A 112,396-nucleotide genomic window follows, 5' to 3' on the forward strand; every position below is an offset into this window, starting at 1 on the left:
GCATTCTTCTAGACGACCGGTCTAATTCAGGAATATCATCCGTCGTCGTTGAATGCGGCGACGTTTCCGCCAGGCTCAAGTAGCGGGACGCCGTCGTTTTATTTCGGCTGCTTCTAGACGACTGGTCTAATAGACGTTTATCGCATGCGGATGAATGAATCGCACGTTGCCGCGCGCCGACGGACTAACCGACAGGCGTGCCGCACCGACGTGCGGCCCCGTTCCCCGTCCATTTTCGAAGGAGTGTCCCATCATGAAGATCCTGGTTGTCCTGACCTCGCACGACACGCTTGGCGACACCGGCAAGAAAACCGGCTTCTGGCTCGAGGAACTGGCCGCGCCGTACTACACGTTCAAGGATGCGGGCATCGAGCTGACGCTCGCGTCGCCGAAGGGCGGCCAGCCGCCGCTCGATCCGAAGAGCAGCGACCCGACCGCCCAGACCGACGCGACGCGCCGCTTCGACGCCGATGCGGCGGCCAAGGCCGAACTCGCGTCGACGCGCAAGCTGGCCGATGTGTCGGCGGACGACTACGACGCCGTGTTCTACCCGGGCGGCCACGGCCCGCTGTGGGATCTCGCCGAGGATCTGCATTCGATCGGCCTGATCGAGCGCACGCTCGCGGCAGGCAAGCCGGTCGCGGCGGTCTGCCATGCGCCGGGCGTACTGCGCCACGTGAAGAACCCGCAAACCGGCGAGTCGGTCGTGCGCGGCAAGCGCGCGACGGGTTTCACCAACAGCGAGGAAGCGGCCGTCGAGCTGACCGAGGTCGTGCCGTTCCTCGTCGAGGACATGCTGAAGACCAACGGCGCGGAATTCGAGCGCAGCGCCGATTGGGCACCGCATGTCGTCACCGACGGGCTGCTGATCACGGGGCAGAACCCCGCGTCGTCGGCGCCCGCGGCCGAGGCGCTGCTCGCGAAGCTCGGCCACCGCTGAAAGCACGGCGCCGGACGGACCGGCGCCGCTTCCTTGCCGTCGTCGGGCGCAGCCGGTCCGCCGGCGGCCCGCATCGTTGCGCCGTGCACACCTCACCGCACCGCGCATTCCCAGCCGTTTTGCAGAACCCAGCAAAGGAGTCGTGGATGTCTGCCCTGTTCGAACCGTTCAAACTCAAGGATGTCACGCTGCGCAACCGCATCGCGGTGCCGCCGATGTGCCAGTACGTCGCCGAGGACGGCGTCGTCAACGACTGGCATCACGTGCATCTGGCCGGCATCGCGCGCGGCGGCGCGGGCCTCGTGATCGCGGAGGCGACGGCCGTGTCGCCGGAAGGGCGCATCACGCCGGGCTGCGCAGGGCTGTGGAACGACGCGCAGGCCGACGCGTTCGCACCGTCGGTCGCGGCGATCAAGGCGGCCGGCTCGGTGCCCGGCATCCAGATCGCGCACGCGGGCCGCAAGGCGAGCGCGAACCGCCCGTGGGAAGGCGACGACCATATCGCCGACGGCGATTCGCGCGGCTGGCAGACCATCGCGCCGTCGGCGGTGCCGTTCGGTGCGCACCTGCCGAAGGTGCCGCGTGAAATGACGCACGACGACATCGCCCGCGTGCAGGCCGACTTCGTCGCGGCGGCGCAGCGTGCGCGGGACCTCGGTTTCGAATGGCTGGAACTGCACTTCGCGCACGGCTATCTCGGCCAGAGCTTCTTCTCGGTGCATTCGAACCAGCGCACCGACGAATACGGCGGTTCGGCCGACAACCGCGGCCGCTTTCTCGTCGACACGCTCGCGGCCGTTCGCAAGGTCTGGCCCGAACATCTGCCGCTGACCGCGCGCCTCGGCGTGATCGAATACGACGGCCGCGACGAAGAGACGCTCGCCGAGTCGATCGCGCTCACGCAGCGGATGAAGCGGGAAGGGCTCGACATGCTGAGCGTGTCGGTCGGCTTCTCGACGCCCACCGCGCAGATTCCGTGGGGCCCGGCGTTCCTCGCGCCGATCGCCGAGCGCGTGCGCCGCGAGGCCGGGCTGCCGGTGTCGTCCGCGTGGGGGATCGACACGCCGCAACTGGCGAACCGCGTGGTCGAGCAAGCGCAGCTCGATCTCGTGATGGTCGGCCGCGCGCACCTGGCCGATCCGCACTGGCCGTATCACGCGGCCAGGCAGCTCGGCGTCGAGCGTCCGTCGTGGACGCTGCCCGCGCCGTACGCGCACTGGCTGGAGCGCTACCGGATCGCCGACGAGGCAGCCTGAGCCGGGTGCGCCGACGTAGCGCCGGCTGGCCGCGCGCATCGCGCGTGCCGCCGATCCGGCGCCGATGGATAGAATGGCGCTTCGTCCAGGCCGGTTGCCTCGACGAACCGCCATTTTTTCATTTCGACAGAGGTGCCATGGCCGCACATGTCCCGTCGTCTCCCGATTCCGCCGCGCGGCCGCGCGCCCAGCAGATCGCCCGCGTCGCGCTGTATGCGGCGCTGCTGGTGCTCGCGCTGTGGGTGATCCGCGACTTCATTCCCGCCATCGCATGGGCCTGCGTGATCGCCATCGCGATGTGGCCGCTGCTGAAACGCTTCGAATCGCACCGGCTGTTCCGCGATCGGCCGACGTTGATCGCGACCGTCATCACGGCGGGGATTTCGCTGCTCGTCGTACTGCCGGTGGCCATCGCGACGACCCAGGCGATCGCGCAGGCGCACGACCTGCGCGAGTGGCTGCACACGATTCAGGACAACGGCATTCCGCTGCCGGAGGTGGTCGGCCGCCTGCCGTACGGCGCCGCGCAGATCACCGAATGGTGGCAGGCCAATCTCGGCCATCCGCTGCATGCGGCTACCGCGATGCACGGCGTCAACGGCGAGAGATTCATCGCGTTCGGCCGGCAATTCGGCACGAAGCTCGCGCATGTGCTGCTCGAATTCGGTTTCATGCTCGTCACGCTGTTCGTGATCCTGCGCGCCGGCCACAAGCTGTCGGGCGCATTGCTGCAGGGCGCGCGGCGCGCGTTCGGGCGCAACGGCGCGGAACTGATCGAGCGCATGGTCGCGGCCGTGTACGGCACGGTGACCGGGCTCGTCGTCGTCGGGCTCGGCGAGGGCGCGTTGCTCGGCGTCGCCTATGCGCTCGCCGGCGTTCCGCACGCGGCGCTGCTCGGGCTCGTCACGGCGGTCGCCGCGATGCTGCCGTTCTGCGCGCCGATCGTGTTCTGCGGCGCGGCGCTCTGGCTGTTCGTGCAAGGGGCCACCATGTGGGCCGTCGGGGTGGCGGCGCTCGGGTTCATCGTCGTGTTCATCGCCGAGCATTTCGTGCGGCCGGTACTGATCGGCGGTTCGACACGGCTGCCGTTCCTGCTCGTGCTGTTCGGTATCCTCGGCGGCGCCGAGACGTTCGGCCTGATCGGGCTGTTCGTGGGGCCTGCGCTGATGACGGTGCTGACGATGCTGTGGGCCGAATGGATCGCTTGATCATCGCGCATGCCGTTGCACTGAGCTGATGCACCGGTGCAGCGGTGCGGATGCGCGTGCACGCTTGCACCGGTTTGTCACGATTGATGACGATTCGGCGGTCGCGGAAGCCAGCAACCGCAGGGATTCGGATAAAGATCTCTACATTTCTTTTCGATCCGGACCCAAAGGTCGAGTAGCATGGGGCTTTCGATCACGCCGGTATGGCGCAGCAGATTTCCCGAGCATGCGATTGATTCCGATGTTCCGTCCCGCAGCGACGCTGTCCCTGGCGGCCAGCTGCCTGATGTTGCATGGCTGTGCGTGGTTCGACTCGTGGCTGCCGTTCTCGTATTCGCGCACGCCGCTTGCACGGGCCGCGTCGCGGCACGGCGCGACGCGCGCCGACGTCGTCCGCGCCGCCGGCAACCCGCGCAGCGTCTGGATGGTCCGTAACGGCAGCGGCGTCTGCTACAACTACTTCATCGAGCACGGCAACGATCACCGGTCGTACTTCGTCGTGTTCGACAAAGCCGGCGTCGTCACGCAGTCCGGCTTCGATACCTGCATGGACGCCGATCGCAAGGGCGCGCTTCAGTCGGGCAAGAGCGCGTCGCGATAGCGCGGCGGCCACGCGCCGCGCGAGCCCGTCATACTGCCGTCACGCTATCGTGTCGACCACGCCGCCGTCGACGCGCAACGCCGCGCCGGTCGTCGCCGAGGCCTGCGGCGAGCAGACGTACACGACCAGGTTCGCGACTTCCTCCGTCGTCGCGGGCCGCTGGATGATCGAACTCGCGCGCTCGCTGCGCACGAACTCCACGGCAACGTCGTCGATGCTGCGGCCCGTTTCGTCGGCCTGCGTCTTCAGCAGCGCGCGCACGCCTTCGGACATCGTCGGCCCCGGCAGCACCGAATTGACCGTCACGCGGGTGCCGGCCGCGAGCTTCGCGAGGCCGCGAGCGATCGACAGCTGCGCGGTTTTCGTGAACCCGTAATGAATCATGTCGACGGGAATGTTCAGGCCCGATTCCGACGAAATGAACACGACGCGCCCGGCGTTGCGTTCGATCATCCCTTTCAGGTAATGCCGCGCGAGCCGCACGCCGGACATCACGTTGATCTGGAAATAATGTTCCCATTCGGCGTCGTCGATGTCGAAGAACGCCTTCAGGCCGTAGATGCCCGCATTGTTGACGAGAATGTCGGCATCCGGCGTGTGCTGCGTGAGGCGCGCGACGCCGGCCGCGTCGGACAGGTCGGCGGCGACGCCGTCGAAGCTTGCGCCGGGCACGGCGTCGCGCAGTTTCTCGAGCGCGGATTGCACCGACGAGTCGCTGCGGCCATTGACGACGACGTGTGCGCCGGCGCGCGCGAGCCCTTCGGCAATCGCGAGCCCGATGCCGGCGGTGGAAGCGGTGACGACCGCGGTCTTGCCTTTCAGATCGATCTGCATGAGCGTGGCGGGGGAAGAGTGAACGGGAACCGCCGCGCGTGCCGCGGCGGACGGAATTCAAAGCTTAGGCAAATTCCGGTCAATAGGCCATCTTGCGCGCGTGTCGGCGGCGTCGAGGCGAAGACCGATTCCCTCGACTCGAACGCCGAGCACGCGGAATGCCTGCAAGCGGGTGCAGGGCGGGAGCTGTTCCAGCCTAAGCGCGACATGCTCAGCACCTTGTGTCGAAGAATCGACGGGGCAGGATTGCGCCCACGCTCATTTTCGTGGGCGCAATCGCGCTGAACGTCGAAGCCGGGCGGTATGGTTGCGCTACGCTGCACGGTCTTGTACGGTGAGCGTTCGTCGTCCGACCCGGGAGCCCGCTGCGTGAGCCGTATCGCCAACCGATCCGCCGTACCGTCGCCGTTCTGGCGCGATACCGCGCTGCCGTTCATCGAGGCGCGCACCGTCGACGACGGGCGCGCGATCTGCTACGCGAAGCACACGCACGACACGTTTTCGGTGGGCGCGATCGTCGGCGGCACGAGCACGTACGTGAACGGCGCGACGAACGCACACGTCGGGCGCGGCGTGCTCGTGATCATCGATCCGGAGCAGGTACACGCATGCAACCCGTACGGCCCCGACGCGTGGGCGTACCGGATGGTCTATGTCGACGTGCCGTGGCTCGCGCGGCTGCAACACGCGCTGGGCCGCGATCCGAATCGCGATTTTCACGGATTTTCGCCGAAGTTGACCGAGCGCGGCGACCTGTTCTCGCAATTTGGCGGCTTCTACCGCACGCTCGTGTCGCCCGGCATCGATGCGCTCGGCAAGGAGAGCGCGGCGGTCGAATTCTTCACGGCGCTGCACGGCGCGCTCGATCGCGAACTGCCCGCTGCGCGGCCACGCGACGACAACGCGAAGCTCGCGCGCGCGGCCGACTACATCGCCGGCCATTGCCGCGAGGCCGTCACGCTCGATGCGATCTGCGCGGCGGCCGACCTGTCGCCGTCGTACCTGATCCGCGCGTTCAATGCGCGTTACGGGATGACGCCGCATGCGTTCCTGATCGATCGGCGTGTGCAGTACGGCCGCGCCGAATTGCGCCGCGGCCGGCCGATCGCCGAAGTCGCGCTTGACGCCGGCTTCGCGGACCAGGCGCATTTCCAGCGCGCATTCCGGCGGATCGCGGCCGCGACGCCCGGGCAGTACCGCAGCGCGATGCGCTGAATGCCGCCGCGGCTACACGTCGAGCAGAAACAACGCACTGCCCGCGAGCAGCAGCGCCATCAACCGGTTGAACACGCGCATGCGTCGCGCGTTCGCGAGCCGGTGCCGCAGCGACGCGCCCGCATAGCCCCAGCATGCGATCGATGCGAAGCAGATCACCAGATACAGCGCGGCGAACTGCCAGATCTGCGCGCGGTCGCCGTCGGCCGCATACGCACCCATCGCGGCCACGCACGCGAGCCATGCCTTCGGATTGAGCCACTGCATCGCCGCGCCTGCCGCCGCCGACGGGCCAGCCACGTCCGGATCGGCCGACAGTTGGCCGTCGTCGAGCGCGAGCCGCAGCGCCATGAACAGCAGGAACGCGATCCCCGACCACTGCGTGGCCGTCGTCAGCATGGGCCAGCGCGCGAGCGCCGCGTGCAGGCCGAGGCCGATCAGCAGGAACAGCGCGACGAAGCCGAGCGTCGCGCCGGCCGCGTAGCGCAGGCTCGCGCCGAGACCGTGGCGCGCGCCCGCACTGAGCGCGACGATGTTGACGGGGCCGGGGGTGATCGACGAGGCGAGCGCGAACGCGGCCATCGAAACCAGGATGCTCATCAGGTGTCTCCATGCGAAATGTCGAAAGTCGCATCGAGACTACGGGCGCCGCGTCGGCCCGTATTGAAGAAAACTGCCCTCGGCGGCGCGGGGCCGCGGTCAGTGCAACGCGCGCGGCACGTGCGCCGGCCGCGCGTGCGGATCGGCGGGATCGGTGGAACCGGTGGAACCGGTGGAACCGGTGGAACCGGCCGGGCCGACGGCATCGGTCGGACGCAGCGGCCCGCCCGAGTACGGCTGCGTCGACACCGAGAAGCCGAACGTGTTGACGCCGCCCGAGCATGCGACAAACACCCCGCCGCCGTGCATCTCGGCCACGGCCTTGACGATCGACAGCCCGAGCCCGTGGTTTTCTTTGCTGTTCGCGCGCGCTTCCTCGAGCCGGTAGAAGCGCTCGAACACGTGCGAGCGCTGCACCGGGTCGATCGGCTCGCCGGGGTTCGACACGGCCATGTCGACGAGCGTGTCGCGGCGCGTGATCGTCACGTTCAGCGTCGCGCCGGGCGCCGAATGCTGGATCGCGTTGATCAGCAGGTTCGTCATCGCGCGGCGGAACAGCGACGGATCGACGGCCGCGCGCGCATCGCCGTGCAGTTCGGCGCGCAATTGCGCCTCGTCGAGCGGGATTTCGAGGAAGTCGAGCATGCGCCGCACCTCGTCGGCGAGCGACACGTCCTTCAGGTCGGTCGCGCGTTCGCCGCGGTCGCTGCGCGACAGGAACAGCATGTCGTTGATGATCACGCGCAGCCGTTCGAATTCCTCGAGGTTCGACTGCAGCGTCTGGCGCATCCGGTCGACCGAGCGGTCGCGGCTCGTCAGCGCGACCTGGGTCTGGCCGATCAGGATGCTGATCGGCGTGCGCAGCTCGTGCGCGACGTCCGCGTTGAACGCTTCGAGCCGCGCGTAGGTTTGCTGGATGCGTTCGAGCGCGCCGTTGAACGACGTCGCGAGATCGCGCAGCTCGGTCGGCAGCGCGTCGGTGTGCAGCCGCTGGCGGCGGTTCGTCGCGCTCACGCTTGCGGCGTCCTGCGACAGCCGGTCGAGCGGCGCGAGCCCGAAGCGCGCGACCGCGCGGCTCAACAGCAGCGTGATGACGGTAGCCGTCGCGATCAGCGCGGCCAGCGTCCAGCCGAAGCGGCGCAGCATCCGCTGGGTACGCTCGCACGACGTCGCGACGACCAGTTGCAGCGTCGGCCGCTCGTCGGCGCCGGCCAGCGTGATGGTTTTCGTCATCACCGCGTAGCTGCTGTCGTTGAGCTGGTAGCGCTGGTACGCGCCGACCGGCGGATCGAGCGGCACGCCGTTGACGGGTCTGCCGAAGCGGAATGCGGGGTCGTCGCTGATCACCTGATAGTGCGTCGAGCCGTCGGGCGGTTCGAGATCCGCGAGTTTTTCCTGCATCATGCGGCCGCGCGCGGCCGTGGTCGCGTGCGACACGATCATCTGGGCGACCTTGGCGCGCGTGTCGATCGTCGCGCGCAATTCGGCGAACAGCTGGCGCTCCATCATCACGAACAGCCCGCAGCCGACCAGCGTGAACACGAGCAGCGACACGATGCCGAACATCGCCGAGAGCCGCAGGATGATCGAGCGTTTCATGCGCGCCGCTCCGTGTCGCCGTCCTCGCGCGCCTCGAGCACGTAGCCCATGCCGCGGATCGTATGCAGCAGCTTGTCCGCGAACGGGCCGTCGAGTTTCGCGCGCAGGCGCTTGATCGCCGTCTCGACGACGTTCGCGTTGCTGTCGAAGTTCACGTCCCACACGAGCTCGGCGATGGTCGTTTTCGACAGCACCTCGCCGCTGCGCCGCGCGAGCACGCCGAGCAGCTGGAATTCCTGTGCGGTCAGGTCGAGCCGCGCGCCGTCGCGGGTCGCGCGGCGGCCGATCAGGTCGACGCGCAGGTCGCCGATCGAGATCAGCGTCGATTCCTGCACGCGCGCGCGGCGCGTCAGCGCACGCAGCCGTTCGATCAGTTCGAGGAACGAGAAGGGTTTGGTCAGGTAGTCGTCGGCGCCGCCGCGCAAGCCGCGCACGCGGTCGTCGACGCGATCGCGCGCGGTCAGCATGATCACGGGCGTCTGCTTCTGCGCGCGCAACGCACGCAGCACGCCGAAGCCGTCGAGCTTCGGCAGCATCACGTCGAGCACGACCACGTCGTAGTCGAATTCGACGGCTTTCCACGCGCCGTCCTCGCCGTCGAGCGCGGTGTCGACGACCCAGCCTTCCTCGGTCAGGCCGCTCTTCAGGTATTCGACGACTTTCGGTTCGTCCTCGACGATCAGTACTTTCATGTTCGATCCGTTGTCCGGGTAATCCGGTTAAGGGCTCGTATTCGCCGGGCCGGCCGCCGCGACGTCCGACGGCGCGGGGCCGTTCGCCGCACCGCCGTCCCAGCCGCCGCCGAGCGCCTTCGCGAGAAACACGACGAGCGCCGCGCGCTGGCCCTGGATCTGCACGGCCTGGCGCTCGCTCGTCAGCAATTGCTGCTGGGCCGTCAGCACGTCGATGAACGGCGTCAGGCCGCCCGCGTAACGGTCCTGCGCGAGCGAGACGAGCTTGCGCGCGTCGTCGACCGCCGCGGATGCCTGCTGCGCCGCTTGCGCCAGCACTGACAGGCCGGTCACCGCATTTTGCACCTCCTGGAACGCGGTGAGCACGGTCTGGCGGTAGCCGGCCTGCGCGGCCACGTAGCCGGCCTGCGCGAAATCGACGCCGGCCTTCAGCTTGCCGCCCTCGAACAGCGGCTGGCTGAGCGACCCGCCGACCGACCACAGCAGCGCAGGCACGGTGAACAGGCCCGCGAAGCGCGTCGCGTCCCAGCCGAGGTCCGGCGACAGCGTGATGCGCGGGAAATACGCGGCGCGCGCGACGCCGATCTGCGCGTTCGCGGCGGCCATCGCGCGCTCGGCCGACGCGACGTCGGGGCGCCGCTGCAGCAGGTCGCTCGGCATGCCGGTCGGCAGCGCGGGCGCGTTGATCGGCACCACGCGCGGCGGCAGCGAGAATGCGGGGGCCGGCGTGCCGACCAGCGTCGCGATCGCGGTTTCGACCTGCGCGCGCTGCTGGATCAGCAACTGGGCCTGCGTACGCGTGGCGTCGAGCTGCGCGCGTTGCTGCAACAGGTCGAGGCCCGACACCGCGCCGAGGTCGTGGCGCGCGCTCACGTAATCGAGCGCCTTCTGCTGCAACTCGATCGAGCGCTTGACGACGTCGATCTCGGTGTCGAGTTCGCGCAGCGCGAAATAGCTCGACGCGAGATCGGCGCTCAGCACGAGGCGCGCGTTCGCGAAATCGTCGCGCGCCTGCTCGGAGCTGGCCTGCGCGGATTCGACGCTGCGCCGCACGCGACCGAACAGGTCGAGTTCGTAGCTGACCGCCGCGCCGACCTGGATCTCGTTCTGCACGGTCGACATGCTCTTCGTCGCGTAGTTGGTCTGCGGCCGGTCGGCGGAGATCTTGAAGCGCTGGCCGCTCGCGTTCAGGCCGACGGCCGGATATTGCGCCGACGCAACCGACGCGAGCGTCGCCTTCGCCTGGTCGTAGCGCGCGGCTACCGCCTTCAGGTTCTGGTTGTTGCGCAGCGCGTCGGTTTCCAGCGCGGCGAGCTGCGCGTCGCCGAACGCGGTCCACCAGGCCGGATCGAGCGGCGCGCGGGCCGGTGCGGCCGGGTGCCAGTACCCGTCGGCCGGGTCGAGCCGCCACGCGGCCGGCGTGTCGACGGCCGGACGCCGGTAATCCGGGCCGACCGTGCAGCCGGCGAGGGCGAGGGCGGCGGCCGCGACGACGGCGGCGAGCGCCGCCGGCCGCACGCGGGTGCGCATCGCGATCACGACTTCGCTCCGGCGACCGCCGAGGCCGGCTGCGCCGCCGCCGGCGCCTGCACGACGACGTGGTCGCCGTTCGCGAGCGCGTCGCTCGGGTTCGCGACGAGGCGGTCGTTCGGCGTGACCGGCCCGTCGATTTCGAGCGTCTGGCCGATCGTGCGCACGACCGTCACCTGCTTCAGACGCACCTCGCCGTTCGCATCGACGGTCGCGACCGTCGGGCCTTCGGCGCGGAACAGCAGCGTACTGGCCGGCACCTGCAGGCGGCCGACCGGCGTCATCGGCAGCGTCGCCTGCACGTAGGCGCCGGGCAGTAGCTGCCCGTCCGGGTTCGGCAGCGTGATCTCGATCTGCAGCGAACGCGTCGCGACATCGATCGACCCGGACGTGCGCGTGATCGTGCCGTCGAACGTCCGCCCAGGCAGCTCGGCCTGCGCGACGCTCACGTGCTGGTCGACCTTCACCTGCTGCGCATACGCCTGCGGCACCTGCACGTACAGACGCAGCCGGTCGGCCTGCACGACCGAGAACAGCGCGCGGCCCGCGTTGCCGGAACTGACGAGATCGCCGACGTCGACGTTGCGCTGCGTGACGATCCCGTCGATCGGCGCGACGATCCGCTGGAAGCCCTTCAGCTCGGTGAGGCGGCGCATGTTCGCATCGGCCGCGGCGAGGTTCGCGGTGCCCTGGCTGAATGCGCCTTGCCGGTCGTCGAGTTCCTGCTGCGATACGGCATCGCGCTGGCGCAACTGCTGCGCGCGGTCGAACGACGTCTTCGCGAGGGCGAGCGCGGCTTGCGCCTGCTGGCGTTGCGCGGTGGCCTGCGCCAGTTCCTGGTTCAGTTCCGGCGTATCGAGTTCGGCGAGCGTTTGCCCCTGCTTCACGTGCGCGCCGATGTCGGCCTGCCAGCGCAGCACGTAGCCGCTGGCGCGCGCATAGATCGGCGCCTCGACGAAGCCGCGCAGCGTGCCGGGCAGCGTCAGCTTGCCACCGGTGGCCGCGTCGACGGGATGCACGACGCTCACGTACTGGCGCGTGTTCTGCTCGGCGACCGCGTCGAGCCGGTTGCGGTTGAGCCCGTTGACGATGAGCGTGCGCGCGGCGCCGGCGGCCAGCAGCACGCCGATCACGATCACGACGATGCGCGCGCGTCGCGACACCGACGCGCGCGCCGGCAGGTTCATGCCGCGTTCGTCCACGTGGATGCCGACGGTGCTGTGATGTTTCTCTTCCATGAATTCAACCAGTTCAACCGGGTAGTGGGGCGAAAGTCAGTGTCCGGCCTGGCGCGCGCGCCGCCGGGCCAGCCGCGCATGCACGCCGCCGAACACGAGCGGCACGAACAGCAAGGTCGAAACGGTCGCGAACAGCAGCCCGCCGATCACCGCGCGGCCGAGCGGCGCGTTCTGCTCGGCGCCTTCGCCGAGACCGAGCGCCATCGGCACCATCCCGATGATCATCGCGAGCGCCGTCATCAGCACCGGCCGGATCCGGGTCGCGCCGGCCTCCAGCGCGGCCGTGAGCGGCGGCGCGCCGGCCGCGAGGCGTTGCCGCGCGAACGACACGACGAGAATGCTGTTCGCGGTCGCGACCCCGACCGTCATGATTGCGCCCGTCAACGCGGGCACGCTCAGGTGCGTGCCGGTGACGAACAGCATCCACGCGATGCCGGCGAGCGCGGCCGGCATCGCGCTGACGATGATCAACGGGTCGAGCCACGACTGGAAATTGACGACGATCAGCAGGTAGACGAGCACGATCGCCATCGCGACGCCCGCGCCGAGGCCGAGATACGACGTACGCATCGTCTCGATCTGGCCACGCATCGCGAGGCCGGTGCCGCGCGGCAGCGTCGCGCGCGCGTCGGTCACGATGCGATCAATCTCGCCCGCGACCGCGCCGAGATCGCGGCCCTCGACGCTCACGTACACGTCGATCGCCGGGCGGATGTTGAAGTGCGTGATCACCGCGGGATCCGCGGTACTGCGCACCCGCACCAGATTGCCGAGCAGTTGCAGCGGCATGCCCGTGCGGCCGCTGGCCGAGATCGGCGTGCCGAGCAGGTCGTCGACCGACGAGATGTTGTATTGCGGGGTCTGGATCTGCAGCGGGTACTGGACGCCGGTGCGCGGGTTGATCCAGAACGACGGCGTCGTCTGCGAACTCCCCGACAGCGAGATCAGCATGTTCTGCGCGACGTTCTGCGCGGAGAGATTGAGCTGCTGCATGCGCGTACGGTCCATGTCGGCCAGCAGGGTCGGCTCGTCGTTGCGTTGCAGCACGTGCACGTCGACGGCGCCGGGGATTTGCCTGATCTTTTTCATCAGGCTGCTCGCAATGGTCATGTTACTCGCGAGATCGTTGCCGAGCACCTGCACGTCGATCGCGGCCGGCTGCCCGAAGTTGAGGATCTGCGTGATGATGTCCGACGGCTGGAAGAAGAACTCGACGCCCGGGAAGCGTTGCGGCAGCAGCGTGCGCAGCGTCTGCACGTAATGCCCGGTCGCGCGGTGGCCGGGCTTCAGCGCGATCAGCAGCTCGCCGTCGAGCGTGCCGATCGTGCCGGCGTTGCTGTACGACAGGTTGATGCCGCTCACCGGCAACCCGAGGTTGTCGACGATCGCGCCGAGCTCGTCGGGCGGCACGGTTTCGCGGATCACGCGCTCGACCTGGTCGGCGAGGCGTGCGGTTTCCTCGATCCGGTAGCCGGTCGGCGCGCGCATGTGCAGACGGATGTTGCCGGAATCGGCGTTCGGGAAGAAGTCGCGGCCGAGCACGAACACGAGGCCCGTCGACAGCACGCAGAAGCCGAGGAAGCACAGCGCGTAGAAGCGGCGGCGCACGAGCAGGATGCTGAGCAGCACGATGTACCACGCGCGCAGCCGTTCGAACGCATCGTTGAACGCGTGATGAACGCGTGCGAAGCGCGACGTCGAATGGTCGGGGCCGGTGCCCGCCTGCTGCGGGCGGAACAGCAGCATCGCGAGCGTCGGCACCAGCGTGCGCGACAGCACGTACGACGCGAGCATCGCGAACACCACGGCTTCGGCGAGCGGCACGAACAGGAAACGCGCGACGCCGGTCAGGAAGAACATCGGCACGAACACGATGCAGATGCACAGCGTCGACACGAGCGCGGGCACCGCGATCTCGCCGGCGCCTTCGAGAATCGCTTCGTGCAGGTCCGTACTGAACGACGACCCCCACGCTCCCTCCGATCGCTGCCCCCCGAGGGGGCTGCTCGGCACGCTTGGGGCGGCCCGGCGCGTACCGAGATGAAGATGCCGCTCGATGTTCTCGATCGTGACGGTCGCATCGTCGACGAGAATGCCGACCGCGAGCGCGAGCCCGCCGAGCGTCATGATGTTGATGGTTTCGCCGAGCGCGGACAGCGCGATCAGCGACGTGAAGATCGACAGCGGGATCGAGATCGCGATGATTAGCGTGCTGCGCCAGTTGCCGAGGAACAGCAGGATCATCATCGCGGTCAGCACGGCGGCGATCAGTGCCTCGTGGATCACGCCCTGGACGGCCGCGTTGACGAACACCGACTGGTCGAACAGCGGCGTGATCGTGAGTCCCTCGGGCAGCGTCGGAATCACCTTCGGCAGCAGCGCCTTCAGGTCCGACACGACCTTGAGCGTCGACGCGTCGCCGCTTTTCAGGATCGAGATGAGCACGCCGCGCTGGCCGTTCTGGCGCACGACGTTGGTCTGCGGCGCGAAGCCGTCGCGTACCGACGCCACCTCGCGCAGGTAGGTCGTCGCGCCGTTGACGGTCTGGACCGGAAGGTCGTTGATGTCGGCGATCGTATCGGCCGACGCGTTCGTGTCGATCCGGTACTCGGTCTGACCCATCTTCGCGGTGCCGGTCGGCAGCACGAGGTTCTGCGCGTTGACCGCGTTGACGATGTCGGCCGGCGTGAGGCCCTTCGCGAGCAGCGCCTGCGGATCGAGGTCGATCGCGACCACGCGCGTGCGCCCGCCGTACGGGAACGGAATCTGCACGCCCGGCACCGTGATCAGCTGCGGGCGCAGGAAGTTGAGCGCGATGTCGGCGAGCGACTGTTCGCTGAGCGTCTTGCTCGACAGCCCGAGCTGGATCACCGGAATGCTCGACGCGGAATAGGTGATCACGAGCGGCGGTGTCGCGCCTTGCGGCATCTGCCGCACGATCGCCTGCGCGGACGAGACCGTCTGTGCGATGGCCGTCTGCACGTTCGCACCCGGTTGCAGGAACACCTTCACCACGGCAATGCCGGGCAGCGACGTCGATTCGACGTGCTGGATGTTGTTGACGGTCGTCGTCAGGATCCGTTCATGCACGGCCGTGATGCGATTCGTCATCTCCGTCGCGGAGAAGCCGCTGTAATTCCAGATCACGCTGATCACCGGGATGTTGATCGCGGGCAGCACGTCGACCGGTGTGCGCATCAGCGCGAGCGGGGTGGCCAGCACGATCATGATCGCCATGACGATGAACGTGTAGGGGCGCCTGAGCGCGAGATTGACGATCCACATGGAGGCGGCGGGACAGGCGGTGATCGGGCGTCGGTGAAGGGAACCCGAATGATAGGCGTCGGCCCGGCACGGGTTACTGTCGCGAAACTGGCTGAATTGTCAGGTTGGGGCGCGCTGGCCGCCGACCGATTCCGCACACGGAATGCGCCGTCGCGACGGCGGCGGTTTCGCGCATCGGGCGGCGCTCACAGCTGCTCCATGCCGAAGCGGGCGAGCGCATCGAGATCGACGACCTCGATCTGGTTGTACGCGAGCCGCAATGCGCCGAGCTTCTCGAGCTGCTGCAGCGCCTGGTTGATCCGCTGGCGCGACACGCCGACCAGCATCCCCAGTTCCTCCTGCGAGATCGACAGCGACGGGCCGGTATCCGGGTACAGCGCGGGGTTGAAGAGCTGCGCGAGCGCCTGCGCGACCCGCGCGTCGACGTCGAGCAGCCGGCTGTTCTGGATCGACGCGATGAATTCACCCATCCGGTTGTTCAACTGATGAATCACGAAGCGCGTGAACGGCAGGCTCGCATCGAGCAGCGCATGGAACGTGTCGACCGGCACGAACAGCACGGTCGAGCGCTGGATCGCGACGACCTCGTACTTGCGCAGCTCGCGCTTGATCGCGCTGCCTTCGCCGAACCAGCCGCCCGACGGCACGCCGGAAAACGTGCAGCCGCGTCCCGACACGTTGAAGATCGCGAGCTTCAGCAGCCCCTGATGGACGCCGATCCAGTATTCGGACGGCGCGAGCCGCTGCGCGATCACGTCGCCGGCTTCGCACTGCTCGACGTGCGACTGGGCCAGCACGAGCGCCTGGTGTTCGGGCGCCAGCGTGCGGAACCACGCGCACTGGACGAACAGCGTCGCCAGCGGCGGCAGCGGGCCCGGTTCGGGAAGCGTGTCGGCCGGGGCGGCGGCCGCGTCGGGGTGGTCGTGCATGGGTGCGGGTTTGCGAGGATAGGGATAACGCGCAGCGCTCGAGCGGCACTCTGTCGTTTCGATGACAGACGGCTCACAATAGCGCCCGTTAGGCTGTCGGCAATTGAACCACATCAAAACGATCCGGGGTGCATGCGCCCCGGTCGACAGAACACGGGAGACAGGATCATGACGCAGATGTTCGAGGCCGGGCTCGGCCGCCACGATGCCAATTACGTGCCGCTCACGCCGATCGATTTTCTGGTCCGCGCGGCCGAAGTCTACGGCGAGCGCACGGCGATCGTGCACGGCGACGTGCGGCGCACGTGGGGCGAAACCCATACGCGGGCCAGGCAACTGGCGAGCGCGCTCGCGCAGGCCGGCGTCGCCCGCGGCGACACCGTCGCGGCGCTGCTGCCGAACATCCCGGCGATGGTCGAGGCGCACTTCGGCGTGCCGATGGCCGGCGCCGTGCTGAACACGATCAACACGCGGCTCGACGCGTCGTCGGTGTTGTTCATGCTGCGTCACGGCGAGGCGAAGGTGCTGATCGTCGACACCGAATACGCGGAGGTCGCACATCGCGCGGCGCTCGAGGTGCCGGGCCTGAAGATCGTCAGCGTGGCCGACGCGATGCCGGCGGATCCCGCCCGTTTCGCCGGCGCGACCGACTACGAGACGTTCGTGGCCGGCGGCGACCCCGGCTACGCATGGACACCGCCCGCCGACGAATGGGAGGCGATCGCGCTGAACTACACGTCGGGCACGACGGGCGACCCGAAAGGCGTCGTCTACCACCATCGCGGCGCGTATCTCGCGGCGATCAGCAACATCCTCGAATGGGACATGCCGAAGCACGCGGTGTATCTGTGGACGCTGCCGATGTTCCACTGCAACGGCTGGTGTTTCCCGTGGGCCGTCGCGGCGCGCGCGGGCGTGAACGTGTGCCTGCGCAAGTTCGACGCAAAGACCGTGTTCGACCTGATCCGTCGCGAGCGCATCACGCATTACTGCGGGGCGCCGATCGTGCAGAGCGCGATCGCGAACGCACCGGCCGAGCTCCGCGAAGGGATCGAGCATACGGTGCATGCGATGGTCGCGGGCGCGGCGCCCGCGCCGGCCGTGATCGCGAAGATGAAGGAGATCGGCTTCGACCTGCTGCACGTGTACGGGCTGACCGAGGTCTACGGCCCGGCGACCGTCTGCGCCAAGCAGGCGCACTGGGAAGCGGCGTCCGACGAGGAACGCGCGCGGCTCAATGCGCGCCAGGGCGTGCGCTATCACCTCGAAGCGGGCGCGACGGTGCTGGATCCCGACACGATGACGCCGGTGCCGGCCGACGGCGAAACGCTCGGCGAGATCATGTTCCGCGGCAACATCTGCATGAAGGGCTATCTGAAGAACCCGAAGGCGACCGATGACGCATTTCGCGGCGGCTGGTTCCATACCGGCGATCTCGCGGTGCTGATGCCGGATGGCTATATCCGGATCAAGGATCGCAAGAAGGACATCATCATCTCGGGCGGCGAGAACATCTCGAGCATCGAGGTCGAGGACGCGCTGTACCGCCATCCGGCCGTCGCCGTGGCGGCCGTCGTCGCGATGCCCGACCCGAAATGGGGCGAGGTGCCGTGCGCGTTCGTCGAGCTGCGCGAAGGCGCGAGCGCGACCGAGGAGGAGATCGTCGCGCACTGCCGGCAACTGCTCGCTGGCTTCAAGGTGCCGAAGGCCGTGCGTTTCGGCGAGCTGCCGAAGACGTCGACCGGCAAGATCCAGAAGTTCCAGTTGCGCCATGCGGTCGGCTCGGACAAGGCGATCGACCTGGCCGGCGACAAGAAGTAGGCGGCCGGCTTTCAGCCGCCGCGCGCGGACGATCACGAGATCACGCGCCGCGCTCCAGCCGGAACACGCTCACCGCGTCCGACAGTTGCGCGGCCTGGTCGCGCAACGCGACGGCCGCGCGCTCGGCATCCGAGATCAGCGTCGCATTCTGCTGCGTCGCGGCGCCGATCTGCGTGACGGCCAGATTCACCTGCTCGATGCCGGTCGATTGTTCGCGCGACGCGGCGCTGATCTCGCCGATCAGCGTGCGGACCTGGTCGACCCGCGCGACGATGTCGCGCATCGTGCCGCGCGCGGCGTCCGCGATCCGGTAACCCTGTTCGACGGTCGTCGACGATTCGGCGCTCAGCGTATCGATCTCCTTGACCGCGGCTGCGCTGCGCTGCGCGAGCGCGCGCACCTCGGCCGCGACCACCGCGAAGCCCTTGCCGTGCTCGCCCGCGCGGGCGGCCTCGACGGCCGCGTTCAGCGCGAGGATGTTGGTCTGGAACGCGATGCCTTCGATCGCGCCGGTGATCTCGGCGATCCGGCGCGTCGCGCGGCCGATGTCGTCCATCGTCGCGACCACGCGCTGCACCGCGGCGTCGCCGTTCGTCGCGGCGGCCGATGCGTCCGCGACCAGCGCGTTGGCTTGCGCCGCATGCTCGGCGCTCTGCTGCACGGCGGCGGTGATCTGCTCCATGCTCGCGGCAGTCTGTTCGACGCTGCTCGCCTGCGTCGCGATTCGCGCGGCGATGTCGCCGCTGCCGGCTGCGATGCCGACCGTGCCGTGCGCGATGTCGGCCGCGCTGTTGCGCACCTGCGCGACGATTCGTGCGAGGCCGTCGCCGATTCCGTCGACGGCCTGCACGAGCCGGCCGATCTCGTCGTTGCCCGCGCTGCCGTGCGCGTTCGCGCCGTCGCGGATACGCACGCTGAGGTCGCCCGCCGCATAGCGCTCGGACGCGCGGGCGGCGTCTTCCAGCGGCCGGCTCACGACGCGCCGCACGACGATGACGAACAGCATCGCGAACGCCGCGACGAGCACGGCGCCGATCATCAGGAAGCGGTTGCGGGTGGCGCGCATGGTGGCGAGCAGTTCGTCGTCGAGCGCGATGCCGCCGACGAGCCATTGCCACTGCGGAATCGTCGTGAAGGACACGACTTTCGCGGTCGGCCCGCGGTCGTGCGCGGCCGGGTCGGTCGACGTGTACGCGAGCCGGCCCTGGCCGGCCGCGAGCATCTGCGCGTAGGGTGCGCGGGTGCCGTCGGCCGGTTGGCCCGCCGCATCGGGATGCACGACGAAGGCGCCGCGCGACGGGCCCTGCGATGCATCGAGCACGAAGTAGTAGCCGTTGTCGCCGATTTTCAGCGAGCGGATGCCGTCTTCGACGAGCTTGAGCTCGGCGCCGATGTCGATGCCGACGAACAGCGCGCCGATCACGCGGCCGGTCGCGTCGGTCACCGGCTTGTACTGCGTGATGTACGGCCGGCCGAACAGCTTCGCGAGGCCGGTGTAGCTGCGCCCGGCGACCAGCGGCGCGTACGCGGGGCCGGCGCGGTCGAGCTTCGTGCCGACCGCGCGCGCACCGTCCTGCTTCTTCAGCGACGTCGTGATGCGCACGAAGTCGTCGCCGTCGCGCGCGAAGATCGTCGCGATCGCGCCGCTTTTCTTCAGAAACTGGTCGGGAATCGAGTAGTCGAGGTCGAGCGGCTGGCCGCCGGCGGACAGCGTCGGCGCGGCGACGCCGCCGATGTCGACGGTGCGTGCCGGATCGAGCGCGAAGTCGGCCGGCAGGAAGCTCGCGAACAGGGTCATCGCGCGTGTCGCTTCGGCCGACAGCGCCTTGTCGAACAGCTCGACCATCGCGCCGATCGACTGCTCCTTGTCGGCGATCCGCGCGTGCGCCTCGTCGGCGAGTTGCTGGCCGGCAAAATGGGCGAGCGCCCATGCGAAAACGGTGAACAGCAGTGCAACGAGCACGCACGCCAGCGCGGCAAGACGCGTACCGACGCTCACCCGGCCCAATTGGGTCAATCTCATACGGGATCCTGAGTGGGGAGAGAGGGGCGGAACGCACGCGTCACCGCTTGTCGTAAGGTAATCGGCAGTTTCGGCGAATTCTTTAGCGGCGTGCGCACGGCGGCGGTATGCGCCGGCTCGACACGCGGAACCGGATGACGGACGGCTTCAGTACGTCACGAGCCACGCGACGGCCAGATAGCGGCCGACTTTTGCGATCGTCACGATCGCGAGAAACGTGGGCAGCGGCTCGCGCAGCACGCCGGCGATCATCGTCAGCGGATCGCCGATCACCGGCGCCCAGCTCAGCAGCAGCGACCAGCGGCCGTAGCGTGCATACCAGCGCTCGGCGCGCGCGAGCGCGGACGGCTTGACCGGAAACCAGCGGCGCTCGCGGAAATGCTCGATCCCGCGGCCGAGCGCCCAGTTGATCGCCGAGCCGGCGACATTGCCGACGCTCGCGACGAGCACCAGCGCCCACACAGGCTCGCGCCCGGCCAGCAGCAGGCCGGCGAGCACGGCTTCGGATTGCAGCGGGAACAGGGTCGCGGCGACCATCGACACGGCGAACAGGCCGCCGTAGGTGAGCAATTCGGACATCGCGGGATTGTACCGGCCGGGCGGGGGCGGGCCCGGGTCACGCGGTCATGGGATCACCGGCCTACGACATCACGCGGCATCGGTCGCGCCGAACGGCAAAGGCGAGATCATCGACGCGTCGACCGGTTCGTCGTCGAGCGTGCCGGCGAACCGTTGCGGCGAAAACACCATGTCGGATTTCAACAGCCGCAGCCGTTCGGGCGCGCTGCCACGCTCACGCTCACGCGCTCGACCGTACGCGCGGCCGTTCAGTTCCAGCCGACCATGATCGCGCCCATCCCGACGAGCAGCCCGCCCGTCAGGCGGTTCATCGCACGCATCCGCGCCGGCCGTTGCAACGCGCGGCTCAGCCGGTGCGAGAACAGCGCCATCGACGCAACGCCGCCCGCGAACAACAGCGTGAACGTCGCGGCGAGCAGCAGGTATTGAAGGTTCAGGCTCCAGTCGGCATTCGGGCTGATGAACTGCGGAAAGAACGACGGAAAGAACAGCAGCGTCTTCGGATTCAGCCCGGAAGTCGCGACGCCGCGCCAGAACAGCGCGCGCCCGGTGTCGGTGTCCGGCGCGGCGCTTGCCGTTCCCGCGCCGGCATCGGCCGGTGCCGCGGCTGCGCCGGCCGGCGCGCGGCTCAGCCATTGCTTGCCGCCGAGCCATACGAGATACGCGGCGCCGGCCCAGCGCAGCACGGTCAGCGCGTGTTCATCGAGGTGGACCAGCGAATTCAGGCACAGCGCGGTCAGCGCGAGTTGCAGCAGCACGGCGAGCGTGCCGCCCCAGACGCATGGCAGCGCGCGGCGCCAGCCGGTGCGCAACGCCTGGTTCATCGTGAGCAGGTTGACGGGGCCGGGCGCGTAGATGAGGACGACGGAAGCGGCGAGGAACGACAGATAAAGCTTGAACAACATGTGACGGGCGGGCAGGAACGGGAAGGCAGGGCACCAGCCCCGCACGCGGTCGGATAGGCGTGCGGGCGGCGGGGAATCGCATGCCTGCCGGCCGGCACCGCAACTCGTGATTGCGGCCGTGCGTCCCGTTGCGAGGGGTATCGCGGGGAGCGTGCCGGGCAGCAGGCATGGAGAAAATGTATCAAGCGGCCCGGTTAAAAGGCTTCCTGTTTTCCAGCAAAATGACTCTAAAACCGGAATCCTGTTCAGATAGAATGCCGATTTTCAGTAGAAGATTCTGCTCATCATGGCTACCCGCGAACGCACGCCGAAAACGCTCGACAATCAGGACCGCAAGATCCTGGGGGCATTGCAGAAAAATGCGCGTCTGTCGAACGCCGAACTGGCCGAACAGATCGGCATGTCGACCACCGCATGCTGGAACCGCACGCGGCAACTCGAACTCGACGGCTACATCGACGGCTATGTCGCGCTGGTCAACCAGCGCAAGCTCGGCTACGCGGACATCGTGATCCTCGAGGTCACGCTCGATCGCCACGAGGACGACGCGCTGGCGCGCTTCGGCGCCGAACTGGCGGCGCTGCCGGAGGTGCTCGAGGCGTATCTGGTGTCGGGCGAGTACGACTACTGGATCAAGGTGGCGGTGGACGGCACGGCCGGCTACGAACGCTTCCTGCGCGAAAAGCTGTACCGGATTTCGAGCATCCGCCACAGCCGTTCCATGTTCGCGCTGCGGTGCATGAAGGATGTGCCTTCGATTCAGGTGTGACGGAGCGGAGACGGGAGCGCGGCCGTCGTTGCAACGGCGGGCGCATGCAGCGAGACGCGGGTGCGGACGAAACCGGCGAACGGCCGATAGGGAAGGCTCGCCGGGGAGACGGCCGGCGGACGCACGAAAACGGATGAATCTTCCGTCCGCGATGGCGGGGCACGACCGCGCGCCGGCGGGCAATGGCTTCTGGCCCGGGTACGGGACTGACGGCAATCCGCGTCGATCCGTATTAATCGACGCCGATATCGGGCTGAGACGCGGCCTGAAGCACGGCGTCGAGACGATCTTGAAACACTCGCCGCGCGGTGAGCGCATTGGGCCGGGACGAGCCCAGCCTCTTGCTTATCCGACCCACGCACCCGGCGCGACCGTCGCGCGCCCCGCGCAACAGCCGCTATCGGCGTGCGTCAGCCCAAGCGAATCAAGCGGCCGGCGCTGTGCTCAGCGCGGCAGGCGCGCGTGTGCTTCAGCGATGACTTCACAGTTCTCGAGGTGCAGTGCCCAGGCTTCTGCCAGCAGCTCGCCAACGCGTGCGAGCCAGCCAGCGGATTGGGTGGAACGATCGGAGACATTAGACGTTTGCATGACGAAGCCCCATGTAGGTGGCGAGTTAGGGATAACCCTAATCATAGCGAAACGCCTCCGTCTTGTGAAATGCGATTTCGTTATATGAGAATTACTGACAATTTATGTTGCTGCTGCGCAACATGGATATCGGTTGCGCGGGCGTGCCCGGACAGGCGTGCCGAGGCCGTGCCGGCACGGCTGCGCGTGGAGATGAAAGGGATTCGAGCGTAGTGGAACGGGTGCGCTTACCGGCCGATCCATCCGAAGCGCCACGACAACCGCCGCGTCGCGGCCCGCAGCGTCTGCGCCAGCTCGCTGTCCGGCCCGCGCGGGAAGCCGCGCGACGAGCCGATGATCGCGATCACGAGCCGGATGCTGCCGGTGTGATCGAACACGGGCGCGGCAATCGTCCCGATGCCGGGCACCGGCGCGTCGAACGCGAAATCGAGTTCGTCCGCGCGGATCGCCGCGAGCCGGGCGCGGAAGGCCGCGTCGTCCGGTGCGGCCGGCGCGCCGGCGAGGCGCACGGGCTCGTTGGCGAGCAGGTCGGCCAGCACGTCGTCTGACATGCCGGACGCGAAAATCCGGCCGATCGCCGTATTGACGAGCGACATCACGGTACCGACCTGCAGGCTCACGTGCTGCGGCCGCGCCGATTCCTCGAGCCGGATCACGGTCGGCCCGAGCGGCCCGAGCGTCGCGGCGGCCACGCTCATGTCGGTCGCGCCGGCGAGCGCGACGATCTCGGCTTCCGCGTCGCGCGTCGGCGACACGCGCTGCATCGCGATCAGGCCGAGCGCCTGGGCGAGCGAGCCGCCGTCGAAGCAGCCGGCGTCGTCGCGGCTCAGCAGCCCGATCTTCTGCAGGCTGACGAGATGCGGAAACGCCTTCGCGGCCGGCATGCCGGCCGCCGTCGCGAGATCGCGCAGCGGCAGCGCGCGACCCGCCGACACCAGCGCGAGCAGCAGCTCCCCGGTGCTGTCGAGCGCATTGATCCCGCGCTGCGCTTTTGCGTCGTCGGCCAGCGCGGGCGGTACCCGCGCGGCGCCCGGCGCCGGCGCGGGCGCCGGTTCCGCACGCGCCGCGCCGAGCGACGCGGTGGCCTGCCGCGCCGCATCGCGCAAGGCCGCCGCGATCGGGCCGTCCCAGTCGACATCGATCGATCCCGTCGAACCGATCACCGTCAACGCGAGCTGCAGGCGCCCGCGCGCATCGAAAACGGGCACGCACATTCCGCTGACGCCCGGGCTCGGCCGGTCGATGCTGCGTTCGATGCCGCGCGTACGAATCGCGTCGAGTTCGACCGGTTGCGCATCGCCGTCCGGCGCGCCTGACGCGCCTTCGGCGCCGGCGAGCGTATCGCCCGCGCCGCCCTGGCTGGCCGCCATCGCGTCGAGTTGCGCGGCGTCGCCGAACGCGCGGAACACCCGGCCGGTCGCCGTCGTGTCGAGCGACATCACCGAACCGACGTGCAGGTTCATGTGCAACGGATAGCCGCCGTGCTCGATGCGCACGATCGTCGGGCCGAGCACGCCCGGCACCGACAGCGCGACGCTCAGGCCGACCGTTTCCGCCAGCCGCGCCGCGTGCGGCAGCGTCGCGCGGTAGGCCGGCTGGCGCTCGATCGACATCAGCCCGAGCCGCAGCGACAGCGGGCCCGGCTCGTAGTTACCGGTGATCGCATCGCGCTTGACGAGCGCGAGCCGCGTAAGGCTCACGAGATAGGTGTGCGCCTGCGCGGTGGAAAGATCGGCCGCCGCGGCCAGTTCCGACAGCCCGAGCGGCTTGCGCCGACGCGCGAGCGCGTCGAGCAGCCGGCCGCCGACCTCGACACTCTGGATGCCGCGCTGCGCCTTGGGCGGCGCATCGTCCGCGCTGACTTCGTGGTTCTGCACGCGATGATTCTTCCGTTGACGAAACCCCGCATGGTATCCGACGCCATTTCGCGCGCCAGACTTCAGGTTTACCAGAGTTATACAATAACAAGCGTGTTTGCCATTGACAAATATTCGACGCGGGCAGATGATCCGTTCACTCCCCTCAACACATGGCTCGCAGCCACGGAACGCACTATGGCCAAAGCATTCGCCTCCCAAGCCGATCTGGAAGAGAAGAAAGTCACCTGGACGCAGTTGTCCGAGAACGCGTACGCGTACACGGCCGAAGGCGACCCGAATTCCGGTGTGATCGTCGGCGACGACAGCGTGCTGATCGTCGACACGACCGCGACGCCTGCGATGGCGCAGGACCTGATCGCGAAGATCCGCAGCGTGACCGACAAGCCGATCAAGCACGTGGTGCTGTCGCACTACCATGCGGTGCGCGTGCTCGGCGCGTCCGCGTACTTCGACGAAGGCGCGCAGCACGTGATCGCGAGCCGCGGCACGTACGAGATGATCGTCGAGCGCGGCGAGGCCGACATGAAGTCGGAGATCGAGCGTTTCCCGCGCCTGTTCGCCGGCGTCGAGACGGTGCCGGGCCTGACCTGGCCGACGCTCGTGTTCGAGCGCGAGATCACGCTGTTCCTCGGCAAGCTCGAAGTGAAGATCATGCACGTCGGCTCGGGCCATACGAAGGGCGACACGATCGTGTGGCTGCCGTCGCAGAAGGTGCTGTTCTCGGGCGACCTCGTCGAATACGACGCCGCGTGCTATTGCGGCGACGCGCAGCTCGAACAGTGGCCGGCCACGCTCGAGGCGCTGCGTGCGCTCGGCGCCGAGAAGCTCGTGCCGGGCCGCGGCCCCGCGTTGCTGAATCCGGCCGAGGTCGACAAGGGCCTCGACTACACGAAGGATTTCGTCACGACGCTGCTCGCGCAGGGCCGCAAGGCCGTCGAGCGCAATCTCGACCTGAAGGCGGCGATGGCGCTCACGCGCGAAGCGATGGACCCGAAGTTCGGCCACGTGTTCATCTACGAGCACTGCTTGCCGTTCGACGTGTCGCGCGCGTTCGACGAAGCGAGCGGCATCACGCATCCGCGCATCTGGACCGCGCAGCGCGACAAGGACATGTGGGCCGCGCTGCAGGACTGAGCGGTGCACGGCGGCGGGGCGGCATTCACATGATCGCCTCGCCGTTTCCCTGAAGGCGCCGGCATCGGCGGCGTTGCGCCGCGGTTCCGGCAGCCGTATCCGGTCTCACGAGAAAGCAGGGCGCATGCACGCCCTCGGAGACTGCTGCGCGCTCGACATCGCGCGGCCCGTTTGGAGAGAGACATGCCTCAATCGCTTCCCGCCGAAGCGACGCTCGCGCACGCGAGCGCTTCGGTATCCTCATCGACGTCCGAATCCACCGACGCGCTGTTGTTCCGCAAGATCGCGTGGCGGATCGTCCCGTTCCTGTTCCTCTGCTACGTCGTGTCGTTTCTCGACCGCATCAACATCGGCTTCGCGCAGTTGCAGATGAAGCACGATCTCGGCTTCAGCGACGCGATGTACGGCCTCGGCGCCGCGGTGTTCTACGTCGGCTACGTGTTCTGCGAAGTGCCGAGCAACATCCTGCTCGCGCGGTTCGGCGCGCGTCGCACGTTCACGCGGATCATGCTGCTGTGGGGCATCGCGTCGACCGGAATGATGTTCGTGTCGCAGCCGTCGCATTTCTACGGGCTGCGCTTCCTGCTCGGCGTGTTCGAGGCCGGCTTCTTCCCCGGCATCGTGCTGTACCTGACCTACTGGTTTCCCGCGAACCGGCGTGCGGCGGCGATCTCGGTGTTCTTCGCGGGCGTCGCGGTGGCCGGCGTGCTCGGCGGCCTCATGTCCGGCTGGATCATGCGCGACATGAGCGGCGTGCTCGGGCTGCACGGCTGGCAGTGGATGTTCGCGATCGAGGGCGCGCCGGCGATCCTGCTCGCGTTCGCCGCGTTCACGTTCCTCGTCGACCGGCCGCAGGACGCCACGTGGCTCACGTCCGACGAAAAGGCGCGCGTCGCCGCGCTGTGCGCCGAAGGCCGCGCACACGGCAGCGCGCACGACGGGCGCAGCGTGATGGCCGCGCTCGCGAACCCGCGCGTGTACCTGTTCGCGTTCATCTATTTCTCGCTGACCTGCGCGTCGCTGACGCTCAATTTCTGGATGCCGCTGATGATCCGCGACTTCGGCGTGACCGACGTCGTCGCCGTGAGCCTCTACACGGTCGTGCCGAACGCGATGGGCGCGGTGGGGCTAGTCCTGATCGCGCGCCGCTCGGATCGCACCGGCGAGCGCCGCAAGCACTTCGCGTGCTGCACGGTCGGCGGCGGGCTCGCGCTCGCGGCGCTGACGCTGCACCTGCACAGCTTCGCGGCGATGCTCGCGTGCCTGTCGATCGCGGCGACGCTGATCTTCGCCGCGCTGCCGATCTTCTGGGCCGTGCCGACCCGCTACCTGTCCGGCAACGCGGCCGCGGCCGGGATCGCGTTGATCAGCAGCATCGGGATCACGAGCGGCATCGTCAGCCCGTGGGTGATCGGGATGATCCGCACGCGCACGGGCAGCATGGATCTGGCCGTGTATCTGCTTGCCGCGCTGCTGGTTGCGAGCGGCGTGGCGCTGATGGTCGGCGTGAAAGGCGAAGGCCCACGGCGCGGCTGAACGGGCAATGGCCGACCGTCGGCCGCGGGCGGCGGCGACCGGCGCTCACCCCGTCCGCACCGGAATCCGACCGAATCCAGAACGCGCTCAACTACGCGCGGCAGAATCTCGGCCGCGCGCTGAGCGTCGAGGATCTGGCCGAGGCCGTCCATCTGAGCCCGCGCCAGTTCAGCCGCGTGTTTACGCTCGAAACCGGGCAGTCGCCCGCGAAGGCGATCGAGCGGCTGCGGCTCGAATCGGCGCGGCCGATGATCGAACAGAGCCGTCATCCGCTCGACGTGATCGCGAAGGAAAACGGTTTTCGCGACCGCCGGCATATGCGCGACGCGTTCGTGCGCGGGTTCGGCGTGCCGCCGCAGGCGTTGCGGCGCGATGCGCGGCGGACGACGAGCCGGGAGCAGGCTGACGCGCTGTCGGGCCGGCGGGCCCCGTTCAGCACGTGCCGGCAAAATCGCGCAGAATCCTGTGAACATTCGTCGCGAGGAGACACCATGCACGCTGAACCGTTCGACATTGCGATCCCCGAGCACGCGCTTGACGATTTGCGTCGGCGCGTGCGCGACTACCGCCCGCCGACCCTGACGCCCGCCGAGCCGTGGCGGCAGGGCACCGACGGCGCGTGGCTGCACGAATTGGCGGCGTACTGGGCCGACGGCTTCGATTGGCGCGCGGTGGAACGCGAGCTGAACCGGCTGCCGCAGTTCGTCGCGGACGTCGGCGGGCAGCGTGTGCATTTCGTGCATCGGCGCGGTACGGGGCCGAAACCCTATCCGCTCGTCGTCACGCACGGCTGGCCGGGTTCCGCATTCGAATTCCATGCATTGATCGATCGCTTGTGCGATCCGGCCGCGTTCGGCGGCGATCCGGACGATGCGTTCGACATCGTCGCGCCGTCGCTGCCCGGCTTCCTGTTCTCTCCCGCACCGGCGGCACCCGGCACGTCGGCGTTTCAGGTTGCCGACTGCTGGGTGGAATTGATGGCAGGCCTTGGATACCAACGGTTCGGCGCGCAGGGCGGCGATCTGGGCGCGGCCGTGTCGGTCGCGCTCGGCGCGCGGCATGAGCGCGTGGTCGACGGTATCCATCTGAACTACCTGCCCGGCAGCTACGAACCGGCGATCGACGCGGCGCTGCCGCTGACCGACGACGAGCAGACGTTCCTGAAGCAGCGCGCGGATTGGGTGGCGCTGGAAGGCGGATACGCGCATGTCCACATGACGAAGCCGCAGACGCTGGCCGTCGGGCTCAACGATTCGCCGCTCGGGCTGGCCGCGTGGATCGCCGAGAAATTCCGTACGTGGAGCGATTGCGACGGCGACGTCGCGCGCCGTTTTTCGCACGACACGCTGCTGACCGGCATCTCGCTCTACTGGTTCACCGGCTGCATCGGCTCGTCGATGCAGATGTATTGGGAGAACCGGCTGCAATCGATGCGCTTCGCGGCCGGGCAGCGCGTGGCGGTGCCCGTGGCGTTCGCGCGCTTTCCGAAGGAGATCAGCCGCCCACCGCGCAGTTGGCTCGAACGCGTATTCGACGTGGTGCAGTGGACCGACATGCCGAGCGGCGGCCATTTCGCGGCGATGGAGGAGCCCGACCTGCTGGCCGACGATATTCGGCGGTTTTTCAGGCGCTTCCGGTAACGGGCCGGCAAGCCGGCGGGCGCAAACCCATACCGGAAGTCGCTCGCGCGGGACGGAAGCGGCACGACGCGGATCGCGTCGCCCTTCTTACCGCGTCACGAACGCCGTGGCGGCATCCGGCGCCGTACGCGCATGCTTGCGCTGGCGCAGCAGCGCGACGCGGCAGTTCTCGCGCGCCGTTTCGCGGCCGTCGTCGTCGAGCAGCACGAGGTCGCCGCGCATCACGTTCAACGTGATCACATCCTCGCCCGGCGCGCCGAGCGTTTCCGGCGTATGTACCGAGTCGGCCGGTTCGAGCACCGTCGAACCGGCGTGGGCGACCCAGTCGTATTCGCGGTAGCGCCACGCACCCTGCAGCGTATGGACGAACACCTCGCCGTCGTGACGGTGGCGCGGCAGCGTGCCGCCGGCCGGCATCTTCAGCAGCGCGGTCAGCGTGTCCTCGGCCGCATTGATGTGCAGGTACTTGATCGCGAGCCCCGGGAGGTCGGCGCTCATCGGCAGCCACGGCAGCGCATCGCCGGGCAGACACGAGATCGGCGGCAGGTCGGTGGAGAGCGGGGCGGACGGCTGCGTCATGGCGGGAGGCGGAGCGAAAACGGGAAGCCCGCATTATCGCAGAGCCGGATCGCGCGGCCGACCGGGTGCGGCGCCGCGCCGAAAACGTGCGCGACGGGCCGATCCTTACGGATTGAAATATACAGTCAAACTGTACAGTTTGACTGTCGACGTGCTATCTTGAATTCATGAACCTGCCATCGTCTCCCCCCGATACGCTCCCGCTGGCCGGTCTCGCCGGCGAACTCCGCATCTCGGTCGGCAAGCTGATGCGGCGGATGCGGGAGCAGACCCATCCGAACGACCTCACGTCGTCGCAGAAATCGGTGTTGCTGCGGCTCGATCGCGACGGCCCGGCGACCGTATCGGCGCTCGCGCGTGCCGAAAGCGTGCGCCCGCAGTCGATGCGCGTGACGGTCGCGACGCTCGAGGCGCTCGGCGCGGTCGCCGGTGCGCCCGATCCCACCGACGGCCGGCAGACGCTGATCGCGCTCACGCCCGGTTTCCGCAAGGTGCTGCAAGCCAACCGCGCGGCCAAGGACGACTGGCTGTTTCGCGCGCTGCACGCGCAACTGTCTGCGGCGGAACAGGCCGAGCTGGCGGCGGCCGTGAAGCTGCTGCAGCGGCTCGCCGAATTCCAGGACCCCGCGCGTCCGTGAACCGCACCGGCCCGCTCGCCGAAAGGACAACCCGCACATGAATCTCCTGCATCTCGTGTCGTACTTCTTCGGCGGCGCCTTCCTCGCGAATGTCGTGCCGCATCTCGTCAGCGGGCTGCGCGGCGAGCCGTTCCAGACGCCGTTCGCGAATCCGCCCGGCCGCGGGCTGTCGTCGTCCACCGTGAACGTGGCGTGGGGCGTCGCGAATCTCGCGATCGCTTATGTGCTGGTGTGCCGGGTCGGCGATTTCGACCTGAAGCGCACGTCCGACGCGGCGGCGCTCGGTCTCGGCATCCTGGTGCTCGGCCTGTTCCTCGCGCGGCACTTCGGCGAACTGCACGGCGGCAACGAGCCGGACCGGGAGCGGCGATGAGCGTGCCGGCCGCGGGCGTATTCCGCTCGCTTCGCAGCTTCAACTATCGCGTGTGGGCGATCGGCTCGCTGGTGTCGAACATCGGCACGTGGATCCAGCGTACCGCGCAGGACTGGCTCGTCCTCACGCAGCTCACGCATCACGACGCATCGGCGGTCGGCACGGTGATGGCGCTGCAGTTCGGGCCGCAACTGCTGCTGCTGCCGTGGACCGGTTACGCGGCCGACCGCTACGACCAGCGCAAGCTGCTGATGGCGACGCAGGCGCTGATGGGCGCGCTGGCGCTCGTGCTCGGCGTGCTGACGGTCACCGGCGCGGTGCGGCTCGAGCACGTGTACGTGTTCGCGTTCCTGTTCGGCTGCGCGTCGGCGTTCGACGCGCCGGTGCGGCAGACCTTCGTCGCCGAACTGGTCGGCGACCGCGAGCTCGCGAACGCGGTCGCGCTCAATTCGACGTCGTTCAACGCCGCGCGGATGGTCGGCCCGGCGGCGGCGGGCTTCCTGATCGCATCGGTCGGCACCGGCTGGGCGTTTCTCGCGAACGGGCTCAGTTTCTTCGCGGTGCTGGCGTCGCTGTCGCGGCTTCGGGAGGACGAACTGCGCGCGAACGTGCGGGCGGGGCGCTCGCGCGGCAGCCTGCTCGACGGGTTCCGCTATGTATGGCGTCGGCCGGACCTGACGGCGATCCTCGCGATGCTGTTCCTGATCGGCACGTTCGGGCTCAATTTCCAGCTGTTCATTTCGACGATGGCCGCCAGCGTGTTTCACGTCGATGCGCGCGGGTTCGGCTTCCTGTCGTCGATGATGGCGGTCGGCACGATCTCGGGCGCGCTGCTCGCCGCGCGCCGCGAGCAGCCGCGGTTCCGCCATCTGTGGATCGGCGCGACGCTGTTCGGGCTCGGCTGCACGTTCGCCGCGCTGGCGCCCGGCTACTGGTCGTTCGCCGCCGCGCTGGTGCTGACCGGGATCGCCGCGATCACCTTCATGAATTCGACCAACAGCCTGATGCAGTTGTCCACCGAGCCGGCGATGCGCGGCCGCGTGATGGCGCTGCGCCTCGCGGTCGCGCTCGGCGGCACGCCGATCGGCGCGCCGGTGGCCGGCTGGGTCGCGAACCATCTCGGCCCGCGCTGGGCGCTGGGCGTCGGCGCGGCGTCCGGTTTCGCGGCGGCGCTCGTCGCGACCCATTTCGTCGCGCGCAAGCGGGTGCCGCCGCGCACGGGCGACGACGGAGCCTGACCGAACCGGAGGACGCCGCCGCTATGCCGCCGGCCGCGCCGCCGCATGCGCGGCGTCGAGGCACGCCTGGAACAGCAGCGCGGCCCGCGACGGCTGCGGCGAGCGCCGCAGCAGGCTCACGAACCGGCACCGGTAATTGAACCGGTGCGGCGCGATCGGCTGCATCAGCCCCTTGTTTTCGAAACTCTCCGCGTAGTGATCGGGCAGGAAGCCGAGATAGCGCCCCGAGAGGATCAGCGTCGCGATCGATTCCTGGTCCGACGCGGTCGCGCTGCGCGTGAGCTTCGCGCGATGGCTCAGCTCCATGTTCGGCGAATGGAAACCGAGCCCGGCGAATGCGTGGTTGCGGATCGTCGTCCACGTGAGCTTGCCGTGCGGCGCATCGAAGAGCGGATGCTGGCGGCCGCAGTAGAGCAGCATCCGTTCGTCGAACAGCGCCGAATACACGAGGCTGCCCGAGTTGCGGTGCACGGGGATGATCCCGACCTGGTAGCTGCCGTCGATGACCCCGCGCTCGACCTCGTTGATCGACGCGACGTGCAGGTTCAGCGCGACGTCGGGCGCTTCGTCGGCGAACTGGCGGATCGCGTCGCCGAGCCGGGCATTCGGGTTGGTGGCCGTCTTGTCGAATACGGCGATGTGGATTTCTCCGCCCATCTTGTCGTGAATGCCGTCGATTCTGCTGCGAAACGCTTCCATCGACGCAAGAAGCCGCAGCGTCTCCTCGTACACCGTCTGTCCCTCGGGCGTCAGCGTGAAGCCCGCCCGCCCGCGCCGGCACAGCACGAGGCCGAGCCGCGTTTCCAGATCCTTCACGTGCCGGCTGATCGTCGAGATGCCGATATTCAGTTCCAGTTCGGCGGCCGCCATCCCGCCGCACTGCACGACGCCCTTGAAGACCCGCAGCAGGCGGAGATCCATGTCGCTGAGCTGCCCGAGCAGCGCGCGGCTCTTCGGTTTCTTTGCTTGCATAGTCGAGCAAGTGAACATTGATATTGCGATATTCAAAAGACTAATTGGCGTCCCGACAATGTGCAACATCATCACCAGGAGGAGGGGCGCGCCGCGCCGACCGACATGACCGACATCACCACCGCCCAGCACGACGACACGAACCTGCGCACCGACGCCGCGTGGCTCGATGCGCACTGGATGCCGTTCACGGCCAACCGCCAGTTCAAGGCCGATCCGCGCATGATCGTGTCGGGCAAGGGCGCGTATTACACCGACGGCGAAGGCCGCAAGATCTTCGACGGCCTGTCGGGCCTCTGGTGCACGGGCCTCGGTCACGGCCGCACGGAAATCGTCGAAGCCGTGACCCGCCAGGTCGCGCAGCTCGACTACGCGCCGGCCTTCCAGTTCGGCCATCCGAAATCGTTCGAGCTCGCCAACAAGATCAAGGAACTGACGCCGGCCGGCCTCGACTACGTGTTCTTCACGGGCTCGGGCTCGGAAGCGGCCGACACGTCGCTGAAGCTGGCCCGCGCATACTGGCGCGCGAAGGGCAAGGGCACGAAAACGCGCCTGATCGGCCGCGAGAAGGGTTACCACGGCGTGAATTTCGGCGGTATCTCCGTCGGCGGGATCGGGCCGAACCGCAAGCTGTTCGGTCAGGGCCTCGACGCCGATTTCCTGCCGCATACGCAACTGGCCGAGAACAAGTTCTCGCGCGGCATGCCGGAGCACGGCGCCGAGCTGGCCGACCGCCTGCTCGAGCTGATCGCGCTGCACGACGCATCGAACATCGCGGCCGTGATCGTCGAGCCGTTCTCCGGTTCGGCGGGCGTGGTCGTGCCGCCGAAGGGCTATCTGAAGCGCCTGCGCGACATTTGTACCGCGCACGACATCCTGCTGATCTTCGACGAGGTCATCACGGGCTTCGGCCGCGCCGGCGCGATGACGGGCGCGGACGCATTCGGCGTGGTGCCGGACGTCATGAACTTCGCGAAGCAGGTGACGAACGGCGTGCAGCCGCTCGGCGGCGTGATCGCGACGAAGGAGATCTACGACACGTTCATGGCCGCGGGCGGCCCCGAGTACATGCTCGAGTTCCCGCACGGCTACACGTATTCGGCGCATCCGGTCGCATGCGCGGCCGGCGTCGCGGCGCTCGACCTGCTGGTGAAGGAAGACGCGGTGGCGCGCGTGCGCGATCTCGCGCCGCATTTCGAGGCGGCCGTGCACGGGCTGAAGGGCCAGCGCCACGTCGCGGACATCCGCAACTACGGGCTGGCGGCCGGCCTGACGATCGCCGCGTTGCCGGGCGAGCCGGCACGGCGCCCGTACGAGATCGCGATGCGCTGCTGGGCGAAGGGCTTCTACGTGCGCTACGGCGGCGACACGGTCCAGCTCGCGCCGCCGTTCATCGCCGAGAAGCGCGAGATCGACAACCTGGTCAACGCGCTGTCCGACGCACTGAACGAAGTGGACTGAGCCGCGGTTTGCCCGCAGCGACAACCGAATTCACGAAAGAGCCTGAACGATGAAACACGACAGCAATGTGACCTCCACCGTCGGCCACCTGATCGACGGCAAGCGCGTCGACGGCGGCAGCCGCGTCCAGCCGGTGTTCGACCCGGCGACCGGCGAATCGCACAAGAGCGTCGCGCTCGCCGACAAGCTGACCGTCGAAGCCGCGATCGCGTCCGCGCAGGCCGCGTTCCCGGCATGGCGCAACACGCCGCCGCTGAAGCGCGCCCGCGTGATGAGCCGCTTCAAGACGCTGCTCGAGGAGCACGCGGAAGAACTCTGCGCGCTGATCACGGCCGAGCACGGCAAGGTGCTCGCCGATGCGATGGGCGAACTGCAGCGCGGGATCGAGAACGTCGAATACGCGACCTACGTGCCCGAGCTGCTGAAGGGCGAGCACAGCAAGAACGTCGGCCCCGCGATCGATTCGTGGAGCGAGTTCCAGGCGCTCGGCGTCGCGGCCGGCATCACGCCGTTCAACTTCCCGGTGATGGTGCCGCTGTGGATGTGGCCGATGGCCGTCGCGTGCGGCAACACGTTCGTGCTGAAGCCGTCGGAGCGCACGCCGTCGTCGACGCTGCGCATGGCCGAGCTCGCGCTCGAGGCCGGCCTGCCGCCGGGCGTGCTGAACGTCGTGAACGGCGACAAGGAAGCGGTCGACACGCTCCTGACCGATCCGCGCGTGAAGGCCGTGAGCTTCGTCGGCTCGACGCCGATCGCCGAATACATCTACTCGACCGGCTGCGCGCACGGCAAGCGCGTGCAGGCGCTCGGCGGCGCGAAGAACTTCGCGGTCGTGATGCCGGATGCCGACATCGGCAACGCGGTGAACGCGCTGATGGGCGCCGCGTACGGCTCGTGCGGCGAGCGCTGCATGGCGATTCCGCTGGTCGTCGCGATCGGCGACGAAACGGGCGACGAGGTCGTCGCGGGGCTGAAGGCCGAGATCGAGAAGATGAAGGTCGGGCCGGGCAACGGCGCGGGCGTCGACATGGGCCCGCTCGTCACGCAGCAGCATTTCGAGAAGGTGACGGGCTTCGTCGAAGCGGGCGTGGCAGCGGGCGCGACGCTCGTCGTCGACGGTCGCGGCGTGAAGGTCGACGGCCATGACGGCGGTTACTACCTCGGCCCGTGCCTGTTCGACAACGTGAAGCCCGGGATGCCGATCTACCAGCACGAGATCTTCGGGCCCGTGCTCGGCGTGATCCGGCTGAAATCGCTCGACGAGGCAATGGCGCTGATCGACGCGCACGAATACGGCAACGGCACGTGCCTGTTCACGCGCGACGGCGAGGCCGCACGGTACTTCGGCGACAACATCCAGATCGGCATGGTCGGCATCAACGTGCCACTGCCGGTGCCGGTCGCGTACCACTCGTTCGGCGGCTGGAAGCGTTCGCTGTTCGGCGACCTGCATGCATACGGCCCGGATGCCGTGCGCTTCTACACGAAGCGCAAGACGATCACGCAGCGTTGGCCTTCGGCCGGCGTGCGCGAAGGAACGGTGTTCAGCTTCCCGTCGAACCGCTGACGCGACGCGCGTGCACCGGCTGCATGTGGCCGGTGCGGCGTGCGAAGCTGCCGCGGCCCGCCCCGATCGACGATGGGGGCGGGCTTTTTTACGTCCGGGCGACAGGCGCGGAACGCGGCGAAAGCAGGCTTACGGCGCGACCACGTGCCACACGTTCTTGAAATTGTCGCCGTTGCGCTCGCCCTGTTTCATGTCCTTCGAGAAGAAGTACAGCGGCTTGCCCTTGTACGCCCATTGCGGGCTGCCGTCGTCGCGCTTGACGATCGTGTAGGGCCCGACCGGCACGTCGGTCGCGCTGGCCTTGTACGGCGGCCAGAGGGTTTCGCATGGGCCCGTACAGGCGCTGGTGCCGGCGTTGGGCTTGTCTTTGTCGAACGTATAGACGGTCATCCCGTTCGCGGCGACGAGCGCGCCGTTTTCTTCCTTCGTGATGGATCCCTGGGCCGTGGCCGAAGCTGACGCAATGGCGAGCAGGGCGGAGCTGACGAGCAGCGCGGCTTTCATGAATGCCTCCTGTAATCCGGTGGGCGGCGGTGATCGTGCGCACGGGCGAGCGGGCGCGACGATCGCGATGAGTGGTGCCGGAGCGCCGTGCCGTTACCGCCGGTGCGAGCGACTCGGGGGCGGATGGCAGCGAACGGGGCGCTTCATTCACGATAGGCGGTTTTTGGCAGGGCTGCGAGAAAGTCGGGACGCGTATCGGCGGCGCGTAGGCGTCGCGCAACGGTGCTGCAAGTGCCGCGCGATCCGCTATTTTGATCCGTCCCCGAGCCTGCGCGGCGTGCGTGTCGGGCCGAACTCGCGGATGCCGGGCGCGCCCGACGCGAAGGTCGTCCCGATCTGGCGGCCGCTCGGTTTCGGCAGACCGCCTTCGAATCTCCACGTCAGCGCGACCGGCAGGTTCGGCGCCGTGCCGTCAGCGAAATACCGGTGCCGACGCGAGCGCCGTCAGCACGACCGGCATCGCCAGCGCCGCGGCGACGGTCTGGAACGCGGTGATGCCGGCCATCAGCGGCGCGTCGCCGCCGAGCTGACGGGCCATGATGTACGACGCCGACGACGTCGGCAGCGCCTGGAACAGCAGCGCGACCGTCAGCGCCGCATCGCCGAGCCCGCACAGGCGGCCGGCCGCGAGCGTGATCAGCGGCATCGCCATGAACTTGAACGCCGACGCGACGCACACCGGCTGCAGCCATGCACGGGCCGCATCGAATTTCAGCGCCGCGCCCACGCACAGCAGGCCGAGCGGCATCGATGCGGCGCCGAGCGCGCGCACGGCCGGCTCGACGGCAGGCGGGAACGCGACACCGCCGGTCTGCATTGCGATGCCGAGCGCGCACGCGACGACGAGCGGATTCGACAGGATCTGCCGCACGAGCGCGCCCGCACCGAGCCGCGTGTCGCCATACCGCGCGAAGACCAGCACGCACATCAGGTTGACGGTCGGGACGATCGCCGCGACGCATACGGCCGCGAGCGCGATGCCTTTTGCGCCGAACAGCCCGGCGGCGAGTGCGGTGCCGACATAGTTGTTGAAGCGCACCGCGCCCTGGAACACGGACGTGAAGCCGGCGCCGTCGACCCGGACGAACCGACGGACCAGCAGAAGCAGCGCCGCGGCGACGGCGGTCGATCCGACCAGCGCTGCCGCGAGCGGTAGAACGGGCAGCGATTGCAGTCGAGCGTTCGCGAGGCCGTTCGCGAATAGCGCCGGCAGCAGCACGTAGTAGCAAAGCCGCTCGGCCTGCGGCCAGAACGCGTCGGCGATGAAACCCGTGCGCCGGAGGCCGTGGCCGAACGCGACCAGCAGCGCGACCGGCGCCAGCGCGAGCAGGATCGGGCCGATCATCGGTGCGCCTGCATGCCGGCAGCGGGCAGCGGCTGGCAGGCGGAGCGGCGGGGAATCCATCCGGCGGGCAACATGGCGACTCGCAATCGAAAGAGTGACGATGCCGCCAAGTTAACACGCGCAAGCAACAGGAATAATTGTTAATTATCGGGTGTTCAATGAGAAATTCTCATCGACGATGCGGCGACTTCGGCGGCCAGCGCACGCGCGAAACGCTCGGCCGGACGCGACTGGTGCTCGAGCAGCACGACCGCGCGCCCCATCTGTGGCTGGCCGAACGGCAAGCGCGTGACGGGCGGCAGACGCGCGAGCGTCGCATCGGGGAGCGCGACGATCGCGGCGCCGAGCCCGCGCGCCACCATGCGCGCGATCGTTTCCGCGCTGTCCAGCACCATCTCTTCACGCACGCGCACGCCGATGCGGCGCAGCTCGGTGGCGATCATGCGGCCGGCCCAGGCCTGCGCGTCGAAGCGGATGAACGGCAGCGCTTCGAGCAGCGCGCCCGCGTCGCGTTCGGCATGGTCGGGCGGCGCGAGCAGCCAGAAGCGATCTTCGTACAGCGTGGTCCACGTCAGTTCCGCCGGATGCGGGCGCACGGGGCGTGTCGTGATCGCCGCATCGAGTTCGCCGGCCGCGACGCGGTTCGCCAGCTCGGCCGACATGCCGGCCGACACGTGCACGCGCAGCGACGGATGCGAGTTGCGCAGCGCGAGCAGCGCGTCGGGCAGCGGGCCGGACAGCGCGGTCTGGATCGCGCCGAGCCGCAGGCGGCCGACGAGTTTCTTCTCGTCGCTGAGCGCGTCGGGAATCCGGTCGACCATCGCGAGCACCTGCTCGGCCTGCGCGAGCAGGATGTTGCCGGCTTCGGTCAGCACCGGTTGCCGGCGCGAACGGTCGAACAACTGCACGTCGTATTCGCTTTCCAGTGCCTTGATCTGCAGGCTCACCGCCGATTGCGTGAGCCCGATGGCTTCGCCGGCGCGTGCGAAGGTCCGGTATCGGGCGATGGCGACCAGCGTTCTGAATGCGCGTAGTGACATGGACGAAGTGACGTTGGCAACGGGGGCGGCATGCGGATTGCGCGCAAGACGGCGGCAGCGTTCGCGTGACACGCCGCACCGGTGCGGCGAGGTCGGCGAGAACCCAGCGGATAAAGCGGCCGGCGAATTCGCGGACATCATGCCCGTGCCCGTCGAATCGGGCAACCGCGGCATGGCAGGCTTACGATGGAAAGCGCGGGCTGCCGGCCGATGCCGGTTCGCGTGGACGGCAACGGACGCGTTCCGCCGAAACATCCGCACCGGTGCGCGCGGGGCTCGCGCCGATTCTTCGAGGAGGACACGACGATGCTTCAGAACCCGGGCGACGTTGCGCGCGCAAGCTACCGCGCGTATGCCGACAAGGACCGCGACGCGATCGAAGCGCTGATCGCGCCGGATTTCCATTTCACGAGCCCGCTCGACAACCGGCTCGACCGCGACACGTATCTCCGGCGCTGCTGGCCGAACAGCGTGGCGCTGGCGCGCTTCGATTTCGTCGACGTTGCCGTTCACGGCGAGCACGTATTCGTCGTGTACGAGGCGGAAACGGCCGACGGCAGACGGTTCCGGAATGCGGAGCGGGTGCGCGTGCAGGGCGGGCAGATCGTCGAGGCCGAGGTGTATTTCGGCTGGAACGTGCCGCACGATGCGCCCGACGGCGGCTCCGTCGAACCGCGCGGTTGAGCGGCGGCCGGGAGCTGGCGGTTCATCCGGTGCCACGCGTCCCGATCGATGCGCTCATCCCGCCGCATCGTCCCCCAACGCCTGGATGAACCGCGAAAACAGCTCGGGTTGCGACGAAATCCCGAGCTTTGCGTACAAATGCCGCCGATGCACCTTCACCGTTTCGGGTGAAATCGCGAGCCGCTCGGCAATCGCCTTCGACGAATTGCCGCGCAGCACCATGCGTGCGATCGACATCTCGCGATCGGTCAGCACGCCCGCCCCGAAGCGTGCGAGCGCCTGCTCGACGCGCGCGCCGAGATCGGCATCGGGCGTCGCACGTGCGGCGTCGCCCACGAGCCGCCAATGCTGCCGGATCGTTGCGAGCACCCACGGCATCGCGGCCGTCAGCTTGCCGAGCGGCTCGACGTCGAAGCGCGTCGATGCACCGAGCGACAGCGACAGCAGCGTGTCGGCATTCGGCCGCACGAGAATCTGGATCTCGTCGTCGCCGACCGCGTCGCGGAAATAGCTCAGGAAATACTCGCTCTGCCGGAACAGGTCGGGGGCGACTTCCTCGAGCCGGTAGCAGCCGTCGGCGAGCCCGTCGTGCGCGGCCTGCAGGAACGGATCGAGCAGATATAACCCGTTCAGGTAAAGCGGCACCGGCGACGCGGTGTCGGTGCCGCCCGTGTCGTATTCGTCGAGCACGAGTGGCACGCCGTCGCGGCCGATCGCCGTCGCGAGCGCGTTGTCGAACGGCGTCATTTCGTTGAGCAGCAGCACGAGGAACCGCCAGAAACGCGGCTGGCCGAGATGATCGATCGCGCGGCCAAGCGCCTGGTGCATCGCGATTTCGGAAAAGAGACGATCCATACCACCACCGGAAGGGCGTAACACGAAGGGGGAATAGCGGTCCTGAAATTGGCTTCCTAGACTGCCACGCAATCAATCGGGCCCGAGTATGGGCGTTCAAAAAACGGCAGGATAGGAGCGACAGGAGAACGAAATGGCGATGATGTCGGAATCGACGGGCAGCCTGCAAGCGGCGCCTGCAACGGAAGACGCGCCGCGCGCGCTGTCGCAGACGCTCAGCGTGCGCGATGCAGTGATGATCACCGTATCGGGCGTGACGCCGGCCAGCTCGATCTTCGTGATCGCGCCGTTCGCGATCCAGCAGGCCGGCAGCGGCGCCGTGCTGTCGTTCCTGCTCGGCGGCGTGCTCGCGCTCGCGTTCGCGCTCTGCTATGCGGAACTCAGCGCCGCGCACCGCAGCGCGGGCGGCGAATACGTGATGGCCAAGCGCGTGTTCGGCACGCTGCCCGGCTACCTGACCTTCATCACGGTGCTGTCCGTCAGCGTATTCATCCCGGCCGTGCTCGCGAGCGGCGCCGCGCCGTACCTGAACAACGCGCTCGGCACGCACTTCAGCAACCAGTCGGTCGCGCTGACGATCGTGCTGCTCAGCTATCTGCTCGGCATGCTGAACATCAAGACGAATGCATGGATCACCGGCGCGTTCCTGGTCGTCGAAATCGGCGTGCTGATGCTGATCGCGGGGCTCGGTTTCGGGTCGCCGCATCGCGGCGCCGACGTGCTGATCGCGCCGGTCGTCGCGAGCGGCAATGCGCTGGTGCCGGCGACGCTCGCGGCCATCGTGCCCGCGATCGGCACCGCGATCTTCTGCTACAACGGCTTCGGCTCGGCGGCCTATCTCGCGGAAGACCTGCGCGGCGGCAACCGCAACGTCGCGAAGGCGGTGATCTATTCGTTGCTCGTGATCCTCGTCGTCGAACTGGTTCCGCTCACCGCGATCGTGCTGGGGGCGCCGTCGCTGACCGAACTGACGAAGAGCGCCGATCCGATCGGCTATGTCGTGCGCTCGCTGAGCAATCCGGCCGTGTCGCGCGTGATCAGCGGCGGGATCTTCCTGTCGGTGTTCAACGCGATCATCGCGATCGTGATCACGATGGGCCGCCTGCTGTACAGCAGCGGCCGGCATGCGCTGTGGTCGCGCACCTGCAACCGCGCATTCTCGACGATTCATCCGCGCCTCGAATCGCCGTGGCTTGCGACCATCGCGCTCGCGATACCGTCGGCCGGGCTCGTGTTCGTGTCGAGCCTCGACGAGTTGACCGCGTTCACGGTCGACCTGCTGCTGCTGATCTATCTCGTCGTCGGGCTGGCCGCGCTCGCGAGCCGGTTCGTGCGCCGCGACGTCGAGCATCACTACCGGATGCCGTTGTGGCCCGTGACGCCGCTCGTGGCGGTGGGGGGCGCCGCGTATACGCTGGTCACGACCCTGGCGACGGCGACGAAGCCGACCGATCTGATCATCATCGCGGGGCTACTGATCGCGGCACTCGTGATGTACGTGGCGTGGGCGCGTCACAGCGAAGCGTTCCGCGCGCTCTGAGCACCCGATCGACACCTTGTACCACCGACACATCGAACCATTGAAAGAAGGGAGGAATCGAATCATGCGCACGAGGGATCTCGGCATCCGCATCGGACTCGGCACGCCGGGCCGCTTCAACGCGATCACGGACGTACCGGGCGTGCGAGTCGGCCATTGCACGCTGAACGTCGAGAACGGCGACGCGTCGATCCGCACCGGCGTCACCGTCATCGAGCCGCGCGCGGGCGCCGCGCACGATTCGCCGTGCTTCGCGGGCGTGCACGTGCTGAACGGCAACGGCGACGCGGCCGGGCTCGAATGGATTCGCGAAGCCGGCCTGCTGACGACGCCGATCGCCTATACGAACACGCACAGCGTCGGTGCGGTGCGCGACGCACTCGTCGCGAACGAACGCGAAGCGGCGGCCGGCCGCGTGTACTGGTGCATGCCGGTCGTGATGGAAACCTACGACGGACTGCTGAATGACATCTGGGGGCAGCACGTGAACGCCGCGCACGTCCAGCGCGCGCTGGCTGCCGCCCAGTCGGGGCCGGTTGCCGAAGGCGGCGTGGGCGGCGGCACGGGCATGATTTGCCACGAGTTCAAGGGCGGCATCGGCACCGCGTCGCGCGTGCTGGCGAGCGATGCGGGCGGCTGGACCGTCGGCGCGCTCGTGCAGGCGAATTACGGCGTGCGCGAGATGCTGCGCGTGGCCGGCTACCCGGTCGGCGAAGTGCTGCGGCACGTGCATTCGCCGTTCCGCGAAGCAGAAGCGAAAGGCGAAGCCGGCATGGGCTCGATCGTCGTCACGCTTGCGACCGACGCACCGTTGCTGCCGCATCAATGCACGCGTCTCGCGCAGCGTGCGAGCGTCGGGCTCGCCCGCGTGGGCGGCGGCACCGAGGATTCGAGCGGCGACATTTTCCTTGCGTTCGCAACGGGAAACGACGGCTTGCCTGCCGCGAACTACGGCAGCAAGGGCATGCCGACCACCGACGTGCGGATGGTCAACAACGACCATATTTCCGCGCTGTTCGTCGCGGCGGCGGAAGCGGTGGAGGAGGCGATCGTGAATGCGCTGGTCGCGGGCGGCGACGTCGCGTCGCGCGGGGCGCGGGTCGAAGGGCTCGGGCAGGCGCGCTTGCTGGATGCGCTGCGCGAAGTGGGCTGGCGGCCGGGGCGCGGCGCCTGAAACGGCAAACGCCGCTTCAAGCGAAGCGGCGTGCAGCACGGTGGCGATGCGGCGGTCGGCCGGACCGCCGTCCGCCCGTGCATGTCGTGCATGCGGTGCGGGCGATGTGGACGATGCGGGCCTGAGCACGACGACGCGGCGCCATGCTCAACTGCCGAAGTAGATGTTGCAGAAGCTGACCGGGCCGACGCAGGCGTTCGGGTCTTCCTGCTTCGATTGCGCACGATCGACGCGGCCGGCGGCCTTGATCGCCTCGGCGCGGTTCGCCTGTTGCGGTGCGACGTCTGCCGGCGCCGGCTGTGCGTGGGCGAGCGCAGCGGTGAGCGACAGGGCAACGAGGGCGAGGTGCAGCGGCTTCATTTGGGTTCTCCTGGGTGAGTGCCAGTCTCGCTGGCAGTGAGGAAACTATAGGCTCGCACTGCTTAAAGATTAATCACCGCGGCTGCAGAGCTTATTTCCATCCGGAACAACGATCCCGTTGCGCGCGCACCGGTCTTCAACGGCGATGCCGATTGAACGGTGCGTCCTTGTCGAGCAGCGCGCTGCGCATGAAGTGCAGGCAGCCGACGATTCGCTGCATGTTGCGACGCGCGTCGGGCACCGCGTACCACGCCTGCAGCGCGTGCTGCGCGGCGCGGATCGCGAGATTCACGGCTTTCAGCGTGCGCGCATGGTGGCCGGGCGTCGGATCGTCGAAGAAGCGCGGCAGTTCGAGCAGCACCGCATCGATCGAACCGGTCCAGCGCAGCGTCTGCGGCGGTTTCGATGCGCGGAACGTGTGGAGCTCGTCGCGCAGGTCGATGACCGCGTGGCCGACCTCGAGCGTCGACAGCATCCAGCGCAGTGCATCGCGATGCTGCCGCGTGCGGCGCACCAGCAGCGTACGCAGTTGCGCCATCAGGTCGTGCGTGCTCGACTGGAAGCGCTGCGCGAGGCCGTCCGGCGCGCCTTCGCATGCCAGCGTCACCTGGCGGCGCAAGTCGTGCGCGATCCGGCCGGTGAGCCAGGGTGTGTGCGTCGGGAACACGACGGCGAACACGAGCGCGCAAGCAAGCATCGCGACGACGATCGCGAGCCCGTTGTTGATCAGCACTTCGGGCGTATACGCGATCGCGTTGTCGGGGCCCGCGAGCAGGCAAAAAAACACCGCGAAGCCGATCCCGTAGCCGGACAGGCCTGGCCGCATCGCGAGAAACGCACCGAGGCCGAGCACCGGCGCGAGCGCCGCGCACAGCAGCGGAAAGCCGTCGATGTTCGGATAGACGTAGCACAGGAACAGGTAGCCGACCGCGGTCGCGAATGCCGCACCGACGCCCATCTGCGCGACGAACCTGGGCGCGCGCGGCGAGGTCGAGCTGAGCGCGCATGCGATCGCGGTGGCGATCACCGCGAGCGAGCCGCTCGGCCATTCGGACGCGATCCAGAACGCGCTCATCGCACCGACAGCGACCACCGTGCGCAGGAACGCGAAACCGACGAAGAACGCGTTGGTCTTCACCGCGTAATGGGTGACCGAGCGCTCGAACGCGTGATCGTCCTGATCGAGCGACGCGTAAGTGTCGACGTAGCCCAGATATTCGCCGATGAACCGGTACAGCAGCTCGATCGCGGTATCGAAGTCGAGCAGGCCGCCGGCCGCGTGGTCCTCGATGACCCGCCGCGACGCGCGCGCGGCCTTCGGCAACGCACCGTGAAAGCGGCGCAGTTCGAGCAACGCACCGGTGGCCGGTGCGAGGCCGCGCCGGCGTTCGTCGCGTAACGCGGCGAAGCGCGATGCGAGCGCATCGACGTGCGGCGCCAGTGCGTCGAGCACCGCATCCGAGTGATTCGCGCGCAGCCGTTTGACGAGCTGGTGCAGCGCATGCAGCCGCGTGCATGCATTCATGAACTCGCTGTTGAGGCGCGCAAGCCGGCGGCTGCGCGCGCGAATGTGCGGATCCTCGAACGACGCGAACGCGCGGTTGGCTTCGAAGCCGACGATGTCGTCGACGAAATCGGCGAAGCGTCGCTCGAAATCGCCGCGCGCGACGTCGCCCGACAGCGCGCCGGCGGTGAACGCGGCAAACGTCGCGTGGCGCGCGCTCAACGAACGCATCAGTGCCTTCGCGGAACTCAACGGCAGGATCAGCGCGCTGACCGCGCCCGAGCACGCGATGCCGAGCGCGACTTCCGCGGCGCGCGTGAGCGCGGACTGGAACAGCGTCTGCGGCGTCATCACGGCCGGCAGGCCGATCAGCGCGGCCGTGTAGCCGGCGAGCACGAAGCCGTACCAGCGGAAGTGGCGGTTGCGCACCGCCAGCGCGATGCAGCCGCCGATCCACAGCGTGATGCCGGCCATGTACAACTCGGGTTGTTGCGCGAACAGCCCGCCGAGCGCGAGCGCGCCGACGAGGCCGGCCGCCGTGCCGAGCACGCGGTAGAAACTCTTCGCGAACACCATGCCCGACAGCGGCTGCATCAGCACGAATACAGTCGTCATCGCGGTGCGCGGCTGCGACATCTCCAGACGCATCGCGATGCCCATCGCCAGCAGCGCCGCGAGCACGGTTTTCGCGAGGTGCAGCCAGATCAGCCCGTCGGTCGCGGCCCAGTCGCGCGCCGCGTTGCCGAGCGGATCGAGCCATTTGCTCCATCGTGCCGGTTCGATGGACGGTCGCTCGATCGCAGGTTGTGGCTTCATGAGTGGGGCCCAAGAGGGGCCGGGCGGGGTGCCGCGGCGCGTCCGGACGGGTCCGTTCGACTGGTGAGGCGCCGATTGTAGGAGCGCGGCGCCCGCGCATTAACGCAGTTGCCGGGAAACGATAGTTGCAGCCGGGGTAACAATCTGTCGCATCCGCTGGAGGAAAATGACGGCTCCGCTACAGGTCGCTCACAGGAATGGATACCCTACAAAACATGCGGGTGTTTTCGCGCGTCGTAGAGACGGGCAGTTTCACCGCCGCCGCGCAATCGCTGAATTCGACGACGGGCGCGATGTCGCGCGCGGTGTCTGAGCTCGAGGCGCGCCTGCGCACCCGCCTGATGAATCGCTCGACGCGCCGTCTCGCGCTCACGTCGGCCGGCGAAAGCTATCTGCGGCGCTGCCGCCAGATCCTCGCCGACGTGGACCGCGCGGAAGAAGAGGCGAGCTGCGCGCACGAGCGCCCGGCCGGCGTGCTGCGCATGCACAGCTTCGCGAGCGTCGGTCACCACTACGTGATGCCCGCGCTGACGCGCTATCACGCGCAGTACCCGGACGTATCGATCGAGTTGTCGCTGTCGCAGCGCATGCCCGACCTGTTCGACGGCACGAGCGACATGGCCGTCGTCACCGCATCGTCGCTGCCCGATTCGGAACTCGTGTCGCACCTGCTCGGCTCGACGTTCAGCATTCTGTGTGCATCACTCGATTACGTGAAACGGCACGGCGTGCCGGCCCGCCCGCAGGATCTCGCCGCGCACGCGTGCCTGACGCTGTGTACGCCGGCGTTCCCGACGCACGAATGGGTGCTCGAAGGGCCCGAAGGCGTCGAGCAGATCCACGTCGCCGGGCCGGTGCAGACCAATACCGCCGAATCGCTCGCACTCGCGATCCGCGACGGCATCGGAATCGGCATGCTGCCGCTGTATTCGGCGATCGACGCACTGCGCGACGGCACGCTCGTCCGTGTGCTGCCCGCGCATATCCTGCAGAAGATGAACGTGTATGCGCTGTACCCGTCGCGCCGCTTCGTCGATGCGAAGGTGCGGACCTGGGTCGAGATGCTGCGTGCCCAGGTGCCGGCGATGATCGCGCGCGACGTCGAGATGCTGAACGCGATCGACCGCGAACCGCAGGCCGCCTGAACGCCGCGCGCGCATCGGCGCGCGGCGGATTCGTTGTTTCATGCAGATGCCGAATACGCGTCGCTCGCAATGCATGCTCGATGCGAGCGACGCACGCCGTCACTGCGCGGGCTTCGCCGCCGTGCCCGATTCGGTTGCCGGCTCGCCCGTCGGGCCGTAGGCGGCCTGCGCCGCTTTCCGTTCGGCGAGACGCTTCGCCTGCAGTCGTTCCTGCGCCGCCAGGATGTCGTCCGGATAGTTGCCGACTTCGCCGCGCGCCGGGTTGTAGCCGACCGATTCGAGATCGATCAGCTCCTGCAGCACCTGCGCACGCGTGACGGGCGACTTCGCCTGCTGGGCGAACGACAGGGCCGGTGCGGCAAGCAGGACGGCAGCGGCGGCGGTAACGACGAGCGATTTCACGAGATTCTCCTGGTACGGGGTAGGCGGCCGGAGCGGCGCGCGTCACGCGGCTTCGACCTTCGACGTCAGTCTACGCAGCGCCTGCGCGCGCAAACACCCCGATTCCAGGAGGGCTGCGTTCCAGAAGGAACAACATTGGCGGCGCCCGTCCGCGGCGACCGAACCCGTGTGCGGACACGGGCGCCGTGCATACGGGCGCCGTGCATACGGGCCCGGCGCGGGCGGGCGCCGTCGCGCGATGCCGGTCAGAACCGCGTTCGCATGCCGATCGTGCCGACCACCTGGTTCGCCGTGCTCGATGCGCCACCCGATGTGTTGATGAATGCCTGATAGCCGCGGCCCGACGCATGCTGGAACATCGCTTCCGCGTACAGGTCGGTGCGGCGCGACAGCTTGTACACGGCCTGCAGATCGACCTGATGCCATTTCGGATCGGTCCCGTGCTTGCTGTCGGGATTCGACACGCTGGCGTCCGTATAGACATAGGCCGCGCCGACGCTGACGACCGGCGTGACCGCATAGCGCACGTTCACGTCGTAGTTGTTGAACGCGATCTGGCCGCCGGAGCCGAACGAGCCCGTATTGTCGTACTGCGCGCGCGTGTAGACGAAGCCGACGGTCGCCGGGCCGAACACGTAGCTGACGCCGCCGCCATAGGTGCGCATGCGGTCCGAGCCGATCGACCAGCCGCCCTGGTTCAGGCTCTTCGCTTCGGCCGAATCCGTCGCGCCGGGGCTCGCGCTCGTCGAGCCTTTCGTGCCGTTCATCTGCAGGTAGGCGCCGGCCAGCTTCAGCGGGCCGTTCGTGTAGCTCGCGGCCACGCTGTATGCGCGGTTCGCGCTGAAGTTCGCCGAGTTGGAGAACGCGTACAGCGCGCCGACCTTGAAGCCCGCGATCGTGTCGCTCGTGTACTTGACCGCGTTGTTGACGCGCAGCGAGTGGTTCAGGTTGTCGTTGTCGAACGGATGCGCGAAGCCCGTATCGCCGAAATCGCCGGCCGTCGCCGACAACGGCGCGACGAAGTCGACCATCGTGTCGTACTGGCGGCCGAGCGTCAGCGTGCCGTAGCCGGCGCGGCTCAGGCCGACGTACGCGTGCCGGCCGAACAGCTTGCCGTCCTGGCCGAGCCCGCCGTTGTTCGCGTTGAAGCCGTTTTCGAGCACGAACAACGCCTTCAGGCCGCCGCCGAGATCCTCGGTGCCGCGCAGGCCGAAGCGGCTGCCGTTGATCGTGCCGGTCGCCATGCGCCACTGCGACGCGCCGTTTACGTTGTTGGTATAGGCGATGCCGGCGTCGATCAGGCCGTACAGCGTGACCGAGCTTTGCGCGTGGGCGAGCGGCGCGAACAGGGCGGCGGCGCACGCGCCGGCGATCAGGGTTTTTTTCATCGTGAAGCTCCTGCGTGTGGGACTGGAAACCAAAGTTCGGCGCAAGTATAGAAATGCGCGGCACGCGCAGGGCCGCGGCGGCGGCGAGCGCACTGTTCCGGATTCGGTAAGAGTCGTTCATAAAACCGACACGACGAGGTGCGCGCGCGCCGGGCAGGCGGTTCTTGCTCGGCGGCCGGCACGCGGCTTCCGTCCGGCGCGGCCCGGCTGTCGTGTCGATGCAACATGCGCGGCCCGTGCGCGTGTCGCTGCTTTTCCTCCATACTGGTCGCCCGGACCGCACGGCCGCCGACGCAGATCGCGCGGCCGTGTTCACGCATACGACAAGGGCTTCCCCATGAACCTGTTCAACGTACGCCTGCGCGGCCGCGACGGCCTGTTCACGATCGGCATCGATGCCGACAGGATCGCGCGGATCGACGCGCAAACCGCACCGGTCGCATCGACGAACCCCGACCATATCGATGGCGGCGGCCGTCTCGCGATTCCGCCGCTCGTCGAACCGCATATCCATCTCGATGCCGTGCTGACGGCCGGCGAACCCGCGTGGAACATGAGCGGCACGCTGTTCGAGGGCATCGAGCGCTGGGCCGAGCGCAAGGCGACGATCACGCACGAGGACACGAAGGCACGCGCGCATGCGGCGATCGGCATGCTGCGCGACCACGGGATCCAGCACGTGCGCACGCACGTCGACGTGACCGATCCGACGCTCGCTGCGTTGAAGGCGATGCGGGAAGTGAAGGACGAGGCGAGCGGTCTGATCGACCTGCAGATCGTCGCGTTCCCGCAGGAGGGCATCGAATCGTTCGACGGCGGCCGCGCGCTGATGGAGCAGGCGATCGATCTCGGCGCGGACGTCGTCGGCGGGATTCCGCATTTCGAGAACACGCGGGAGCAGGGTGTCAGCTCGATCCGCTTCCTGATGGATCTCGCGGAACGCACGGGCTGCCTCGTCGACGTGCACTGCGACGAGACCGACGATCCGCATTCGCGCTTTCTGGAAGTGCTCGCGGAGGAAGCGCGCGTGCGCGGCATGGGGGCACGCGTCACCGCGAGCCACACCACCGCGATGGGTTCGTACGACAACGCGTACTGTTCGAAGCTGTTCCGGTTGCTGAAGCGGGCGGGACTGAATTTCATCTCGTGCCCGACCGAGAGCATCCATCTGCAGGGGCGCTTCGACACGTTTCCGAAGCGGCGCGGCGTCACGCGCGTCGCGGAGCTCGACCGTGCCGGGCTCAACGTGTGCTTCGGGCAGGATTCGATCAAGGATCCGTGGTATCCGCTCGGCAACGGCAACATCCTGCGCGTGCTCGACGCGGGCCTCCATATCTGCCACATGATGGGTTACCAGGATCTGCAGCGCTGCCTCGACTTCGTGACCGACCACAGCGCGACGACGATGCACCTCGGCGACGGGTACGGCATCGCGGTCGGGCGTCCGGCGAATCTCGTCGTGCTCGACGCGGCCAGCGACTACGAAGCCGTGCGCCGGCAGGCGAAGGCCACGCTGTCGGTGCGCCACGGGAAGGTCATCATGCGGCGCGAACCGGAGCGCATCACCTACTCGGATTGACCGAAGACGGACCCTCACGGCCCGCCCGCCTTTGTGCATTCATAAAATGCATGAGTCGATTAGAAAAATACGTTTGTCTCATGCTGGGCGCAGGCCTACGATGCGGTCCTGACGGCGGCGTGCGCGGTGCGCGCCGTCTTTTCAATTCCCGCTCGCCGACCCCATGCGCCTCGATCTTCCGTCCGCTCCCGCTTCTTCTTCGTCGACCGCCAGCCCGTTCGCGCGCATGGCCGTCGTCACGATCCTGACCGGCATCGGCGCGGGTCTCGGCGGCATGCTGCTCGCGCTGCTGCTGCATGCGATCCAGCACATCGCGTACGGTTACAGCGTCGCGCACGTGATCGGAGCCGAGAGTTTCCTCGGTGGCGTGACCGGGGCCGAGCCGCTGCGCCGGCTCGCGGTGCTGGTGGTCTGCGGGATCGTCGCCGGCGGCGGCTGGTGGGCGCTTTACCGGTATGGCCGGCCGCTCGTCGGCATCCGACGCGCGGTGCGCGCGGCCGATCCGCGGATGCCGTTCGTCAGCACGACGGTCCACGCGCTGCTGCAGATCGTCACCGTCGCGCTCGGCTCGCCGCTCGGCCGCGAAGTCGCGCCGCGCGAGATCGGTTCGCTGCTCGCGGGGCGCTTTGCTCATGCGGCGGGGCTCACGCCCGACGACTGCCGGCTGATGGTCGCGTGCGGCGCCGGCGCGGGGCTTGCGGCCGTCTACAACGTGCCGCTCGGCGGCGCGATCTTCGTGCTCGAGGTGCTGCTCGGCACGTTCGAATTGCGGGCGCTGATCGTGGCGATCGCGACGTCGGCGATCGCGGCGGTCGTCGCGTGGATCGGCCTCGGCAACGAGCACCAGTACACGGTGCCGGCGTTCGTGCTGAGCCCGCCGCTCGTCACATGGTCCGTCGTCTGCGGGCCGCTGTTCGGCTTCGCCGCGTACGGTTTCGTGCGGCTCACGACCCGCGCGCGCGCGGACGCGCCGAAGGACTGGCGGCTACCGGTGTTCGCGCTGCTCAACTTCGCGGTGATTGGCGTGCTGGCGATGTGGTTTCCGCAACTGCTCGGCAATGGCAAAGGGCCGGCGTCGCTGGGTTTCGACGGCACGCTGACGATCGGCCTCGCGGCGGCGCTGCTCGTGCTGAAGGTGCTGATCGAGGCAGGCAGCTTGCGGGCCGGCGCGGAAGGCGGGCTGCTGACGCCGGGTCTCGCGAACGGCGCGCTGCTCGGTGTCGTGCTCGGCGGGCTGTGGGGCGCCGTGTGGCCCGGAGCATCGCTCGGCGGATGCGCGCTGATCGGTGCGACGGCGTTTCTCGCCGCGTCGATGCAGATGCCGATCACGGCGGTCGTGCTGCTGCTCGAATTCACGCGTGCGAATCACGACAGCCTCGTGCCGATGCTGCTGGCCATGGCGGGGTCGCTTGTGGCTTATAGGCTTGCGCAGAAGCTGGCGGAGCGGCGAGCGACAGCGATCGCAGCCGTCGGCACGCCGGAGGCGGTTTGCTCGCTAGCGGGCTCACGCCAGGGCTCGTATACGCATCGATGAGCGCGGCGATCCATCCACGACATGGCGTATCTGGAGGGGCGACTGGTGGGTACGGGAAGAGCATGCATCGCTGACGCATCAATTCCGTTTTGGAGTGAATTATCCGGGAAATCCCTCAAATAAGACACAACATTCGGGAATTATATTTCCGGAGTGCATCCCTCCTGTAACTCTATGATATTGTGGGTTACGAAAGATATCACGCGGGAAGGCCCACTATGTTGGAATTAAGTTTTCGCAAGCCCGATGAAATCGTCACACTGCTCTGCGCGAGGCTTCGCACGGAGCGGCTGGCGTTGCAACTGACGCAGAGCGACGTAGCCGCGCGTGCCGGCGTCGGTTCCAATACCGTGTCCAACCTGGAGGCCGGACGCAATGTGAGCTTCGAGACGGTAGTTCGTGTAGCCATGGTCCTGGGACGAAGCAAGGAACTCGAAGGACTGTTCCTGCCGAAGCTCGATAGTCTGGAAGACGTTCGCCGATATGAAAAAAGTGCCAAACGTCAGCGCGTCAAGAGGGGCAACCAGAAATGATCGAACGGATCGATGTCTACTATGACGGCTGGGGGGAGCACTGGCTGTGGGGATCGATGGTTTCTACGACGGCGATCACGGGGCGCCCGTTGATCGTATTCGAATATAGCGATGACGCGCGCAAGAGGGGGCTGGAACTGTCGTCTTATGCGCTCCCATTGCATGGGGCGAGGCTGCGCAAGGACTTTCCGTCCCACCAGCTGGGATTGCCCGGCCCAGTCTATGACGCGCTGCCCGACGGATGGGGCATGTTGCTCATGGACCGCTTGTTCAAACGCCGCGGTCTCAACGCGGCACGCATCGGGCCGCTGGAGCGGTTGGCTTACATTGGCAACCACGCAATGGGCGCCATGTCGTTCGAGCCGGTCGCGCTCGAGATCCAGGCACCGCAGCCGGATATTCCTCTCGACCGGCTCGCGGCCGAGGTACAGGAAGTGCTCAATGGTGAGGGCGGCGAATTCCTTCATCAACTGCTGCAGGTGGGCGGCTCTCCGCAAGGTGCCAGGCCGAAGGCCCTGGTCTATCGTGATCCGCAGTCCGGCGTTTTTACCACGGCCGCGGTGGCGGGTTTTGAAGCATGGTTGGTCAAGTTCCCGGCTCGGCAAGAGCATCCCGAGGTGTGCGCGATCGAAATGGTCTACGCCGAGTGCTTGCGCATGTGCGGCATCGAGACCCCGGACACGCTGCATTTCGATTTGCCTGACGGGATGGCGGCATTTGCGTCCAGGCGTTTCGATCGACGGGACGGTCTGCGCGTGCCCATGCAAAGCGTTGCCGCGTTTACCGGTGCCGATTACAAAACGCCGGGTGCGCTGGACTACGTGAACTTCTTGCGCGCGACTCACATGTGCACCAACGACGTACGCGAGAAGGCGCGGGCGTTGGAACGGGCTGTCTTCAATGTCGCGTTCAACAATCGCGACGATCATCCGAAAAACTTCGCATACGTCATGTCGCGATCCGGCCAGTGGAAACTCGCGCCGGCCTACGACGTGACATTCTGCGAGGGGCCGGGCGGTTACCACCAAATGGACGTCATGGGCGAGGCGCTGCGGGTCGACCGGGCGGCATTGGTCGGACTGGCAAAGGAAGCGGAGCTTTCCGCAGCCGCTGCCGGCGACATGATCGACGCAATGTGCGGAGTGGCCAGCCAGTTCTCGGCCATTGCGAAGCGCCGCTACGAGGGGATCATCACAGAAGACACGTTGACGGACATTCAGCGTCGAATCGACGAGAACGTTGCGCTGCTGCGCTAGGGCATGAACACGCCCTCGGGGGCAGGGGCTGCCGAAAGAGAATCGGCGAGACGGGCGTTCGTCGGCTCACGGTCTCGCACACGCATGATGGGATCGGCTATTGACGGCGGGGCGCCATCGCGGGGCTCGCCGCGCGCGACATCATGGGATATTGCGTGACGACGCTGCTGTTCTCGGGCGTAGTGTTCGTCGCGGGGATGTATCTGTTCTGACGGCGTGAGGCGCGAGGCGGGCGGGGCGGAGCCCGCCTCCCGCCAGCTTGATTCCAGCCGCGCCTTCAGCTGCGCGGCCGCACGTCGGCGCGCTCGTGTCCGTGACGCAACGCGAGGCTCGCGAACGCCGCGACGACGAGTGCGGCCGCCAGCAGCGTCAGCCCGTTCTTCGCATCGCCGGTCGCCTGTTCGATCGCGCCGACGACGGTCGGCCCGACGAAACCGCCGAGCAACCCGCACGTATTCACGAGCCCGAGCCCGCCGGCCAGCGCGCTGCCGGCGAGCCGCGAAGCCGGAAACGTGAACACGATCGACTGTACGACGAAGAACATCGACGCGGCCACGCACACGCAGAGCAGCCCCGCCAACGGCGACGCATGCGCGGCGCCGATCATCCCGGCCGCCATGACCACCAGCCCCGCACACAGCATGCGGCGCGAATGACGCGACTCGCGAGCGAAGCGCGGCAGCGTCCCGGCTCCGAGCGCGGCGGCGAGCCAGGGCAGCGACGTCAGCAACCCGACCGCGAACGGCGAAAGACGCCCCGACGCCCCGATGATGCCGGGCAGGAAGAAGATCACCGTGTAGATGGTCAACTGGTGGCAGAAGTACACGAAGATCGCGAGCCAGATCTGCGGATCGCGCAGTGCGGCGCCGAACGCGTGGCCACCGTGCGCGGCGACGCTCGCGTCCTGTTCGGCGGCCAGCTTGCGTTCGAGTGCGCGGCCGGTTTCCGGGGCGAGCCACGGCGCGGCGCTCGGCCGGTCCGGCAACCGGGTCCATACGACGAACGCGAGCAGGATCGCCGGAATGCCTTCGACGACGAACAGCCATTGCCAGCCGTGGAAGCCGAGCGTGCCGTCGAGCTCGATCAGCGCGCCGGCCAGCGGGCCGCCGACGATGTTGGCGATGCACACGCCGAGCAGGAAATAGCCGGTGGCGCGCGCACGCTCCTCGCGGCCGAACCAGTACGTCAGATACAACATCACGCCGGGAAACAGGCCGGCTTCGGCCACGCCGAGCAGCAGGCGCATCACGTAGAACGACGTCTCGCCGCTGACGAACGCCATCGCGACCGACAGCGCGCCCCACGTGATCATGATCCGCGTGATCCAGAAGCGCGCACCGACGCGATGCATGATCAGGTTGCTCGGGATTTCGAAGAGCGCGTAGGTGAGAAAGAACAGCCCCGCGCCGAGCCCGTACGCGGCCGATGAAATGCCGAGATCGACGCCCATCGAATGTTTGGCGAACGCGATGTTGGTGCGGTCGAGAAAGCTGATCACATACGCGGCGATCAGCAGCGGCATGAGCTTGCGGAACAGCAGCCGGTTCAGCGACGCGTTCGCGTCGCCGGCGGCGGACGACAGGGCCTGAGCGTGATGAGTGGACATGCGGACGACTCCGGTAAGGGCGAACCGGCGCGCACGGCAAGCACGGCGCGCCGCGTTCGGCGGATGCCGCTGCGGTGCGGGCAGCGGATGGGCAGACGACGGAGCCGCGCCGGCGGCGCTCGAACGGAGCGGGGCGATGAAGGGCGTCCTGGCGCCGGCCGGCTCGGGCCGGCGCCTTGTCACTGCGCTTGCGGATGCAGGTGTGGCGGGCGCGACCCGGCGATCAGAAATTCACCGCGTCGCCGCCCTTGAGTGCGAGCATCGCGCGCGCCTCGGCCGGCGTCGCGATCTCGAGCGACAGGCCTTCGAGCACCTGACGCATTTTCAGGACTTGCGCGGCGCTCGATTCCGCGAGCTTGCCCGGCGCGATCCAAAGCGAATCCTCGAGCCCGACGCGTACGTTCGCACCCTGCGCCGCGCCGATCGTCGCGAGCGGAATCTGGTTGCGCCCGGCGCCGAGGATCGACCACACGTAATCGCTGCCGAACAGGCGGTCGGCCGTCCGGCGCATGTGCATCAGATCCTCCGGATGCGCGCCGATCCCGCCGAGCAGGCCGAACACGCTTTGCACGAAGAACGGCGGCTTCGCCAGCCCGCGATCGACGAAGTGCGCGAGGTTGTACAAATGCGAGATGTCGTAGCACTCGAATTCGAAACGCGTGCCGTTCGCGCCGCAGCGCGTGAGGATCGTCTCGATGTCGGCGAACGTGTTCTTGAACACGAGATCGCGGCTTTTTTCGAGATGTTCGCGCTCCCACGGATGCTTCAGCTCGCGGAAGCGCTCGAGCATCGGGTACAGGCCGAAGTTCATCGAACCCATGTTCAACGACGCGACCTCGGGCTGGAAATGCAGCGCGGGCTGCAGCCGTTCGTCTACCGTCATGTGCGGGCTGCCGCCCGACGTGAGGTTGATCACCGCGTCGGTCTGCGCCTTGATGCGCGGCAGGAATTCGGCGAACACGGCCGGATCCTGCGTCGGTTTGCCGTCGGACGGGTTGCGTGCGTGCAAGTGGAGGATCGCCGCGCCGGCCTGCGCGGCCGCGACCGCGGCCGTTTCGATTTCGTGCGGCGTCACGGGCAGGTACGGCGACATCGACGGCGTGTGGATCGCGCCGGTCGGCGCGCAGGTGATGATGACTTTGCGAGCGTTTGCCATGGATGGATTCCTTTCGATGAGCGATGCAGGAGGCGTCAGAGCACTTCGACGTTGCCGCAGACGGAGATCGCCTGCCCGGTGATCCCGTGTCCGCCCGGCGAGCACAGGAACAGTGCGGTCGCGGCGATCTCGGCCGGATCGGTCATGCGCCGCAGCGAGATCTTCTCGAGATAGCGCTTCTCCATCTCGTCGTAGCCGATGCCGAGCTGCTGCGCGCGTGCCTCGATCACGCGGCGCATCCGCGGGCCGCGCACGATGCCGGGCTGGATCGCGTTCACGCGGATGCCCTGCGGCCCGAGTTCGATCGCGAGGCTCTTCACGAGGCCGACCACCGCCCATTTGGTGGCCGCATACGGCGTGCGGAACGCGTAGCCGAGCCGGCCGGCGACCGACGACAGCGCAATGATCGCGCCGCCGTGTTTCGACTCGCGCAGCAGCGGCACCGCGCGGCGCGCGAACTGGAATTGCGCGGTCAGATTGATCGCGACCGTTTGTTCCCATTGAACGGGATCGATTTCGTCGATACCGCCGGTCGGCCCGGCGATGCCCGCGTTGTTGACCAGCACGTCGAGGCCGCCGAGCCGGGTCGATACGTCGGCGAACACGCGCTCGACGGCGGCCGGGTCCGATACGTCGGCCAGCGTCGCACCGATCGCGTCGGCCCCGGCACGCGGCGGCCGGTCGGCGAGCGCCGCGATCGCGGCTTGCGACGCGTCGCACACGTGCACGCGCGCGCCGCATTCGGCGAACGCGTCGGCGATTTCGAGGCCGATGCCCGACGCGCCGCCCGTCACGAGAACGCGCAGGCCGTCATAGGGTTTCAGCAGGTCGGAAGCTGTCATGCCGGGTTGTCTCCATCGTTGATCTAGTGGGATTGCGGCCGCTCATGAAAGGGACGGCCGTGGCAAGCGGCCGCTACGGCTTCGCGTTCACGGTTCGCGGCGTCTGTTCGGCCCGCAGCGTCTCGGCGAGATCGTGCGCGGCGCCGCCGATGTCGAGCGCGATGCCGGCCCGCACGCCCGTGCCGTCGCGCCGTTCGAGCGCATCGACGATCGCGCGGTGCGCATCCATCGAGCGCCGCATGTGCGGGATGTCGAGCGCGACCATGTTGAGGAACGGGCCGACGCGCATCCACAGGTTCTCGACAATCGCGAGCGTGTTTTCGCTGGCGCCGTGCGCGTAGATCGCGCTGTGGAACGCGAAATTGCTTTGCAGGTAGGCGCGCGAGCGGCCGGCCTCGACGTGCGCCTGCATCGTCTCGCAGGTCTTGCGCACGGCCGCGATTTGCGCATCGGTCATCCGTGCGCACGCGCGCTCGGCGATGCAGCCTTCGAGCGCGATCCGCACGTCGCGCAGTTCGTCGAGCATGTCGAGCGTCATCGGCGGGACGACGAGCGCCCGATTCGGACCGTCGACCAGTGCGCGTTCGGCGCGCAGCCGCGTGAGCGCGGCACGCACGGGCATCGTCGACGAGCCGACGGCCTCGGCGACGCTGCGCAGGCTCAGCGCCTGGCCAGGCGCGAAGCGCCCGCTCATCAGCGCTTCGCGCAGTTGCTGGTAGACCTTGTCGGCCATCGTTTCCTGTTCGATGACTTTCAGTGCGGGCGGGACGATACGAGGCGGCAAGGCGGGGATTCTCCTGGGTTTGATCTGCGATCTGTGATCACACTGACGATGTGCGAAGTTTTGACGATCGGCGCAGCGCAGTCAAGTCGGACGGGGTTGGGGAAAACCAGGGGGTGCAATAGAAGGAGGATCGGCGTCCGGAAGTCTCTGTCATTACAAAATACTTTCGGGTCGCGCATCATGACGCACTGATTCGATGGATTCGAAGGTAGTCGGAGCACATGAGCCGTTGCCAGTCTTCGATGCGGTTCCTCGAGTCGAATTCATTCCAACAACAAGGAGTCAAGGTGAAACGACCGTCATTTGCCGTTGCGTGGGCGGCATCTCAGCGAATCTACGACCCGGCACATTCCGGTGAGCGCGTGGCGAAAGTGATAGGTGGATACGTCGAGAAGAACGTCAACAATCCGAGTCCGACGGAGCGATGGAGCAATACCTGCGCGGTGAGGATGAGTTATATCCTCGGCGAAGCCGGCATGGTGATGCCTCGAATTCCCGGGCAAACGGTGTCGGGCAGAGACAATCGGCAATACTTCTTTCGTGTCAGGGACTTGATTCGTTTTCTCGAGCAACGATGGGGAAAGGCAGAGCGTGTCGAATTCCCGCCGTCGAACGGAGGGCCACTTGCAGATCGACAGGGTGTCATCCTGTTCGAGGTGTCGGGGTGGAGCGATGCGCAGGGCCACGCCACGCTGTTCAACGGGCGGACGTGTTACGACCATTGCTACTTCAACGAACCGGGCGCGCGGTATCGTACCGATCGCGCAAATTTCTGGAGCCTGTCATGAGGGGAGCCCGGATCGCTGCCGTGTTGGCGTGCATCGCGCTTCAACCGGCGATGGTTATGGCGAAGGACGCCGCACAAACGTCGCCGCAGGCCGGCTCACGCACGTACCTCCAGAACTTCAAGGACATGGTGCTGGCCGAGTGTCTGGCGACCGCTTACACCCCGGCGTCGGGCGTGAGCAAGGACATCGGCAGCAGTACCAGTGCGTTGCGCGACTGGACCTACTACGACATGGAACATGCGCCGGACGTCATTCGCGCGCTGGTCGCGAAGTATCTCGCTCGCGACTATCGCAATCCGGTTGTCGATGCGGAAGTGAGGGACGTGAAGTTCGACTTCCTGAAGTGCATCGATCTATATCACGGCAAGGAACTGGACGCCGCGGCGAAGCGCCTCGTATTGCACCCGAACAGTACCTATCGGACCGAGCATTCGCCAAAGCCGCGGTAGCGATCAAACGCCGTTGCGCGATGCAGCGGCGCGCCGTGTGCCATTTCATCGACGCTATTCAAGCGTTCTGATCGAATTGCTGATGCCGCGCGCGCAGTCGATCACCGCCGGCGCGAGCTTGCGGCGCGCATCGTCGAACGTCCAGCGGCTCGTCGGCGCGACCACGTGCACGGCCGCGACGGGCTGCCCCTGACTGCCGAGCACGGGCGCCGCAATCGACATGTCGCCGATGAACAGTTCTTCCTGGTTGGTCGCGTAGCCTTCGCGTCGTGCACTGTCGAGCAGCGCGACGAGATCGTCGAGCGCCGTGACCGTGCGCGGCGTATGCGGCGTGCGCACCATGCCGTCGAGCCGCGCGCGCGCGTCGCCGGGCGGCAACGCGCTCAGGAACGCGCGGCCGGAGCCGGTGCAGTACATCGGGATACGGCTACCGATCGGCATGTGGATCGGCACGAACTTCGTCGACACGAAACGCGCGACGTACACCATTTCGTCCTCGTCCGGCTCGGTGAGGTTGGTGGTTTCGCCGGTCAGGTTCGTGAGCTCGGACAGGAACGGATTCGCGACGTCGATCAACGTATCCGCCGCGAGATAGTTGAAGCCGATCCGCATCACGTGCGGCGTGAGCTGGTACCGCCGCGTGACCGGATGCTTGCGGAGGTAGCCGAGCTTCTCGAGCGTATAGACCATCCGCTGCGCGGAGCTTTTCGTCATCCCCGCCGCGTCGGCCACTTCCGCCAGCGTCATCGTGCGCCGCTTCGCGCTGAATGCACGCAGCACGTTGAGTCCTTTTTCCAGCGACTGGTTGAAGAGCAGATCGGTTGATTGATCGGGTGACGTTTCCATGGCGAGGGGCGGGATCGATTCGATATCGCATCATATCGTATCGAATATCGATACGCAAAAATCTATTTGCGATATTCTTGATTCGTTTTAAGATCGAGTCATCGTCGCGGTGTCGATCAGCGACCGGCCGGCGCACCGGGTTATTCGAGAAGGAGACAACATGGTTTCGTTCATCAAGCGGTTCGGCGCACTGGCCGCCGGTTTCGCCGCCTGTATTGCACTCTCCACGGCTTCGGCGAGCGCCGTTGCGGCCGAGCCGACGCTGAAGGTCGGGGCGACGGCCACCGGCGTGCCGTTCACGTTTCTCGACGTCAAGAGCAATTCGATCCAGGGGATGATGGTCGATGCGATCACCGCGGCCGGGAAGTCGGCCGGGTTTCGCGTCGACGTGCAGCAGACCGTGTTCTCGGCGCTGATCCCGTCACTCACCACGCAGAAGATCGACATCATTTCGGCCGCGATGCTGAAGACGGCGGCGCGTCAGCAGGTCGTCGATTTCTCCGACACCGTCTACATGTTCGGCGAAGGCCTGATCGTGAAGGCCGACGACCCGGGCCGCTATACGTCGATGGACGATTTCAAGGGGCAGGTGGTCGGCGCGCAGGTCGGCACGGCGTTCGTCGACGCGCTCAACAAGAAGGGCATCTTCAAGGAAGTCCGGACCTACGATTCGATCGCCGACATCATGCGCGACGTCGCGCTCGGGCGTATCAAGGCCGGCTTCGCCGATCAGCCGATCGTCGCGTACCAGATCGAGCACGGCGTCAATCGCCAGGTGCGGCTCGTGCCCGAATACCAGAGCGTCGTGACGGGGCAGGTTTGCTTCATCGTGCGCAAGGGCGACACCGTGACGCTCGAACAGCTCAACGGCGCGATCCGCAAGATGAAGGGCGACGGCACGTTGCAGCAGATCCTGCAGAAGTGGCATATGAGCTGAGCGCCGTCGCGCGATTCCCGGCCGACATCGCCCGTGCGTGCGGGCATCCATCGCGGCGAGCCGTCAGGACGTCGCATAGGAGACCTCATGTTTTTTCAGAACGCGATCGATTTCCTGCCGATCCTGCTGAAGGGCGCGGTGGTCACGATCGAGATCACGGCATGCGCGTTCGTGCTCAGCTCCGTGCTCGGGCTGATCCTCGCGTTGCTGAAGGTGTCGCGCAATCGTGCGATATCGACGGCCGGCAGCACGATCGTCAACGTGATCCGCGGGCTGCCGATCATCGTGCAACTGTTCTACATGTACTTCGTGCTGCCCGATCTCGGCGTGCAACTGTCGGCGTTCCAGGCCGGCGTGCTCGGCCTCGGCATCGCGTATTCGGCATATCAAGCCGAGAACTTCCGCGCGGGCATCGAGGCGATCGACCGCGGCCAGATCGAGGCCGCGCACGCGATCGGCATGCGCGGTCCGATGATCATGCGGCGCGTGGTGCTGCCGCAGGCGTTCCGCATCGCGCTGCCGCCGTACGGCAACACGCTGGTGATGCTGCTGAAGGATTCGTCGGTCGCGTCGACGATCACCGTCGCGGAAATCACGCGCGCCGGCCAGCTGATTGCGTCGTCGACGTTCCAGAACATGAGCGTCTACACGCTCGTCGCGCTGCTGTATCTCGCGCTCGGCCTGCCGCTGATGTTCGGCGTGAACCGGCTCGGCAAGCGGCTCGCCCTGAGGAGAGGCGCATGATCCTGATCGATTCGATACACAAACGCTTCCAGCAACACGCGGTACTGAAGGGCGTGAGCCTCGACGTGCAGCCGGGTGAGGTCGTATGCCTGATCGGGCCGTCCGGGTCCGGCAAGTCGACCGTGCTGCGCTGTATCAACGGCTTCGAGACCTACGACGAAGGGTCGATCACGATCGACGGCGTGAAGGTCGATGCGCATTCGAAGCGGATCCACGAGCTGCGAATGCGGGTCGGCATGGTGTTCCAGCGCTTCAACCTGTTCGCGCACCGCACGGCGCTCGAGAACGTGATGGAAGGGCCCGTGCACGTGCGGCGCATGCCGGCCGCGCAGGCGCGCGAGCAGGCCCGCGCGCTGCTCGACAAGGTCGGACTCGCGCACCGGATGAATGCGTATCCGTCCGAGCTGTCTGGCGGGCAGCAGCAGCGCGTCGCGATCGCACGCGCGCTCGCGATGGAGCCGCAGGCGATCCTGTTCGACGAGCCGACGTCGGCGCTCGACCCCGAGCTCGTCGGCGAAGTGCTCGGCGTGATGCGCGGGCTCGCCCGCGACGGAATGACCATGGTGGTCGTCACGCACGAAATGGCATTCGCGCGCGAGGTGGCCGACCGCGTGTGCTTCCTGCACGACGGCACCATCTGCGAAAGCGGACCGGCGCGCATCGTGCTCACGCAGCCGACCCATCCCCGCACGCAGGAATTCCTGCGCCGTCTGCTGGTGTCGGACGGTGCCGACAACCCGGATCGAACATGAGCGCAACGAACGCGGCACCCGCATGGCCAGACTCGCCGTGGCCGGATTCGCTGTGGGCGGCGACCGCCGCGCCGGCGCCCGATACGCCCGCGCTCGATGCGTCCACGTCATGCGACGTGGCGATCGTCGGCGCCGGCTTCACGGGCCTGTCGACCGCGCTTCACCTGGCCGAACGCGGCGTGAACGTCCGCGTGATCGACGGCGCGCAGCCGGGCTGGGGCGCATCGGGCCGCAACGGCGGGCAAGTGATCCCCGGGCTGAAATACGACCCGGACGAACTCGTCCGCCGGTTCGGCGACGAGGCCGGCGAGCAGCTTGCCGGCATCGTCGGCGGCGCGGCCGACACGGTGTTCGACCTGATCGAGCGGCACGCGATCGACTGCGATGCGCGTCGCCAGGGCTGGATCCAGCCGGCGCCGACCGCCGCGATGCTCGACACGGTTGCCCGCCGTGCGCAGCAGTGGGCCGCGCGCGGCGCGCCGGTCGACGTGCTCGACCGCGATGACGTCGCGCGGCGGCTCGGCACGCCAGCGTATGCGGGCGGCTGGATCGATCGCCGCGCGGGCAGCGTGCAGCCGCTCAGCTATACGCGCGGCCTCGTGCGCGCCGCACAGGCGAGCGGGGCGGTCGTGCACGGGTTGACCCGGGCCGTCGGGCTGACGCGCGCCGACGGCCGCTGGCGGATCGCGACGTCCGGCGGCGCGACGCTGTCGGCGGAGCGCGTCGTGATCGCGACCAACGGCTACACGGACGGGCTGTGGCCCGGCTTGCGCCAGTCGGTGATCGCCGCGAACAGTTTCATCGTCGCGACGCAACCGCTCGCGCCGGATCTCGGTCGCGACATCCTCGCCGGCGGCGAGGTCGCATCGGATGCGCGGCGTCTATTGCTGTACTTCCGCCGTGACGCGGCCGGGCGCCTGCTGATGGGCGGCCGCGGCCCGTTCGCCGAACCTCGCGCGCCGGGCGACTGGCGCCATCTCGAACGCGCGACGACGCTGTTGTATCCGCAACTGAAGGGTGTCCGGTTCGAATACCGCTGGGCAGGCCGCGTCGCGATCACCGCGGATTTCCTGCCGCACGTACACGAGCCCGCGCCGGGCGTGACGATCGCACTCGGCTACAACGGTCGCGGCATCGCGATGGCGACGACGCTCGGCAAGCATCTGGCCGCGCATCTGTCGGGCGATGCGCAACTGCCGCTGCCGTTCCGCGTCACGCCGATCCGGCCGATTCCGTTGCACGGGCTGCAACGCTTCTATATCGCGGCCGGGGTCGCCTGGTATCGGTTGCTCGACAGCCTGTCCTGACGCAGCCGCGACGGCAGTCGCCATCCGCATTCCGATCGGGCAGAATCGGCCTGCCCAGTTTCGACCGACGGATGCCGCATGACCGAACCGAACGAACCGAACGAACCATCCGGCCGCCGCGCTTACGCGAGCTTCGCGCAACGCTATGCGGACATCGCGCCGACGAAGGCGCACAACGCGCTCTACGAGCGTCCGGCGACCCTGGCACTGCTCGGCGACGTCGACGGCCTGACGGTGCTCGACGCCGGCTGCGGGCCCGGCATCTGCAGCGCGCATCTCGCTGGCCACGGTGCGATCGTGCATGCGTTCGACGTGACGCCGGAGATGATCGCGCTCGCGCGAACGCGCTGCGCCGGGCTGGCGGTCGACGTCAGGGAAGGCGACTTGGAGGCGCCGCTCGCGTGGCTGCCCGACGCGTCGGTCGACAAGGTCCTGTGCTCGCTCGCGCTCGACTACGTGCGCGATCTCGCGCCGACGCTGCGCGAATTCAGACGCGTCGCGCGTCCGGGGGGAACGCTCGTGTTCTCGATGGCGCATCCGATGCGCGACTGGATGGACGAACGCACGCGCGGGGAGGGCACGTACTTCGACACGTCCCGTTTCGGTTTCCACTGGTCGGGGTTCGGCGAGCCGAGGCCGTACGTCGAAGCGTGGCGGCGGCCGCTTGCCGACATCCTGAATGCGCTCGCCGACGGCGGCTGGCGGCTCGACCGCTTCGTCGAACCGACACCGCTGCCCGAGATGAAAGCCGTGTCGGAACGGCTCCATGCGGAGCTGTCGCTGGCGCCGGCCTTTCTGTGCATTCGCGCGCGTCGCTGACGCGGCACGACGCCTTGCAGGTACTCAGTGTTGCGCCGGCGCGTCCGTCAGCGTGCCGAGAAACGCTTCGATATCCTTGATGTCCTGCGCCGTCATCGCGGGCTTGTCGCCGGGCTTGCGATCGAAAGGCGCATCGGTCACGTCGACGTTCGCGCGATATCTCGGCGGAATGTCGTCGTATTCGTCCACCTTGCCGTCCGCGCCGCGCGAATAAAACTTCTGCGGCGAGATGCTGCGCTCGTTGTAGAACGCCATCACCTGGTCGAGGGTATGGAACACGCCGTTGTGGAAGAACACGTGGCGCGTCGCCGCATTGCGTAGCGTCGGCGTCAGGAACATTCCGCAGTACTGCGTCTGGTCCTTCAGGTCGTCGCGGAACGGCCCGCACACGCCGAGATCGTAGAACGCGGGGTTGCGGTTCTGCGCGAGCGCGCGGTTGCGCGGCGCGCCGAGCGCCTCGTACTGGTAATCGGTAAACATCGGCGGCAGCCCGTCCTTGCCGGGTTTCGACAAGTGGCAACCCGCGCAATTCGCCTTGTCCGGATCGTTGAACAGGCGCAGCCCGCGCAGTTCGGCCTGCGTGAGACGCGCACGGCCTTCGAGCCAGCGGTCGTACTTGCTGTCGTACGGATGGAACGACGGATCCTCGACCTGATAGCGCGCGATGGCGAACATCGCCTCCGACACCGCGAGCTGCGAGCTGTCGAACACGCGCGCGCCGAACAATTGTTCCAGTTGCGCGCGATGCGACGATTGCGCGAGCTTGTGCGCGACGTCGTCGACGCTCGCGTTGGCCATCTCGACCGGATTCAGCAGGGGGCCGAACGCCTGTTGCTGCAGCGTATCGGCGCGACCGTCCCAGAACATCCCGCCCTGCGGCACGAGCTGCGGCGCGGCCGACGTGCCGGCCACCTTCTGCGCCTTGACGACGCCGGCCGCCGCCGTGGCCTGTTGGGCGACGCTCGGCGCGGCGTCGTTTTCACCGGCATCGGGGCCGATGCTGAAATTCGGCTGGCGGTACAGATACATCAGCGACGGCGGCGGACGATAGCCCTGCTGCGCCATCGCGAGGCCGCCCGGCTGCACGTCGAGCGCATTCGGCGGGCCGTATGCATGATCGGGGCTGTGGCACGACGCGCACGACTGCTTGCCCGACGCCGACAGCGACGGATCGTGGAACAGCGCGCGCCCGAGCTGCGCGACCGCCGACAGCGGCTGCGCGGCGGGCCGTTGCAGTACGACCGGATGCGGGTTCGCGCCGGTCCAGTCGGCGACCACGGTGCCGATCGCCGCCGGTACCCGCGCGGGAAACGCGATAGCGAACGCGCCATAGCCGATCACGGCCGCACCGAGCACGAATGCCGCGCGGCGCAGCAGGCGGGAAGGGGCGCGCGGCGCGGGCGTGCCGGAGGCATCGGGAGACGGAAACGCGGGGCGAGCTTTCATGCTGTCGATCGAAAAACGGGCGTCGCACGAAGCGGCGCGCAGAAATGGAAACGGCCGGCGCATCATGCGCCGGCCATGCGGTCAGGCCGTGACGGTCAGATCGACGGTGCGGCGCTCAACGCGGTGCCGAGCGTCGGGTCGAGATACAGCGGCGTCGTGTTCGGCTTCGACGAGAAGTCGAACAGGTTGCGCAGGTCGCCCGCCGTCGCATCGAACGAGCCGCCGCCGATACGCTGGCCGCCGAGCCAGTTGTCCTCGATGAAGCGCACGACGGAAGACTGGTCGAGCATCGTGTGATCGACGTAGTTCTGCTTCGCATACGGCGAGATCACGACCAGCGGAATGCGCACGCCCGGGCCGCAGCGGCCGTTCACGGTCGCGCCGTTCACGCCGGTGGAGCCGCCCGTGCCGCACTTGCCGGAGCCGTTGAGCTGGTCGACCGGGTCCGACGATGCGTGCGTCGGCGGCGTGTACACGTGGTCGTACCAGCCGTCCGAGTCGTCATAGGTGACGATCACGGCCGTGTTCTGCCAGTCCGGCTGCTGCTGCAGGAAGTTGACGACCTTCGTCACGAACGCCTGCTCGTCGAGCGGATCCGAATAGCCCGCATGCCCGTCCTGCGCGGCCGGCGCCTTCAGGTAGCTGACCGACGGGAAGTTGCCGGCCTTCACGGCGGCGAAGAAGTCGTCCGTGTCGTACTGGTGGTTCGCCGGTTCGGCCGTCTTGCCGTCGGTCTCCACGCTCGAACCGATCGCCGCGAGCGAGCTCGGGCGCGTGTGTTGCGGGTTCGCGGTCGACGCGTAGTACTGGAACCAGTTGTGGTGCGGGATGTAGTCGGACGTCGCGGCGTTCACGGCGGTGGCGACCGTGCTGCGCGCGCAGCCCGTCGTGCCGTTGCCGTTCGTCGTCGCCAGGTTGAAGCCGCCCATGAAGCCGCCCCACGTGATCTTCGCGGCGTTCAGCAGGTCGCCGATGTTCTTGCCGGTCATCATCGCCTGGTCGGTCGTGCTCGAACACACGTCGAAGCCCGGGTCGACGTCGTTGATCATCGTGAAGCCGCCCTGGCCGTCGTTGATGTAGTACGAGGTGGCGGCGAGCGTCGACGGCTGCTTCGACGTCTTGACGATCTGCATCCCGTTGGTCTGCCCCGCCACGACGTTCAGCGCGCCCGGCGTCGACGGGCCGTAGACCGTCGTGAACGTGTTGTCGCTCATCGCGAAGCGCTGCGCGTAGTTCCACAGCGCGGTCACCGTGTTGCCGTCGAAGTAGCCCATCACCTGACCCTTCGTGCCGAACGCGCCGGCGCCGCCGGACGAGCCCTTGCCCGTGTACTTCGGGAACAGGTCCGCGAGGCCGTTGTCCTCGGCCTGCTGTTCGGCGGTGTACGCGTGGTTCTGGTCGGCGGTCGCGGCCTGCGTGCGGTCGAGGCGGAACGGGTTCGCCGCGTCGGTGCCGTTGGCCGTGTTCGTGAAGTTCGGGTTCGCGGTGAGCAGCGTGCCCGTCAGGCCGTTCGGCGTCGGCGTGCCGGATTTCGCGGTGAACGCCGGTTCGCCCGACGGGTTCGTCGCGTTCGGGTAGGTGCCGAAGTAGTGGTCGAACGAGATGTTTTCGCCGTAGATCACGACGACGTGCTTGATCGGCGTGGCGGTCTGCAGCGCATCCTGCGACGACACGGCGGGCGTCGGCGTGGAATCGTCGCTGCCGCCGCAGGCGAACAGCGCCAGCGCTGCGGCTGCGCAGGCAGTGACGAGCAAGGCTTGACGGAACATCGGGAAACTCCAGGGTAAGGCCTTCGATGGTGGAGAACGGCCCCGTCGCCGTGTCGGTTCGGCGCAGAGCTCGTGAGGGGGCACGCGCATTGGAACAGCCGCGTATGAAGATATGGGGACGGAGTGTTTTCGCGATGGTTGCGCTGCGGTATCGATTTCATTACGACGCGGTGCGATACGAAAGAGAACGGTAAGGGGCGGACCGCCGGCAACCTCCGCGTCACATGTCGCGGGGTGCGGGCCGCTTGCGGCGCACCCAGCGCGGGGCGGGCGACTGGGAACAGACGGCCGAGTCCTTTACGGCGGACCGCAAGTCGCTTTTTTGACAATCCGGTGACGCATTCATACGATGAACGCCTGCCGCGCATCGCGCAGCTTGACCGTCAGGGAGGTTTCAGCGTGCCGATTCCCGTTCTGTTCGCCGTGCTGTGCGCGGCGTTCCTGCACGCGGCATGGAATGCGCTGGTGCGCAGCAGCGGCGACCGGCTGCGCTCGGCCACGGTGCTGCAGATCGCGATCGGGCTGTTCGCGCTGCTGTTCCTGCCGGCTGCCGCGCCGATCGCGGCGGCGAGCTGGCTCTGCGTCGTCGCGTCGGCCGTGATCCACGTCGTCTATACGCTGCTGCTCGTTCGTGCGTACGAGCACGGCGACCTGAGCGTCGCGTATCCGGTCGCACGCGGCACGGCGCCGCTGCTCGTCACGCTCGGCGCGGCGGCGTTCGCGGGCGAGCGTCTGAACATCGGCGCGCAATGCGGGCTCGTATTGATCTGCGCGGGCATCATGGCGATCGGGCTGGAGCGCGGACGCGGCGCGAAACACCGGATGATGCAGGTGCTGCCGACCGCGGTCGCGACCGGCGTGTCGATCGCGGCGTACAGCGTGGTCGACGGGATCGGTGTGCGCGAGAGCGGCAGCACGGTCGGCTATACCGCGTGGATGTTCGTGCTGACGGGTGCGATGATGGCCGCGTACCACCGGCTGCGGGCGGGGCCGCTGCGGTTGACGCAGGATGTCGGCGAGACGGCGAAGGCCGCCTGCGGCGGCGTGTTCGCGGCGCTCGCATACGGCATCGTGATCTGGGCGATGGATCGCGCGCCGATGGGGCCGGTGTCGGCGCTGCGGGAGACGAGCGTGGTGTTCGCGGCGCTGATTGCGCGCGTCTATCTCGGCGAGCGGCTGACGCCGCGCCGGGCGGCCGGTTGCGCGGTGATCGCGGCGGGGGCGTTGTTGATCGGTGCGTTCGAGGCGGTGAGCTGAACGCATTGGCCCAGCGCGCCGGGCGTGTCAGCTTTCCAACGGCATCGCACTCGTACACTTGATTTCGTCGAGGCACACGCTCGAATGCACGCCGCTCACGCCGGGAATGCGCATCAGCGTCTCGAGCAGGAATCGCGACAACCCTTTCAGATCGTGCGCGACGACTTTCAGCACATAGTCGATGTCGCCCGTCACCGAGAAACACTCCTGAATCTGCGCGAGATCCGACACGAGTTTCTGGAATTTCGACAAATCGCGGATATGCCCGCGCTCCATCGTCACGTGCACGAACGCGGTGACGCCGAACCCGAGCGTATCAGGGCACAGCCGCGTTTCGTAGCGGCGGATCGCGCCGATTTCCTCCAGCCGCCGGTGGCGTCGCAACGTCTGCGCGGGCGACAGGCCGACCGCTTTCGCCAGGTCGAGATTCGACGCGCGGCCGTTCTCCTGCAACACCGACAGCAAGTGGCGATCGATGCGATCGAGAACCGGTTCAGGCATTTTTGTTTCCTCATTTGTCTCCTGGATGCAATCTTATCTCATAATGTAGGGTTTGCATGAGCGGGTTACGCAACCCGATTTCGCCGTCGCGACGCTAAACTGACGCCGGATTTTCGTGTGCGGCCGCGGCAATGCGGCGTGGGCGGACGAGTCGGCGGTCGATCTGGCCGCACGCCGACGCGGATCGGATGCCGCCACGCGAGGATTGCAGTCCCCAACCCGGCGGCTCCACGAACGGCCGCCGGCACAGCAAAACAGCGCCCGGCACACCGAGGCGCGCCGCACCGCTTCCGGCGGAGGCGGACAGAGTGGAGAAGACATGGTTTCTGGAAACGAGAGCGACGGCCTGAAGCGCGGGCTGAAGAACCGGCACATCCAGCTGATCGCGCTCGGCGGCGCGCTCGGCACGGGGCTGTTCCTCGGCATCGCGCAGACGATCAAGATGGCCGGCCCGTCCGTGCTGCTCGGCTATGCGGTGGCCGGCATCGTTGCGTTCTTCATCATGCGCCAGCTCGGCGAGATGGTCGTCGACGAGCCCGTCGCGGGGTCGTTCAGCTATTTCGCGAACAAGTACTTCGGCCACTTCACCGGCTTCCTGTCCGGCTGGAACTACTGGGTGCTGTACATCCTCGTCAGCATGGCCGAACTGTCGGCCGTCGGGATCTACGTGCAGTACTGGTGGCCGGGCGTGCCGACCTGGGTGTCGGCGCTCGTGTTCTTCGTCGTCATCAACCTGATCAACCTCACCAGCGTGAAGTCGTACGGCGAGACGGAATTCTGGTTCTCGATCATCAAGGTCGCGGCGATCGTCGGCATGATCGGCTTCGGCGGCTGGCTGCTCGCGAGCGGTCACGCAGGGCCGGAAGCGACCGTCCGGAACCTGTGGCAGCACGGCGGCTTCTTCCCGAACGGCGTGTCGGGCCTCGTGATGTCGATGGCCGCGATCATGTTCTCGTTCGGCGGGCTCGAGCTCGTCGGCATCACCGCGGCCGAGGCCGACGATCCGAAGCGCAGCATCCCGCGCGCGACCAACCAGGTCATCTACCGTATCCTGATTTTCTACATCGGCGCACTGGCCGTGCTGCTGTCGCTGTACCCGTGGGAGAAGGTCGTCAGCGGCGGCAGCCCGTTCGTGCTGATTTTCCATGCGCTGAGCAGCAATCTGGTCGCGAACGTGCTGAACGTCGTCGTGCTGACGGCCGCGCTGTCGGTCTACAACAGCGGCGTGTACTGCAACAGCCGGATGCTGTTCGGCCTCGCGCGGCAGGGCAACGCGCCGAAGGTGCTGTGCTCGGTGAACAAGCGCGGCATCCCGCTCGCGGCGCTCGGCGCGTCGGCGCTCGCGACCGGCGTGTGCGTGCTGGTCAACTACTTCATGCCGGGCAAGGCGTTCGAGGTGCTGATGGGCCTCGTCGTGTCGGCGCTGATCATCAACTGGGCGATGATCAGCCTGATCCACCTGAAGTTCCGCCAGGCCAAGCGTGCTGCCGGGGAGGAGACTTCCTTCCGCAGTCTGGGCTATCCTTTCACGAATTACCTGTGCCTGGCATTCATGGCCGGCATTCTCGTCGTGATGTACCTGACGCCGGATCTCCGCCTGTCGGTGTACCTGATCCCGGTATGGCTCGCGGTGCTCGCGATCGGGTATCGCTTCCGTCAGAAGAATGCGGGCTTTGCGGTGCACGACGGCGCCTCCGCACGCTGACGCAGGCCACGACGACCCTTCTTCCAAACGAGACCGACTCAAGCCATGTTCGAACACATCGACGCGTACCCGGGCGATCCGATCCTGACGCTCAACGAGAACTTCCAGAAAGATCCGCGCGATCAGAAGGTCAACCTGAGCATCGGGATCTATTTCGACGCCGAAGGCCGGATTCCCGTGATGGGCGCCGTGCGCGAAGCCGAAACCGCGCTGCAGCGCGACAGCGGCCCGAAGCCGTACCTGCCGATGGTCGGTCTGGCCGCGTACCGCGACGCCGTGCAATCGCTGGTGTTCGGCGCCGATCACCCGGCCCGCGCGGCCGGCCGCATCGCGACGCTGCAGACGCTCGGCGGCTCGGGCGCGCTGAAGGTCGGCGCCGATTTCCTGAAGCGCTATTTCCCGGATTCGCAGGTGTGGCTCAGCGATCCGAGCTGGGAAAACCACCGCTTCATCTTCGAGCGCGCCGGCTTCACGGTGAACACGTACCCGTACTACGACGAGGCGACGGGCGGCCTGAAGTTCGACGCGATGCTCGCGGCGATCGACGCGCTGCCGGCGCGCAGCATCGTGCTGCTGCACGCGTGCTGCCATAACCCGACCGGCGTCGATCTCGACGAAGGCCAGTGGGAGAAGCTGATCGACGCGATCGAGGCGCGCGGGCTGCTGCCGTTCGTCGACATGGCGTACCAGGGCTTCGGCGCGGGCCTCGACGCGGACGCGTTCGCGGTGCGCGAACTGGCCCGCCGCGGCGTGCCGACGCTCGTCGCGAACTCGTTCTCGAAGAACTTCTCGCTGTACGGCGAGCGCGTGGGCGGCCTGAGCGTCGTCTGCGAAGACGCGGCCGCGGCCGAGCGCGTGCTCGGCCAGCTGGCCGGCGCCGTGCGCTCGAACTACAGCAACCCGCAGACCTACGGCGCGAAGGTCGTCGCGGCCGTGCTCGGCACGCCGGCGCTGCGAAAGCAGTGGGAAGAGGAACTGTCGGCGATGTGCCGCCGCATCGCGCGGATGCGCCAGTCGATCCACGACGGCCTGCGCGACCACGTGAGCGGCGAAGCCCTCACGCGTTACGTGAAGCAGCGCGGGATGTTCACGTACACGGGCCTGACCGAATCGCAGGTCGACGCGCTGCGCGAGGTGCACGGCGTGTACATCCTGCGCTCGGGCCGCATGTGCGTCGCGGGTCTGAACGATTCGAACGTCGGCATCGTCGCGGATGCGATCGGCAAGGTGCTGAAGAGCGGCGTCTGAACGCGGCGCGGCGACGCGCCACGATGCGGAACCGGCTGTGCCCCGTCGCGGGAACAGCCGGTTTTTTGTTGCGCGGCCGTCATGTGCGATGCCCGGCTGACGCACGGGCAGGCGCGGCGGTACGATCACGGGATCGTACGCAACACAGAGGAGCAGAGGAGCGACATGGGCATCCGGATCATCCAGCTCGGCACGCCGCGCGCGGCCGGCGAAGGCCTGCGGATCGGCACGGTGCGGCGGCCGCCGCGCGGCGTGCCGAAGGCGGAATTCGCGACGCGCAACTACTATGATGTATGGTTGCCGACGCTTTCGCCGAGCCCCGAACTCGTCGCGCAGGCGCAGGCCGCCGAAACCGACGCCGAATGGAAGGCGTTCAAGCGCCACTTCCGCGCGGAGATGGCGCACGGCGATCCGGCGAAGGTGCTGGATTTGCTGGCCGCGCTGTCGGCGACCACCGCGTTCTCGATCGGCTGCTACTGCGACGACGAGCGCCATTGCCACCGCAGCGTGCTGCGCGAGCTGCTCGCGGAGCGCGGCGCGGCGATCGAGACTGAAGCGGGCTGAAGCGGCGGCGCTGCCGCGCCGTGATCGTGCAGTGCAGCGAACCCGTTGACGTGGGTCAAGCGCGCGGTCGCGCGCGCCACTATGCTCTCGTCATGGAGCCATCACGACGATGACAAGCCGGCAGATGCACATTACTTTCCCGCCCGAACCGCCGGAATACTGCGCGCGCGACCTGGTCGTCGCGTTTTCGGCGCTGGTCGACGGGCGTTGCGTCCAGTGCGCGGTCACCGCCGAGGCGCTGGAAGACCATTTCGGCGCGCGGTCGCTGCTCGAACGCGATCTGCTGAGCGCATTCGACGAGCACCGGCCGGCCATCGAGGCGATGGCGCGACGCATGCTGGAGGAAATCGGCGGCCGGCCGGTGCTGCTGCACAGCGGGCACTTCCGGCTCGAAGGCTGATACCGCAGGAGGGCGCATGACACTGCAGGGCAACATTCACGAACGCGACTGGTCGGTCGAAGTGGAGACGCGCCCGTGCGAATCGGGCGAGTTCCGCTGCCGCGTGTCGGTCGAGCACGGCGCCGGCGCCGCGCGGTTTCATCATACGTTCGAGCACAGCCACGCGTATCCGACCGAGCGCGAGGCGATGATCGAAGGGTTGCGGGCCGGCATGACGTGGATCGAGATGAAGGCGTCGCAGGTCTTCAAGGTATGAACGGTCCCGCGCCGGCCAGGCGCGGGCAGACTATCGGCCGGCCGCGATCGAAAAATGCGCGCCGCGCCACGGGAAACACGTGCCGCCCGATCGTGAGGCGGCCGGCACATGCAAGGCGGTCGACGAGCGGGCGGCCCCGTCAGGAGAGACGACATGGGCGTGGGCATGCAGATCGCCTGCCTCGGATTCACGGGTTCGGCAGCCGTCGAGGCCGAAGCCGGCGCGCAACTGGTGCGGCTGGAACGGTTTCGCGCGTTGATCGACGGCTGCCATCTCGCGATCGAATCGCGCATGGCGGCCGATGGCGCCCGCCTGTACGACGTGCGGCTCGACCTGATGATGCACGACGCGGCGCTCACGTCGCTGCCGCCGTGCGTCGGCGCCGACGTGGACGATGCGCTGCGCCGCGCGTTCGCCCAAGCCGAACAGGCGCTGATCGCGTGGCAGGCGGGCGCAGCAACGGCGGCGCTGCGCGACGCGGAGACCGGCGACGCGATGCGGTGAGGCCGCGCGCCGGCGATCCGGCGCCGTGTGTCAGACCCGCGCGAGCGCTTGCGTGTCGATGATGCGCACGCGCTTGCCGCGCGTTTCGACGAGCGCTTCGCGATGGAACCGCGAGAACATCCGGCTGACGGTTTCGAGCTTCATCCCGAGATAGCAGCCGATTTCCTCGCGCGTCATCCGCAGATTGAATTCGGTTGCCGAATAGCCGCGCGCCTCGAACCGCGACGACAGGTTCAGCAGGAAATGCGCGACGCGCTGCTCGGCCGACATCGTGCCGAGCAGCAGCATCTGGCTCGATTCGCGGACGATCTCGCTGCTCAGCATCTGGTAGAGGAAGTGCTGCATCGGCTTCATCTCGCGGCACGCGGCTTCGAGCGCGCCGAACGGGATGATGCACACCACGCTGTCTTCCAGCGCGATCGCATCGCAGCAGTGCTGCCCGCCGCCGATGCCGTCCATCCCGAGCGTTTCGCCGGCGATCTGGAAGCCCGTCACGTGCTCGCGGCCGTCGCGGTGCATCATCACCGTCTTGAACGACCCCGCGCGCACCGCATAGATGCTCTGGAACGGATCGTCGGTGCGAAACAGTGCATCGCCCTGGCGAACCTGTCGCGTCGTGCAGATGATCGCGTCGAGGCGGCCGTATTCGGCGGCCGTCAGGTGCGGCGGCAGGCACATCGAGCGCATCGCGCAGGCCGAGCAGCGGGCGGCCGGATGCTTGGCGGCGTCGGCGCGCGCGGTGGGGCGCAGGGCAATCGTGGGCCGGGATACGACGGACACGTCGGCGGCGCAGGCGGTGGCGGTGGACATGAGTCGCTCCGGCTCGTCAGGGGCGGTGCACGCGAGCGTGCACCAGGGATTCGATGACACGGCACGCGGCGTCGAATTCGACGGTCTTGTCGAAGAAGTAGTCGGCTCCCGCCGTCGCGCATGCCTCTCTGAATGCCGGCGCCGAGTGGTTCGTCAGCACGATCGTGACGATGCGCGGCGCGGCCTTCGACAGCATCCCGATCAGGTCGAGACCGCTGCCGTCCGCGAGCCGCACGTCGACGATCACCACGTCCGCGCGACTGCTGCGGATCTGCGGCCACGCGTCCTGGCCGTCTTCCGCTTCGCCCACGACGACCACGCCGCGGATCGCGCCGACGAGCAGCGCGATCCGCTGGCGGACGGCCACAGCGTGATCGACGAGGAACACCCTGAGCGCGGCGGGTGACAGGCTGGCATTCATGCCGGCAGTATCGTGTTGCGCCGCCGAAATTGAAATCGGCCGAATTGGAACTTCGTGTAGGCCGCTTCGACGCGGTGTAGGGCGTTTCCTACACCGCGTACGGGAAATCGCCGGCGTGGCCGCGGGCGATGCGATGCCGCGCGAGCGGCGCCAGTGGTTGCGCGGCCGGGTCAGCCGGCGCCGCGCTCGGCCAGCGCGTCGCGCGCGGTGCGGCACGCGGCCAGATCCCACGCGGCGCAGCCGACGCTCTTGAACAGCAGCGGGCCGCCGCGGGCGAATGTGCCGTTCAGCACGTCGGCGAGCGACGCGACGTGCTGCCAGTCGACCTGCGCGACGATCAGGTCGCCGGCTTCGTGGCGCGCGCCGGCCGGATCGTCGACGACGAGCCGGCTGCCATGCACCGTGCTCGCGTCGATTTCGGCGGCATCCGCGGTGAACGCGCCGACGCCGACCACGAGCCGGCCTTCGCGCGCGGCGTCGCGGTAGACGGGCGTGCGGCTCGTCGTCAGCGTGACGACCACGTCGATCGCATCGGGAACCGCGTCGCCGTCGAGCGGCGCGAGTCGCGGCGCATGCGTGCGATGGGCGGCGCAGAAGGCGGCCGCGCCGACCGCGCTCGTGCCGCGCACGTGAAGGCGCGCCTCCGGAAAGATCGCCGCGAGCGCTTCCGCGTGATTGGCCGCCTGCTTGCCGGTGCCGATCAGCAGGATGTCGCGGGGCGCGGCGCCATGCAGCGCCTGGATGCCGAGCGCGGTGATCGCCGCCGTGCGGCGGCCGGTGACGGTCGGCCCATCGAGCGCGAAGCGCATGGCTCCGGTGGTGGCGTCGTACGCGGTGACCTGGCCGAGGATCGTCGGCAGCCCGCGCGCGCCGTTGCCGGGGCACACGTTCACGAGCTTGTGGCTCGCCAGGTCGTGCGCGCTCGACGGCATCGACAGCATCACGCCGCCGCCTTGCAGCGGCACGACCAGGCGTTCGGGGCTGACGATGTCGCCCGCCGCATACTCGGCGACCGCTTGCCTGAGCGTGGCGAGCAGCGCCGGGTAGTCGAGCAGCGCGGCCGTATCGGCCGCGTCGAAAACGGGAATGGGGGAAATGGCGGTCATCGTGTCCGTCGTGGGCGTCGGTGAGCGTGAACGGCGGACGCATGCCGCGCCCGCCGCAGGTCTGCCGGATACCGTGGCACAGGGCAGTGTGGATCGAATCTATACCACTTGCTGGCACGCCCGCAACCCAGAAAATAAAGCACTTCGTGGATTTTGGTTCTAATATCTGGCCAGAAGGCTCGCCGCTGCCGCGCTGTCCGCGCCGCTCCGGTATAGTGCGAACCCATTCCAGATCCACGCCCGCGAACGGGCAGGAGCCACACGATGATGTCCGCGCGTCCCGACTCACTCGAAGGCGGTTTCAGGCCGCTGCAGATCTACGAGCAGGTAGCCGAAAAGATCCGCGACGAGATCCGCGCGGGGCGCTACGCGGCCGAATCGCGGCTGCCTTCCGAACGCGAGCTCGCGGCGCTGTTCCAGGTCGGCCGGCCGGCCGTGCGCGAAGCGCTCGGCGCGTTGCAGAACGAAGGGCTCGTGTTCACGAAGCGCAATTCCGGCACCTACGTCGTCGCGGCGCCGCTCGACGTGCTCGCGCAGCGCGGCGATGCGCACACGGCGTCCGAGGCCGACTTCAGCCCGACCTCGACGCTCGACGTGCGGCTGATCCTGGAGCCCGCGATCGCGCGCCTCGCGGCCGCCCATGGCCGCGCCGACCCCGGCGCCGAGCGCTATCTCGCGCAGATGGAAACCATCACCGACGTCGACGATCCGCATCAGCGCGCGCTGTGGAACGAGAGCGACCGACTGTTTCACCGGCAGCTCGCGCTGATGACCGGCGATGCGCTGATCGTGAAGATCGCGGACGAAGTCGCGAAGACGATGGACCAGCCGCTGTGGAAACGGCTGAAGGACGACGGCATCTACGACGCGGGCCGGATCCGGCTCTACGTGTCCGAGCACCGGCTGATCTACGAGGCGATCGTGTCCGGCGATGCCGACGCGGCCGCGTTCTATGTCGAACAGCACATTCGCCGCGTGCGGCGCGATATCTCGCCGAAGTAGTACGCCTGCGCGCGCGTTCGTTCTGGTCTTTAACGTGACCAAAACATCCGGAATTATTTTGAAATTGCTTGCACCGTGACCATGCGTGTCCTACATTGGTTTCACAAAAAACCAATCAGGAGACATCATGCGACACCTCATGACCGCGCTTTCGGTGGCTATTGCCGCCGGCGCGCTGACTTCCGCGCACGCGCAGGAAGTCGTGATGATCGGCCATTCGGCGCCGCTGACGGGCCCGCAGGCCGCCAACGGCAAGGACAACGAAAACGGCGCGCGGCTCGCGGTCGACGAGCTCAACAAGGCCGGCATGAAGGTCGGCGGCAAGACCGTGACCTTCAAACTGGTTTCCGATGACGACCAGGCCGATCCGAAGGCCGGCGTGCAGGTCGCGCAGAACCTCGTCGACAAGGGCGTCGTCGCGGTGCTCGGGCCGTACAACTCGGGCGTCGCGATTCCGGCCTCGCGCGTGTATGCGAACGCCGGCGTGCCGATCCTGCCGGTCGCGTCGAACCCGGCGCTGACGAAGCAGGGCTTCAAGATCATCTTCCGGATCGGCGCGAGCGACGAGCAGCTCGGCGGCACGATGGCCACGTTCGCCGCGAAGACGCTGAACGCGAAAACCGCCGCCGTGATCGACGATCGCACCGCATACGGGCAGGGCGTCGCCGAGCAGTTCATGAACGTCGCGAAGGCGAACGGCATCCGGATTGTCGACCAGGAATACACGAATTCGTCGGCCACCGATTTCCTCGGCATTCTCACCAAGATCAAGGCGAGCAACCCCGACGTGATCTTCCTCGGCGGCTATGCGGCGCAGGGCGCACCGATGGCCAAGCAGATAAAGCAGCGGGGCTTGCGCGCGAAGCTGCTCGGCGGCGACGGCATCTGCTCGGCCGACATGGGCAAGGTCGCGGGCGAGGCGGCGTCGATCGTCTATTGCGCGCAGGGCGGTGTCGCGCTCGAGAAGACGCCGGCCGGCCGCGAATTCCTGAAGAAGTACCACGACGCGTATCACACCGATACGCAGGTCTACGGCGTCAATTACTACGACGGCGTGAAGCTGCTCGCCGACGCGATGGTCAAGGCCGGCACGACCACCGACAAGCCGAAGCTGATCGCGCAGCTCGCGAAGTCGAACTACGCGGGCGTCGCGGGCACCTATTCGTTCGACACGAACGGCGACCTGAAAGGCGCGCCGACGACCGTCTACGTGATCCGCAACGGGCTGCCGCAACCGTACGCCAAGTAACTGCCGCACCGGCCGTCACCGGACGGCGGCCGGCCGCCGTCCTTCGTTTCAACGCATTCCCATCGACCATGAAAATTTCCCGCTCCCTTTCCACCGTCGAAGTGCACACCGGCGGCGAGGCGTTCCGCATCGTCACGAGCGGACTGCCGCGGCTGCCCGGCGACACGATCGTCCAGCGCCGCGCGTGGCTCAAGGAGCACGCCGACGAGATCCGCCGCGCGCTGATGTTCGAACCGCGCGGCCACGCCGACATGTACGGCGGCTACCTGACCGAGCCCGTGTCGCCGAACGCCGATTTCGGCGTGATCTTCGTCCACAACGAAGGCTACAGCGACCATTGCGGACACGGCGTGATCGCGTTGTCGACGGCGGCCGTCGAACTCGGCTGGGTGCAGCGCACGGTGCCGGAGACGCGAGTCGGCATCGACGCGCCGTGCGGCTTCATCGAGGCCTTCGTCAAGTGGGACGGCGAACATGCGGGGCCCGTGCGCTTCGTCAACGTGCCGTCGTTCATCTGGCGGCGCGACGTGTCGGTCGAGACGCCGTCGTTTGGCACCGTGACCGGCGACATCGCGTATGGCGGCGCGTTTTATTTCTACGTCGACGGCGCGCCGTTCGACCTGCCGGTACGCGAATCGGCGGTCGAAAAACTGATCCGCTTCGGCGCGGAAGTGAAGGCGGCCGCGAACGCGAAGTATCCGGTCGTGCATCCGGAGATCCCGGAAATCAACCACATTTACGGCACGATCATCGCGAACGCGCCGCGCCACGCGGGTTCGACGCAGGCGAACTGCTGCGTGTTCGCGGACCGCGAGGTCGACCGCTCGCCGACCGGTTCCGGCACCGGCGGGCGCGTCGCGCAGCTCTACCAGCGCGGGCTGCTCGCGGCGGGCGACACGCTCGTCAACGAATCGATCGTCGGCACGGTCTTCAAGGGACGCGTGCTGCGCGAAACGACGGTCGGCGACATCCCGGCCGTGATCCCGGAAGTGGAAGGCAGCGCGCATATCTGCGGGTTTGCGAACTGGATCGTCGACGAGCGCGATCCGCTCACGTACGGATTTCTCGTGCGCTGAGCCGCGGCGCCGGTCGCGCTGCCGTCGCGTCCCCGTCGCGCGGCGTTCAGGTTGTCGTACCAGGCTTGGCGCGTCGTTCCGGTTGCGGAGCACGCGCCTTTTTTGCGTCGGCGCCGCCGCGAAACCGCACCACGCGTGCCGGCCCAACGCCGCCGCGGGTCGGCCGGCCGCGCGAGTTTGGTACGATGCAGCCTTTTCAGCCGAGCTCCACCCGCGTGAATCGCCGAAACATGTCGTCAGTGCGTGCCTTGTGTGCCAGATGGATCGCGCGCGCCCAACCTGTCGCGGCGGCCGCCGTCGCGCGGGTCAAGCCTCTCGCCGCCACCGGGTGGCACCATGTCCGCCACCCGACGCGCCGGGGCGTGCTGCTCACGGCCGCCGCCGTGCCGGCGCTGTTCGCGGTGTACGTGGTCGTGCTCATCCCGTTCACGCCGGGCATCGGCGACATCCGCAAGGCGCGCGTCGACCAGCCCGCGCAGGTACTGTCCGCCGACGGCAAGCTGCTGACCGAATTCAAGCCGTCGAACCGCGAATGGGTGTCGCTCAAGCAGATTTCGCCGCACATGGTCGACGCGTTGATCGCGACCGAGGATCACCGCTTCTACGCGCACCACGGCCTCGACTGGAAGCGCACGGCGTCGGCCGCGCTGCATACGTTCTCGGGCAGCCGCCAGGGCGGCTCGACGATCACGCAGCAGCTCGCACGCAACCTGTATCCGGACGAGATCGGCCGCGCGCCGACGCTCACGCGCAAGGTGAAGGAGGCGATCACCGCGCTGAAGATCGAGGCCGTCTACAGCAAGGACCAGATCCTCGAGACCTACCTGAACACGGTGCCTTTCCTGTACAACGCGTACGGGGTCGAGATGGCCGCGCGCACCTATTTCGACAAGTCGGCCGACGAACTCGACGTGCTCGACAGCGCGACGCTCGTCGGGATGCTGAAGGGCAACAGCTACTACAACCCGGTGCTGAACCCCGAGCGCGCGCTGCAGCGGCGCAACACGGTGCTCGGCCAGATGGTCAAGTACGGCAAGCTGTCGCCGGCGCAGTTCGCGCAGTTGCAGCGCCGGCCGCTGCGCATCGACTTCGAGCGCCAGAAGGAGCCGCCCGGGCCGGCGCCGCATTTCGCGCAGCAGTTGCGCAAATGGCTGATCGCATGGGCCGACCGCAACGACTACAACATCTACTCGGACGGGCTGATCGTGCGCACGACGATCGACTCGCGCCTCCAGCAGATGGCGACGCAGGCGCTCACGCTGCAAGGCAATCAGCTGCAGGGCATCGCGAACAACGCATGGAGCGGCCGCGACGGCTGCGGCACCGACAACGAGGTGTTCCGCACCTTCATGCGCGAATCGCCCGAGTACAAGGCCGCGCAGGACGCCGGCAAGGACGACGCGGCGGCGATGAAGCTGCTTGCGGCCGACCGCGGCTTCCTGCACGCGCTGTGCAAGGCGAAGACCGACGTGCAGGCCGGTTTCCTCGCGATCGATCCGCGTGACGGGCAGATCCGCGCGTGGGTCGGCAGCCGCGACTTCACCCGCGAGCCGTTCGACCACGTCGCGCAGGCGCGGCGCCAGCCGGGCTCGACGTTCAAGCCGTTCGTCTATGGCGCAGCGTTCGCGAGCGGGATGAAGCCGGACGACACGTTCATCGACCAGCCGGTCGAGATCCCTTTGAAAGGCGGCGAGATCTGGCGGCCGAACGACGACGTGCCGCCTACGGGCAAGCCGATGACGCTGCGCGATGCCGTCGCGCTGTCGCGCAACCGAATCACCGCGCAGGTGATGGAGAAGGTCGGACCCGCGGCCGTCGCGCGGCTCGCGCGCGACATGGGCGTGCGCGAAAGCCCGCTCGAACGCGTGCCGTCGCTCGCGCTCGGCACGAGCCCGGTCACGCTGAAGGAAATGGTCGCGTCGTACGCGACGATCGCGAACGGCGGCCTGTACGTCGAGCCGCAGATGGTGACGCGCATCGAGAACCGCCAGGGCGACGTGCTCGCCGAATACGCACCGGCGCCGCCCGAACGCGCGCTCGATGCCGAAACCGACAAGACGCTGCTCGACGTGATGCGCGATGTCGTGACGCGCGGCACGGGCGGCAGCATCCGCACGCGTTTCGGCATCCGCGGCGACGTGGCCGGCAAGACCGGCACGACGCAGGACAATGCGGACGGCTGGTTCATCCTGATGCAGCCGGGCCTCGTCGCCGGCGCGTGGGTCGGATTCGACGACGGCCGCGTGACGCTGCGCAGCGATTACTGGGGGCAGGGCGCGCACAGCGCGCTGCCGATCGTCGGCGATTTCTTCCAGCGCGCGCAGCGCGCCCGGATCGTCGATACCAAGGCGAAATTCGATACCGAGCCGTCGCCGGGCTGGTTCGCGTCGCTGCGCGAGCGCGCGACCGACCTGTTCGACACGTGGTTCCCGCCCGAGCCGAAGAAGGCGCCCGCGCCGGTCAGGACGCAGCGTATCGAGCGTCCGGCCGAGGTCGACGAGGGCGCGGCGTCTGCGGCTTCGGCTGCCTCGGCGCCGGATGCGGCCTCCGGCGGCATCGTCGAGGAATGGGTGCCGGCGTCCGAAGTGGCCGCATCGGCCGCGGCGCTGTCGTCGGGCGCATCGCAGCCGCAGCCCGCGCAGCCGCCGGCAGGCGCCAGTGCGACGAGCGGAAGCAGCGCCGGTATCGGCGTCGCTCCTTCGGCCGTGCCGGCTCCGCCGTCGCCGGTGCCGGCCGCGCCCGATGCGACCGGCGCTTCGCAGTAACGAAGCCGTTCAGATTCCGCGCGATGCTGCCGTAATCAAGTTGTCACGACAGCTCGCGCGGCCGCTCCGCGCTTCTCCGATGAGGCTTTCCGCCGACTACGTCGCGCTCGTGCGCGACGATCTTTCAGCCGACGTCCCGCTCGGCTTCGATCTCTATGACGCCGACGGCGCCGCACTGCTGCCGGCCGGCACGACGCTGCGCGACCCGACGCAGCACGCTTTCCTGTTCGACCATTTCCGCCCCGTGCGCCGACGCGATGACGCCGGCACCGATCCGCGCATGCCCGCGGCGGCGGCCGCGCCCGCCACACGCATGGGTTTGTCAGAGGGGACCGCGATCGGCATTCGCCGTCGGGTCGGTACGACGCGCGCGCTGCAGCGCTGTCGGCTGATCGGCGTCGGTACGTCCGGTGCGCTGTTCGTCGAGCCGCAGCATGCCGCCGTGCTCGACTTCGCACGCGGCGACGACATCGAAGCGGTGGCGATCGGTCGTGCCGCGGTGTCCCGTTTCGGCGCAACGGTCGACTCGGTGCAGGCGTCGGGCGCCGCGCCGTTCATGATTCTGTCGCCGCCCGGTTTCGTCGACCGGCTGCGCACGCGCGCGGAGCCGCGCGTGCCGGTGCGCATCGCGGCCTGCTGCAGCGGCGCAGCGGAGGGGGCGGAAGGCCTCGGGGTCGTGCACGACATCAGCCTGAGCGGGCTGTCGATCGCCGTGGACCGGCCGATCGCGGCGGCCGGCGAGCCATTACGCGTGCTGCTTCCGTACGAAACCGGCGGCCGTATCGAGCGGCTGGCGCTCCATGGCACCGTGCGGGCCGTGCATACCGACCCGGCGATGCCCGCGTTGACGCTGCATCATGCGGCGTTCGGCGACATCGATGCCGACGACTTCATTCGCCTCAAGGCGCTGCTGTTCGACAGGCAGATGGCGTCGGCGGAGACCGACCGCGTGCGTTGAACGTGCGGCCGGAGCGTGCCGGCTCACCGTATCGCAGCATTCGGTGCGGGAACGCCGATAATCGTCTGATGAAACGACTTATTCCCGCTCGATTGTATGGTTTCGGTCAACAGTGAATTTGCGATTTAAGTATTTACCCTGATAGCCGGCCCTCCTAGACTTCTACTCATACGCAACGACCTCGAGTCCGAAGCGCCTGACAAAACAATCCTGGAGGTAACGCATCATGAAATCGCTGATCAAGGCAGTTGCACTGGCCGCCCTGGTGGCCGCACCGGTCGTCTCGTTTGCCCAATCGAACCAGCAGCCGTTGACCCGCGCGCAAGTGCGCGCCGAGTTGGTCCAGCTCGAAAAGGCCGGCTACAACCCGAACGACTGGATCAACTATCCGGAAAACATCCAGGCCGCCCAGGCCAAGATCGCCGCCGCGCAGAACGCCGGCGCGCAAGCCGACGCAACCGGCTACGGTTCGAACCCGGTCGCGACGTCGCAGTCGGGCCAGCGCGCGGTCGTGCCGGCCGTGAGCGACCGCTCGTCGGTGTACTTCGGCCACTAAGCCAGCCGTTGTCTCGCGGCTGTGAAGGCCGCGGCCGAAGCCGTATCGAGAAAGCCCGCACGCGTATCGCGTGCGGGCTTTTTCAATGGTGCGTAACGATGCGATGCTTTCGCCATCGGGAAACACGGCAACCGGCGAAATCACGCGCCGCGGGCGTCGGCCCGCCCCCCGCTGACAATCCGCCGCGCGTGCGCTAGCATCGCGGTCGACGTCGCCGCGGGTAGCGCGGCCAATCCACACGGGGCGCAGCAAGGCACCGGGTGCCACACTTCAACGAACAACAAGGAGCATCCATGCGTGTCATGACCGGTCTGCTGGGCTTGCTGGCGCTGGTGACGAGCGTCGCCCATGCGCAGGCGAATTGTGCGGACGCGACGGATCAGGCGACGATGACGGCGTGTGCCGATCGCGCGTACAAGAAATCCGACGGGGAGCTGAACCGGACCTACCAGGCTGTCACCGCGCGCCTGCGCGACGTGCAGCCCCTTGCCGACAAGCTCGTGAACGCGCAGCGCGCGTGGCTCGCGTATCGCGATGCCGAATGCCACTTCTCGAGCGCGAATGCCGAGGGCGGCAGTGCGTACCCGATGGTCGTATCGACCTGCCTCGACGATCTGACGAAAGTGCGCACCGAAACGCTGAAGGGCTATCTGTCCTGCGAGGAGGGCGACCTCGCGTGCCCGGTGCCCGCGAAGTAACGATCAGGCGCGGGCCCGGCCGGGTCCGCACGACGCCGGCTAGACGTCGTCCGTTACACGTCGTCCGTTTCGTCGAGCAGCTTGTGCCGCATCGCATAACGCACGAGCGCCGCTTCATGCGGCATCTGCATCTTTTCCAGGATCCGGGTCTTGTAGGTACTGACCGTCTTCGCGCTCACGCACAGCGCATTCGCGATCTCGGTCAGCGTCTGGCCGGCGGCGATCCGTCGGAACACGTCGAATTCGCGGTCGGACAGCCGCTGGTGCGGCAGTGTTTCGGCCGGCTCGTTCAGGCTCTGCGCGAACTGCTCGGCCATCGAGAGGCTCACGTAGACGCCGCCCGACGCCACTTTCGTGACCGCGCCGACCAACTCCGCGCTCGCGCTTTCCTTCGTCAGATAGCCGGATGCGCCCGCGCGGAACGCACGTACCGCGTATTGCTGCTCCGCGTGCATCGTCAGCACCAGCACGCGCAGCGCGGGTTTCTCGTCCTTGATCTGCTTGATCAGCTCGACGCCGTTGCGGCCCGGCATCGACAGATCGAGCACGAGTACCTGCGCGGGCGTCGCACGCACCAGCGCGATCGTCGACGGGCCGTCGCAGGCTTCGCCGGCCACCTCGAATCCGGTGGCGTTCTGGAGGATGTGCCGCAGACCGTCGCGTACGAGCGTATGGTCGTCGGCAATGAGCACCTTGATCATGTGATGAGCGTGTCCTGTTGAACGGTGGCGAGCGGAAACGCGACGGTAATCGAAAAGCCGCGCGCGAGTGCGGTATCGATCGTCACGGTGCCGCCCAGCATGTGTGCGCGTTCGCGAATGCCGATCAGGCCGAACGACTTGTCCTCGTGGGCCGGACCGCCGGGCGCCGCGCCGCGGCCGTTGTCCGCGACGCGCAGCACGCAAGAGCCTTCCTCGATGTCGAGCCGCAACGCCACGCGCGTCGCATCCGCATGGCGCGCGACGTTCGTCAGCGCCTCCTGGACGATGCGGAACAGCGTGGTCGCGCCCGCGCTGGTGAACGTGAGGCCGCCCGTTTCGATGTGGTGCTCGACATCGATCCCGTAGCGGTTCGTGAAATCGTTCGCGAGCCATTCGATCGCGGGCACGAGGCCGAGATCGTCGAGCATCACCGGCCGCAGGTCGGCCGCGATGCGCCGCACCGACGCGACCGTCGCGTCGATCAGCCGCCGCATGCCTTGCAGATGCGACTGCACGCCTTCGTCGGGTTGCGCGAGGCCGGGCATGCGCAGCTGCTGCTCGACCACCGACAGGTCCATCTTCAACGCGGTGAGCTGTTGCCCGAGGTCGTCGTGCAGCTCGCGCGCGATGCGGGTTTTTTCCTCTTCGCGCACGTTCTGCAGGTTCGCGGACAATTCGCGCAATTCCTCGCGCGATTGCTTCAGCGCGTTCTCGGCCCGCTGCCGCTCGGTGATGTCGCGCAGCATCACCGTATAAAGCTTGCCCGACGCGTCGCGGATCTGCGAGATCGACGCTTCGATCGGGAATTCCTCGCCGTTGGCCCGCAGCCCGAACAGCACGCGCTGGCGGCCCATCTGCCGCTCCGACACGCCCGTCACGCCGAACTGGTCCACGTGCTTCCCGTGCGCGGCGCGGAACCGCTCGGGAATGAAGCGCGACAGCGGCGCGCCGATCGCCTCCATCGCGGACACGCCGAACACCTGCTCGGCCATCGGATTGAAGATCACGACCGTCTGCTTCTCGTCGATCGTGATGATCGCTTCCATCGACGAGCGGATGATGCCCATCATCCGCGCCTCGTTGAGGATGCCGCGGCTGCTTGCGCCGGCATCGGCGCGCCCGCGCAGCAATGCATGGACGAGCGCCGCGAACGCGAACGACGCGATCAGCCCCGCGGCGAGCACGATGCCGGCCGCACGCTGCGCGCCGGTCGCGCTCGGCCGGCCGTCCGCGGAATAGGCGAGCGTCAGCGCGGTGCCGCCGAAATTCAGCACATCGGTGCGCCGCATCAGGTCGGGCGACGCCGACGCTTCGTCGGTCGTCGTCTCGATGCTGACGATCGCGCGCGAATCGCCGCCGGCGGTCATCCACAAGTCGATCCCGCGTTCCGCGTCGAGCGCGCGCTCGACCAGGCGCCGCGGGCTCAGCGCCGCGAACAGCATCCCGTCGGCGCCGGTTTCGCGCGTGCCGGACGGCTTGATGGCGGCGCCCGGGGAGGTCGTCACGGGCAGGAACAGCGTCAGGGTACGGGCGTCGCGGGAGGTGTCGTCGTCGGCAGGGTGGACGCCGAGCGCGATATCGCCGGTCCGCAGTGCGCGCGCGAGCGGCGCCGCGTCGGACGCGCCGAAGCGCACCACCGGTGAGCTCGAGGCGGGGGCGCTGAGCGTCGCTGCCGCGAGCGGATCGGCCGGCAGCGGCTTCGTGCCGGCCAGCGCGCCGCGCGCCGCGGGCGTCAGCGGCGCATAGCCGATCTGCCGGACCGGCGAGCGGCCGCTGTCGAGATCGAGCGTCTCCGCATACCGGCGCCATTGGCCGGGCGTCATGTCGGGGACGAGGCCGAACGCGCCGCGCGCGCTTTCGAGCACGGCGCCGCTGGCCTGCAGCTCGTGGCGCAGCATCGCGGTCACGTGCGTCGTGCGGCGTTCGAAACGCGTATGAACGGCGCCTTGCCACTGCTCGCGCACCAGCAGCGCGACGCCGAGCGACAGCACCGCGCCCGCGCACAGCGCAGCGACGCCGGCCGCGAACGGCTGGCGTAACATGGTCTGGAGGTGCGTGGGCCCTCGGGCGTCACGCGTCGGGGTTCCACTGGCGGTCATTCGAAGGCCATTCTGTTATTCGGGCTACCCGGGGCACTCGGGCAGCGCGGCGAAACCAGGAAAACTCGCACCGGCTGCGTGCAACGACTATTTTCAAGATGAAATTGTGCGCGTTTTACACATTTTTTGTAATGGGGTCGGTTGAAATTGCGGCAAACAGGGGGAAGAAGATGGACGCGCCGGCCGCGCTTGACGCGCGTCAACGCGCGCGTCGGCCCGTGGGGCAGACTGTTCGGCAGGCAAGCCGGCATCGGGCCGGCTTGCGGTAACGGGTCGTGGTGGCGCAGTGCGCGACGCCCGCCCGGTCGGAGGGACGGACCATGTACAAGCGGATTTTCGTCGGGCTCGACGGCGGCCCGAGCGCGCGTCTCGCGCTGAACGAGGCGATCCGGATCGCGACGGCATCCGGCGGTGAAGTGACCTGTGCGTACGTCGTCGAGCATCGCCCGCAGCTCGTCGACGTCGACGCCGGCTTCGCGGCCGAGCGAGACGGCGATGTTGCCGCGACCGATGCCGCGACGCCGGTGCTCGACGCTGCGAAAGCGGTGCTCGCGCAGCAGCATGTGCGGGGCACGGTGCGCGCGCTCGATGCGTACGGCGAGGACATCGCGACGGTGCTGATGCGCACGGCGGCCGAAGCCGACGCCGATCTGATCGTGATGGGCACGAGCGGGCGGCACGGCCTGCGCAGGCTGCTGCTCGGCAGCGTGGCGGAATCGCTGCTGCGCGCGGCGGACCGGCCCGTGCTGCTGGTGAGGCACGACGAGGCGGGGGCGTCGGCGGCCGCGTAATCGACGCGGCACGGCGCGCCGATACCGCACGAGCGCTCGCAGTCGGCAGGCTGCCGCGCGGCATTCCGGATGTCTTGCGCGAGCGGGCATGCTGCGTCGTCGCGTCGCCCAACACCGCGCGGCGGGCGCCGCCGATACGCTCGCCGGTGCGTGAATGCGCGTCGACGGTTGCATCCCGGCACGCAGTTCTGGCAGCATCGGCCGGTGTCCGCTCGTTCGCCGCGCGCATGGCCGCGGTGATCGACGCAGGGACATCCGGCGGCGCCCGATCGCGTGAATCGAGATCGGGCAGTCCGCCGGATGCCGGTTTCCTACCTTACCGACGTCATCTGCCATGCCGATTTCCGCGACCGACCTGATTCGCCAGTTCGACCTGCAGCCGCATCCCGAAGGCGGCTATTTCCGTGAAACCTACCGCGCGACCGATTCGGTCGTGCGTCCGGCCGACGGCGCGCCACGTGCCGCGTCGACCGCGATCTACTACCTGCTGTGCGACGGTGCGTATTCGTCGTGGCACCGCATCCGTTCCGACGAGGTCTGGCATTTCTATGCGGGCGATCCGATCGAAGTGTGGGTGCTCGATGCGCGCGACGGGCTGACGATCCACCGGCTCGGCAACCCGCTCACGCATCCCGGCACCGTGTTCCAGACGGTCGTGCCGGCCGGAAGCTGGTTCGGTGCGCGCTGCGCGTCGCCGGAGCACGTCGCGCTCGTCGGCTGCACGGTCGCGCCCGGATTCGAGTTCGCGGAATTCGAGCTGGCGGATGCGGCCGCGCTGGCGGCCGAGTTTCCCGACTACGCGGAACACGTCGCGCAACTCGCGCAGCGCTCCGACGTGTGACGGTCACGGTCGCGTCACGCCGGCCGCAAAGCCCGTGCCGATGGCCTGTGTTCAGCGCGATCGCGGCCAAACCCGTTTAGAATGCCCGTGATGCACCGGTCGGTCGCGGACGTTCCGCGGCGGCCGTTGCACCGCCGTACCGACGGCCCCGTCGCGCGGCCCGCATGTCTTCCAGGAGCGCCGCCGTGTGGCACTTTCCCATTGCTATTCCATCGTCGCTCGGCCCGTGGGCCGTGTTCGCGAGCGTGTTGATCACGCAGCTCGGCGTGCCGGTGCCGGCCGTGCCGATGCTGATTCTCGGCGGCACGATGGCGGCGATGGGGCAGGCGTCCTGGGTCAGCATGTTCGCGGCGGCGATCGGCGCGACGATGCTGGCCGATTCGCTGTGGTTCTTCATGGGCCGCACGCGCGGCCGGCGCCTGCTGAACGGCCTCGTGCGCTTCTCGCTGTCGCTCGACACGACGCTGCGCTTCGCGCGTAACGTATTCGAAAGATACGGCGCGCCGCTGCTCGTGCTGTCGAAGTTCCTGCCGGGCCTCGGCCTCGTGTCGGCGCCGCTGCTCGGCACGACCGCGATCGGCATCGGCGTGTTCCTGTTCTGGGATCTGGCCGGCGCGTCGCTGTGGGCGGCGTTCTGGCTGATCGGCGGCGCGGCCATTCACGACCAGATCGTCCAGTTCGTGCTGTGGGTGCGCGCGAGCGGCGGCACGATTCTCGACGCGTTCCTCGCGATCTTCATCACGTTCCTGTTGTACCGCTGGGTGCGCCGCGTGCAGTTCCGCCGCTATCTCGCGCAGGTGCGCATCTCGCCGCCGCAGCTCGTCGAGATGATGACGTCCGACGAACCGCCGCTGATCTTCGACGCGCGGCCCAAAGCGATTCGCGAACGCGAGCCGTACCGGATTGCCGGCGCGGTGCCGGTCGATCTCGATTCGCCGGACCTGCTCGACCCGGAAGTGCTGAAGCGGCCGATCGTCGTCTATTGCGTGTGCCCGAACGAGGCGACCGCGAAGCGGCTGATCGCGAAGATGCAGCGCAAGAAGATGATCCACAACATCCGGGCGCTGAAGGGCGGCCTCGATGCGTGGGAAAAGCACGGTTATCCGGTCGAACCGCTGCCGGCGGATCTCGATGCGTCGCGTTATTTCGTGCGGCCCGAGCAGGGTGGGCTGGAAGGCGAATATACGGTGCGGGCGACGTTGTCGAAGTGATCACACCACGAAATCACTACGCCTGAAGCTGGTGCAAGCGCACTCGCGTCGACTACGCCTGCGCGATGTTTGCGGGCTGGAGAGATAGGGCGGCCTTCCTCATGGCAGCAGCTGAGCTCGTGGTCGAGAAGTTCGCCGAACTCGAGCGTCGGCGTGTCGAGGACAATCTCGTTTGACTCGCGGTCGCATCCGGGCTGGCCACCGACGACCCAATCCTGATGTTCTTGCTTGCCTGCATGAGCAGACACATCGCGACCTGATACAACACGCCCCCGGTCACGTCACGTGCCGGAGATCAGAACTACATCTCGCCGATCGTTGTCGAGCAAGGATGCGAAATCCTCGGGAATCCGCGTTGCAGGCAGCGAATCAGCTCAATGGACGTGCCCGCCGAACAGCCCGAGCAGTCCGATGACGATCAGATAGATAGCAACGATGTAATTCAGCAGGCGGGGTACTGCGAGGATGAGAATGCCGGCGATCAGCGAAACCAGCGGGCCGGCGCTAGTGAGAATGTGCATGTTCCCTCCGCAAGATTGACAATGAGTGGACACCTGCCCGTGCCTCCGGCACCCGTTACAGCGATCTGAGCCTGACAAGCTTCAAGCGTTCGGCCACGCTGGCCATCGGTCCGCTGTCCGCGAGCGCGAATGCTTCAACCGGCGCAAGCGCCGTGCCTGCACCGACATTCCATCGCGATTCGGCGCAGCGTGCCGGACAGCATCCCCAGTTCGGGCGTCCGTCAATTTGAAGGAGGAATGTCATGAACAAAGATCAGGTAAAAGGCCGCATCAAGGAAACAAAGGGCAAGCTGAAGGAAGTGGTCGGCCAGATCATGGGAAACCGAACGAGCAGACTGAAGGGCAAGACCGAACAGGTCGTCGGCAAGACACAAGCGTCATTCGGCGATGTGAAGGAGCGATTCAAGAAGCGGCCGTAGAGCCTGACGCAGACATCGAACTGGCCACCGACTCGGGTAACTCACGTCGGTGTCGACGTTCGGCGCAATCTGGACGTGGCGCGTGATCTCGATCGCGCAGATGCGTTTTCGCCGCACGCTGTCGGCCGACAAGATCGCGCGCTTGCCGATCCGCGTGCCGTTCTATCCGCCCGGTTCGTTCGTTGCACTCGGCTTTCTCGTGCCGGTCGTCGTGCTGATGGTGTTCATGCCCGATACGCGCATCGCACTCGTGATCGGGCCGGTGTGGATCGTGCTGCTCGGCATCGCATACGCGCTGTTCCATGCGAACCGTCCGGCCGCATCGATGCCGACGAAGTCGTAAGCCGCGCGGTCAGGGTGCCGCGCGATCGTTGATCGCGATCATGCACGCGCGGGCCGAACGGCCTATGCTGAACGAACGCATTGCTTGTCCGCGCTTCGCATGACATCCCGCCGATGCTGCGGCCACGGCGGCCGACCGGCCACCGCAGCGCTGCCGCGCGAAGCCCCCGTCGTCGTTCAGCGACGACGTGCACGCACGGAGACCTTCGCCATGCAGCCTGCCCAGCCCATCCCGACGCTCGCGCGGATCGCGCTGGCCGTCGATCCGACGCCCGAATCGCTGACCGCCGCACGTTACGTGCGCACGCTGCTGCGTCCCGGCATGCGCTTGCGCATCGTGTGCGCGATCGACAATCCGCGCCTCGTGTTGCCCGACATTCCGCGCATCGACGCGCTGCTGACGTCCGCGCGCGAGGACATGATGCGCGAAGCGCAAGCCATCTGCGCGCGGATCGCGGCGCTGTTCGCCGACAGCGGCATCGACGTCGAACAAACGGTCGTCGATACGTCGATCACGGGCGGCTCGGTGGCGGACGCACTGGTGAACGACACGTCGACGTGGCGCGCGGACGTGCTGGTGATCGGCGCGAATCCGCATCACGGCTTGTTGCGACTCGTCGAAGGCGCGATGTCGGACACGTTGACGAAACGCGCGCGCTGCGCGCTGCTGATCGTGCCCGGTGCCTATGCACGGCCGTCGGACGGTGCGCTGCAGCGGCTGATGTTCGCGGTCGACGGCAGCGAGCCGTCGCTGCACGCGCTGCGCGTCGGCCTCGGCTTCGCGGCGCCGACGACGTTGCTGTATGCAGCGTACGTGATCGATCGCGCGGTGCGTCTGACCGATGTCGTGCCGGTGCGCGCGCTCGAGGACGCGTACCGCGCGGAGGGCGAGGATGCGCTCGCGAAGATCGGCCCGCTGTTCCACGCGACGGGCAATCCGACCAAGCGCGGCATCGTCGAAACGCGTCCGACCAGCGACGACGTGGCTCATGCGCTGATGCGCGAGGCCGTGCACTGGCGGGCGGAGCTGCTGGTGGTCGGCACGCATGGCCGTCGCGGCATCGCCGCCTGGCTGATCGGCAGCGTCGCGCGGCGGGTCGCGCATCTCGCGCAGGTGCCCGTGCTGCTGGTGCGTGGTGCGGAATGAATCCCGCGTTATCGCGGTCGAAGCGGGTTTGGATTGACCTGCATCAGAAACGCTGCGCACGTCGCGTGAGACAGTGAAGAAACGTCGGGCGACGCGGCAGGCCTGTCGTGCATGCGCGATCCCGGCCGCGCCTGCATGCAACAAGCGATCACTGCCGCACTCGCCGCCGTCACATCATTTTAAGGAGCTGCGCCGCGCGTTCGTCCGGCGCGTCATCCGACCGGGAACTCTCTGGCACGAGGGTAGGCAACCGACGGTTGCCTTGGAGGACGGGCGGGGTGCAAGTCACCCCGTCCGCTTTCCGCGTGGCCCCGTCGAATTCACTTCCCCGCAGGAATGATGTTGACTGCGGCTGCGTCGAGCAGCGCGTCATCGCGCGCGCAACCATTGCACGGCCGCATGCCGTGCGTTGGTTACGTACACCGGTTACGCCGGTTACGTGCGCCGATCAGAGTGCGCGAAGAATCGATCGCAGGTCGTGCCGGCGGCCCGCGCCGCGTCGTACCCGCGAATGCGGACGCACGGCATGGAGCGGCGCGCAGGCACTGTACGTGCGGCTGCGCAAACGATTCGCATGCGGCCAGCCCGGGCGCGCCTTGCGACGCGGCTCCGGCCCGGCCGGTACGTCGGCCGTGTTTCGCGCGTCGAGTGCCGCGGCGAACCGCTGCAAAGCGAGAACCGACCCCACGACGCTCTGATACTTTTCGCGGCCGATCTGCCCGTCGAGCGTGACGAGCAACCCGGCCTCGCGTGCGAGCGCGAGCAAGGTGTCGAGGTCGTCGGACGGACGGTTGTCGGCCGACGCGGCTCGGGCGGGCAGGGCGCGCGCGTTGCCCGACGCGCGCCGCTGGCCGTCCTGGCCCGGTAAGTTGCGATGTGCCATGGTTGGTCTCCTGCGCCGAACCCCGCGTGCCGGCTCGATGGCCGGCTGAGCGATGTTCGGGTATGAACGCCTGGTTCATGTGATCAGTATCGTGTGGCGATGGCGTACTGCCAAGCGGCGCGCGCTGAAGTCGCTGTCAGGAAATTGCGCGACGCGTATCGGAATCCGCTGACACGCGCGGCGGCCGACCGGCCGATCCGGCGCGTTCGTCGGACGAATGGCGGGGCGCTTGACGCATGATTTCGGCCGGTCTAAGTTTCCCCACTGCATCGGCATCGCATGGCGTTCCACGCGCCGCCCGTCGCCGGTGCCGCGCCCGGGGTGGCGTGGCAGGATCTCCAATTTCGTTCGCGGGCCATGTGCACCGCGAACCTTGCGCGGCCGGGTCGGAAACGGATCGGCGTGGCGGCACGCAACGTGCCGTTGATCGCGCGCAAACACGCGTCGGCGCATCGTACGCCGCGCGTCCGTCCAGTCCTAAACTTCCAGTAACGTCATCTTTTTCGTTCCTCGACCGTCAGGAGTCCGTCGATGTCCAAGGACAATATGCTCGATTCACTCAAGGAAGCCGCCGAACAGCGCGCGATCGGCGCGGATCAGTTGCGTGCGATGCTCGACGACGAAGTGCGCGCGCTGTCGTCCGATGCGCGCGTGCACGACTACATCCACGTATTCGCGATCCGGCACCTGCGCGAACGGATGCGCCAGAAGGACGATTTCGATCGCGACACTCAGGACGATGCGGCGCCGGCGGACACCGATCCGCGCCCGGGTCGTCGGCTGTAGCGGGTGGTGGCCGGGCGCCGTGGCAGGCGCGCGGCACACCGGCCGAACCCGGCCATCCTGACGATCCGCCGACAGTCGTCGGCGCCTTTCGTCATACGTTTCATTGAATTGTCACGACGACCTCAAGTAAGCGATGCGATTTGCCGTTTACCCGGTGAATTCTTCCACCGGGCGTTCCCGCTCCCTTACAGAGTCGTTGCCATGTTCTCGTCCATTCGCGCCCGCATTCTCGCCGCGTGCGTCGCCATCGTCGTATTCGCGCTCGTCGCCACGACGCTGATCAACTATTTCATCGCACACTCATACAACGACGACGCGATCGACCGCAATCTGACCTCCGTCGCCAGCGGTCACGTGGTCGGGATCGCCGACTGGGTCGCGACCCGCAGCCGGATGATCGCGTCGCTGCAGGACGCCGCGCTGACGCCCGATCCGCTGCCGGTGTTCAAGCAGATGGCCGCGGCCGGCGGCTTCACGAACGTCTATGCCGGCTACGCCGACAAGGCGTTCCACTTCTCCGACCCGACCGGCATCCCGCCCGACTACGACCCGACCGGCCGTCCGTGGTACAAGCAGGCCGCACAGGCCGGCAAGCCGGTCGTCACGCCGCCGTACGTCGATGCCGGCACGGGCAACCTCGTCGTCACGTTCGCGGTGCCGATCCTGCGCGACGGCGCGCTGAAGGGCGTCGTCGCCGCGGACGTGTCGATGGACAGCGTGATCGCCAACGTCAAGTCGATCCGCCCGACGCCGGCGAGCTTCGGGATGTTGATCGACAGCAACGGCCATGTCGTCGCGCACCCGGACGCGAAGCTCACGCTGAAGCCGGTCGCCGACGTATCGCCCGAACTCGGCTCGCTGGGCGTGGCATCGATCGCGGCGGCGAACGCGCCGGTCGAGGTCGCCGTCGGCGGCGACGCGAAGCTGGTGCGCGCGAAACCGGTGCCGGGCACCGACTGGTACGCGCTGGTGCTGCTCGACACGACCGAAGCGACGGCCGGGATGCGCTCGCTGCTGACCGCGTCGCTGATCACGCTGATCGTGATCGTCGGCGTGGCGTCGCTGATCATCGGCGCAATCACCGCGACCGCATTCCGCCGCCTGTCGCAGGTGCGCCAGGCGATGGCCGCGATCGGCTCGGGCGCCGGCGACCTGACGCAGCGCCTGCCGGCCGAAGGCCGCGACGAAGTCGCCGACATCGCGCGCTCGTTCAACAGCTTCGTCGACAAGCTGAACGACGTGATGCGCCAGATCCGCGATGCCAGCGAATCGGTGCGCACGGCCGCGAACGAGATCGCGGCGGGCAATCAGGACTTGTCGTCGCGTACCGAATCGGCGGCGGCGAGCCTCGAGGAAACCGCCGCGTCGATGGAAGAGATCACCGCGACCGTCGGCCAGTCGGCGGCCGCCGCAGGCCAGGCCGATGAACGCGCGGCGGCCGCGTCGCGGATCGCGTCGCATGGCGGCGTGGTCGTGTCGGATGTGGTCGCGACGATGGGGAAGATCGAGGAAGCGTCGGGCCGGATCGGCGACATCATCGGCGTGATCGACGGGATCGCGTTCCAGACCAACATCCTCGCGCTGAACGCGGCCGTCGAAGCGGCCCGCGCGGGCGAACAGGGCCGCGGCTTCGCGGTCGTCGCGCAGGAGGTGCGCAGCCTCGCGCAACGCAGCGCGCAGGCCGCGCGCGAAGTGAAGGTGCTGGTCGAGTCGACGGTCGCGAGCGTATCGGCCGGGTCCGGGCAGGTGCGCCAGGCCGGCGACACGATGCGCGAGATCGTGTCCAACGTGTCGAACGTGACGACCATCATCTCCGAGATCACGCACGCGGCGAATGAACAGACGCGCGGCATCCAGGAAGTGAACCGCGCGGTCACGCAACTCGACGAAATGGTGCAGCAGAATGCGGCGCTCGTCGAACAGTCGACCGCGGCGGCCACCGCGCTGCAGTCGCAGGCGAACGCGCTGGCGACGACGGTCGGTCAGTTCAAGGTCGCCTGACGCAGCTGCGGCTGGCGGGCCGCGCCGTTCATGAACCGCCCTGGTCGCGTATCAGCGCGAGCCGGTTGTAGAGCGTCTTCAGGCTGATGCCGAGGGCCTTGGCCGCGCGCGGCTTGTTGCCGTCGAAGTGACGCAGCGTCGCCACGATGAAGCGCTGCTGCGCATGGTGCAGCGTCGCGCCGAGCGGCAGCGCCATCGCGCCGTCCGACGTGCTGTCGACCGGCGGCATCGGCTGCTTCGGCAACGCGACGTCGATGCCTTCGTCCGACAGGATGTACGCGCGCTCGATGGTGTTATGCAGCTCGCGCACGTTGCCGGGCCACGAATACGCGCGCAACGCGGCGATCGCCGCGTCGGTCAGCCGCTTGTGCGAGCGATGCCGCGCGTTCAGCGTGTCGACGAATTCCTGCGCGATCGTCTCGACGTCGCCGTCGCGCTGGCGCAGCGGCGGCACGTAGATCGCGAACGCGGCGAGCCGGTAGAACAGATCCTCGCGCAACCGGCCGTCGCGCACGGCGTCGGCCGGATTGTGGCGGGTGGCCGACACGAACCGCACGTCGAGCGGAATCGATTCGGTGCCGCCCACGCGCACGATCGTGTTCGACTCGATCGCCCGCAGCAGCTTCACCTGCAGCGCCGCGGGCATTTCCGCGATCTCGTCGAGCAGCAGCGTGCCGCCGCGCGCGGCTTCGAAGAAACCTTCGCGCTGCGTGGTCGCCCCGGTAAAGCTTCCTTTCTCGTGCCCGAACAATTGCGCCTCGGCAAGCTCGGCCGGAATCGCGCCGCAATTGACGGGCACGAACGGGCCATCATGCCGCGCGCTCAGATCGTGCAGCCGGCGTGCGACGATATCCTTGCCGACCCCGCTTTCGCCGGCAATCATCACGCTCGCGCGGGTCGGCGCGATTTTCTCGATACGGCCGAGCAGCGTACGCATCGCGGCGGACCTGCCGGATAGCCGGCGACCGTCTGCGCGATGCTTCGTCCGGTTTGCAGATTCACCCATAGGCGTTCACGGGCCGTTTTGAAAAACGGCATCGCGCGCTCCGTTGATTGCAATATTTATCATCGACAGCGAAACGACCACGAAGGTGCCGCTATATAGAAAATTCCAATGTGTGCGGCATGAGCGAGAGGAACAGGCGATGGACCTTTCGCACGTCCTCGGCGTGACGCCGCGACCAGGTCGGACCGGCGTTTTTTACAGAAACCTGATGAAAAAAGCGGGTGGCGATCCATTGCGGCGGTGCGCGCGGCGAAGCCGATAGCCATCCGCCCGGCTCGCGGCCGACGCGGACTAAGCCGCGGCCATTCGTGACCGCGCACGCGATCGCAGCCGGCGCCGGGTACGTTGTTTGCTGATGCCTTCACGCTCGCCCGGCGGGATGCAGGATGCCGCGAAACGGCATCCCCCCGCCCATGACGGGAGCCGGCGCGATGCAAGGATGCAATGAGGACTCTGACCCGTGAGCTGTTTCGGCAGGGTGCATGGGTCGTGCTGGCCGTCGGGCTGGCGTCCGCGCTGCAGGCGTGGGCGATTCAGGCCGTCGGCGAGCACGCGCCGTTTGCGCCGCTGCCTTTTTATGCCGGCGTGGCGGCTGCCGCATGGCTGACGTCGTTCGGCGGTGGCCTCGTCGCGACCGCGGCGAGCGTCGGCGTGATCGCCGCACTGTGGTGGCGTGACGCGCCGCTGGCGACGCTGCTGGCGCAAGCCGGCGCATTCGTCGCGATCGGTTTCGTCGAATGCGTGCTGGTGACGACGGTGAAGCCGCTGCTCGCGAACGATCGTTTGCGCGAGATCGATGACGACGACGGCGAGCCGTACCCGCCGCACCGTGAGCCGTCGTCCGTCGCGGGCGGGGCCGACGACGGGCTGCTGCGCCGCGTGGTCGACGCGTCGTCCGATGCGATCGTCGGGACCGACGCCGAGCGCAGGATCACCAGCTGGAATCCGGCCGCGGCAAGAATCTTCGGCCTCGATGCGGCCCAGGCGAAAGGACGCGACGTCGTCACGATGATCGCACCGCGCTGGTTGCGCCGGCATGCGGTGCCCGCGTCGTTCGCGGACCTGCGCGCGCCGGTCGGGCCGCTCGACGTACTGGGCGTGCGCCGCGACGGCGCTCGTTTTCGCGCCACCTTCGTCGCCTCGCCGATCCTCGACGCGCAGGGCAACTGCGCGGGCCTGTCGCTGACGCTGCGCGAAGCGGGCGAACGCCGCCGCAACGAACGCTACCACCTTCGCTCGCTGCGCGGTGCGCGCGACGCGCGCGTGCAGGCCGACGCGTCGAACCGGCTGAAGGACGAGCTGCTCGCGACGGTATCGCACGAACTGCGCACCCCGCTGAACGTGATCTACGGCTGGGTCGAGGTACTGCGCAACGCCGACGGGCAGGGCTTCGCGCAGCAGGCCGTCGACGCGATCGATCGCAGCGCGCGGTCGCTGTCGCACATGGTCGCCGATCTGCTCGACGCATCGTCGCTCGCGACCGGCCGGCTGCGCCTCGAACGCGTGCCGGTCGATCTCGTGCGGATCGTGCGCGACGCCACGCGCGAACTCGACGCGACGGCGCAGGCGAACGGGCTCGTGCTGTCCACGGCGTATGCGATGCCGGCCTGCGTGATCCCGGCGGACGGCGAGCGCCTGCGCCAGGTCCTGTCGAACCTGCTGTCGAATGCGATCAAGTTCACGCCGCCGGGTGGGCGGGTCAACGTGTCGCTGACCCGCGCGGGCGAGCGCGTGCGGCTGTCCGTCTCCGACACCGGGCAAGGGATCGCGCCGGAATACCTGCCGCACCTGTTCGACACGTTCAGCCGGCCGGAAGGCGCGTTCACGTCCCCGAAGCGCGGCCTCGGGCTCGGCCTGTCGATCGTGCGCAACATCGCGCAGCTGCACGGCGGCGAAGTCGTCGCGACGAGCGCGGGCGCCGGGCGCGGAACGACCATCACGGTGACGCTGCCGGCCGGCTGGGACGACGATCCGGTGGCGCAGCCGTCGAGCGCGAAGGGCAAGCCCGCTACGGCCGCGCTCGACGGCCAGCGCGTACTGGTGGTCGACGACGACGCGACGTCGCGGACCAGCCTCGCGGCGGCGCTCGAGACGATGGGCGCGCGGGTATCGACCGCGCGGTCGGGGCACGATGCGCTCGACGCGGTGGAGCGGCAGCAGCCGAGCGTCGTGCTGTCGGATCTCGCGATGCCGGACGGCGACGGCTACTGGCTGCTCGACCGAATCCGGCATTTGCCGAACGGCGGCGGACATCTGCCGGTCGTCGCGGTGACCGCGCATGCCGGCAAGACCGACCGGCACCGCGTGATGGCCGCAGGGTTCGATGCGTATCTGTGCAAGCCGGTCGACATGCCGACGCTCGCGAGCGTGATCGTCGACGTCGTACCGAACGACGTGGGCGACGACGGAAAACCGCGCGAGCGGTAGCGGCGCACGCACGGCGCGGCAGTCCGGCCGCCTGGCCGCGTACGGGAAAGGAGACACGATGGAGCAACGGAAAGCACGCGGCGCGACGGTACCGGCGCCAAGCGGGCACGCACCAGACGCAGAACGCCGGTCGTGCCGATCGCGAGCATACTGATGCTGTCGTGTGCATGGATCGCGACACCCCGCTACGCATCGGCCGAGGAGGGCACGCGTGCGAAGCTGGCGAGCCAGGCGTCGGCCGTCGGGGGCCAGATCCGCGATGCGACGCTCGCGTGCCGAGTCAGGGCCGCGCTCGTCGCCGAACGCGGGCTGGCCTCCGGCGACATCGACGTGCAGGTTCGCGATCGCGTGGTCGAACTGACGGGCAACGTGCCCGACGAGCGACAACGCGCGAGCGCGATCCGCGTCGCGCACGACGTGAGCGGCGTGAGCGGCGTGCGCGACAAGCTGCAGATCCGCCGGAAGTAACGTGATGCGCGGGCCAGCGCCGGGCCGATCGGGCGTCGCGCGCCCGCGGCCCTGCGTGTCACCGGGCAGGAGGTTCGACATGGACACCATCATCGCGGGCCGTTTCTCGCGGCTCGAGCAGGCGGAACGCTGCGCCGAGCAGTTGCGCGGCCACGCCATCCACCGGGACGACGTGAAGGTCTTCTTTCTCAATCCGCCCGGACAGCACGCCCTGTTCTGGCTCGGCGGCGACGTCTATGCGGACTCCGCCGCGCGGCCGGGCGGCCTCGGCGCGCTGGAAGGCGTGGCCATCGGCGCGATCGTCGGACTCGCCGGGGCCGCGCTGCTCTACCTGGGCGGCCTTCATTCCCCGCTCGCGTGGATCGGCGTGCCGCTCGTCGGCGGCTACGTCGGCGCGTTGTGCGGCGCGCTCGGCCGGATGCGCGGCGATGCGCCTGAGGGGCATGGCGCGCTGAAGCAATGCGAAAACGGCGTCGTGCTGGCCGCGCATGTGACGCGGCGCACGATCACGTTCGCGGAGCGGACGATGCTCGCCGCCGGCGCGCTGTCGGTGGAGCGCACCGAGGGCGCATGGCACAACGGCGCATGGACCGATTTCTTCACGTCGGCCCATCGTCCCGCGTGACGGCCCGCTCCGTCGCCCGACACGGAGGCCCCGATGACGAAAACGAACTGGATGAAGCAATGCGGGCGCCGAACGGTGGCAATCGTACTGACCGCCACCGCCGGCGCGCTGGCGTTCGCGCTCTCGCACGCGCAGGCGCCGCCCGCTTCGTCCGCGCAGGTCGCGCCGGGCGTCGTGCGCCCCGGCCCGACCGCCGACGAGGCCGGCATGACGCAACGGCCGATCGGTATCGATGCCGAGTTCGTCGACAAGGCCGGCATGATCGGCAAGGTGGAGCGGCAGGCCGGCCAGCTCGCGCTCGACCGCTCGTCGAACGCGGACGTGAAGGCCTTCGCTCGCCGGATGGTCGACGATCACGCGCATATCGCGGAAGAATTGCGGCACATCGGTGCGCAAAAGGGCGTGCCGGTCCAGACGCGGATGCTCGTCGATCCGGCGGTGACGGCATTGCGTTCGAAGGACGGGCGCGCGTTCGATACGGCATATGTGGCGCTGGCGGGGCCGCGCGCGCACGAAGCGGCGGTGCGGCTTTACGAAACGGAGGCGAAAGAAGGCCGCGACCCGCAGCTTCGCGCATTCGCCGCTCGCACGCTGCCGACGTTGAATGCGCATCTGAGCGCCGCGCGGCAACTCGCGAAGACGGTGGCCGCCGCGCAGTGACCCGCCTTTCGGCCGACAGGCTTCAGTGTTGTCGCGTGCCGTCTTCGGGACCGCCCGGCGACGCCTCGTATGGCGGCGAATCGAGCGCCGTTTCGCCTTCCTCGATCAGCCAGTACGGCGAACGGCCGTAGTACGCGTGCAGGGCTTCCGCCCATTCCGGGTCCGCCATCGTCGGCCACCGACCCTTGTCGAAGCCGGGCGCCTCGCGCACCCGCGCGGTGTCGACGGGCAGCACGAAGCATTCGCGCTCGGCATCGAGGACGAGCGCGTTCCACGGCACCGCGAGCAGCTTGTCGCCGATTCCGAGCAGGCCGCCCGACGACACGACCGCGTACGCCACGCGTCCGGCGCGCACGTCGAGCATGATGTGGGTGACCTTGCCGATGTCGTCGCCGTCCATCGTCAGCACGCGATCGCCTTCGAACGTGCGGGCGGCCATCACGTCGGGGCCCGGGCCGCCGACGGCCGTACGCGGATTCGTGCCGACGATACGCGCGGCGTCGCGCGACGGTTTGTCCGTTGTCATCGAAAACCTCCTGATCGAAGCGGCAACCCGGTCCGTACGCGAATGCATGGCGCCGGTATTGCGCCGGGGGAAGCAGGCCGCGAAGGGATGAGCACGCCGGTCAGCGGCGGCGCGGCAGCGATACGTCCTCGAGTGTATTGGCCAGTTCGTCGCGCGCCGGGCCGCCGGCGCGGGTCGCGATGTCGCCGAGCGACACCATGCCGACCAGCTTCAGGTGGCGGTCGAGCACCGGCAGCCGGTGCAACTGCACGTCGGCCATCCGTTGCTGGACGTCGCCGACGCCGTCGTCCTCGACGCACCACTGCACGGGTCGGGACGCGACCGCCTGCACGGGCGTATCGGGCGAATGACCGTGCGACAGCGCTCGCACCGCGAGGTCGCGGTCGGTCACGATCGCGACGAGTTCGGTACCCTCGCAAACGGGCAGCACGCCGATGTCGAAGCGCTGCATCAATTCGGCCGCATGGCGAATCGTGTCGGTCGGCGCGACGCACACTACGTCGCGCGACATGATCTCGTTGACGCGATACATGAACGCCTCCTTCGTGAGCGGAACGATACGGGAGCAGGCCGCGTGCCGCGCACGACGCGCGCACGCCGGGCCTGGGCGGCCGGGCGACGGACAAATTTGCCACCCTGCTTGTACATCTTCCACGGCGGCAGCCGCGGCCGGTCGGTGCGGGACGTCAGTGACCGATACCCGTCATCGTGACGATTGCCAATACCACCGCGCTTTCGATCGCGGCCAGCGCCGCGACGCCGGCCGCGCCGCTGATTTCATGCCATCTGCGTTCGAGGACTTTCATCGGATCGCTCCTGATTTCGCCGGCGCGCCGGTGCACTGCCACGCACCGCGCGCCGGGTGCCGCCGTCAGCCGTGATCGCGGGGCGGGGAAGGGGCGTGCGGCGCGCGACGTTCGTGCTCGCCGGACGGCTTGGCGGGTTCGATACGGCTCGCACCGCCGACGGCGGGCGGGTCGCTGGCCGGGAACGTCTCCTCGAGCCCTTCGTCGATGCGCTCCTCCGTCTTGTCTTCGGACGGCGGACGCGACGTGGCGAGCCGGAGCAGTCCGGCAGCCGGTGACACGGCGTCGCGGCGGCCGGGGGCGTGAACGGTCATGGTCGAACCTCCTTGTCGATGAAGGCGCAAGCGACATACCCGCGCCAGCCGCGGCATGGCGCTTGCAAGCCGGCGAGAACCGGCCGGGCATGCGGGTACGACGCGCGTGCGTCCGGTATGGACGAGAGGACATCGTGATGAATGCAGCCAGGGAAAGAATACGTTACGACGCGAACGTATGCGGCGGCGATTTCGGTCAGGTGCGCGAGCGTTTCGACACGTGGAAGCGCGAATCGCGGGTCTATCGGCCGGAACGGCGCATGTTCGACGGCAAGGACGAGGTACGCGCACTGAACGACACCGTGTACGACGGCCCGGAGCGCGCGCAGCAGGTGCTCCTCGCGCGATGCGAACCGTCCGACCCGTTCGCGCTGGCCGTGCAGCTGAGCGCCGAGGGGCGCAGGATGTGGCTCGTCATGGCGGCTTACGACGACTGAACCCGGCGGCCGCGGGGCATGGCGTGATAGCGGGTACGGCGCTTGCGGGCGGTCGCTTCGCCATCGAGATGCGCGCGCCGTCGCGCAGGAGTGACATGAAGACGCCATCCATGCTGCACCGCCCCGAACCGACGACACCCGACGTCGATCCGGATCCGCCGCCGCCCGGGCACGACGACCCGGTCGATCCGCCCGTGCCCGACGGGCTGCCGCAGGGCGATCCGCCGTCGAACCCGCCGCCGATGCGGATGCCGGGCGGGGGCAGTGCGCCGCAACCGGCCGCGCGAAACTAGAAAAGGAGGACCGTCATGGACATTCACGTGCAATCGCCAGACAAGCGCGCGATCGCTCAGGTACTGGGCCGCTATTTCGAATCGCGTTCGCTGCACTATCACATCGAGGAATTGCCGGGCGGCGTGCTGCAGATCGGCTTTCGCGCCAGCGGCCGCCCGGTCGCCGTCACCGTTTCGTTCGACGATGCCGCGTACGACACCTATACGCACTGGGACGCGAGCCAGAAACAGCTCGCGCTCGGCCGGCTCGCCGACGGCTTCTCGCGAATGATGTCGACGCGCAGTCCGGCCGCGCTCGCCGGCGATTACCACGTCGAGCGTTTCTGATTCCGCAATCATCCCCCGGCTCGTGCCGGATTCCGGCAAAGTGCCCGTGCACAACGGGCGCTTTGCGTCTGCGCGCGTGTCGCGTAGGATGTCCGTTAATTCAGCGCACACTACGTTCGCGCAGCAGGCTGCGGGCTGTTGCAGCCGATGAAGCGCGACGCGCTTTCCTTCAGGTTCGTTTCGTGCAGCCGACGGAGACCGCCTTGACCACAGTTGCTCGCCTGTTGCTGTCACCCGGCGCCCGCCGGTTCGTATCCGGCCTGTCCGCAGTCGCGGCGCTCGCCGCCGGCGCGCGCGACGCGTCGGCCCAGACGCCTTCGCCGCTCGGCGAATGGCAATACACGGCGGGCGTACCGCTCCAGAAACTCTTCGATCCGAATGTTCCCACCTGGCAGGTGAGCGTCGGCGCCGCGATGACGCTGCAGCCGCGCTACGCGGGCTCCGACCGCTATCGCGTGATGGGCGGGCCGAATTTCGACATCCGCTATCGCGACCTGTTCTTCCTGTCGACGGGCGAGGGCCTTGGCTCGAACGTGCTGCGCGGGCCGAACTGGCGCGTGAGCCTGTCGGTCGGCTATGACCTCGGGCGCCGCTCGGCCGACGATCTCGGCCACTTGAACGGCCTCGACAACATCAACGCGGCGCCCGTGATGAAGCTCGCGGCCGACTACGTCGTCTCGAAGGATTTCCCGCTCGTGCTGCGGGCGGACGTCCGGCGCAGCATCGGCGGGTCGAACGGCTGGACCGGCGATTTTTCCGCGTACATGCCGATGCCGGGCAGCAACGAACACTTCTTCTGGTTCGCGGGGCCGACCGTGTCGTTCGCCGACTCCCGCTACATGAACAGCTGGTTCGGCGTGAATCCGGGCGCGGCCGCGCGCTCTGGCCTGCCGGCCTATTCGTCGGGGGCCGGGATCAAGTCGGCCGGCGTCGGCGTGACGATGGTGTGGTTCGTGAACAAGCACTGGTTCGTCACGATGGACGGCGCGATCGAGCAGCTCGTCGGCCGCGCGGCGCGCAGCCCGATCACGCAGCAGTCGACCAACGGCGTGTTCGACATGTCGGTGAATTACCAGTTCTGACCGGGGCCGGGCAGGAGAAGGGCGATGCCGCGTGCGGCATCGCCCTTCATATTTGATATGATTTCGACCTGTACAAATGTACAGTGATCGATCCCCGTGACGCCTGCCTCGCCGACGCCTCCGGCGTTTTACTACCTGACCAATTTCGAACGCGCGCTGGCCTGGCTCGGCGAGCGTTACGACGACCTGTTCGACGCGCACGAGCACGCGTTCGTGCGGCAGTTCGCGACGCTGCCGCAGGCGTCGCGCGCGCTGCTCGTGCGGATGCTGATGCGCAACGGGTCCGATTTCCGTGCGAGCAAGCTCGTGTACGACGAGATCGGCTGCACGCTCGACGCCGTCGCGCCGCTCGTCGCCGTCGGCTGGGTCGATCCGGCCCCGGCGCTCACGCTCGACGAGCTGTTCGCGTTGTCCACCAAGGCCGAGCTGCTGCGCATCTTTCCGTCGCTCGCCGCGCATGCGGGCGAACGCAAGGCAGACTGGCTCGACCGGCTGCGGCCCGCGCACGACGTCGCGCAACCGCTCGACGCGTGGTGCGCGCAGTCCGACGACCGGGTGCTGCGCGTGACGGTCGGCGCGCTGTGCGACCGGCTGCGGCTGATGTTCTTCGGTAATCTGCATCAGGACTGGAGCGAATTCGTGCTCGCCGATCTCGGCGTGTTCCAGTACGAAAGCGTGCCGATCGCGCCGTCGTCGCGCGCGTTCCAGCAGCGTGGCGACGTCGACGCGTATCTCGCGCTGCAGATGTGCCGCGACGCGCTCGAGGCATGGCCCGACGATCTGCCGCTCGACGACCTGATCCGCGCGCTGGACGCAGTCGGCTGTGCGCAGCCGTGGCTCGCGACGCGCCGCGCGAAGCTGCTGTTCGCGCTCGGCCAGGCGTGCGAGCGCCGTGCCGACTGGAGCACCGCCCTCGACGCGTACACGCGCAGTGCATGGCCCGGCAGCCGCCACCGGCGCATCCGCGTGCTCGAGCGCTGCGGACGCGACGACGACGCGCTCGCGCTGGCGCTCGACGCACGCGGCGGCTTCGAGAGCGACGAGGAGCGTCAGCGCGTCGAGCGCATGCTGCCGCGCCTGCAGCGCCGCGCCGGCCAGCGGGTCGAACGCGCGGCCGCCGCCGCGCACGTACCGCGCGAGACGCTCGTGCTTGCGCGTCCCGACGCGTCCGTCAGCGTCGAATTCGCGGTGCGCGACCATCTCGCGCAGCCGGCTTCGCCGGTCCACTACGTCGAAAACACGCTGATCAACTCACTGTTCGGGCTGCTGTGCTGGGAGCCCGTGTTCGCGGCGGTGCCCGGTGCGTTCTTTCATCCGTTCCAGCGCGGCCCGGCCGACCTGCACGCACCCGATTTCGCCCTGCGCCGCGCGGCGGCCTTCGACGCATGCTTCGCGCAGCTCGATTCGGGCGCGTACCGCGACACGATCCGCCGGCATTTCGCGACGAAGGCCGGGCTGCAATCGCCGTTCGTGTTCTGGGGCGTGCTGACCGACGCGCTGCTCGACGAAGCGCTCGCCTGCCTGCCGCCCGAGCACCTGCGGCTGTGGTTCACGCGTCTGCTCGCGGATATCCGCAGCAACCGGTCCGGCCTGCCCGATCTCGTCCGCTTCTGGCCCGACGAACGCCGCTACGAGCTGATCGAGGTGAAGGGCCCCGGCGATCGGCTGCAGGACAACCAGACGCGCTGGCTCGCCTACTGCCTCGCGCACCGCATGCCGGTGCGCGTCGTCGACGTGGAGTGGGCCGGCGAGGGCGTCGCGCACGCCGAAGCGGCGGGGTTGTCCGCATGAGCTACGTCGTCGCGGTGCGGGCCATGTGCGAGTTCACCGCGCGGCGCGGCGATCTCGACCTGCGCTTCACGCCCGCGCCGACCGCGCTCGAAGGCATCGCCGGCCACGGCGCGGTCACGTCGAAGCGCGGCGCGCGCTACGAAACCGAGATCGCGCTGACGGGCACGTGGGGCACGCTCACCGTGCGCGGCCGCGCGGACGGCTACGATCCCGTGGCGAACCGGCTCGAGGAAATCAAGACCTATCGCGGCAGCCTCGACGCGATGCCGGCCAACCACCGCGCGCTGCACTGGGCGCAGGCGAAGATCTATGCACACCTGATGTGCGACGCGCGCGATCTTAAGGAAATCGACGTCGCGCTCGTGTATTTCGACATCGTGTCCGAGCGCGAGACCATGCTGACGGAAACACTGGATGCCGCCACGCTCGCGACGTTCTTCGCCGAGCAGTGCGCGTGCTTCGTCGGCTGGGCCGAACGCGAGACGGCCCATCGCGCCGCGCGCGACGCGGCGCTGCGCGCGCTCGCGTTTCCGCACGGGCAGTTCCGCAGCGGCCAGCGCGAGCTGGCGGTGGCCGTCTATCGCGCGGCGCGCGACGAACGCTGCCTGATGGCGCAGGCGCCGACCGGCATCGGCAAGACGGTCGGCACCGTGTTCCCGCTGCTGAAGGCATGCGGCGAGGGCGAGCTCGACCACGTGTTTTTCCTGACCGCGAAAACCCCTGGCCGCGCGCTCGCGCTCGAAGCGGCGACGACGCTCGGCGCCGGCACGCCCGCGCTGCCGCTGCGCGTGCTGGAACTCGTCGCGCGCGACAAGGCGTGCGAGCATCCGGACAACGCGTGTCACGGCGAATCGTGCCCGCTCGCGAAAGGCTTCTACGACCGGTTGCCGGCCGCGCGCGATGCGGCGATCGAGGCCGGGCTGCTCGATCGCGATACCGTGCGCGCCGCCGCGCTCGCGCACGACGTCTGTCCGTACTACCTCGCGCAGGAGCTCGCGCGCTGGTCGGACATGGTGATCGGCGACTACAACTACTACTACGACGGCAGCGCGATGCTGCACACGCTCGCGCAGCAGAACCAGTGGCGCGTCGGCGTGCTCGTCGACGAAGCGCACAACCTGCTCGACCGCGCCCGCAAGATGTACAGCGCGTCGCTCGATCCGTTCGCGTTCGCGGCCGCGCGCGAAGCCGCGCCCGCGGCGCTGCGCAAGGCATTCGATCGGCTCGCGCGCGCATGGGGCACGCTCAACCGCGCGCAGGCCGAGCGCTACGTGGCCTATCCCGACGTGCCGGGCCCGATCGTGTCGGCCGTGCAAAACCTCGTCGCGGCGATTGGCGAACACCTGACCGACGCGCCGCGCGCGAACGGCGACGCGCTCCTGCGCTTTCACTTCGAGGCGATCCAGTTCGGCGTGCTGGCCGAAGCGTTTGACAGCGCGTCGATCTTCGACGCGACGCTGCATGGCGAGCCGATGCCGCGGCAGCCCGCGCTCGACGGCGTCGCGACGGCCGGCCGCCGGCGCCGCGTCCAGTCCACGCTGTGCGTGCGCAACGTGATCCCGGCCGGTTTCCTGGCGCCGCGCTACGACGCCGCGCGCGCGACCGTGCTGTTCTCGGGCACGCTGAGCCCGTTCCATTTCTATCGCGACACGCTGGGGCTGCCCGGCGATACGGGCTGGCTCGACGTCGACGGGCCGTTTCGCGCCGAGCAACTGACGGTGCGCGTGGCGAGCCACGTGTCGACACGCTGGCGCGACCGCGACCGGTCGCTCGAACCGATCGCCGACCTGATCGCCGCGCAATACGCGGCGCGGCCCGGCAACTATCTCGGCTTCCTGAGCAGCTTCGACTACCTCGGGCGCGTGGTCGCGCTGATGCAGACCCGCCATCCGGACGTCCCCGTGTGGGCGCAGGCGCCCGGCATGGCCGAAAGCGAGCGCGACGCGTTTCTCGCGCGCTTCGACGCGGGCGGGCGCGGCGTGGGCTTCGCGGTGCTGGGCGGGGCGTTCTCGGAAGGCGTCGACCTGGTCGGCGAGCGGTTGATCGGCGCGTTCATCGCGACGCTCGGACTGCCGCAGGTCAACGACATCAACGAGCAGATGCGACGCGCGATGGACGCGCGCTTCGGCAACGGTTACGACTACATGTACCTGTACCCGGGGCTGCAGAAGGTCGTGCAGGCGGCCGGGCGCGTAATCCGGACCGAGCACGACGAGGGCGTCGTGCATCTGATCGACGACCGCTACCGGCGGCGCGAAGTGCGCAATCTGCTGCCGCGGTGGTGGCGGATCGGGTGAAGGGCAAAAACCGGCCGACGGACTGCCGGTTGCGGCGCAGGGCGTTATTCGTCCCGTAGCGGGGTTGCGGGCTTCGCGCCGGGGCCGTTCGTGGCGAGCAGCGTGCGCTACAGCACGTTGAGCATCGCGAGCGCCGCTTCCTGCAGATGCGGCAGCACGCGCCGCACGGCCGCGTCGGTCGTCTCCGCGCCGATCGGCATGTTCGTGCTCAGCGCGGCGACGACTTCGCCGTGACGGTTCTTCAGCGGCACCGCGATCCCGCGCACGCCGACCTGCAATTGCTGCTCGATCGCCGCGAAGCCGGCGTCGCGCGCCTGGTCGACCTGTTCGAGCAGCCGCGCCTTGTTGGTGATCGTGTTCGGCGTGAACGGCGGCAGTTCGGTCTCGTCGAGCCACGCACGCACGGCTTCGCGATCGGGATGATGGGCGAGCAGCACGACACCGGGCGACGTCAGCGGCGCCGGCACGCGCGCGCCTAGCACGAAGCCCGTCGTCATCACGCGCGACACGCCGTTGCGCGCGATGAACACGAGCTCCCAGCCGTCGAGCACGCTGACGTACGCCGATTCGTTCAGCGACGCGCTCAGTTGCTGCAGATAAGGCTGGACCGTGCGCGGCAGCCGCGCCGAATCGAAGTACGACCAGCCGACGCGCAGCACGCGCGGCGTGAGGCCGTACAGCTTGCCGTCGGTGTACACGTAGCCGAGCGACTCGAGTGTCAACAGATAGCGCCGCGCGGCCGTGCGCGTGAGGCCGGTGCGCGCGGCCGCCTGCGTGGGCGTCATGCGCGCGTGCTGGCTATCGAATGCCTCCAGGATCATCAGGCCTTTTTCGAGGCCGGCAATCCAGTCGCGTCGGTCGAGATCGGGCTTTTTCATCGTCGGAGGGTGGGCGGTGGGTGCGCGGTGTTCGCGCGGGAGTGAGCGATTATCGCGCGAGTCGTGAGGTAACGGGACGCGGCTGACGGCCATTGTCCATTCAGTCGAATTGCGGATTCGCGCCGAAGATATACAGTCTGTGACGTATATCTATGGAGACGCATATGCAGGTCGCAAAATGGGGCAATAGCCTGGCAGTTCGTCTTCCGGCCAGTGTGGTCGACAGTCCCCGCGTTTTCGCGGTAAGCCGTAAGCCGAGACCCGACGAGCTTCTGGAGCGGCTGCGGCGTTTCAGGGGCAAGTTGCCCGCGGATTTCAAGTTCAGCCGGGACGATGCGAATGAGCAGGATTGAGACGACGAAATCGTTCATCGACAGCAATATCGTGCTCTATCTGCTGTCCGAGAACGAAACCAAGGCGAATCGTGCGGAGGCGCTGTTCCTTCGACGGCCAACCATCAGCGTCCAGGTGTTGAATGAGGTCGCCAGTGTCTGCAACCGCAAATTGAGGATGCCGTGGCGCGAGGTAGGGAAGTTTCTGGAGCCGATCCGGACTTTGTGCCATGTCGTGCCGCTCACCGTCGATGCGCACGACCTCGCGCGGCGGCTGGCGGAGCGGTATCGCCTGTCCTTCGACGACGCATGCATCGTGGCAACTGCGTCGATCGAGGGGTGCGAATATCTGTACACCGAAGACATGCACGACGGCTTGCAAGTGGACGGCGGTCCGGTATTGCGCAACCCGTTTGCTTGAGGACGGGCGAACCGGAAAAGCGGAGGAACCGGATGCGACGCGACCGTTACGCGCGCCGCATCCGTCATGACCTTACTCGCTGCTCGTCCACTCGACGTTCGCGCCGACCGAACGCAGGTTCTCGACGAAATGCGGATGCGCGCGCCGGATCGGCAGCGCGTTCATGATTTCCGAGCGGCCTTCGATGCTCGCGGCCACCATCAGCAGCGCGATCGCGACGCGAATGATGTACGGGCTCTCGACGCGCGCCGGCGTCAGCTGCAGCCCGCCGAACGTGATCAACCGGTGCGGGTCGGACAACAGCACGTGCGCGCCGAACTTCGACAGTTCGCCGGACCAGCCGAGCGCGCCGTCGTAGACCTTGTTCCAGAACATCGCGCTGCCTTCCGCGCGCACGCCGAGCGCGATGAAGATCGGCAGCAGGTCGACCGGCAGGTACGGCCATGGCGCGGCCTCGACCTTGGTCAGGATGTTCTGCGTGAACGGCCGGCGCACGCGCAGCGGGCCGTCGCGTTCCGCGCGCGACCAGCCGTCGCGGTGCGTGACGGTGACGCCGAATTTCGCGAACGTGCGGTCGATCAGCGGGAAATGCTCGGGCGACGAATTGCGCACCGTGATGTCGCCGCCCGTGATCGCGCCGAGCGCAAGGAACGTCGCGATTTCATGGAAATCCTCGGCGAAGCGGAACTCGCCGCCGCCGAGCTTGCGGCCGCCCGTCACGCAAAGCCGCGACGTGCCGATGCCCTCGATCGCGACGCCGATCATCGCGAGGAACTGGCAGAACTCCTGCACGTGCGGCTCGGAGGCGGCGTTCATCAGCGTCGACGTGCCGTTCGCGGTCGTCGCGCACAGCGCGAAGTTCTCGGTGGTCGTCACCGACGCGTAGTCGAGCCAGTGATCGTTGGCCGTCAGCGGCCCGTCGGTACGGACGATCAGCGAATCGGGCGTGCGTTCGATGTGTGCGCCGAAACGTTCGAACACCTCGACGTGCGGATCGATCTCGCGCACGCCGAGCGTGCAGCCTTTCACGTCGTTCTCGAGGCGCGCGACGCCGAAGCGCGCGAGCAGCGGCGGAATCAGCATGATCGACGAACGCATCGCCTCGGGCAGCCGGTGGACCGCCGGATCGAACTTCGTGTCGCGATGGTGAAGCTCGAGCAGACCCGTCGTGAAATCGACCGACACGTCGCTGCCGAGCGTGCGGAAGATGTCGAGGATCTTGCGCACGTCGGTAATGTCCGGCACGCCGACGAGGCGCAGCGGCTGATCGGTCAACAGGGTGGCGCACAGAATCGGCAGGACGGCGTTCTTGTTCGCGGACGGCTTGATGTCCCCGCGCAGCGGAGTGCCGCCG

General features: G+C 68.0%; 105 protein-coding genes and 5 pseudogenes (1 of these 110 cut by a window edge). 66 read left to right on the plus strand and 44 right to left on the minus strand.

Going from position 1 to position 112,396, the window contains the following annotated elements; genetic code table 11:
- The first annotated feature begins 253 nt into the window (after positions 1-253).
- From HWX09_RS00005 to HWX09_RS00020, 4 genes are all read left to right on the plus strand, one after another.
- Complete coding sequence (locus tag HWX09_RS00005) at positions 254-940, plus strand: type 1 glutamine amidotransferase domain-containing protein (RefSeq protein WP_027782929.1); 687 nt, start codon at positions 254-256, stop codon at positions 938-940.
- 146 nt (positions 941-1,086) lie between these two features.
- Positions 1,087-2,196 carry an NADH:flavin oxidoreductase/NADH oxidase gene (locus tag HWX09_RS00010; protein ID WP_027782930.1) on the plus strand — a complete coding sequence of 370 codons (1,110 nt, stop codon included), beginning with the start codon at positions 1,087-1,089 and terminating at the stop codon, positions 2,194-2,196.
- Positions 2,197-2,333: 137 nt separating this feature from the next.
- A complete protein-coding gene (locus HWX09_RS00015) occupies positions 2,334-3,404 on the plus strand; it encodes an AI-2E family transporter (protein ID WP_027782931.1) in 1,071 nt (356 codons plus the stop codon).
- Positions 3,405-3,630: 226 nt separating this feature from the next.
- Complete coding sequence (locus tag HWX09_RS00020) at positions 3,631-4,005, plus strand: hypothetical protein (protein WP_027782932.1); 375 nt, start codon at positions 3,631-3,633, stop codon at positions 4,003-4,005.
- Positions 4,006-4,044: 39 nt separating this feature from the next.
- On the opposite strand, the gene HWX09_RS00025 is transcribed toward HWX09_RS00020, so the two are convergent.
- Entirely contained in the window at positions 4,045-4,839 is a 795-nt protein-coding gene (locus HWX09_RS00025) for an SDR family oxidoreductase (protein WP_027782933.1), read from the minus strand.
- 369 nt (positions 4,840-5,208) lie between these two features.
- Between HWX09_RS00025 and HWX09_RS00030 the strand changes: the two genes are divergently transcribed.
- Positions 5,209-6,054 carry an AraC family transcriptional regulator gene (locus HWX09_RS00030; RefSeq protein WP_027782934.1) on the plus strand — a complete coding sequence of 282 codons (846 nt, stop codon included), beginning with the start codon at positions 5,209-5,211 and terminating at the stop codon, positions 6,052-6,054.
- Positions 6,055-6,066: 12 nt separating this feature from the next.
- Here the strand turns inward: HWX09_RS00030 and HWX09_RS00035 are convergent, their stop codons facing one another.
- The 7 genes from HWX09_RS00035 to HWX09_RS00065 form a co-directional block, all read right to left on the minus strand.
- Positions 6,067-6,654, minus strand: coding sequence for a LysE family translocator (locus tag HWX09_RS00035; protein WP_027782935.1), 588 nt, complete (start codon positions 6,652-6,654; stop codon positions 6,067-6,069).
- 99 nt (positions 6,655-6,753) lie between these two features.
- A complete protein-coding gene (locus HWX09_RS00040; protein WP_027782936.1) occupies positions 6,754-8,253 on the minus strand; it encodes a heavy metal sensor histidine kinase in 1,500 nt (499 codons plus the stop codon).
- A complete protein-coding gene (locus tag HWX09_RS00045; protein WP_027782937.1) occupies positions 8,250-8,945 on the minus strand; it encodes a heavy metal response regulator transcription factor in 696 nt (231 codons plus the stop codon). The genes HWX09_RS00040 and HWX09_RS00045 overlap by 4 nt, the downstream gene beginning before the upstream one ends.
- Positions 8,946-8,972: 27 nt before the next feature.
- On the minus strand, positions 8,973-10,475 hold the full coding sequence (locus HWX09_RS00050) for an efflux transporter outer membrane subunit (RefSeq protein ID WP_027782938.1): 1,503 nt from the start codon (positions 10,473-10,475) through the stop codon (positions 8,973-8,975).
- A 5-nt stretch (positions 10,476-10,480) separates the two neighbouring features.
- Complete coding sequence (locus HWX09_RS00055; protein WP_027782939.1) at positions 10,481-11,713, minus strand: efflux RND transporter periplasmic adaptor subunit; 1,233 nt, start codon at positions 11,711-11,713, stop codon at positions 10,481-10,483.
- A 36-nt stretch (positions 11,714-11,749) separates the two neighbouring features.
- Positions 11,750-14,998 (minus strand): efflux RND transporter permease subunit, encoded by a 3,249-nt coding sequence (locus HWX09_RS00060; RefSeq protein ID WP_027782940.1) that lies wholly within the window; start codon positions 14,996-14,998, stop codon positions 11,750-11,752.
- A gap of 185 nt (positions 14,999-15,183) precedes the next feature.
- Entirely contained in the window at positions 15,184-15,927 is a 744-nt protein-coding gene (locus HWX09_RS00065; protein ID WP_027782941.1) for a Crp/Fnr family transcriptional regulator, read from the minus strand.
- 168 nt (positions 15,928-16,095) lie between these two features.
- Between HWX09_RS00065 and HWX09_RS00070 the strand changes: the two genes are divergently transcribed.
- Positions 16,096-17,748: an acyl-CoA synthetase gene (locus HWX09_RS00070; protein WP_027782942.1), complete on the plus strand. Its 1,653-nt coding sequence runs from the start codon at positions 16,096-16,098 to the stop codon at positions 17,746-17,748.
- A 40-nt stretch (positions 17,749-17,788) separates the two neighbouring features.
- On the opposite strand, the gene HWX09_RS00075 is transcribed toward HWX09_RS00070, so the two are convergent.
- From HWX09_RS00075 to HWX09_RS00090, 4 genes and pseudogenes are all read right to left on the minus strand, one after another.
- The gene (locus tag HWX09_RS00075; protein ID WP_027782943.1) at positions 17,789-19,771 is read right to left on the minus strand and encodes a methyl-accepting chemotaxis protein; all 1,983 of its coding nucleotides are present in this window, start codon (positions 19,769-19,771) and stop codon (positions 17,789-17,791) included.
- A gap of 147 nt (positions 19,772-19,918) precedes the next feature.
- Positions 19,919-20,350 carry a YqaA family protein gene (locus tag HWX09_RS00080; RefSeq protein WP_027782944.1) on the minus strand — a complete coding sequence of 144 codons (432 nt, stop codon included), beginning with the start codon at positions 20,348-20,350 and terminating at the stop codon, positions 19,919-19,921.
- Between the two features lie 69 nt (positions 20,351-20,419).
- Positions 20,420-20,548, minus strand: a pseudogene (locus HWX09_RS33935) (voltage-gated potassium channel TrkA); the annotation flags it as partial.
- Between the two features lie 50 nt (positions 20,549-20,598).
- Positions 20,599-21,255, minus strand: a complete 657-nt coding sequence (locus HWX09_RS00090) for a LysE family translocator (protein ID WP_027782945.1) — start codon at positions 21,253-21,255, stop codon at positions 20,599-20,601.
- Between the two features lie 286 nt (positions 21,256-21,541).
- Between HWX09_RS00090 and HWX09_RS00095 the strand changes: the two genes are divergently transcribed.
- The gene (locus HWX09_RS00095; protein WP_006479115.1) at positions 21,542-22,024 is read left to right on the plus strand and encodes an Lrp/AsnC family transcriptional regulator; all 483 of its coding nucleotides are present in this window, start codon (positions 21,542-21,544) and stop codon (positions 22,022-22,024) included.
- A gap of 815 nt (positions 22,025-22,839) precedes the next feature.
- On the opposite strand, the gene HWX09_RS00100 is transcribed toward HWX09_RS00095, so the two are convergent.
- Positions 22,840-24,489, minus strand: a complete 1,650-nt coding sequence (locus HWX09_RS00100; RefSeq protein WP_027782946.1) for an IclR family transcriptional regulator C-terminal domain-containing protein — start codon at positions 24,487-24,489, stop codon at positions 22,840-22,842.
- Between the two features lie 177 nt (positions 24,490-24,666).
- On the opposite strand from HWX09_RS00100, the gene HWX09_RS00105 reads away from it, so the two are divergent.
- The 4 genes and pseudogenes from HWX09_RS00105 (at position 24,667) to HWX09_RS00120 (ending at position 28,802) form a co-directional block, all read left to right on the plus strand.
- Positions 24,667-25,626 (plus strand): MBL fold metallo-hydrolase, encoded by a 960-nt coding sequence (locus tag HWX09_RS00105; RefSeq protein WP_027782947.1) that lies wholly within the window; start codon positions 24,667-24,669, stop codon positions 25,624-25,626.
- Between the two features lie 183 nt (positions 25,627-25,809).
- A complete protein-coding gene (locus tag HWX09_RS00110) occupies positions 25,810-27,162 on the plus strand; it encodes an MFS transporter (protein ID WP_027782948.1) in 1,353 nt (450 codons plus the stop codon).
- Between the two features lie 74 nt (positions 27,163-27,236).
- Positions 27,237-27,521, plus strand: a pseudogene (locus HWX09_RS33785) (helix-turn-helix domain-containing protein); the annotation flags it as partial.
- A 132-nt stretch (positions 27,522-27,653) separates the two neighbouring features.
- Positions 27,654-28,802 carry an epoxide hydrolase gene (locus HWX09_RS00120; RefSeq protein WP_027782949.1) on the plus strand — a complete coding sequence of 383 codons (1,149 nt, stop codon included), beginning with the start codon at positions 27,654-27,656 and terminating at the stop codon, positions 28,800-28,802.
- An 87-nt stretch (positions 28,803-28,889) separates the two neighbouring features.
- On the opposite strand, the gene HWX09_RS00125 is transcribed toward HWX09_RS00120, so the two are convergent.
- Positions 28,890-29,381, minus strand: coding sequence for a 2,4'-dihydroxyacetophenone dioxygenase family protein (locus tag HWX09_RS00125; protein ID WP_027782950.1), 492 nt, complete (start codon positions 29,379-29,381; stop codon positions 28,890-28,892).
- A 167-nt stretch (positions 29,382-29,548) separates the two neighbouring features.
- Here HWX09_RS00125 and HWX09_RS00130 point away from each other — a divergent pair, with 167 nt between their 5' ends.
- Genes HWX09_RS00130 through HWX09_RS00140 form a run of 3 tightly spaced genes read left to right on the plus strand, consistent with a single transcriptional unit; the run spans position 29,549 to position 31,630 of the window.
- Positions 29,549-30,019 carry a MarR family transcriptional regulator gene (locus HWX09_RS00130; RefSeq protein WP_027782951.1) on the plus strand — a complete coding sequence of 157 codons (471 nt, stop codon included), beginning with the start codon at positions 29,549-29,551 and terminating at the stop codon, positions 30,017-30,019.
- A gap of 37 nt (positions 30,020-30,056) precedes the next feature.
- Positions 30,057-30,392 carry a hypothetical protein gene (locus HWX09_RS00135; RefSeq protein WP_027782952.1) on the plus strand — a complete coding sequence of 112 codons (336 nt, stop codon included), beginning with the start codon at positions 30,057-30,059 and terminating at the stop codon, positions 30,390-30,392.
- On the plus strand, positions 30,389-31,630 hold the full coding sequence (locus tag HWX09_RS00140; RefSeq protein ID WP_027782953.1) for an MFS transporter: 1,242 nt from the start codon (positions 30,389-30,391) through the stop codon (positions 31,628-31,630). The genes HWX09_RS00135 and HWX09_RS00140 overlap by 4 nt, the downstream gene beginning before the upstream one ends.
- Positions 31,631-31,651: 21 nt before the next feature.
- Here the strand turns inward: HWX09_RS00140 and HWX09_RS00145 are convergent, their stop codons facing one another.
- Positions 31,652-32,602, minus strand: coding sequence for a LysR family transcriptional regulator (locus HWX09_RS00145; RefSeq protein WP_027782954.1), 951 nt, complete (start codon positions 32,600-32,602; stop codon positions 31,652-31,654).
- Between the two features lie 105 nt (positions 32,603-32,707).
- Between HWX09_RS00145 and HWX09_RS00150 the strand changes: the two genes are divergently transcribed.
- Positions 32,708-34,063, plus strand: coding sequence for an aspartate aminotransferase family protein (locus HWX09_RS00150; protein ID WP_027782955.1), 1,356 nt, complete (start codon positions 32,708-32,710; stop codon positions 34,061-34,063).
- Between the two features lie 49 nt (positions 34,064-34,112).
- Positions 34,113-35,630, plus strand: a complete 1,518-nt coding sequence (locus HWX09_RS00155; protein WP_027782956.1) for a CoA-acylating methylmalonate-semialdehyde dehydrogenase — start codon at positions 34,113-34,115, stop codon at positions 35,628-35,630.
- Between the two features lie 129 nt (positions 35,631-35,759).
- On the opposite strand, the gene HWX09_RS00160 is transcribed toward HWX09_RS00155, so the two are convergent.
- The 3 genes from HWX09_RS00160 to HWX09_RS00170 form a co-directional block, all read right to left on the minus strand.
- Complete coding sequence (locus HWX09_RS00160; protein WP_027782957.1) at positions 35,760-36,134, minus strand: hypothetical protein; 375 nt, start codon at positions 36,132-36,134, stop codon at positions 35,760-35,762.
- A 412-nt stretch (positions 36,135-36,546) separates the two neighbouring features.
- Positions 36,547-37,479 carry an AEC family transporter gene (locus HWX09_RS00165; protein ID WP_034185287.1) on the minus strand — a complete coding sequence of 311 codons (933 nt, stop codon included), beginning with the start codon at positions 37,477-37,479 and terminating at the stop codon, positions 36,547-36,549.
- A 155-nt stretch (positions 37,480-37,634) separates the two neighbouring features.
- Complete coding sequence (locus tag HWX09_RS00170; RefSeq protein ID WP_027782959.1) at positions 37,635-38,519, minus strand: LysR family transcriptional regulator; 885 nt, start codon at positions 38,517-38,519, stop codon at positions 37,635-37,637.
- A gap of 306 nt (positions 38,520-38,825) precedes the next feature.
- On the opposite strand from HWX09_RS00170, the gene HWX09_RS00175 reads away from it, so the two are divergent.
- Positions 38,826-39,203 (plus strand): nuclear transport factor 2 family protein, encoded by a 378-nt coding sequence (locus HWX09_RS00175; protein ID WP_027782960.1) that lies wholly within the window; start codon positions 38,826-38,828, stop codon positions 39,201-39,203.
- 54 nt (positions 39,204-39,257) lie between these two features.
- Here the strand turns inward: HWX09_RS00175 and HWX09_RS00180 are convergent, their stop codons facing one another.
- Positions 39,258-40,058: a helix-turn-helix transcriptional regulator gene (locus HWX09_RS00180; protein ID WP_027782961.1), complete on the minus strand. Its 801-nt coding sequence runs from the start codon at positions 40,056-40,058 to the stop codon at positions 39,258-39,260.
- Between the two features lie 133 nt (positions 40,059-40,191).
- Here HWX09_RS00180 and HWX09_RS00185 point away from each other — a divergent pair, with 133 nt between their 5' ends.
- Together HWX09_RS00185 and HWX09_RS00190 are read left to right on the plus strand one after the other, a co-directional pair.
- On the plus strand, positions 40,192-41,598 hold the full coding sequence (locus HWX09_RS00185) for an APC family permease (RefSeq protein WP_027782962.1): 1,407 nt from the start codon (positions 40,192-40,194) through the stop codon (positions 41,596-41,598).
- Positions 41,599-41,662: 64 nt separating this feature from the next.
- A complete protein-coding gene (locus HWX09_RS00190; RefSeq protein WP_027782963.1) occupies positions 41,663-42,772 on the plus strand; it encodes a P1 family peptidase in 1,110 nt (369 codons plus the stop codon).
- Between the two features lie 147 nt (positions 42,773-42,919).
- Here HWX09_RS00190 and HWX09_RS00195 read toward each other — a convergent pair whose 3' ends face one another.
- Together HWX09_RS00195 and HWX09_RS00200 are read right to left on the minus strand one after the other, a co-directional pair.
- Positions 42,920-43,132: a hypothetical protein gene (locus tag HWX09_RS00195; RefSeq protein ID WP_027782964.1), complete on the minus strand. Its 213-nt coding sequence runs from the start codon at positions 43,130-43,132 to the stop codon at positions 42,920-42,922.
- A 136-nt stretch (positions 43,133-43,268) separates the two neighbouring features.
- Entirely contained in the window at positions 43,269-45,452 is a 2,184-nt protein-coding gene (locus tag HWX09_RS00200; protein ID WP_027782965.1) for an FUSC family protein, read from the minus strand.
- 197 nt (positions 45,453-45,649) lie between these two features.
- Here HWX09_RS00200 and HWX09_RS00205 point away from each other — a divergent pair, with 197 nt between their 5' ends.
- Complete coding sequence (locus HWX09_RS00205; protein ID WP_027782966.1) at positions 45,650-46,597, plus strand: LysR family transcriptional regulator; 948 nt, start codon at positions 45,650-45,652, stop codon at positions 46,595-46,597.
- A gap of 99 nt (positions 46,598-46,696) precedes the next feature.
- Here the strand turns inward: HWX09_RS00205 and HWX09_RS00210 are convergent, their stop codons facing one another.
- Both HWX09_RS00210 and HWX09_RS00215 read right to left on the minus strand, forming a co-directional pair.
- A complete protein-coding gene (locus tag HWX09_RS00210) occupies positions 46,697-46,999 on the minus strand; it encodes a DUF4148 domain-containing protein (protein WP_027782967.1) in 303 nt (100 codons plus the stop codon).
- Between the two features lie 245 nt (positions 47,000-47,244).
- On the minus strand, positions 47,245-48,387 hold the full coding sequence (locus HWX09_RS00215; RefSeq protein WP_027782968.1) for a porin: 1,143 nt from the start codon (positions 48,385-48,387) through the stop codon (positions 47,245-47,247).
- 337 nt (positions 48,388-48,724) lie between these two features.
- Between HWX09_RS00215 and codA the strand changes: the two genes are divergently transcribed.
- The 5 genes and pseudogenes from codA to HWX09_RS00240 form a co-directional block, all read left to right on the plus strand.
- The gene (codA, locus tag HWX09_RS00220) at positions 48,725-49,966 is read left to right on the plus strand and encodes a cytosine deaminase (RefSeq protein WP_027782969.1); all 1,242 of its coding nucleotides are present in this window, start codon (positions 48,725-48,727) and stop codon (positions 49,964-49,966) included.
- Positions 49,967-50,129: 163 nt separating this feature from the next.
- On the plus strand, positions 50,130-51,500 hold the full coding sequence (locus tag HWX09_RS00225; RefSeq protein ID WP_051421346.1) for a chloride channel protein: 1,371 nt from the start codon (positions 50,130-50,132) through the stop codon (positions 51,498-51,500).
- Between the two features lie 221 nt (positions 51,501-51,721).
- Positions 51,722-52,033: a helix-turn-helix transcriptional regulator gene (locus HWX09_RS00230; RefSeq protein WP_329601539.1), complete on the plus strand. Its 312-nt coding sequence runs from the start codon at positions 51,722-51,724 to the stop codon at positions 52,031-52,033.
- Positions 52,030-53,289: a type II toxin-antitoxin system HipA family toxin gene (locus HWX09_RS00235; protein WP_027782971.1), complete on the plus strand. Its 1,260-nt coding sequence runs from the start codon at positions 52,030-52,032 to the stop codon at positions 53,287-53,289. The genes HWX09_RS00230 and HWX09_RS00235 overlap by 4 nt, the downstream gene beginning before the upstream one ends.
- 113 nt (positions 53,290-53,402) lie before the next feature.
- Positions 53,403-53,501 (plus strand): annotated as a pseudogene (locus tag HWX09_RS00240) (TIGR00366 family protein); the annotation flags it as partial.
- Between the two features lie 65 nt (positions 53,502-53,566).
- On the opposite strand, the gene HWX09_RS00245 reads toward HWX09_RS00240, so the two are convergent.
- The 4 genes from HWX09_RS00245 to HWX09_RS00260 form a co-directional block, all read right to left on the minus strand.
- Positions 53,567-54,895 (minus strand): MFS transporter, encoded by a 1,329-nt coding sequence (locus HWX09_RS00245; protein WP_027782972.1) that lies wholly within the window; start codon positions 54,893-54,895, stop codon positions 53,567-53,569.
- Positions 54,896-55,118: 223 nt separating this feature from the next.
- Entirely contained in the window at positions 55,119-56,051 is a 933-nt protein-coding gene (locus HWX09_RS00250; protein WP_006482842.1) for a 3-keto-5-aminohexanoate cleavage protein, read from the minus strand.
- Between the two features lie 35 nt (positions 56,052-56,086).
- Positions 56,087-56,893 (minus strand): SDR family oxidoreductase, encoded by an 807-nt coding sequence (locus HWX09_RS00255; protein WP_027782973.1) that lies wholly within the window; start codon positions 56,891-56,893, stop codon positions 56,087-56,089.
- Between the two features lie 73 nt (positions 56,894-56,966).
- Complete coding sequence (locus HWX09_RS00260) at positions 56,967-57,677, minus strand: GntR family transcriptional regulator (RefSeq protein WP_027782974.1); 711 nt, start codon at positions 57,675-57,677, stop codon at positions 56,967-56,969.
- 287 nt (positions 57,678-57,964) lie between these two features.
- Between HWX09_RS00260 and HWX09_RS00265 the strand changes: the two genes are divergently transcribed.
- Both HWX09_RS00265 and HWX09_RS00270 read left to right on the plus strand, forming a co-directional pair.
- Positions 57,965-58,465: a type VI secretion system amidase effector protein Tae4 gene (locus tag HWX09_RS00265; protein WP_080681284.1), complete on the plus strand. Its 501-nt coding sequence runs from the start codon at positions 57,965-57,967 to the stop codon at positions 58,463-58,465.
- Positions 58,462-58,914 carry a type VI secretion system amidase immunity protein Tai4 gene (locus HWX09_RS00270; protein WP_027782975.1) on the plus strand — a complete coding sequence of 151 codons (453 nt, stop codon included), beginning with the start codon at positions 58,462-58,464 and terminating at the stop codon, positions 58,912-58,914. The genes HWX09_RS00265 and HWX09_RS00270 overlap by 4 nt, the downstream gene beginning before the upstream one ends.
- Positions 58,915-58,968: 54 nt before the next feature.
- On the opposite strand, the gene HWX09_RS00275 is transcribed toward HWX09_RS00270, so the two are convergent.
- Positions 58,969-59,760 carry an IclR family transcriptional regulator gene (locus HWX09_RS00275; RefSeq protein WP_027782976.1) on the minus strand — a complete coding sequence of 264 codons (792 nt, stop codon included), beginning with the start codon at positions 59,758-59,760 and terminating at the stop codon, positions 58,969-58,971.
- 160 nt (positions 59,761-59,920) lie between these two features.
- Here HWX09_RS00275 and HWX09_RS00280 point away from each other — a divergent pair, with 160 nt between their 5' ends.
- The 5 genes from HWX09_RS00280 to HWX09_RS00300 all read left to right on the plus strand — a co-directional run bounded on the left by HWX09_RS00280 (position 59,921) and on the right by HWX09_RS00300 (position 64,319).
- A complete protein-coding gene (locus HWX09_RS00280; protein ID WP_027782977.1) occupies positions 59,921-60,697 on the plus strand; it encodes an ABC transporter substrate-binding protein in 777 nt (258 codons plus the stop codon).
- Positions 60,698-60,784: 87 nt separating this feature from the next.
- Positions 60,785-61,441, plus strand: a complete 657-nt coding sequence (locus HWX09_RS00285) for an amino acid ABC transporter permease (RefSeq protein ID WP_027782978.1) — start codon at positions 60,785-60,787, stop codon at positions 61,439-61,441.
- The gene (locus HWX09_RS00290) at positions 61,438-62,193 is read left to right on the plus strand and encodes an amino acid ABC transporter ATP-binding protein (RefSeq protein WP_027782979.1); all 756 of its coding nucleotides are present in this window, start codon (positions 61,438-61,440) and stop codon (positions 62,191-62,193) included. Before HWX09_RS00285 ends, HWX09_RS00290 begins: the two co-directional genes overlap by 4 nt.
- Positions 62,190-63,500 (plus strand): FAD-binding oxidoreductase, encoded by a 1,311-nt coding sequence (locus tag HWX09_RS00295; protein ID WP_027782980.1) that lies wholly within the window; start codon positions 62,190-62,192, stop codon positions 63,498-63,500. The genes HWX09_RS00290 and HWX09_RS00295 overlap by 4 nt, the downstream gene beginning before the upstream one ends.
- A 78-nt stretch (positions 63,501-63,578) precedes the next feature.
- Positions 63,579-64,319, plus strand: coding sequence for a class I SAM-dependent methyltransferase (locus HWX09_RS00300; RefSeq protein ID WP_027782981.1), 741 nt, complete (start codon positions 63,579-63,581; stop codon positions 64,317-64,319).
- Between the two features lie 24 nt (positions 64,320-64,343).
- Here HWX09_RS00300 and HWX09_RS00305 read toward each other — a convergent pair whose 3' ends face one another.
- Both HWX09_RS00305 and HWX09_RS00310 read right to left on the minus strand, forming a co-directional pair.
- On the minus strand, positions 64,344-65,765 hold the full coding sequence (locus tag HWX09_RS00305) for a cytochrome c peroxidase (RefSeq protein WP_027782982.1): 1,422 nt from the start codon (positions 65,763-65,765) through the stop codon (positions 64,344-64,346).
- A 95-nt stretch (positions 65,766-65,860) separates the two neighbouring features.
- On the minus strand, positions 65,861-67,534 hold the full coding sequence (locus tag HWX09_RS00310) for an alkaline phosphatase family protein (protein WP_027782983.1): 1,674 nt from the start codon (positions 67,532-67,534) through the stop codon (positions 65,861-65,863).
- A 399-nt stretch (positions 67,535-67,933) separates the two neighbouring features.
- Here HWX09_RS00310 and HWX09_RS00315 point away from each other — a divergent pair, with 399 nt between their 5' ends.
- A complete protein-coding gene (locus tag HWX09_RS00315; protein WP_034185371.1) occupies positions 67,934-68,791 on the plus strand; it encodes an EamA family transporter in 858 nt (285 codons plus the stop codon).
- Between the two features lie 27 nt (positions 68,792-68,818).
- Here HWX09_RS00315 and HWX09_RS00320 read toward each other — a convergent pair whose 3' ends face one another.
- Positions 68,819-69,292, minus strand: coding sequence for an Lrp/AsnC family transcriptional regulator (locus HWX09_RS00320; RefSeq protein ID WP_027782985.1), 474 nt, complete (start codon positions 69,290-69,292; stop codon positions 68,819-68,821).
- A 319-nt stretch (positions 69,293-69,611) separates the two neighbouring features.
- Here HWX09_RS00320 and HWX09_RS00325 point away from each other — a divergent pair, with 319 nt between their 5' ends.
- From HWX09_RS00325 to HWX09_RS00350, 6 genes are all read left to right on the plus strand, one after another.
- Complete coding sequence (locus tag HWX09_RS00325) at positions 69,612-70,997, plus strand: amino acid permease (protein ID WP_027782986.1); 1,386 nt, start codon at positions 69,612-69,614, stop codon at positions 70,995-70,997.
- A 45-nt stretch (positions 70,998-71,042) separates the two neighbouring features.
- Complete coding sequence (locus HWX09_RS00330; RefSeq protein WP_027782987.1) at positions 71,043-72,245, plus strand: amino acid aminotransferase; 1,203 nt, start codon at positions 71,043-71,045, stop codon at positions 72,243-72,245.
- 165 nt (positions 72,246-72,410) lie between these two features.
- A complete protein-coding gene (locus HWX09_RS00335; RefSeq protein ID WP_027782988.1) occupies positions 72,411-72,809 on the plus strand; it encodes a DUF488 family protein in 399 nt (132 codons plus the stop codon).
- Positions 72,810-72,918: 109 nt separating this feature from the next.
- Positions 72,919-73,209, plus strand: a complete 291-nt coding sequence (locus HWX09_RS00340; RefSeq protein ID WP_027782989.1) for a DUF1488 domain-containing protein — start codon at positions 72,919-72,921, stop codon at positions 73,207-73,209.
- Between the two features lie 16 nt (positions 73,210-73,225).
- The gene (locus tag HWX09_RS00345) at positions 73,226-73,465 is read left to right on the plus strand and encodes a hypothetical protein (RefSeq protein WP_027782990.1); all 240 of its coding nucleotides are present in this window, start codon (positions 73,226-73,228) and stop codon (positions 73,463-73,465) included.
- 153 nt (positions 73,466-73,618) lie between these two features.
- Positions 73,619-73,969, plus strand: a complete 351-nt coding sequence (locus HWX09_RS00350) for a hypothetical protein (protein ID WP_027782991.1) — start codon at positions 73,619-73,621, stop codon at positions 73,967-73,969.
- Between the two features lie 30 nt (positions 73,970-73,999).
- Here the strand turns inward: HWX09_RS00350 and HWX09_RS00355 are convergent, their stop codons facing one another.
- The 3 genes from HWX09_RS00355 to lhpI all read right to left on the minus strand — a co-directional run bounded on the left by HWX09_RS00355 (position 74,000) and on the right by lhpI (position 76,306).
- On the minus strand, positions 74,000-74,779 hold the full coding sequence (locus tag HWX09_RS00355; protein ID WP_027782992.1) for a helix-turn-helix domain-containing protein: 780 nt from the start codon (positions 74,777-74,779) through the stop codon (positions 74,000-74,002).
- A 16-nt stretch (positions 74,780-74,795) separates the two neighbouring features.
- Positions 74,796-75,200, minus strand: coding sequence for a response regulator transcription factor (locus HWX09_RS00360; RefSeq protein WP_027782993.1), 405 nt, complete (start codon positions 75,198-75,200; stop codon positions 74,796-74,798).
- Between the two features lie 170 nt (positions 75,201-75,370).
- Positions 75,371-76,306: a bifunctional Delta(1)-pyrroline-2-carboxylate/Delta(1)-piperideine-2-carboxylate reductase gene (gene lhpI / locus HWX09_RS00365; protein WP_027782994.1), complete on the minus strand. Its 936-nt coding sequence runs from the start codon at positions 76,304-76,306 to the stop codon at positions 75,371-75,373.
- A gap of 264 nt (positions 76,307-76,570) precedes the next feature.
- Here lhpI and HWX09_RS00370 point away from each other — a divergent pair, with 264 nt between their 5' ends.
- The 7 genes from HWX09_RS00370 to HWX09_RS00400 all read left to right on the plus strand — a co-directional run bounded on the left by HWX09_RS00370 (position 76,571) and on the right by HWX09_RS00400 (position 84,610).
- Positions 76,571-77,308: a GntR family transcriptional regulator gene (locus tag HWX09_RS00370; RefSeq protein ID WP_027782995.1), complete on the plus strand. Its 738-nt coding sequence runs from the start codon at positions 76,571-76,573 to the stop codon at positions 77,306-77,308.
- Positions 77,309-77,435: 127 nt separating this feature from the next.
- Positions 77,436-78,557 (plus strand): branched-chain amino acid ABC transporter substrate-binding protein, encoded by a 1,122-nt coding sequence (locus HWX09_RS00375; RefSeq protein WP_175888549.1) that lies wholly within the window; start codon positions 77,436-77,438, stop codon positions 78,555-78,557.
- 68 nt (positions 78,558-78,625) lie between these two features.
- Positions 78,626-79,633, plus strand: a complete 1,008-nt coding sequence (lhpH, locus tag HWX09_RS00380; RefSeq protein WP_027782998.1) for a trans-3-hydroxy-L-proline dehydratase — start codon at positions 78,626-78,628, stop codon at positions 79,631-79,633.
- A 185-nt stretch (positions 79,634-79,818) separates the two neighbouring features.
- A complete protein-coding gene (locus tag HWX09_RS00385; RefSeq protein WP_027782999.1) occupies positions 79,819-82,398 on the plus strand; it encodes a transglycosylase domain-containing protein in 2,580 nt (859 codons plus the stop codon).
- Positions 82,399-82,477: 79 nt separating this feature from the next.
- Positions 82,478-83,356: a PilZ domain-containing protein gene (locus tag HWX09_RS00390; protein WP_027783000.1), complete on the plus strand. Its 879-nt coding sequence runs from the start codon at positions 82,478-82,480 to the stop codon at positions 83,354-83,356.
- Positions 83,357-83,582: 226 nt separating this feature from the next.
- Entirely contained in the window at positions 83,583-83,912 is a 330-nt protein-coding gene (locus HWX09_RS00395; RefSeq protein WP_027783001.1) for a DUF4148 domain-containing protein, read from the plus strand.
- Between the two features lie 293 nt (positions 83,913-84,205).
- Positions 84,206-84,610: a lysozyme inhibitor LprI family protein gene (locus HWX09_RS00400; protein ID WP_027783002.1), complete on the plus strand. Its 405-nt coding sequence runs from the start codon at positions 84,206-84,208 to the stop codon at positions 84,608-84,610.
- Between the two features lie 53 nt (positions 84,611-84,663).
- Here HWX09_RS00400 and HWX09_RS00405 read toward each other — a convergent pair whose 3' ends face one another.
- Both HWX09_RS00405 and HWX09_RS00410 read right to left on the minus strand, forming a co-directional pair.
- Entirely contained in the window at positions 84,664-85,311 is a 648-nt protein-coding gene (locus HWX09_RS00405) for a response regulator transcription factor (protein ID WP_027783003.1), read from the minus strand.
- A complete protein-coding gene (locus tag HWX09_RS00410; RefSeq protein ID WP_027783004.1) occupies positions 85,308-87,410 on the minus strand; it encodes a PAS domain S-box protein in 2,103 nt (700 codons plus the stop codon). Before HWX09_RS00410 ends, HWX09_RS00405 begins: the two co-directional genes overlap by 4 nt.
- Before the next feature lie 320 nt (positions 87,411-87,730).
- Here HWX09_RS00410 and HWX09_RS00415 point away from each other — a divergent pair, with 320 nt between their 5' ends.
- The 3 genes from HWX09_RS00415 (at position 87,731) to HWX09_RS00425 (ending at position 90,253) form a co-directional block, all read left to right on the plus strand.
- Positions 87,731-88,201, plus strand: coding sequence for a universal stress protein (locus HWX09_RS00415; protein ID WP_027783005.1), 471 nt, complete (start codon positions 87,731-87,733; stop codon positions 88,199-88,201).
- Between the two features lie 334 nt (positions 88,202-88,535).
- Positions 88,536-89,042 (plus strand): cupin domain-containing protein, encoded by a 507-nt coding sequence (locus HWX09_RS00420; RefSeq protein ID WP_027783006.1) that lies wholly within the window; start codon positions 88,536-88,538, stop codon positions 89,040-89,042.
- Positions 89,043-89,227: 185 nt separating this feature from the next.
- Positions 89,228-90,253, plus strand: coding sequence for a DedA family protein/thiosulfate sulfurtransferase GlpE (locus tag HWX09_RS00425; protein WP_027783007.1), 1,026 nt, complete (start codon positions 89,228-89,230; stop codon positions 90,251-90,253).
- Between the two features lie 374 nt (positions 90,254-90,627).
- Here the strand turns inward: HWX09_RS00425 and HWX09_RS00430 are convergent, their stop codons facing one another.
- Positions 90,628-90,774, minus strand: coding sequence for a DUF3096 domain-containing protein (locus HWX09_RS00430; RefSeq protein ID WP_080681255.1), 147 nt, complete (start codon positions 90,772-90,774; stop codon positions 90,628-90,630).
- Positions 90,775-91,016: 242 nt separating this feature from the next.
- Between HWX09_RS00430 and HWX09_RS00435 the strand changes: the two genes are divergently transcribed.
- The 3 genes and pseudogenes from HWX09_RS00435 to HWX09_RS00445 all read left to right on the plus strand — a co-directional run bounded on the left by HWX09_RS00435 (position 91,017) and on the right by HWX09_RS00445 (position 92,682).
- On the plus strand, positions 91,017-91,193 hold the full coding sequence (locus HWX09_RS00435) for a CsbD family protein (RefSeq protein ID WP_027783008.1): 177 nt from the start codon (positions 91,017-91,019) through the stop codon (positions 91,191-91,193).
- Between the two features lie 40 nt (positions 91,194-91,233).
- Positions 91,234-91,536: pseudogene (locus tag HWX09_RS00440) on the plus strand (amino acid permease); the annotation flags it as partial.
- 210 nt (positions 91,537-91,746) lie between these two features.
- Entirely contained in the window at positions 91,747-92,682 is a 936-nt protein-coding gene (locus tag HWX09_RS00445; protein ID WP_027783010.1) for a universal stress protein, read from the plus strand.
- 448 nt (positions 92,683-93,130) lie between these two features.
- Here the strand turns inward: HWX09_RS00445 and HWX09_RS00450 are convergent, their stop codons facing one another.
- Positions 93,131-93,565, minus strand: a complete 435-nt coding sequence (locus HWX09_RS00450) for a hypothetical protein (RefSeq protein ID WP_027783011.1) — start codon at positions 93,563-93,565, stop codon at positions 93,131-93,133.
- A 531-nt stretch (positions 93,566-94,096) separates the two neighbouring features.
- Here HWX09_RS00450 and HWX09_RS00455 point away from each other — a divergent pair.
- Both HWX09_RS00455 and HWX09_RS00460 read left to right on the plus strand, forming a co-directional pair.
- Complete coding sequence (locus tag HWX09_RS00455) at positions 94,097-94,351, plus strand: DUF3562 domain-containing protein (RefSeq protein WP_027783013.1); 255 nt, start codon at positions 94,097-94,099, stop codon at positions 94,349-94,351.
- Positions 94,352-94,552: 201 nt separating this feature from the next.
- On the plus strand, positions 94,553-96,352 hold the full coding sequence (locus HWX09_RS00460; RefSeq protein WP_027783014.1) for a methyl-accepting chemotaxis protein: 1,800 nt from the start codon (positions 94,553-94,555) through the stop codon (positions 96,350-96,352).
- Between the two features lie 28 nt (positions 96,353-96,380).
- Here the strand turns inward: HWX09_RS00460 and HWX09_RS00465 are convergent, their stop codons facing one another.
- Positions 96,381-97,289 (minus strand): sigma-54 dependent transcriptional regulator, encoded by a 909-nt coding sequence (locus HWX09_RS00465; protein ID WP_230469093.1) that lies wholly within the window; start codon positions 97,287-97,289, stop codon positions 96,381-96,383.
- 513 nt (positions 97,290-97,802) lie between these two features.
- Here HWX09_RS00465 and HWX09_RS00470 point away from each other — a divergent pair.
- The 4 genes and pseudogenes from HWX09_RS00470 (at position 97,803) to HWX09_RS00485 (ending at position 101,538) form a co-directional block, all read left to right on the plus strand.
- Positions 97,803-99,785: an ATP-binding protein gene (locus HWX09_RS00470; protein ID WP_027783016.1), complete on the plus strand. Its 1,983-nt coding sequence runs from the start codon at positions 97,803-97,805 to the stop codon at positions 99,783-99,785.
- A 63-nt stretch (positions 99,786-99,848) separates the two neighbouring features.
- A pseudogene (locus HWX09_RS00475) lies at positions 99,849-100,253 on the plus strand (BON domain-containing protein); the annotation flags it as partial.
- A gap of 79 nt (positions 100,254-100,332) precedes the next feature.
- Positions 100,333-100,878, plus strand: a complete 546-nt coding sequence (locus HWX09_RS00480) for a hypothetical protein (protein ID WP_027783018.1) — start codon at positions 100,333-100,335, stop codon at positions 100,876-100,878.
- Between the two features lie 33 nt (positions 100,879-100,911).
- On the plus strand, positions 100,912-101,538 hold the full coding sequence (locus HWX09_RS00485; protein WP_027783019.1) for a DUF4142 domain-containing protein: 627 nt from the start codon (positions 100,912-100,914) through the stop codon (positions 101,536-101,538).
- 22 nt (positions 101,539-101,560) lie between these two features.
- On the opposite strand, the gene HWX09_RS00490 is transcribed toward HWX09_RS00485, so the two are convergent.
- The 3 genes from HWX09_RS00490 to HWX09_RS00500 all read right to left on the minus strand — a co-directional run bounded on the left by HWX09_RS00490 (position 101,561) and on the right by HWX09_RS00500 (position 103,184).
- The gene (locus HWX09_RS00490; RefSeq protein ID WP_027783020.1) at positions 101,561-102,064 is read right to left on the minus strand and encodes a PRC-barrel domain-containing protein; all 504 of its coding nucleotides are present in this window, start codon (positions 102,062-102,064) and stop codon (positions 101,561-101,563) included.
- A 100-nt stretch (positions 102,065-102,164) separates the two neighbouring features.
- The gene (locus HWX09_RS00495; RefSeq protein ID WP_027783021.1) at positions 102,165-102,596 is read right to left on the minus strand and encodes a CBS domain-containing protein; all 432 of its coding nucleotides are present in this window, start codon (positions 102,594-102,596) and stop codon (positions 102,165-102,167) included.
- 339 nt (positions 102,597-102,935) lie between these two features.
- A complete protein-coding gene (locus HWX09_RS00500; RefSeq protein ID WP_027783022.1) occupies positions 102,936-103,184 on the minus strand; it encodes a hypothetical protein in 249 nt (82 codons plus the stop codon).
- Between the two features lie 137 nt (positions 103,185-103,321).
- Between HWX09_RS00500 and HWX09_RS00505 the strand changes: the two genes are divergently transcribed.
- The 6 genes from HWX09_RS00505 to HWX09_RS00530 all read left to right on the plus strand — a co-directional run bounded on the left by HWX09_RS00505 (position 103,322) and on the right by HWX09_RS00530 (position 109,411).
- Positions 103,322-103,621, plus strand: coding sequence for a hypothetical protein (locus HWX09_RS00505; RefSeq protein ID WP_027783023.1), 300 nt, complete (start codon positions 103,322-103,324; stop codon positions 103,619-103,621).
- A 95-nt stretch (positions 103,622-103,716) separates the two neighbouring features.
- Entirely contained in the window at positions 103,717-103,914 is a 198-nt protein-coding gene (locus HWX09_RS00510) for a hypothetical protein (protein ID WP_034185289.1), read from the plus strand.
- A 15-nt stretch (positions 103,915-103,929) separates the two neighbouring features.
- Complete coding sequence (locus HWX09_RS00515; protein ID WP_006479035.1) at positions 103,930-104,241, plus strand: hypothetical protein; 312 nt, start codon at positions 103,930-103,932, stop codon at positions 104,239-104,241.
- Positions 104,242-104,444: 203 nt separating this feature from the next.
- Positions 104,445-105,323 carry a MipA/OmpV family protein gene (locus HWX09_RS00520; RefSeq protein ID WP_027783024.1) on the plus strand — a complete coding sequence of 293 codons (879 nt, stop codon included), beginning with the start codon at positions 104,445-104,447 and terminating at the stop codon, positions 105,321-105,323.
- A gap of 96 nt (positions 105,324-105,419) precedes the next feature.
- On the plus strand, positions 105,420-107,114 hold the full coding sequence (locus HWX09_RS00525; protein WP_027783025.1) for a VRR-NUC domain-containing protein: 1,695 nt from the start codon (positions 105,420-105,422) through the stop codon (positions 107,112-107,114).
- Complete coding sequence (locus tag HWX09_RS00530) at positions 107,111-109,411, plus strand: ATP-dependent DNA helicase (protein WP_027783026.1); 2,301 nt, start codon at positions 107,111-107,113, stop codon at positions 109,409-109,411. The genes HWX09_RS00525 and HWX09_RS00530 overlap by 4 nt, the downstream gene beginning before the upstream one ends.
- Before the next feature lie 107 nt (positions 109,412-109,518).
- On the opposite strand, the gene HWX09_RS00535 is transcribed toward HWX09_RS00530, so the two are convergent.
- On the minus strand, positions 109,519-110,289 hold the full coding sequence (locus tag HWX09_RS00535) for an IclR family transcriptional regulator C-terminal domain-containing protein (protein WP_027783027.1): 771 nt from the start codon (positions 110,287-110,289) through the stop codon (positions 109,519-109,521).
- Between the two features lie 164 nt (positions 110,290-110,453).
- Here HWX09_RS00535 and HWX09_RS33490 point away from each other — a divergent pair, with 164 nt between their 5' ends.
- On the plus strand, positions 110,454-110,642 hold the full coding sequence (locus HWX09_RS33490) for an AbrB family transcriptional regulator (RefSeq protein ID WP_027783028.1): 189 nt from the start codon (positions 110,454-110,456) through the stop codon (positions 110,640-110,642).
- Positions 110,629-111,042: a PIN domain-containing protein gene (locus tag HWX09_RS00540; RefSeq protein WP_027783029.1), complete on the plus strand. Its 414-nt coding sequence runs from the start codon at positions 110,629-110,631 to the stop codon at positions 111,040-111,042. The genes HWX09_RS33490 and HWX09_RS00540 overlap by 14 nt, the downstream gene beginning before the upstream one ends.
- A gap of 72 nt (positions 111,043-111,114) precedes the next feature.
- On the opposite strand, the gene HWX09_RS00545 is transcribed toward HWX09_RS00540, so the two are convergent.
- Positions 111,115-112,396, minus strand: the 3' portion of a protein-coding gene (locus HWX09_RS00545; protein WP_027783030.1) for a UDP-N-acetylglucosamine 1-carboxyvinyltransferase. The gene runs 20 nt beyond the window's last position; the window shows 1,282 of its 1,302 coding nt (coding positions 21-1,302); its start codon lies off the right edge, out of view; the stop codon is at positions 111,115-111,117.

This window comes from Burkholderia sp. BCC1208 (assembly GCF_902833095.1).
GTDB lineage: Bacteria > Pseudomonadota > Gammaproteobacteria > Burkholderiales > Burkholderiaceae > Burkholderia.

Coding starts and splice junctions, on each gene's coding strand:
- HWX09_RS00005 (WP_027782929.1), top strand. CDS start 254: ATGAAGATCCTGGTTGTCCTGACCTCGCACGACACGCTTGGCGACACC.
- HWX09_RS00010 (WP_027782930.1), top strand. CDS start 1,087: ATGTCTGCCCTGTTCGAACCGTTCAAACTCAAGGATGTCACGCTGCGC.
- HWX09_RS00015 (WP_027782931.1), top strand. CDS start 2,334: ATGGCCGCACATGTCCCGTCGTCTCCCGATTCCGCCGCGCGGCCGCGC.
- HWX09_RS00020 (WP_027782932.1), top strand. CDS start 3,631: ATGCGATTGATTCCGATGTTCCGTCCCGCAGCGACGCTGTCCCTGGCG.
- HWX09_RS00025 (WP_027782933.1), bottom strand. CDS start 4,839: ATGCAGATCGATCTGAAAGGCAAGACCGCGGTCGTCACCGCTTCCACC.
- HWX09_RS00035 (WP_027782935.1), bottom strand. CDS start 6,654: ATGAGCATCCTGGTTTCGATGGCCGCGTTCGCGCTCGCCTCGTCGATC.
- HWX09_RS00040 (WP_027782936.1), bottom strand. CDS start 8,253: ATGAAACGCTCGATCATCCTGCGGCTCTCGGCGATGTTCGGCATCGTG.
- HWX09_RS00045 (WP_027782937.1), bottom strand. CDS start 8,945: ATGAAAGTACTGATCGTCGAGGACGAACCGAAAGTCGTCGAATACCTG.
- HWX09_RS00050 (WP_027782938.1), bottom strand. CDS start 10,475: ATGCGCACCCGCGTGCGGCCGGCGGCGCTCGCCGCCGTCGTCGCGGCC.
- HWX09_RS00055 (WP_027782939.1), bottom strand. CDS start 11,713: ATGGAAGAGAAACATCACAGCACCGTCGGCATCCACGTGGACGAACGC.
- HWX09_RS00060 (WP_027782940.1), bottom strand. CDS start 14,998: ATGTGGATCGTCAATCTCGCGCTCAGGCGCCCCTACACGTTCATCGTC.
- HWX09_RS00065 (WP_027782941.1), bottom strand. CDS start 15,927: ATGCACGACCACCCCGACGCGGCCGCCGCCCCGGCCGACACGCTTCCC.
- HWX09_RS00070 (WP_027782942.1), top strand. CDS start 16,096: ATGACGCAGATGTTCGAGGCCGGGCTCGGCCGCCACGATGCCAATTAC.
- HWX09_RS00075 (WP_027782943.1), bottom strand. CDS start 19,771: ATGAGATTGACCCAATTGGGCCGGGTGAGCGTCGGTACGCGTCTTGCC.
- HWX09_RS00080 (WP_027782944.1), bottom strand. CDS start 20,350: ATGTCCGAATTGCTCACCTACGGCGGCCTGTTCGCCGTGTCGATGGTC.
- HWX09_RS00090 (WP_027782945.1), bottom strand. CDS start 21,255: ATGTTGTTCAAGCTTTATCTGTCGTTCCTCGCCGCTTCCGTCGTCCTC.
- HWX09_RS00095 (WP_006479115.1), top strand. CDS start 21,542: ATGGCTACCCGCGAACGCACGCCGAAAACGCTCGACAATCAGGACCGC.
- HWX09_RS00105 (WP_027782947.1), top strand. CDS start 24,667: ATGGCCAAAGCATTCGCCTCCCAAGCCGATCTGGAAGAGAAGAAAGTC.
- HWX09_RS00110 (WP_027782948.1), top strand. CDS start 25,810: ATGCCTCAATCGCTTCCCGCCGAAGCGACGCTCGCGCACGCGAGCGCT.
- HWX09_RS00120 (WP_027782949.1), top strand. CDS start 27,654: ATGCACGCTGAACCGTTCGACATTGCGATCCCCGAGCACGCGCTTGAC.
- HWX09_RS00125 (WP_027782950.1), bottom strand. CDS start 29,381: ATGACGCAGCCGTCCGCCCCGCTCTCCACCGACCTGCCGCCGATCTCG.
- HWX09_RS00130 (WP_027782951.1), top strand. CDS start 29,549: ATGAACCTGCCATCGTCTCCCCCCGATACGCTCCCGCTGGCCGGTCTC.
- HWX09_RS00135 (WP_027782952.1), top strand. CDS start 30,057: ATGAATCTCCTGCATCTCGTGTCGTACTTCTTCGGCGGCGCCTTCCTC.
- HWX09_RS00140 (WP_027782953.1), top strand. CDS start 30,389: ATGAGCGTGCCGGCCGCGGGCGTATTCCGCTCGCTTCGCAGCTTCAAC.
- HWX09_RS00145 (WP_027782954.1), bottom strand. CDS start 32,602: ATGCAAGCAAAGAAACCGAAGAGCCGCGCGCTGCTCGGGCAGCTCAGC.
- HWX09_RS00150 (WP_027782955.1), top strand. CDS start 32,708: ATGACCGACATCACCACCGCCCAGCACGACGACACGAACCTGCGCACC.
- HWX09_RS00155 (WP_027782956.1), top strand. CDS start 34,113: ATGAAACACGACAGCAATGTGACCTCCACCGTCGGCCACCTGATCGAC.
- HWX09_RS00160 (WP_027782957.1), bottom strand. CDS start 36,134: ATGAAAGCCGCGCTGCTCGTCAGCTCCGCCCTGCTCGCCATTGCGTCA.
- HWX09_RS00165 (WP_034185287.1), bottom strand. CDS start 37,479: ATGATCGGCCCGATCCTGCTCGCGCTGGCGCCGGTCGCGCTGCTGGTC.
- HWX09_RS00170 (WP_027782959.1), bottom strand. CDS start 38,519: ATGTCACTACGCGCATTCAGAACGCTGGTCGCCATCGCCCGATACCGG.
- HWX09_RS00175 (WP_027782960.1), top strand. CDS start 38,826: ATGCTTCAGAACCCGGGCGACGTTGCGCGCGCAAGCTACCGCGCGTAT.
- HWX09_RS00180 (WP_027782961.1), bottom strand. CDS start 40,058: ATGGATCGTCTCTTTTCCGAAATCGCGATGCACCAGGCGCTTGGCCGC.
- HWX09_RS00185 (WP_027782962.1), top strand. CDS start 40,192: ATGGCGATGATGTCGGAATCGACGGGCAGCCTGCAAGCGGCGCCTGCA.
- HWX09_RS00190 (WP_027782963.1), top strand. CDS start 41,663: ATGCGCACGAGGGATCTCGGCATCCGCATCGGACTCGGCACGCCGGGC.
- HWX09_RS00195 (WP_027782964.1), bottom strand. CDS start 43,132: ATGAAGCCGCTGCACCTCGCCCTCGTTGCCCTGTCGCTCACCGCTGCG.
- HWX09_RS00200 (WP_027782965.1), bottom strand. CDS start 45,452: ATGAAGCCACAACCTGCGATCGAGCGACCGTCCATCGAACCGGCACGA.
- HWX09_RS00205 (WP_027782966.1), top strand. CDS start 45,650: ATGGATACCCTACAAAACATGCGGGTGTTTTCGCGCGTCGTAGAGACG.
- HWX09_RS00215 (WP_027782968.1), bottom strand. CDS start 48,387: ATGAAAAAAACCCTGATCGCCGGCGCGTGCGCCGCCGCCCTGTTCGCG.
- codA (WP_027782969.1), top strand. CDS start 48,725: ATGAACCTGTTCAACGTACGCCTGCGCGGCCGCGACGGCCTGTTCACG.
- HWX09_RS00225 (WP_051421346.1), top strand. CDS start 50,130: ATGCGCCTCGATCTTCCGTCCGCTCCCGCTTCTTCTTCGTCGACCGCC.
- HWX09_RS00235 (WP_027782971.1), top strand. CDS start 52,030: ATGATCGAACGGATCGATGTCTACTATGACGGCTGGGGGGAGCACTGG.
- HWX09_RS00245 (WP_027782972.1), bottom strand. CDS start 54,895: ATGTCCACTCATCACGCTCAGGCCCTGTCGTCCGCCGCCGGCGACGCG.
- HWX09_RS00250 (WP_006482842.1), bottom strand. CDS start 56,051: ATGGCAAACGCTCGCAAAGTCATCATCACCTGCGCGCCGACCGGCGCG.
- HWX09_RS00255 (WP_027782973.1), bottom strand. CDS start 56,893: ATGACAGCTTCCGACCTGCTGAAACCCTATGACGGCCTGCGCGTTCTC.
- HWX09_RS00270 (WP_027782975.1), top strand. CDS start 58,462: ATGAGGGGAGCCCGGATCGCTGCCGTGTTGGCGTGCATCGCGCTTCAA.
- HWX09_RS00275 (WP_027782976.1), bottom strand. CDS start 59,760: ATGGAAACGTCACCCGATCAATCAACCGATCTGCTCTTCAACCAGTCG.
- HWX09_RS00280 (WP_027782977.1), top strand. CDS start 59,921: ATGGTTTCGTTCATCAAGCGGTTCGGCGCACTGGCCGCCGGTTTCGCC.
- HWX09_RS00285 (WP_027782978.1), top strand. CDS start 60,785: ATGTTTTTTCAGAACGCGATCGATTTCCTGCCGATCCTGCTGAAGGGC.
- HWX09_RS00290 (WP_027782979.1), top strand. CDS start 61,438: ATGATCCTGATCGATTCGATACACAAACGCTTCCAGCAACACGCGGTA.
- HWX09_RS00295 (WP_027782980.1), top strand. CDS start 62,190: ATGAGCGCAACGAACGCGGCACCCGCATGGCCAGACTCGCCGTGGCCG.
- HWX09_RS00300 (WP_027782981.1), top strand. CDS start 63,579: ATGACCGAACCGAACGAACCGAACGAACCATCCGGCCGCCGCGCTTAC.
- HWX09_RS00305 (WP_027782982.1), bottom strand. CDS start 65,765: ATGAAAGCTCGCCCCGCGTTTCCGTCTCCCGATGCCTCCGGCACGCCC.
- HWX09_RS00310 (WP_027782983.1), bottom strand. CDS start 67,534: ATGTTCCGTCAAGCCTTGCTCGTCACTGCCTGCGCAGCCGCAGCGCTG.
- HWX09_RS00320 (WP_027782985.1), bottom strand. CDS start 69,292: ATGCCTGAACCGGTTCTCGATCGCATCGATCGCCACTTGCTGTCGGTG.
- HWX09_RS00325 (WP_027782986.1), top strand. CDS start 69,612: ATGGTTTCTGGAAACGAGAGCGACGGCCTGAAGCGCGGGCTGAAGAAC.
- HWX09_RS00330 (WP_027782987.1), top strand. CDS start 71,043: ATGTTCGAACACATCGACGCGTACCCGGGCGATCCGATCCTGACGCTC.
- HWX09_RS00335 (WP_027782988.1), top strand. CDS start 72,411: ATGGGCATCCGGATCATCCAGCTCGGCACGCCGCGCGCGGCCGGCGAA.
- HWX09_RS00340 (WP_027782989.1), top strand. CDS start 72,919: ATGACAAGCCGGCAGATGCACATTACTTTCCCGCCCGAACCGCCGGAA.
- HWX09_RS00345 (WP_027782990.1), top strand. CDS start 73,226: ATGACACTGCAGGGCAACATTCACGAACGCGACTGGTCGGTCGAAGTG.
- HWX09_RS00350 (WP_027782991.1), top strand. CDS start 73,619: ATGGGCGTGGGCATGCAGATCGCCTGCCTCGGATTCACGGGTTCGGCA.
- HWX09_RS00355 (WP_027782992.1), bottom strand. CDS start 74,779: ATGTCCACCGCCACCGCCTGCGCCGCCGACGTGTCCGTCGTATCCCGG.
- HWX09_RS00360 (WP_027782993.1), bottom strand. CDS start 75,200: ATGAATGCCAGCCTGTCACCCGCCGCGCTCAGGGTGTTCCTCGTCGAT.
- lhpI (WP_027782994.1), bottom strand. CDS start 76,306: ATGACCGCCATTTCCCCCATTCCCGTTTTCGACGCGGCCGATACGGCC.
- HWX09_RS00370 (WP_027782995.1), top strand. CDS start 76,571: ATGATGTCCGCGCGTCCCGACTCACTCGAAGGCGGTTTCAGGCCGCTG.
- HWX09_RS00375 (WP_175888549.1), top strand. CDS start 77,436: ATGCGACACCTCATGACCGCGCTTTCGGTGGCTATTGCCGCCGGCGCG.
- lhpH (WP_027782998.1), top strand. CDS start 78,626: ATGAAAATTTCCCGCTCCCTTTCCACCGTCGAAGTGCACACCGGCGGC.
- HWX09_RS00385 (WP_027782999.1), top strand. CDS start 79,819: ATGCAGCCTTTTCAGCCGAGCTCCACCCGCGTGAATCGCCGAAACATG.
- HWX09_RS00390 (WP_027783000.1), top strand. CDS start 82,478: ATGAGGCTTTCCGCCGACTACGTCGCGCTCGTGCGCGACGATCTTTCA.
- HWX09_RS00395 (WP_027783001.1), top strand. CDS start 83,583: ATGAAATCGCTGATCAAGGCAGTTGCACTGGCCGCCCTGGTGGCCGCA.
- HWX09_RS00400 (WP_027783002.1), top strand. CDS start 84,206: ATGCGTGTCATGACCGGTCTGCTGGGCTTGCTGGCGCTGGTGACGAGC.
- HWX09_RS00405 (WP_027783003.1), bottom strand. CDS start 85,311: ATGATCAAGGTGCTCATTGCCGACGACCATACGCTCGTACGCGACGGT.
- HWX09_RS00410 (WP_027783004.1), bottom strand. CDS start 87,410: ATGACCGCCAGTGGAACCCCGACGCGTGACGCCCGAGGGCCCACGCAC.
- HWX09_RS00415 (WP_027783005.1), top strand. CDS start 87,731: ATGTACAAGCGGATTTTCGTCGGGCTCGACGGCGGCCCGAGCGCGCGT.
- HWX09_RS00420 (WP_027783006.1), top strand. CDS start 88,536: ATGCCGATTTCCGCGACCGACCTGATTCGCCAGTTCGACCTGCAGCCG.
- HWX09_RS00430 (WP_080681255.1), bottom strand. CDS start 90,774: ATGCACATTCTCACTAGCGCCGGCCCGCTGGTTTCGCTGATCGCCGGC.
- HWX09_RS00435 (WP_027783008.1), top strand. CDS start 91,017: ATGAACAAAGATCAGGTAAAAGGCCGCATCAAGGAAACAAAGGGCAAG.
- HWX09_RS00445 (WP_027783010.1), top strand. CDS start 91,747: ATGCAGCCTGCCCAGCCCATCCCGACGCTCGCGCGGATCGCGCTGGCC.
- HWX09_RS00450 (WP_027783011.1), bottom strand. CDS start 93,565: ATGGCACATCGCAACTTACCGGGCCAGGACGGCCAGCGGCGCGCGTCG.
- HWX09_RS00455 (WP_027783013.1), top strand. CDS start 94,097: ATGTCCAAGGACAATATGCTCGATTCACTCAAGGAAGCCGCCGAACAG.
- HWX09_RS00460 (WP_027783014.1), top strand. CDS start 94,553: ATGTTCTCGTCCATTCGCGCCCGCATTCTCGCCGCGTGCGTCGCCATC.
- HWX09_RS00465 (WP_230469093.1), bottom strand. CDS start 97,289: ATGCGTACGCTGCTCGGCCGTATCGAGAAAATCGCGCCGACCCGCGCG.
- HWX09_RS00470 (WP_027783016.1), top strand. CDS start 97,803: ATGAGGACTCTGACCCGTGAGCTGTTTCGGCAGGGTGCATGGGTCGTG.
- HWX09_RS00480 (WP_027783018.1), top strand. CDS start 100,333: ATGGACACCATCATCGCGGGCCGTTTCTCGCGGCTCGAGCAGGCGGAA.
- HWX09_RS00485 (WP_027783019.1), top strand. CDS start 100,912: ATGACGAAAACGAACTGGATGAAGCAATGCGGGCGCCGAACGGTGGCA.
- HWX09_RS00490 (WP_027783020.1), bottom strand. CDS start 102,064: ATGACAACGGACAAACCGTCGCGCGACGCCGCGCGTATCGTCGGCACG.
- HWX09_RS00495 (WP_027783021.1), bottom strand. CDS start 102,596: ATGTATCGCGTCAACGAGATCATGTCGCGCGACGTAGTGTGCGTCGCG.
- HWX09_RS00500 (WP_027783022.1), bottom strand. CDS start 103,184: ATGACCGTTCACGCCCCCGGCCGCCGCGACGCCGTGTCACCGGCTGCC.
- HWX09_RS00505 (WP_027783023.1), top strand. CDS start 103,322: ATGAATGCAGCCAGGGAAAGAATACGTTACGACGCGAACGTATGCGGC.
- HWX09_RS00510 (WP_034185289.1), top strand. CDS start 103,717: ATGAAGACGCCATCCATGCTGCACCGCCCCGAACCGACGACACCCGAC.
- HWX09_RS00515 (WP_006479035.1), top strand. CDS start 103,930: ATGGACATTCACGTGCAATCGCCAGACAAGCGCGCGATCGCTCAGGTA.
- HWX09_RS00530 (WP_027783026.1), top strand. CDS start 107,111: ATGAGCTACGTCGTCGCGGTGCGGGCCATGTGCGAGTTCACCGCGCGG.
- HWX09_RS00535 (WP_027783027.1), bottom strand. CDS start 110,289: ATGAAAAAGCCCGATCTCGACCGACGCGACTGGATTGCCGGCCTCGAA.
- HWX09_RS33490 (WP_027783028.1), top strand. CDS start 110,454: ATGCAGGTCGCAAAATGGGGCAATAGCCTGGCAGTTCGTCTTCCGGCC.
- HWX09_RS00540 (WP_027783029.1), top strand. CDS start 110,629: ATGAGCAGGATTGAGACGACGAAATCGTTCATCGACAGCAATATCGTG.